This window comes from Nonlabens arenilitoris (assembly GCF_002954765.1).
Taxonomy (GTDB): domain Bacteria; phylum Bacteroidota; class Bacteroidia; order Flavobacteriales; family Flavobacteriaceae; genus Nonlabens; species Nonlabens arenilitoris.
Window position 1 is genome coordinate 2,949,015 of sequence record NZ_MTPW01000001.1, and the last position, 115,343, is coordinate 3,064,357.

At 33.9% G+C, this 115,343-nt stretch carries 119 protein-coding genes and 1 pseudogene (2 of these 120 cut by a window edge); 55 read left to right on the forward strand and 65 right to left on the reverse strand.

Going from position 1 to position 115,343, the window contains the following annotated elements:
- Both BST92_RS13105 and BST92_RS13110 read right to left on the reverse strand, forming a co-directional pair.
- Positions 1-1,228 carry the 5' portion of a DUF5723 family protein gene (locus tag BST92_RS13105; RefSeq protein ID WP_105071859.1) on the reverse strand. It extends 152 nt beyond the left edge of the window, so only the first 1,228 of its 1,380 coding nucleotides appear in the window; its start codon is at positions 1,226-1,228; the stop codon falls past the left edge of the window.
- A 135-nt stretch (positions 1,229-1,363) separates the two neighbouring features.
- A complete protein-coding gene (locus BST92_RS13110) occupies positions 1,364-1,528 on the reverse strand; it encodes a hypothetical protein (RefSeq protein ID WP_342747877.1) in 165 nt (54 codons plus the stop codon).
- A gap of 51 nt (positions 1,529-1,579) precedes the next feature.
- On the opposite strand from BST92_RS13110, the gene BST92_RS13115 reads away from it, so the two are divergent.
- Positions 1,580-1,969 (forward strand): pyrophosphohydrolase domain-containing protein, encoded by a 390-nt coding sequence (locus BST92_RS13115; protein ID WP_036585064.1) that lies wholly within the window; start codon positions 1,580-1,582, stop codon positions 1,967-1,969.
- Between the two features lie 63 nt (positions 1,970-2,032).
- Here BST92_RS13115 and BST92_RS13120 read toward each other — a convergent pair whose 3' ends face one another.
- Positions 2,033-3,094 (reverse strand): branched-chain amino acid aminotransferase, encoded by a 1,062-nt coding sequence (locus tag BST92_RS13120; protein WP_105071860.1) that lies wholly within the window; start codon positions 3,092-3,094, stop codon positions 2,033-2,035.
- Between the two features lie 89 nt (positions 3,095-3,183).
- On the opposite strand from BST92_RS13120, the gene BST92_RS13125 reads away from it, so the two are divergent.
- Together BST92_RS13125 and mnmC2 are read left to right on the forward strand one after the other, a co-directional pair.
- A complete protein-coding gene (locus BST92_RS13125) occupies positions 3,184-3,741 on the forward strand; it encodes a DUF4920 domain-containing protein (RefSeq protein ID WP_105071861.1) in 558 nt (185 codons plus the stop codon).
- On the forward strand, positions 3,742-4,407 hold the full coding sequence (gene mnmC2 / locus BST92_RS13130) for a tRNA (5-methylaminomethyl-2-thiouridine)(34)-methyltransferase MnmC2 (protein WP_105071862.1): 666 nt from the start codon (positions 3,742-3,744) through the stop codon (positions 4,405-4,407).
- Positions 4,408-4,467: 60 nt separating this feature from the next.
- On the opposite strand, the gene BST92_RS13135 is transcribed toward mnmC2, so the two are convergent.
- Positions 4,468-5,193 (reverse strand): thioredoxin family protein, encoded by a 726-nt coding sequence (locus tag BST92_RS13135; protein ID WP_211292504.1) that lies wholly within the window; start codon positions 5,191-5,193, stop codon positions 4,468-4,470.
- A gap of 74 nt (positions 5,194-5,267) precedes the next feature.
- Complete coding sequence (rlmH, locus tag BST92_RS13140; RefSeq protein WP_105071864.1) at positions 5,268-5,741, reverse strand: 23S rRNA (pseudouridine(1915)-N(3))-methyltransferase RlmH; 474 nt, start codon at positions 5,739-5,741, stop codon at positions 5,268-5,270.
- A gap of 76 nt (positions 5,742-5,817) precedes the next feature.
- On the opposite strand from rlmH, the gene nadC reads away from it, so the two are divergent.
- The 5 genes from nadC to priA all read left to right on the forward strand — a co-directional run bounded on the left by nadC (position 5,818) and on the right by priA (position 11,230).
- Positions 5,818-6,684 carry a carboxylating nicotinate-nucleotide diphosphorylase gene (gene nadC, locus BST92_RS13145; protein WP_105071865.1) on the forward strand — a complete coding sequence of 289 codons (867 nt, stop codon included), beginning with the start codon at positions 5,818-5,820 and terminating at the stop codon, positions 6,682-6,684.
- The gene (locus BST92_RS13150; protein ID WP_105071866.1) at positions 6,677-7,606 is read left to right on the forward strand and encodes a YihY/virulence factor BrkB family protein; all 930 of its coding nucleotides are present in this window, start codon (positions 6,677-6,679) and stop codon (positions 7,604-7,606) included. Before nadC ends, BST92_RS13150 begins: the two co-directional genes overlap by 8 nt.
- A gap of 33 nt (positions 7,607-7,639) precedes the next feature.
- Entirely contained in the window at positions 7,640-8,206 is a 567-nt protein-coding gene (locus BST92_RS13155; protein ID WP_105071867.1) for a chalcone isomerase family protein, read from the forward strand.
- Positions 8,207-8,270: 64 nt separating this feature from the next.
- Positions 8,271-8,699, forward strand: a complete 429-nt coding sequence (locus BST92_RS13160) for a DUF2147 domain-containing protein (RefSeq protein WP_105071868.1) — start codon at positions 8,271-8,273, stop codon at positions 8,697-8,699.
- Positions 8,700-8,779: 80 nt separating this feature from the next.
- Positions 8,780-11,230 carry a replication restart helicase PriA gene (gene priA / locus BST92_RS13165; RefSeq protein WP_105071869.1) on the forward strand — a complete coding sequence of 817 codons (2,451 nt, stop codon included), beginning with the start codon at positions 8,780-8,782 and terminating at the stop codon, positions 11,228-11,230.
- A gap of 16 nt (positions 11,231-11,246) precedes the next feature.
- On the opposite strand, the gene BST92_RS13170 is transcribed toward priA, so the two are convergent.
- From BST92_RS13170 to BST92_RS13200, 7 genes are all read right to left on the reverse strand, one after another.
- The gene (locus tag BST92_RS13170) at positions 11,247-12,128 is read right to left on the reverse strand and encodes a DUF808 domain-containing protein (RefSeq protein ID WP_105071870.1); all 882 of its coding nucleotides are present in this window, start codon (positions 12,126-12,128) and stop codon (positions 11,247-11,249) included.
- Between the two features lie 34 nt (positions 12,129-12,162).
- Positions 12,163-12,717 (reverse strand): hypothetical protein, encoded by a 555-nt coding sequence (locus tag BST92_RS13175; protein ID WP_105071871.1) that lies wholly within the window; start codon positions 12,715-12,717, stop codon positions 12,163-12,165.
- A 96-nt stretch (positions 12,718-12,813) separates the two neighbouring features.
- Entirely contained in the window at positions 12,814-14,319 is a 1,506-nt protein-coding gene (locus tag BST92_RS13180; RefSeq protein ID WP_342747878.1) for a cryptochrome/deoxyribodipyrimidine photo-lyase family protein, read from the reverse strand.
- A 46-nt stretch (positions 14,320-14,365) separates the two neighbouring features.
- Positions 14,366-15,688, reverse strand: a complete 1,323-nt coding sequence (locus BST92_RS13185) for a cryptochrome/photolyase family protein (RefSeq protein ID WP_105071873.1) — start codon at positions 15,686-15,688, stop codon at positions 14,366-14,368.
- Between the two features lie 193 nt (positions 15,689-15,881).
- The gene (locus BST92_RS13190; RefSeq protein ID WP_105071874.1) at positions 15,882-16,577 is read right to left on the reverse strand and encodes an SDR family NAD(P)-dependent oxidoreductase; all 696 of its coding nucleotides are present in this window, start codon (positions 16,575-16,577) and stop codon (positions 15,882-15,884) included.
- A complete protein-coding gene (locus BST92_RS13195) occupies positions 16,578-17,096 on the reverse strand; it encodes an SRPBCC family protein (protein WP_105071875.1) in 519 nt (172 codons plus the stop codon). It abuts the gene before it with no gap.
- Between the two features lie 129 nt (positions 17,097-17,225).
- Positions 17,226-17,984, reverse strand: coding sequence for an outer membrane beta-barrel protein (locus BST92_RS13200; protein ID WP_105071876.1), 759 nt, complete (start codon positions 17,982-17,984; stop codon positions 17,226-17,228).
- Positions 17,985-18,103: 119 nt separating this feature from the next.
- Between BST92_RS13200 and BST92_RS13205 the strand changes: the two genes are divergently transcribed.
- From BST92_RS13205 to BST92_RS13225, 5 genes are all read left to right on the forward strand, one after another.
- The gene (locus tag BST92_RS13205; RefSeq protein WP_105071877.1) at positions 18,104-18,289 is read left to right on the forward strand and encodes a CsbD family protein; all 186 of its coding nucleotides are present in this window, start codon (positions 18,104-18,106) and stop codon (positions 18,287-18,289) included.
- 6 nt (positions 18,290-18,295) lie between these two features.
- The gene (locus BST92_RS13210) at positions 18,296-18,583 is read left to right on the forward strand and encodes a 4a-hydroxytetrahydrobiopterin dehydratase (protein ID WP_105071878.1); all 288 of its coding nucleotides are present in this window, start codon (positions 18,296-18,298) and stop codon (positions 18,581-18,583) included.
- A 56-nt stretch (positions 18,584-18,639) separates the two neighbouring features.
- The gene (locus tag BST92_RS13215) at positions 18,640-19,572 is read left to right on the forward strand and encodes a hypothetical protein (protein WP_146105165.1); all 933 of its coding nucleotides are present in this window, start codon (positions 18,640-18,642) and stop codon (positions 19,570-19,572) included.
- A 76-nt stretch (positions 19,573-19,648) separates the two neighbouring features.
- Positions 19,649-20,392: a YebC/PmpR family DNA-binding transcriptional regulator gene (locus BST92_RS13220; RefSeq protein WP_105071880.1), complete on the forward strand. Its 744-nt coding sequence runs from the start codon at positions 19,649-19,651 to the stop codon at positions 20,390-20,392.
- A gap of 143 nt (positions 20,393-20,535) precedes the next feature.
- On the forward strand, positions 20,536-20,913 hold the full coding sequence (locus tag BST92_RS13225; RefSeq protein WP_105071881.1) for a LysM peptidoglycan-binding domain-containing protein: 378 nt from the start codon (positions 20,536-20,538) through the stop codon (positions 20,911-20,913).
- Between the two features lie 69 nt (positions 20,914-20,982).
- On the opposite strand, the gene BST92_RS13230 is transcribed toward BST92_RS13225, so the two are convergent.
- Entirely contained in the window at positions 20,983-21,576 is a 594-nt protein-coding gene (locus BST92_RS13230; protein WP_105071882.1) for an acyl carrier protein phosphodiesterase, read from the reverse strand.
- Positions 21,577-21,638: 62 nt separating this feature from the next.
- Here BST92_RS13230 and glmM point away from each other — a divergent pair, with 62 nt between their 5' ends.
- Complete coding sequence (gene glmM / locus BST92_RS13235; RefSeq protein WP_105071883.1) at positions 21,639-23,033, forward strand: phosphoglucosamine mutase; 1,395 nt, start codon at positions 21,639-21,641, stop codon at positions 23,031-23,033.
- Here glmM and BST92_RS13240 read toward each other — a convergent pair.
- Positions 22,993-23,907, reverse strand: a complete 915-nt coding sequence (locus BST92_RS13240; protein ID WP_105071884.1) for a lysophospholipid acyltransferase family protein — start codon at positions 23,905-23,907, stop codon at positions 22,993-22,995. The genes glmM and BST92_RS13240 overlap by 41 nt on opposite strands.
- Positions 23,908-23,957: 50 nt before the next feature.
- Between BST92_RS13240 and BST92_RS13245 the strand changes: the two genes are divergently transcribed.
- Positions 23,958-24,596: a rhomboid family intramembrane serine protease gene (locus BST92_RS13245; RefSeq protein WP_105071885.1), complete on the forward strand. Its 639-nt coding sequence runs from the start codon at positions 23,958-23,960 to the stop codon at positions 24,594-24,596.
- Here BST92_RS13245 and BST92_RS13250 read toward each other — a convergent pair.
- Positions 24,591-25,712, reverse strand: a complete 1,122-nt coding sequence (locus BST92_RS13250) for a TlpA disulfide reductase family protein (protein ID WP_211292505.1) — start codon at positions 25,710-25,712, stop codon at positions 24,591-24,593. The genes BST92_RS13245 and BST92_RS13250 overlap by 6 nt on opposite strands.
- A gap of 111 nt (positions 25,713-25,823) precedes the next feature.
- Between BST92_RS13250 and BST92_RS13255 the strand changes: the two genes are divergently transcribed.
- The gene (locus BST92_RS13255) at positions 25,824-28,196 is read left to right on the forward strand and encodes a GAF domain-containing protein (RefSeq protein WP_105071887.1); all 2,373 of its coding nucleotides are present in this window, start codon (positions 25,824-25,826) and stop codon (positions 28,194-28,196) included.
- Here the strand turns inward: BST92_RS13255 and BST92_RS15275 are convergent.
- Together BST92_RS15275 and BST92_RS15280 are read right to left on the reverse strand one after the other, a co-directional pair.
- Positions 28,162-28,695: a Pycsar system effector family protein gene (locus tag BST92_RS15275; RefSeq protein WP_245910939.1), complete on the reverse strand. Its 534-nt coding sequence runs from the start codon at positions 28,693-28,695 to the stop codon at positions 28,162-28,164. The genes BST92_RS13255 and BST92_RS15275 overlap by 35 nt on opposite strands.
- A 47-nt stretch (positions 28,696-28,742) precedes the next feature.
- A complete protein-coding gene (locus BST92_RS15280; RefSeq protein WP_245910941.1) occupies positions 28,743-29,378 on the reverse strand; it encodes an HD domain-containing protein in 636 nt (211 codons plus the stop codon).
- Positions 29,379-29,421: 43 nt separating this feature from the next.
- Here BST92_RS15280 and BST92_RS13265 point away from each other — a divergent pair, with 43 nt between their 5' ends.
- A complete protein-coding gene (locus BST92_RS13265) occupies positions 29,422-33,138 on the forward strand; it encodes a metallophosphoesterase (RefSeq protein ID WP_105071888.1) in 3,717 nt (1,238 codons plus the stop codon).
- Positions 33,139-33,202: 64 nt separating this feature from the next.
- Complete coding sequence (locus BST92_RS15070) at positions 33,203-33,373, forward strand: hypothetical protein (RefSeq protein ID WP_170061759.1); 171 nt, start codon at positions 33,203-33,205, stop codon at positions 33,371-33,373.
- Here the strand turns inward: BST92_RS15070 and BST92_RS13270 are convergent, their stop codons facing one another.
- From BST92_RS13270 to BST92_RS13310, 9 genes are all read right to left on the reverse strand, one after another.
- Positions 33,374-34,243, reverse strand: a complete 870-nt coding sequence (locus BST92_RS13270) for a hypothetical protein (protein ID WP_105071889.1) — start codon at positions 34,241-34,243, stop codon at positions 33,374-33,376. It lies immediately after the preceding gene.
- 74 nt (positions 34,244-34,317) lie between these two features.
- Entirely contained in the window at positions 34,318-34,809 is a 492-nt protein-coding gene (locus BST92_RS13275; RefSeq protein WP_105071890.1) for a Dps family protein, read from the reverse strand.
- Between the two features lie 257 nt (positions 34,810-35,066).
- On the reverse strand, positions 35,067-35,930 hold the full coding sequence (locus BST92_RS13280; protein ID WP_105071891.1) for a DUF1853 family protein: 864 nt from the start codon (positions 35,928-35,930) through the stop codon (positions 35,067-35,069).
- Positions 35,927-36,550 (reverse strand): WbqC family protein, encoded by a 624-nt coding sequence (locus BST92_RS13285; protein ID WP_105071892.1) that lies wholly within the window; start codon positions 36,548-36,550, stop codon positions 35,927-35,929. Before BST92_RS13285 ends, BST92_RS13280 begins: the two co-directional genes overlap by 4 nt.
- 3 nt (positions 36,551-36,553) lie before the next feature.
- Positions 36,554-38,134: a signal peptidase I gene (lepB, locus tag BST92_RS13290; RefSeq protein ID WP_105071893.1), complete on the reverse strand. Its 1,581-nt coding sequence runs from the start codon at positions 38,132-38,134 to the stop codon at positions 36,554-36,556.
- Positions 38,135-38,165: 31 nt separating this feature from the next.
- Complete coding sequence (gene dapB / locus BST92_RS13295; RefSeq protein WP_105071894.1) at positions 38,166-38,870, reverse strand: 4-hydroxy-tetrahydrodipicolinate reductase; 705 nt, start codon at positions 38,868-38,870, stop codon at positions 38,166-38,168.
- A gap of 1 nt (position 38,871) precedes the next feature.
- Complete coding sequence (locus tag BST92_RS13300; RefSeq protein ID WP_105071895.1) at positions 38,872-39,456, reverse strand: DUF5683 domain-containing protein; 585 nt, start codon at positions 39,454-39,456, stop codon at positions 38,872-38,874.
- Positions 39,449-40,348, reverse strand: coding sequence for a ParB/RepB/Spo0J family partition protein (locus tag BST92_RS13305; RefSeq protein WP_105071896.1), 900 nt, complete (start codon positions 40,346-40,348; stop codon positions 39,449-39,451). The genes BST92_RS13300 and BST92_RS13305 overlap by 8 nt, the downstream gene beginning before the upstream one ends.
- The gene (locus BST92_RS13310; RefSeq protein WP_105071897.1) at positions 40,332-41,120 is read right to left on the reverse strand and encodes a ParA family protein; all 789 of its coding nucleotides are present in this window, start codon (positions 41,118-41,120) and stop codon (positions 40,332-40,334) included. The genes BST92_RS13305 and BST92_RS13310 overlap by 17 nt, the downstream gene beginning before the upstream one ends.
- Positions 41,121-41,378: 258 nt before the next feature.
- Here BST92_RS13310 and BST92_RS13315 point away from each other — a divergent pair, with 258 nt between their 5' ends.
- Positions 41,379-42,632 (forward strand): glycosyltransferase, encoded by a 1,254-nt coding sequence (locus tag BST92_RS13315; protein ID WP_105071898.1) that lies wholly within the window; start codon positions 41,379-41,381, stop codon positions 42,630-42,632.
- Positions 42,633-42,656: 24 nt separating this feature from the next.
- On the opposite strand, the gene BST92_RS13320 is transcribed toward BST92_RS13315, so the two are convergent.
- From BST92_RS13320 to fumC, 4 genes are all read right to left on the reverse strand, one after another.
- Positions 42,657-42,965 carry a DUF6122 family protein gene (locus tag BST92_RS13320; RefSeq protein ID WP_105071899.1) on the reverse strand — a complete coding sequence of 103 codons (309 nt, stop codon included), beginning with the start codon at positions 42,963-42,965 and terminating at the stop codon, positions 42,657-42,659.
- A complete protein-coding gene (locus BST92_RS13325) occupies positions 42,965-43,570 on the reverse strand; it encodes a MarC family protein (RefSeq protein WP_105071900.1) in 606 nt (201 codons plus the stop codon). Before BST92_RS13325 ends, BST92_RS13320 begins: the two co-directional genes overlap by 1 nt.
- A gap of 1 nt (position 43,571) precedes the next feature.
- Positions 43,572-44,078 carry a DUF3124 domain-containing protein gene (locus BST92_RS13330; protein WP_105072286.1) on the reverse strand — a complete coding sequence of 169 codons (507 nt, stop codon included), beginning with the start codon at positions 44,076-44,078 and terminating at the stop codon, positions 43,572-43,574.
- A gap of 186 nt (positions 44,079-44,264) precedes the next feature.
- Complete coding sequence (gene fumC, locus BST92_RS13335) at positions 44,265-45,659, reverse strand: class II fumarate hydratase (protein WP_105071901.1); 1,395 nt, start codon at positions 45,657-45,659, stop codon at positions 44,265-44,267.
- Between the two features lie 200 nt (positions 45,660-45,859).
- Here fumC and BST92_RS13340 point away from each other — a divergent pair, with 200 nt between their 5' ends.
- Positions 45,860-46,042: a hypothetical protein gene (locus BST92_RS13340; protein ID WP_105071902.1), complete on the forward strand. Its 183-nt coding sequence runs from the start codon at positions 45,860-45,862 to the stop codon at positions 46,040-46,042.
- A 186-nt stretch (positions 46,043-46,228) separates the two neighbouring features.
- Here BST92_RS13340 and BST92_RS13345 read toward each other — a convergent pair whose 3' ends face one another.
- The 3 genes from BST92_RS13345 to BST92_RS13360 form a co-directional block, all read right to left on the reverse strand.
- A complete protein-coding gene (locus tag BST92_RS13345) occupies positions 46,229-49,120 on the reverse strand; it encodes a M16 family metallopeptidase (protein ID WP_105071903.1) in 2,892 nt (963 codons plus the stop codon).
- A 171-nt stretch (positions 49,121-49,291) separates the two neighbouring features.
- Entirely contained in the window at positions 49,292-49,615 is a 324-nt protein-coding gene (locus BST92_RS13350; RefSeq protein WP_105071904.1) for a translation initiation factor, read from the reverse strand.
- A 245-nt stretch (positions 49,616-49,860) separates the two neighbouring features.
- Positions 49,861-50,811, reverse strand: coding sequence for an isopenicillin N synthase family dioxygenase (locus tag BST92_RS13360; protein ID WP_105071906.1), 951 nt, complete (start codon positions 50,809-50,811; stop codon positions 49,861-49,863).
- Positions 50,812-50,918: 107 nt separating this feature from the next.
- Here BST92_RS13360 and BST92_RS13365 point away from each other — a divergent pair, with 107 nt between their 5' ends.
- The 10 genes from BST92_RS13365 to BST92_RS13410 all read left to right on the forward strand — a co-directional run bounded on the left by BST92_RS13365 (position 50,919) and on the right by BST92_RS13410 (position 59,711).
- Positions 50,919-52,919 carry an alpha-ketoacid dehydrogenase subunit alpha/beta gene (locus BST92_RS13365; protein WP_105071907.1) on the forward strand — a complete coding sequence of 667 codons (2,001 nt, stop codon included), beginning with the start codon at positions 50,919-50,921 and terminating at the stop codon, positions 52,917-52,919.
- A 60-nt stretch (positions 52,920-52,979) separates the two neighbouring features.
- Positions 52,980-53,210, forward strand: a complete 231-nt coding sequence (locus BST92_RS13370) for a hypothetical protein (protein WP_105071908.1) — start codon at positions 52,980-52,982, stop codon at positions 53,208-53,210.
- 45 nt (positions 53,211-53,255) lie between these two features.
- Complete coding sequence (locus BST92_RS13375; protein ID WP_105071909.1) at positions 53,256-54,371, forward strand: NAD(P)/FAD-dependent oxidoreductase; 1,116 nt, start codon at positions 53,256-53,258, stop codon at positions 54,369-54,371.
- Complete coding sequence (locus BST92_RS13380; protein ID WP_105071910.1) at positions 54,368-55,084, forward strand: methyltransferase domain-containing protein; 717 nt, start codon at positions 54,368-54,370, stop codon at positions 55,082-55,084. The genes BST92_RS13375 and BST92_RS13380 overlap by 4 nt, the downstream gene beginning before the upstream one ends.
- Positions 55,068-56,120, forward strand: coding sequence for a type III polyketide synthase (locus tag BST92_RS13385; RefSeq protein ID WP_105071911.1), 1,053 nt, complete (start codon positions 55,068-55,070; stop codon positions 56,118-56,120). Before BST92_RS13380 ends, BST92_RS13385 begins: the two co-directional genes overlap by 17 nt.
- Positions 56,114-56,896, forward strand: coding sequence for an SDR family oxidoreductase (locus BST92_RS13390; protein ID WP_105071912.1), 783 nt, complete (start codon positions 56,114-56,116; stop codon positions 56,894-56,896). Before BST92_RS13385 ends, BST92_RS13390 begins: the two co-directional genes overlap by 7 nt.
- Positions 56,897-56,968: 72 nt before the next feature.
- A complete protein-coding gene (locus BST92_RS13395; RefSeq protein WP_105071913.1) occupies positions 56,969-57,430 on the forward strand; it encodes a 3-hydroxyacyl-ACP dehydratase FabZ family protein in 462 nt (153 codons plus the stop codon).
- Complete coding sequence (locus BST92_RS13400) at positions 57,423-58,706, forward strand: beta-ketoacyl-[acyl-carrier-protein] synthase family protein (protein WP_105071914.1); 1,284 nt, start codon at positions 57,423-57,425, stop codon at positions 58,704-58,706. The genes BST92_RS13395 and BST92_RS13400 overlap by 8 nt, the downstream gene beginning before the upstream one ends.
- 30 nt (positions 58,707-58,736) lie before the next feature.
- Entirely contained in the window at positions 58,737-58,988 is a 252-nt protein-coding gene (locus BST92_RS13405) for an acyl carrier protein (protein WP_105071915.1), read from the forward strand.
- Positions 58,989-59,099: 111 nt separating this feature from the next.
- Complete coding sequence (locus BST92_RS13410; protein ID WP_105071916.1) at positions 59,100-59,711, forward strand: nitroreductase family protein; 612 nt, start codon at positions 59,100-59,102, stop codon at positions 59,709-59,711.
- Between the two features lie 61 nt (positions 59,712-59,772).
- On the opposite strand, the gene BST92_RS13415 is transcribed toward BST92_RS13410, so the two are convergent.
- The 4 genes from BST92_RS13415 to BST92_RS13430 form a co-directional block, all read right to left on the reverse strand.
- A complete protein-coding gene (locus tag BST92_RS13415; protein ID WP_105071917.1) occupies positions 59,773-60,066 on the reverse strand; it encodes a hypothetical protein in 294 nt (97 codons plus the stop codon).
- A gap of 83 nt (positions 60,067-60,149) precedes the next feature.
- Complete coding sequence (locus BST92_RS13420; protein ID WP_105071918.1) at positions 60,150-61,091, reverse strand: TerC family protein; 942 nt, start codon at positions 61,089-61,091, stop codon at positions 60,150-60,152.
- An 80-nt stretch (positions 61,092-61,171) separates the two neighbouring features.
- Positions 61,172-61,609: a thioredoxin domain-containing protein gene (locus BST92_RS13425; RefSeq protein ID WP_105071919.1), complete on the reverse strand. Its 438-nt coding sequence runs from the start codon at positions 61,607-61,609 to the stop codon at positions 61,172-61,174.
- Entirely contained in the window at positions 61,602-61,907 is a 306-nt protein-coding gene (locus BST92_RS13430) for an HPF/RaiA family ribosome-associated protein (protein WP_105071920.1), read from the reverse strand. Before BST92_RS13430 ends, BST92_RS13425 begins: the two co-directional genes overlap by 8 nt.
- 216 nt (positions 61,908-62,123) lie before the next feature.
- On the opposite strand from BST92_RS13430, the gene BST92_RS13435 reads away from it, so the two are divergent.
- Positions 62,124-63,992, forward strand: coding sequence for a T9SS type B sorting domain-containing protein (locus tag BST92_RS13435; protein ID WP_211292506.1), 1,869 nt, complete (start codon positions 62,124-62,126; stop codon positions 63,990-63,992).
- A gap of 119 nt (positions 63,993-64,111) precedes the next feature.
- Here BST92_RS13435 and BST92_RS13440 read toward each other — a convergent pair whose 3' ends face one another.
- The 3 genes from BST92_RS13440 to BST92_RS13450 are packed head-to-tail and all read right to left on the reverse strand — an operon-like array spanning position 64,112 to position 71,729.
- Positions 64,112-65,995, reverse strand: a complete 1,884-nt coding sequence (locus tag BST92_RS13440; protein WP_105071922.1) for an OmpA family protein — start codon at positions 65,993-65,995, stop codon at positions 64,112-64,114.
- A gap of 20 nt (positions 65,996-66,015) precedes the next feature.
- Complete coding sequence (locus tag BST92_RS13445; RefSeq protein WP_105072287.1) at positions 66,016-66,966, reverse strand: PorP/SprF family type IX secretion system membrane protein; 951 nt, start codon at positions 66,964-66,966, stop codon at positions 66,016-66,018.
- Positions 66,967-66,986: 20 nt separating this feature from the next.
- Positions 66,987-71,729: a T9SS type B sorting domain-containing protein gene (locus BST92_RS13450; protein ID WP_105071923.1), complete on the reverse strand. Its 4,743-nt coding sequence runs from the start codon at positions 71,727-71,729 to the stop codon at positions 66,987-66,989.
- Between the two features lie 262 nt (positions 71,730-71,991).
- On the opposite strand from BST92_RS13450, the gene BST92_RS13455 reads away from it, so the two are divergent.
- The 3 genes from BST92_RS13455 to BST92_RS13465 are packed head-to-tail and all read left to right on the forward strand — an operon-like array spanning position 71,992 to position 74,663.
- Positions 71,992-73,305, forward strand: a complete 1,314-nt coding sequence (locus tag BST92_RS13455) for a hypothetical protein (protein ID WP_105071924.1) — start codon at positions 71,992-71,994, stop codon at positions 73,303-73,305.
- Positions 73,306-73,349: 44 nt separating this feature from the next.
- Positions 73,350-73,916, forward strand: coding sequence for a DUF4251 domain-containing protein (locus BST92_RS13460; protein ID WP_105071925.1), 567 nt, complete (start codon positions 73,350-73,352; stop codon positions 73,914-73,916).
- Between the two features lie 18 nt (positions 73,917-73,934).
- Positions 73,935-74,663 carry a hypothetical protein gene (locus BST92_RS13465; RefSeq protein WP_105071926.1) on the forward strand — a complete coding sequence of 243 codons (729 nt, stop codon included), beginning with the start codon at positions 73,935-73,937 and terminating at the stop codon, positions 74,661-74,663.
- A gap of 310 nt (positions 74,664-74,973) precedes the next feature.
- On the opposite strand, the gene BST92_RS13470 is transcribed toward BST92_RS13465, so the two are convergent.
- From BST92_RS13470 to nfsB, 7 genes are all read right to left on the reverse strand, one after another.
- Complete coding sequence (locus BST92_RS13470; protein WP_105071927.1) at positions 74,974-75,774, reverse strand: SDR family NAD(P)-dependent oxidoreductase; 801 nt, start codon at positions 75,772-75,774, stop codon at positions 74,974-74,976.
- A 94-nt stretch (positions 75,775-75,868) separates the two neighbouring features.
- Positions 75,869-76,831, reverse strand: a complete 963-nt coding sequence (locus BST92_RS13475; protein ID WP_105071928.1) for a 2OG-Fe(II) oxygenase — start codon at positions 76,829-76,831, stop codon at positions 75,869-75,871.
- A 209-nt stretch (positions 76,832-77,040) separates the two neighbouring features.
- On the reverse strand, positions 77,041-78,024 hold the full coding sequence (locus tag BST92_RS13480; protein ID WP_105071929.1) for a zinc-dependent alcohol dehydrogenase family protein: 984 nt from the start codon (positions 78,022-78,024) through the stop codon (positions 77,041-77,043).
- Positions 78,025-78,064: 40 nt separating this feature from the next.
- Complete coding sequence (locus BST92_RS13485; protein ID WP_105071930.1) at positions 78,065-78,910, reverse strand: enoyl-CoA hydratase/isomerase family protein; 846 nt, start codon at positions 78,908-78,910, stop codon at positions 78,065-78,067.
- Between the two features lie 123 nt (positions 78,911-79,033).
- On the reverse strand, positions 79,034-79,894 hold the full coding sequence (locus tag BST92_RS13490) for an AraC family transcriptional regulator (RefSeq protein ID WP_105071931.1): 861 nt from the start codon (positions 79,892-79,894) through the stop codon (positions 79,034-79,036).
- 102 nt (positions 79,895-79,996) lie between these two features.
- Positions 79,997-80,836 (reverse strand): DUF4437 domain-containing protein, encoded by an 840-nt coding sequence (locus BST92_RS13495; RefSeq protein WP_105071932.1) that lies wholly within the window; start codon positions 80,834-80,836, stop codon positions 79,997-79,999.
- 27 nt (positions 80,837-80,863) lie between these two features.
- Positions 80,864-81,523 (reverse strand): oxygen-insensitive NAD(P)H nitroreductase, encoded by a 660-nt coding sequence (gene nfsB / locus BST92_RS13500; RefSeq protein ID WP_105071933.1) that lies wholly within the window; start codon positions 81,521-81,523, stop codon positions 80,864-80,866.
- A 397-nt stretch (positions 81,524-81,920) separates the two neighbouring features.
- On the opposite strand from nfsB, the gene BST92_RS13505 reads away from it, so the two are divergent.
- The 9 genes from BST92_RS13505 (at position 81,921) to BST92_RS13545 (ending at position 88,724) form a co-directional block, all read left to right on the forward strand.
- Complete coding sequence (locus tag BST92_RS13505) at positions 81,921-82,553, forward strand: thiamine phosphate synthase (protein WP_105071934.1); 633 nt, start codon at positions 81,921-81,923, stop codon at positions 82,551-82,553.
- A gap of 69 nt (positions 82,554-82,622) precedes the next feature.
- On the forward strand, positions 82,623-83,228 hold the full coding sequence (locus tag BST92_RS13510; protein ID WP_105071935.1) for a hypothetical protein: 606 nt from the start codon (positions 82,623-82,625) through the stop codon (positions 83,226-83,228).
- Positions 83,229-83,391: 163 nt separating this feature from the next.
- Positions 83,392-83,829, forward strand: coding sequence for a TlpA family protein disulfide reductase (locus BST92_RS13515; protein ID WP_105071936.1), 438 nt, complete (start codon positions 83,392-83,394; stop codon positions 83,827-83,829).
- Between the two features lie 194 nt (positions 83,830-84,023).
- Positions 84,024-84,590: a DUF4494 domain-containing protein gene (locus BST92_RS13520; protein ID WP_105071937.1), complete on the forward strand. Its 567-nt coding sequence runs from the start codon at positions 84,024-84,026 to the stop codon at positions 84,588-84,590.
- A 239-nt stretch (positions 84,591-84,829) separates the two neighbouring features.
- Complete coding sequence (locus BST92_RS13525; RefSeq protein WP_105071938.1) at positions 84,830-86,080, forward strand: mechanosensitive ion channel family protein; 1,251 nt, start codon at positions 84,830-84,832, stop codon at positions 86,078-86,080.
- 221 nt (positions 86,081-86,301) lie between these two features.
- A complete protein-coding gene (locus tag BST92_RS13530; protein ID WP_105071939.1) occupies positions 86,302-86,601 on the forward strand; it encodes a hypothetical protein in 300 nt (99 codons plus the stop codon).
- Between the two features lie 175 nt (positions 86,602-86,776).
- The gene (locus tag BST92_RS13535; RefSeq protein WP_105071940.1) at positions 86,777-87,346 is read left to right on the forward strand and encodes a Crp/Fnr family transcriptional regulator; all 570 of its coding nucleotides are present in this window, start codon (positions 86,777-86,779) and stop codon (positions 87,344-87,346) included.
- A gap of 55 nt (positions 87,347-87,401) precedes the next feature.
- Positions 87,402-88,133 carry an acyl-CoA desaturase gene (locus BST92_RS13540; protein ID WP_105071941.1) on the forward strand — a complete coding sequence of 244 codons (732 nt, stop codon included), beginning with the start codon at positions 87,402-87,404 and terminating at the stop codon, positions 88,131-88,133.
- A 243-nt stretch (positions 88,134-88,376) separates the two neighbouring features.
- The gene (locus BST92_RS13545) at positions 88,377-88,724 is read left to right on the forward strand and encodes a DoxX family protein (RefSeq protein ID WP_105071942.1); all 348 of its coding nucleotides are present in this window, start codon (positions 88,377-88,379) and stop codon (positions 88,722-88,724) included.
- A 3-nt stretch (positions 88,725-88,727) separates the two neighbouring features.
- Here BST92_RS13545 and BST92_RS13550 read toward each other — a convergent pair whose 3' ends face one another.
- Both BST92_RS13550 and BST92_RS15285 read right to left on the reverse strand, forming a co-directional pair.
- Entirely contained in the window at positions 88,728-89,090 is a 363-nt protein-coding gene (locus tag BST92_RS13550; protein ID WP_105071943.1) for a DoxX family protein, read from the reverse strand.
- Positions 89,091-89,187: 97 nt separating this feature from the next.
- A complete protein-coding gene (locus BST92_RS15285) occupies positions 89,188-89,337 on the reverse strand; it encodes a hypothetical protein (RefSeq protein WP_245910943.1) in 150 nt (49 codons plus the stop codon).
- A 289-nt stretch (positions 89,338-89,626) separates the two neighbouring features.
- Here BST92_RS15285 and BST92_RS13560 point away from each other — a divergent pair, with 289 nt between their 5' ends.
- A complete protein-coding gene (locus BST92_RS13560) occupies positions 89,627-89,932 on the forward strand; it encodes a hypothetical protein (protein WP_105071945.1) in 306 nt (101 codons plus the stop codon).
- 58 nt (positions 89,933-89,990) lie between these two features.
- On the opposite strand, the gene BST92_RS13565 is transcribed toward BST92_RS13560, so the two are convergent.
- The 14 genes and pseudogenes from BST92_RS13565 to BST92_RS13630 form a co-directional block, all read right to left on the reverse strand.
- Positions 89,991-90,821 (reverse strand): heat-shock protein Hsp90, encoded by an 831-nt coding sequence (locus BST92_RS13565; RefSeq protein ID WP_105071946.1) that lies wholly within the window; start codon positions 90,819-90,821, stop codon positions 89,991-89,993.
- A 172-nt stretch (positions 90,822-90,993) separates the two neighbouring features.
- The gene (locus BST92_RS13570; RefSeq protein ID WP_042288823.1) at positions 90,994-91,185 is read right to left on the reverse strand and encodes a cold-shock protein; all 192 of its coding nucleotides are present in this window, start codon (positions 91,183-91,185) and stop codon (positions 90,994-90,996) included.
- Between the two features lie 173 nt (positions 91,186-91,358).
- On the reverse strand, positions 91,359-91,550 hold the full coding sequence (locus BST92_RS13575; protein WP_036579162.1) for a cold-shock protein: 192 nt from the start codon (positions 91,548-91,550) through the stop codon (positions 91,359-91,361).
- Positions 91,551-91,719: 169 nt separating this feature from the next.
- Positions 91,720-93,030, reverse strand: a complete 1,311-nt coding sequence (locus tag BST92_RS13580; protein ID WP_105071947.1) for a DEAD/DEAH box helicase — start codon at positions 93,028-93,030, stop codon at positions 91,720-91,722.
- Positions 93,031-93,174: 144 nt separating this feature from the next.
- Complete coding sequence (locus BST92_RS13585) at positions 93,175-94,296, reverse strand: MBL fold metallo-hydrolase (RefSeq protein WP_105071948.1); 1,122 nt, start codon at positions 94,294-94,296, stop codon at positions 93,175-93,177.
- Positions 94,297-94,330: 34 nt separating this feature from the next.
- Positions 94,331-94,816: a hypothetical protein gene (locus tag BST92_RS13590; protein ID WP_245910945.1), complete on the reverse strand. Its 486-nt coding sequence runs from the start codon at positions 94,814-94,816 to the stop codon at positions 94,331-94,333.
- A 48-nt stretch (positions 94,817-94,864) separates the two neighbouring features.
- A complete protein-coding gene (locus BST92_RS13595) occupies positions 94,865-95,911 on the reverse strand; it encodes a glycosyltransferase family 9 protein (RefSeq protein ID WP_105071950.1) in 1,047 nt (348 codons plus the stop codon).
- An 86-nt stretch (positions 95,912-95,997) separates the two neighbouring features.
- Positions 95,998-98,441, reverse strand: a pseudogene (locus tag BST92_RS13600) (DUF5916 domain-containing protein).
- A 102-nt stretch (positions 98,442-98,543) separates the two neighbouring features.
- Positions 98,544-99,431, reverse strand: a complete 888-nt coding sequence (locus tag BST92_RS13605) for an EamA family transporter (RefSeq protein ID WP_105071951.1) — start codon at positions 99,429-99,431, stop codon at positions 98,544-98,546.
- Entirely contained in the window at positions 99,431-100,978 is a 1,548-nt protein-coding gene (locus tag BST92_RS13610) for an SDR family NAD(P)-dependent oxidoreductase (protein WP_105071952.1), read from the reverse strand. Before BST92_RS13610 ends, BST92_RS13605 begins: the two co-directional genes overlap by 1 nt.
- Before the next feature lie 36 nt (positions 100,979-101,014).
- Entirely contained in the window at positions 101,015-101,470 is a 456-nt protein-coding gene (locus BST92_RS13615) for a KTSC domain-containing protein (protein WP_105071953.1), read from the reverse strand.
- Between the two features lie 62 nt (positions 101,471-101,532).
- Positions 101,533-102,561: a hypothetical protein gene (locus BST92_RS13620; RefSeq protein ID WP_170061760.1), complete on the reverse strand. Its 1,029-nt coding sequence runs from the start codon at positions 102,559-102,561 to the stop codon at positions 101,533-101,535.
- Positions 102,562-102,586: 25 nt separating this feature from the next.
- Positions 102,587-103,579, reverse strand: coding sequence for a UDP-3-O-(3-hydroxymyristoyl)glucosamine N-acyltransferase (gene lpxD / locus BST92_RS13625; protein ID WP_105071955.1), 993 nt, complete (start codon positions 103,577-103,579; stop codon positions 102,587-102,589).
- Between the two features lie 118 nt (positions 103,580-103,697).
- The gene (locus tag BST92_RS13630) at positions 103,698-104,741 is read right to left on the reverse strand and encodes an NAD(P)-dependent alcohol dehydrogenase (RefSeq protein WP_105071956.1); all 1,044 of its coding nucleotides are present in this window, start codon (positions 104,739-104,741) and stop codon (positions 103,698-103,700) included.
- Between the two features lie 151 nt (positions 104,742-104,892).
- Here BST92_RS13630 and BST92_RS13635 point away from each other — a divergent pair, with 151 nt between their 5' ends.
- The 4 genes from BST92_RS13635 (at position 104,893) to BST92_RS14950 (ending at position 106,896) form a co-directional block, all read left to right on the forward strand.
- Entirely contained in the window at positions 104,893-105,807 is a 915-nt protein-coding gene (locus tag BST92_RS13635) for a septum formation inhibitor Maf (protein WP_105071957.1), read from the forward strand.
- A complete protein-coding gene (locus tag BST92_RS13640; protein ID WP_105071958.1) occupies positions 105,804-106,358 on the forward strand; it encodes a mechanosensitive ion channel domain-containing protein in 555 nt (184 codons plus the stop codon). Before BST92_RS13635 ends, BST92_RS13640 begins: the two co-directional genes overlap by 4 nt.
- On the forward strand, positions 106,336-106,530 hold the full coding sequence (locus BST92_RS13645) for a hypothetical protein (protein ID WP_105071959.1): 195 nt from the start codon (positions 106,336-106,338) through the stop codon (positions 106,528-106,530). Before BST92_RS13640 ends, BST92_RS13645 begins: the two co-directional genes overlap by 23 nt.
- Positions 106,531-106,692: 162 nt before the next feature.
- Positions 106,693-106,896 carry a hypothetical protein gene (locus tag BST92_RS14950; RefSeq protein ID WP_146105166.1) on the forward strand — a complete coding sequence of 68 codons (204 nt, stop codon included), beginning with the start codon at positions 106,693-106,695 and terminating at the stop codon, positions 106,894-106,896.
- Here BST92_RS14950 and BST92_RS13650 read toward each other — a convergent pair whose 3' ends face one another.
- Positions 106,897-108,141 (reverse strand): FAD-dependent oxidoreductase, encoded by a 1,245-nt coding sequence (locus BST92_RS13650; protein WP_105071960.1) that lies wholly within the window; start codon positions 108,139-108,141, stop codon positions 106,897-106,899. It lies immediately after the preceding gene.
- Between the two features lie 147 nt (positions 108,142-108,288).
- On the opposite strand from BST92_RS13650, the gene BST92_RS13655 reads away from it, so the two are divergent.
- Positions 108,289-108,579 (forward strand): DUF3817 domain-containing protein, encoded by a 291-nt coding sequence (locus BST92_RS13655; protein ID WP_105071961.1) that lies wholly within the window; start codon positions 108,289-108,291, stop codon positions 108,577-108,579.
- Here BST92_RS13655 and BST92_RS13660 read toward each other — a convergent pair.
- Positions 108,576-108,974, reverse strand: coding sequence for an acyl-CoA thioesterase (locus BST92_RS13660; protein ID WP_105071962.1), 399 nt, complete (start codon positions 108,972-108,974; stop codon positions 108,576-108,578). The genes BST92_RS13655 and BST92_RS13660 overlap by 4 nt on opposite strands.
- 172 nt (positions 108,975-109,146) lie before the next feature.
- On the opposite strand from BST92_RS13660, the gene BST92_RS13665 reads away from it, so the two are divergent.
- The 6 genes from BST92_RS13665 to scpA all read left to right on the forward strand — a co-directional run.
- Positions 109,147-109,962: a TrmH family RNA methyltransferase gene (locus tag BST92_RS13665; protein WP_105071963.1), complete on the forward strand. Its 816-nt coding sequence runs from the start codon at positions 109,147-109,149 to the stop codon at positions 109,960-109,962.
- Between the two features lie 44 nt (positions 109,963-110,006).
- Entirely contained in the window at positions 110,007-111,245 is a 1,239-nt protein-coding gene (locus BST92_RS13670; RefSeq protein ID WP_105071964.1) for a M48 family metallopeptidase, read from the forward strand.
- A gap of 116 nt (positions 111,246-111,361) precedes the next feature.
- On the forward strand, positions 111,362-111,979 hold the full coding sequence (gene udk, locus BST92_RS13675) for a uridine kinase (RefSeq protein ID WP_105071965.1): 618 nt from the start codon (positions 111,362-111,364) through the stop codon (positions 111,977-111,979).
- Between the two features lie 10 nt (positions 111,980-111,989).
- A complete protein-coding gene (locus tag BST92_RS13680) occupies positions 111,990-112,325 on the forward strand; it encodes an FtsB family cell division protein (RefSeq protein WP_105071966.1) in 336 nt (111 codons plus the stop codon).
- Positions 112,318-113,700, forward strand: coding sequence for a methylmalonyl-CoA mutase subunit beta (locus BST92_RS13685; RefSeq protein ID WP_105071967.1), 1,383 nt, complete (start codon positions 112,318-112,320; stop codon positions 113,698-113,700). Before BST92_RS13680 ends, BST92_RS13685 begins: the two co-directional genes overlap by 8 nt.
- A protein-coding gene (scpA, locus tag BST92_RS13690; RefSeq protein ID WP_105071968.1) for a methylmalonyl-CoA mutase crosses the window boundary here: on the forward strand, positions 113,700-115,343 show its 5' portion. 483 nt of this gene lie beyond the right edge of the window; the window shows 1,644 of its 2,127 coding nt (coding positions 1-1,644); it begins with the start codon at positions 113,700-113,702; its stop codon lies off the right edge, out of view. Before BST92_RS13685 ends, scpA begins: the two co-directional genes overlap by 1 nt.

Here is a 115,343-nt window from a genome sequence, read left to right on the forward strand (position 1 = left end):
ACCTTAATCCTGCGCCCCAAGTCATATCAGCATATTCTACAAAACTTATATTAGTATATAATGTGAATAGTCTAGATTCATATCTAGGAACTATAGTTGTGTAATTCAATTGATTATTACTATAAGGATCTGTCGATGCATTTAATCCCACAGCGCCTGTTGCAGCAATATAAATATTGCGATCAACGCGTAGGTCTAGAGAATATCTTAAAGCAGTAGGTAATTGAACAGTCACATCCTGTGTATTAGAGATAAATGAATAATTGTCTTCAAGACCTTGTTCAAAATCCTCGTCAAAATCTGAAGCACTTACCGTACCAGATATAGAGTATGTGTCGATATTGACGTCTTGATATGTAATGCTTCCTATATCAGTTATACTTAAACCTAGTTTAAGGCGGTATTGATTATGACCTCTTAAAGCTAGTGAGTCTAATTTACGATCCTTTTTAAGTTCTGGACGATACTCATAAATTAAACCAATATCACCACCAATACTTGAACTACCGTTACCAAAATCAAAATCGTCATCTTCATCTGTCGAATTAGCAGCGGCATATGATAAATCACCATTTGCAGATATAGTTTCTGCAACAGAATCATAAGAACCATTGATATTATTAGAATTCATAAAGAAACCACCAGCTCCCAATAAATATTTTGCGGTTACACCAGCTTTTAAGAAATGATTTTTTTTATTCATCACTACAAATCCATAGGTTAAACCAGCCTCACCCCATGCATGTGCGGTACCATTAAGATTTTCCATATCGATGTTAAAGTCTTTATTGAGGATATCGCCATCCTGTAAGGTTTCAAATAGATTACCATTTACCTCTCTTAAATTTAAATAACCTCTTACACGTGTAGAAATGGCTAGACTATGTTTATCTGATAGGTTGAATAAAAATGAAGGTCCTAGAATATCTAGATTTTGATATACATTATTGTTTTGGCTAGGGAAACGCATTCCAGATTCTTCAAAGCTGATCCCACTGGCGTCATTAAAAAGCTCAGAAAAATTAAAAGCATAGTAATCATTAGATGTAGTAGATGAGACTTGAATTAAATTAATATCTGTCTTAAATCTTGAGTCTGCTAGATTTGCTGGGTTAAAGGATAGACTAGTAATTCCTGAATAATTATCAGTTTCTTTTCCAGAATAGCTTTGTGAGGCACATAAAAAACTAATTAGTAAAGCTATTGCGCAAAGCGGTAAATTTCTCATTTGGTTAGGTTTATGCTCAAAATTAAACCTAGTAACTTTTTATGTCAATACCCTTTAAAGGGTATATTTAAAATGCAACTTAACTTTTTAGGGAGACTTTAATAATAAATAGTAAAAGAATGAAGGCTATAAAACCTACAAGAATCCATTTAACGCCTTTATAGTTTTTTTATGCATTCCTTTATCTTTCAGATACATGAATGATATGATTATTACAAAAGCAATAAAGAATATAATACCAAAGGTAATTTGACCACTAGAGAACATAGGGTCTTTTGCAAGTAATAATAAATGAGACATAGAATAACTATTTTTGACAAAATTACAACACGATCTTATCAATAACAGCACATGAAGAAACAAATTAAAGCAGTAGAAGAATTTCACACAGCGTTTAAACTAGGAATGAATCATCAACCACAAGGTGATATTACAGAACGACGAAATAAATTACGTTTTGAATTAATGAAAGAGGAAAATGAGGAATATCTTGAGGCTGCACAAAACAATGATTTAGTAGAGGTTGCAGATGCACTGGGTGATATGCTATATATACTTTGCGGTACTATTATAGAGCATGGCATGCAAGACGTTATTGAAGATGTATTTGATGAAATACAAAGATCTAATATGAGTAAATTGGGAGAAGATGGAAAACCTATCTATCGTGAGGATGGTAAGGTTCTAAAAGGGCCTAACTATTTCAAACCTAATTTTGAGAAGATTTTAAAGACTTCATAAGGTTTTATGATAAAAAAAGCCATCAATAGTTGATGGCTTTTTTGCATTAATATTTTTACTTACTTATATTTTTACTCTCCAACCGTGCTGGTCATCTGCACGATTGTATTGAATATCTTTTAATGCTTCTTTAAAACGTTGAGCATAGCTGTCTTCTAATTGAGGTAGCTCAAATTTAAAATCTTTGTGCTTATATCCTTTAATAGGTACAATTACGGCAGCTGTTCCAGAACCAAAAATTTCTTTAAGTGAACCATTGTTTGCAGCTTCATTAAGCTCTTTAACACTAATTCTACGTTCTTCTATTGTGACACCTGCATCTGCAGCTAGTTGTAGGACACTGCGCCTAGTCACACCATTAAGAATACGGTCATTGTTAGGAGCAGTAAGTAATGTGTCTCCTATGCGTACAAAAATATTCATGGTACCAGCTTCTTCTAGGTATTCATGTGATGCAGCGTCTGTCCATATAATTTGTTGATAACCTTCGGCTAGGGCTAGATTGTTAGGGTAGAAGCTAGCCGCATAATTTCCAGCTGCTTTAGCATATCCAACACCACCATCTGCAGCACGAGAAAAATCAGAAGCAATAATAACTCTTACATCGCCTTTATAATATGCAAAAGCAGGAGACATAACAATCATAAACTTATACTCTGTCGACGGAGCAGCGGCAACACCATTTTCACTAGCAATCATAAACGGCCTTAAATAAAGAGATAATCCTTCACCATAACGCACCCATTCTTTATCTAGATTTACTAAAGCCTTAAGACCTTCAACAAAAACCTCTTTTGGAACTTCAGGCATCGCTAGACGTTTTGCACTTTCATTAAAACGTATCCAGTTGTCTTCTGGTCTAAAAAGAAAAACATCGCCGGTTGCATCTTTAAAAGCTTTCATTCCTTCAAAAATAGCTTGCCCATAGTGAAATACCTTGCAACTAGGCTCAACCATTATAGGTCCGTATGGTTTTATAACAGCAGTTTCCCATTTACCATCACGCCAAGTACATTCTAGCATGTGGTCAGTAAAAGTTTTACCGAAGGTCAAATTATCAAAATCAGTTGTGCTAATTTTAGATTCTTGAATCTTATCGATAACGATTTCGTAGGCGTCAGTCATAGCTTGTTAAAGTTTTTTGCAAAGATACTGGATATCTATACACCAATTACCTAAACGAATTCTTAAATTTGCTGTAAACTATCAACATTATGAAAAAAATCGTATTATTATTACTCGCTGCAGCTGCTGTTGTAGGATGTAAAGAAGAAGTAAAAGAAGACATGACACCTGCCGTTAATGATGAGCAGATTCAAGAAATGGCTTATATGAGCTATGGAGAAAAGATAGATGCTTCTAACGCTATTGATGCGGTAAAGTTAGGTAGCTTCTATGAAAGTATGAAAGAAGGAGATACCATGCAAATTAAAGTTAAGGGTATGATTCAAGATGTTTGTGTTAATAAAGGTTGCTGGATTAAACTACCTGTAAATGATACAGAGACTGCTTTTGTAAAATTTAAAGATTATGGTTTCTTCTTACCTAAAAACGGAACAGATAAAGAAGTTATTTTAAGTGGTAAAGCTTATAAGAGTATAACGCCTAAAGATGAATTAATTCACTATGCACAAGATGCAGGAGAAAGTGAAGAAGAAATCGCAAAAATTACTGAAGATAAAGTTACTTATGCATTCATGGCAGATGGGGCTTTAGTAGAAGAATTTGAAAATCCAGATGTGGAAGGTATGGAACCTTCTACAGAAGAGTAGATGAAACGAGAAATTATCACTACTGGTGATGGTTCTAAAACCATTCATATGCCAGAGTGGAATGAACAATATCATTCAAAACATGGCGCCTTGCAAGAGGCGCTTCATGTTTTTATAGAGATGGGTCTTAAGGATACGCTTTCGCGAAAGCGTGAACATACAATACCTATTTCTATATTAGAATACGGTTTAGGAACTGGACTTAACGCCATGATTACTGCTCAATTCCCGACGAAATTCGCAATTAATTATACAGCTGTAGAAGCATACCCGATTGTCCTATCTGAGGCTATTGAAGTCAATTATGGACAATTATTGGGAAATCAAGTACTGTATGAAAAGCTTCATCAATGTGAATGGGAACGTGCTGTCCGACTCACAGATCACTTCACGATAGAAAAGTTGGAGAAAAAATTTGATGAGATAAATGATGAGTCACGATTTGACATCATTTACTTTGACGCCTTTGGACCTAGAGTCCAACCTGATTTGTGGACAATAGAGATATTTACTGCTGCTTACAAGGCATTAAAAAAAGATGGTATTTTAACTACATATTGTGCACAAGGTCAGGCTCGTAGGAACATGCAAGAGGCTGGTTTTCAAATAGAAAGATTACCTGGTCCACCTGGTAAACGAGAGATGTTAAGAGCTAGAAAATTATAATATAAAAAAAAGCCGTTCTCGATTCAAGAACGGCTTTTTTTATAAATAGAGTGTAGATTTTTACATTTTATCTACAATCTTCATGAGTAATTCTTGTGTACTACTATAACTCACATCTTCTTCCTTGGCAAGTAAGATGGCGGCTTTAGCCTGTTTCCATGCCTCATCATATCTACCGGTTTTATATAATAATGCAGCATATGTGTCTGTATTGTTATAGTTAGCATCTAGTTCTATAGATCTTTTTACCATCTTAATAGATTTTAATAAAACATCAATTTCAGAGTGCTCGAGATATGCATGCCATGCTTTAGAATTTAAAGCATCACTATCGTACCATATAGCGTCAATACTGTCCTGGCTATATTCTTCATTTGATCCTTCAGAACTACCAGCGCTTGAAGAGTTACTTGAAAAACCACCATGTTCAATGATTAGATCTTCAAAATCTTCTTCAGACATAGCACCTTCCATATAATCTAGCGTTTCTTTATTTTTTATAAAATAATAAGTAGGTATTGACGTGACACTTAAGGCGTCATCAACCTCATTTTCATCAACATCAATTTTATAGATTGAAATGCGATCTCCATACTTTTCAGCAAGACGTTCTATTATAGGATCCATTCTTTTACACGGACCACACCATGTAGCATAAAAGTCTACAATGATAAGTTTATCATTGTTTACTAGTAATTTTTCTTCGGCGTTGTCATCAGTAATTTCAATTTGAGCAATTGCTTGTATAGAGAGCATACCTAGCAATAATAATAGGAGGTTTTTCATAATTCGTTGGTTTATAGTATGCAATTAACAAAATTTTTAATAAACCATATATACCCTTTATGGGGTATTTTCAATTACTCGTGGTGATAGGGCTCGTTTTTTAAAATTGTAAAAGCTCTGTAAATTTGTTCTGTCGCAAACAGTCGTACCATTTGATGAGAAAAAGTCATATCACTTAGTGATAACTTAGAATTAGCTCTTTGATAAACATTACTAGAAAAACCATATGGACCACCTATTATAAAGACTAGTCTTTTTAATCCAGATATACTACGTTTATTGATTAACTCAGCAAATTGTAGGCTAGATAGTTTTTTACCTCTTTCATCTAGAAGTGTAACAAAATCACTTTTTTCTAGTTTATTAAGAATCAATTTTCCTTCTTCATTTTTCTGTTGATCTTCCCTTAAATTTTTGGTGTTTTTAAGGTCAGGGATGATTTCCAATTCAAAATTTATGTAATGCTTTAAGCGTTCTACATACATCTGTGTGAGTTGCTCTATACGAGAATCATCTGTTTTACCTACGGCTAGAAGTGTAATTTTCATATCAGCAAAGTTAATTGCATTTTAACAATATGTAAAAACAGATGTTTAGCTTATTTTTGAGTAATAAAATATACAAATGGAATACGGAAGCGCAGCATTTAAAGAAGAAATTAAACGCATTATAACTAACGCCTTAAGAGAAGATGTAGGTGATGGAGATCACAGTAGCTTATCCTGTATTCCTACAACAGCGACTGGTAAAGCACGTTTATTAGTAAAAGATGAAGGTATATTAGCTGGTGTAGAATTTGCAAAGGCCGTTTTTCATGAAGTAGATCCTGACTTAGAAATTGATGTAAAAATAAATGACGGTAGCGCTGTAAAGTATGGTGATGAGGCTTTTTACGTAACGGGTTCTTCACAGTCTATATTAAAAGCAGAGCGATTAGCATTAAATGCTATGCAACGCATGAGTGCTATCGCTACAAAAACCAAAAGTTTTGTTGACGCACTAGAAGGAACTAAGACTAAAATTCTAGATACAAGAAAGACCACGCCGGGCATAAGAGTCCTTGAAAAGTGGGCTGTAAAAATAGGTGGTGGTGTTAATCATAGATTTGGCCTTTATGATGTAATCATGCTTAAGGATAATCATATAGATTTTGCCGGTGGTGTCAGTAAAGCGATTCAAAAGACAAAACAATACCTAAAAGATACTAATCGTGATTTAAAGATTATTGTTGAGGCTAGAGATCTAGAAGAGATTAAAGAGATATTAACTAATGATGGTGTATATCGTATATTAATTGATAATTTTAATTATGAAGACACCCGTAAGGCTGTTGAATTGATAGGTGATCAGTGCTTAACAGAAAGTAGTGGTGGCATCACACTGGAAACAGCACCTCAATATGCAGCATGTGGAGTAGACTTTATCTCAAGTGGCGCTTTAACACATAGCGTTTATAATCTAGATTTAAGTCTTAAAGCGGTCCATGAGTAAAACCAAAGATCTACTAGACCGTATACCTATTTTGCGATGGCCAGTCAACCTAGCAAATAAAATACGTATACCAGGATTAGAAGGAATGACTCTTTATGATGTGGCAGAAACCTATATTATAGGAATCGCACAAGGAGCATTTTCAGCTAGGGCTAGTGCGATAAGCTATAGCTTTTTTATGGCTATATTTCCTTTTTTATTATTTGTTTTAAATCTGATTCCTTTTATACCCATTGAAAATTTTCAGAATGAATTCTTAGAGTTTGTCATAGAACTATTACCAGCACAAGCGGTAAGTATCTTTGATCAAATATTCAAAGAAATTGCTCTTCAAGGAAATACAGGGCTTTTAACCATTGCCTTTGTATCATCTTTAATCTTTATGTCTAACGGTGTTAACGCTGTTTTTAATGGTTTTGAAAGGTCTTACCATACCGATTTTAATCGTGGATTTTTTAGACAATATGCTATATCACTAGCCGTATCAGTGATGCTTACCATCTTTCTATTAATAATGGTAATAGTTGCTGGTTATGTTGAATATCTACTTGAAGAATTACGTAAATCCAATATCATGAGTGAAACTGGTCAAGGAGGAACTCTAGTATTAGTAAGATATTTAATTGTAATAATACTGACATATATTTTTGTTGCAGTGCTCTATTATTTTGGCACAAGAGATGGTCGTCAAACACGATTTTTTTCAATAGGAGCCACGGTAACAACAGTTTTAATTGTTTTATTATCAGTTCTTTATGGTGTCTATATTGATAACTTCACATCTTATAACGAGATCTATGGATCCATAGGTGCATTACTGATCTTAATGATTTATATATGGCTCAATTCCAATATATTACTTCTAGGATTTGAATTAAATGCCTCTCTTAGAAAATTAAAGGCACAGAATTTGAATACTTAATATTATCTTTAAAAACCCAAAATAAGAATCACAATGAAAAAATTAATTTTATTAGCAGTAGCTCTAGTAGCAACATTCACTGCAAATGCACAAGTAACCATCAATGATGTTAAGGTAGAAAAATCTCTTACCGTTGAAGGACAAGAATTGATGCTTAATGGCGCAGGACTTAGAGAAAAATTATGGTTTGACCTTTATGTAGGTGCTTTATATACAACTGTTAAGTCTAGTGATGGATCTACACTTGTAGACGCAGATCTACCTATGGTTATTACCTTAGATATTACAGACAGTAAAGTAACACAAGATAAAATGAAAAGTGCTGTAGAAGATGGCTTTGAAGACAGCTGTACAGATGCAGAACGTGCTGCGATTAAAGGAGATATCAAAAGATTTATAGGATTTTTCAAAGATGCTATTGTAAAAGGTGATGAGTTTCAACTCGCTTATGTACCTGGTAAAGGAACTATGGTTTCTAAAAATGGAAAAGCCCTAGGTACTATCGCTGGTATCGATTTTAAGAGAGCTTTATTTGGAATCTGGTTAGGAGATGATCCAGCAGATGAAGATTTAAAAGATGGTATGTTAGGTAAGTCTTAATAAGACTTTTAGAATAATATGACCCACGTAAAGTAAATTTGCGTGGGTTTTTTAATTTATAGATATGAGATTATTTATTACGATTGCATTAATATTTCTCGCTTTCGCGAAAGCGTATTCACAAGACATCACAGGTGTATGGAAAACCGTAGATGAAGAGTCTGGTATTGTTAAATCTCATGTCGAAATTTTTGAAAAAGATGGCAAATTCTATGGTAAGGTGCTTAAAGTTCTAGATCCAGCTGCGCCAGATACACCATTATGTGTTAATTGTGATGGTGATTTAAAAAATGTACCTATAGAAGGATTAGTAATCATTAACGATCTTGAAAAACGAGGGAAAGTTTACAAAAATGGAACTGTTTTAGATCCTGAAAACGGAAAGTCTTATGAATGTAAAATATGGCTTAATGAAGACAATCCAGATCTATTAATGGTAAGAGGCTATATTCTTTTCTTGTATCGCACGCAGACATGGATAAGACTCAAATAGATATAAATATTGGATAAATAACCACCTTTATTCATGTATCAATTTAAATCATCTACTATTTTTACATAGTAGATTTTTTTATGTCCCATTTTATAGATGTTATAATTCCTTTACCGCTTGAAAGGCTTTTTGCTTATCGAGTTACCGCTGCCGAGGCTGATTTTTTACAGCCAGGTATGCGTGTTGCTGTACCATTTGGTAAGTCTAAGATTTACACAGGAGTAGTACATAACATACATCAATCACCACCACTCAATTATGAGGTAAAGGATATTGAATTAATTATTGATGAGCAACCTTCTATAACCATCGATCAGCTTAAATTCTGGGAATGGATAGCCTCATATTATGTATGTAGTGTAGGACAGGTGATGCGCGCTGCTTTACCTAAGTCATTAATGCTGGAAAGTGAAACGATCATTCTTAAAAATCCAGACACTGAATTTAAGGATGATCTTTTAAATGATAAGCAGTTCTTGATAATGGAAGCCTTACTTCATAGACCTGCATTAAAGATTAAAGAGGTTATGGAAATTCTAGATAGAAAATCTGTTTTGCCTATCCTCAAAAAAATGCTTGAGCTAGAGTTAATTATTTTACAAGAAGAGGTTTATTCTACATACAAACCTAAAACGGTAAAGTACATTTTTTTAAACGCTAGATATAAAGATGAAGAACATCTTAAAAATCTACTAGATGATATGACTAGAGCGCCTAAGCAGCGTGACACAGTCATGTCATTGTTTATGCTGCAAACAGGTAATAAATTAGTTACTTCAAAACTGTTGCAAGACAGAGCAGGAGTTTCTAGAGCAGTGATTAAGGCCTTAATTGATAAGAAAATTTTTATAGAGGAAGAGCAAGCGGTAGATCGAGTACGTGATGAAAAAGAAAAAGGTCGCGAACTATATGAACTACAACCAGCTCAACAAGATGCACTTAATGAGATCAGAGAGCAATTTGATGCTGGTAAAACAACTTTATTACATGGTGTAACCTCAAGTGGTAAGACAGAAATTTATGTAAGGCTTATACAAGAGCAACTAGAACTAGGGCATCAAGTTTTATACTTATTACCAGAGATAGCTTTAACTACTCAACTTATCTCTAGATTAAAACAGTATTTCAAGCATCAAGTTCTCGTTTATCATTCTAAGTATAATCTTAATGAAAGATTAGAAGTGTGGAATCACGTAATAGAACATAAAGAACCATATGTGATTATAGGTGCTCGTAGTGCTATATTACTACCTTTTCAAAATGTAAAACTCATTATTGTTGATGAAGAACATGAAACCAGCTTCAAACAATTTGATCCAGACCCTAGATATCATGCACGAGATGCAGCTGTTGTACTAGGAAATATTAAAAAAGCAAATGTACTTTTAGGATCTGCTACACCATCTCTAGAAAGTTATTACAATACAACTACAGGTAAATACGGATTAGTAGAATTAAAAGAACGCTATGGTAAAGTGTTGATGCCAGATATTCAAATTATTGATATCAAAGACAAACATAAGCGCAAGAAAATGAAAGGTCATTTTTCTGATAGCTTAATAGAGCAAATGCAAGAAGCATTTAAAAATAATAACCAAGTTATCTTATTTCAAAATAGAAGAGGATATGCACCAATCCTAGAATGTAACACATGTGGTAATGCACCTCAATGTCCTAATTGTGATGTGAGCCTTACTTTTCATCAATTTAAAAAGCAGTTGAGATGCCACTACTGTGGCTATCACACTATCGTACCACTAGAATGTCCATCTTGCTCAAGTACTGCGTTAGACACTAAAGGTTTTGGTACTCAACAAATTGAAGAAGAGTTTAAAGAACTATTCCCAGATCACAAGATTGCCCGTATGGATCTAGATACAACAAGAGGAAAGAATAGTATTGAAAAAATCATCGAGCAAATTGATACTGGAGAAGTTCATTGTCTTGTAGGTACACAAATGCTTACTAAAGGTTTAGATTTTAGAAATGTAAGTCTTGTAGGTGTTTTAAGTGCAGATTCTATGCTTAATTTTCCGGATTTTAGAGCTCATGAGAGATGTTTTCATTTATTAACACAAGTGTCTGGTCGTGCTGGACGTACTGTAGAGCGTGGTAAAGTATTGATACAAAGTTATAATCCAGATCACCAAATTCTACAGCAAGTTAGTACTTATGATTATAGCACGATGTTTAAAGAACAATTAGAAGATCGATATCAATTTAAATATCCTCCATACCAGCGATTGATAAGATTAACTTTTAAGAATCGCGATTACAATACAACGTTACAAGCAGGACAGTGGTTTGTAAACGCATTAAATCAAATAGAGCATGGAGTAGAAGTACTAGGACCTGAATTTCCCGCAGTAGCACGTGTCCGTAATTTATATCAAGTCCATGTTATGGTAAAAATGGGTAAACAGCACCATCCTAACAACATTAAGAACTATATACGTAAGGTTAAGCGCAGTTTTGAGTCGATTAAAGGATTTAATTCTGTAAGATGTAATGTAGATGTAGACTGTTATTAAGTCTTTAATACATATTCTATTTATTAGTTTTTCTATTGAAAAACACTTTTTTAATCGCTTTTATGACTACTAAGGTGATGATACCTACCGCAAGACCTACTAAAAACTCTGCTACAATTGACGGCAAGCCATGTAGCAAATCATGCAAGTACTCTATATTGTGAAGAAAAATTCCACCGGCAACTAATAAAAGAGCTATGGTACCTACGATTGCCAGTCCTTTAATAATTAATGGTAATGCTTTTACTAATAGTTGACCTATCGTTTTAGTAAAACTTTTTTCATTATTGCTGGCTTTAATTAATCGATAACCCAAATCATCCATTCTTACAATTAAGGCTACAATACCATAAACACCTATTGTGGCTATAATGGCTACAAAAGAAACTACTAAAATTTGTGTAGTTATATTTTCTTCTAATACGGTACCTAAGGCAATAATTACAATCTCCACAGATAATATAAAGTCTGTAAAAATTGCAGATTTGATCTTATCTTTTTCAAATGCAAGAATTTCTTCTTCAGTATATTCTTTAGAAGTTAAAGCAGCTTTGGGATGGTCATGTGGGAAGACATATTCATATATCTTTTCTGCTCCTTCATAGGCGAGATAGATAGCTCCTAGTATTAATATAATAGTGACTGCAATAGGTAAAAATGCACTTAATAAAAAGGCGAGTGGTAAAATAATCAGTTTATTAATAAAAGAACCTTTGGTGATAGCCCACAACACGGGAATTTCTCTAGATGATACAAAACCTGATGCTTTTTCTGCATTTACGGCTAGATCATCTCCTAGAATTCCAGCGGTTTTTTTAGTCGCAATCTTACTCATTGCAGCTACATCATCCATTAACACTGCAATATCATCTAGTAAAGCAAAAAATCCTGAAGCCATAGTTATTATGTGTTTTTAAAAAACGAAAATATAATTACTTTTTGGCTTCTGATAACAATTCTTCTAACGGTTTTATCAAAGATTGATATTGCTCTGGTAAATGTAAGTATGGTTCTAATGTAAAGGTAAATGTAGTATCACCTTTAAAAACCCAATAATTAACTTTCAATTTTCCATCATGAGTCTTAAGGTTTTGAGAAGGTACATTATTTATAGAATAATCATTTCTTGATTCATTATACCAAATACCTAATTTCCTCAAGTCATCTGGATTTGAATATTTTAATGTGATTAAAGGATTGATAATCGAATCTTTATCATGGATTTTAATCTCTTTCATAGGATAGGATTGCAGCTCTTTAGACCATAAATTACCTTTATTTATCAGGGATAAAAAGAGACTCCATTGATCTATAACTGTTGTTGCATCTGTATCAGTTTCTACAATTGTAAATAATTTCTCCTGTTGTATATGTACGGTTTTTTTTATGGTATCGATGGTGACCGTCGTTTTATTTGCAGCAATACGTCCGTTTTCTATATTAAAAAAAGAAAGTAGGGCAAAGAATAAAATTTTGATTTGTTCCATTTTCAATTTTATAACTCTCAAGTAAAATCTGCAACAATTTAGAGTAATTTAAAGTAATGACTACTAGAATAGGTATTGATATTGATTTTTTGTTATTTAAGAATTAGATGCCCTTAACTCATCACCACCAGGCCATATTTCACGATTAGGATTTGTATGTTTTGATATAATACGTTGCGATTCTTTGCTATTTTTGATGTCTTTTTGAATTGCATAGAGGATGTCTTGAGCACGCTTTCGCGAAAGCGTATTATCCACTAATCTTACAGGATAATCCCTACCTAATTTAAAATTAAAGAACTGCTCATCCATTGCAGTCATTTTCCATGGCTCGTGAACAAAACGTAAAGGTAAATGTGCAATTTCTGGAACCCATTTTTTTATAAAAATACCATCTGGATCGTGTTCTAAACTATTTTTAACGGGATTATAGACTCTTACTATATTTATTCCTGTCTCGCCAGCTTGCATTTGTAACTGAGGATAATGTATACCTGGTTCAAAATCTAAAAACTTTGAGGCAAGATGCGTGCTTGCGTCCTGCCATGGCTGCCATAAATGATGAGTGAAAAAACCGGTAAGCATGGCTCGCAATCTAAAGTTAATAAATCCTGTGGTATTTAAACAACGCATAGCGGCATCTACAAGAGGATAACCAGTTTTACCAGTGCGCCATGCTTTCTGAAAACTAGAATTTACTGGTTTATTAATATGATGATATGCTTTATGAACGCTAAGCAATTCCATTTCATGCTCCATTTCAAATTTTTCAATAAAATGGGCTTGCCACCTCAATCGTGATAGAAAAGAGTTGAGTGTTCTTTTATCTTTTATATAATGTTTTGCAGCACTTGCTTTTTGAGCAATCATGCGCACACTTACATTTCCCCATGCGATGTATGGCGATAATCTACTACTGTGCAATCTACTTGTAAGTGGTTTTGAATAATGAAGATTGTATCCAGTTATGCGATGGTTAAGAAAACTATTAAAGTATTTTAATGCAGTACTGGTACCACCTGGTTGAAAACCAGATTTTTTATCTGTTTTTAAGTCAGTAATATTGAATTTTTTTTCTAGCTCTATTAATTTCAAGGGATCAAGAAAGAAAGCCTTATCAAAGTCTGGATGCTGCAAATCTTTATTTATAAATTCAATCCAGTGCTCTTTCCATTTTGATCTATTTTTCAATCCACGTATCACACCGTTAGAAATGCTTTCTTCCCAATTAATATGTGTCTTCTTAAAATAGTTGCTAATATTTATATCTCTTTTATAGGTTTTTAAAAGTCCTGTTTCTTGATAAGAAAATACATTTTTGATATGGTAATCCTGTTGTATTAATTGAAACGCAGACAACGCATTAGATTCAATACATAAAATCTGGGTATTAAGAACTTCAAGCTTTTCATTTATGTTCTCTAATGATTGCTTTATAAAATCAAAATGTCTTTTACTATAATGAGCATCCTGTAAGAGCATGGGCTCAAAGATGTAGAGTAGAAGTATGGGTAAACCAGACTGTGTAGCCCTTTGTAAAGGTTCATGATCTAAGATTCTTAAATCTCTTTTAAACCAGACTATATTAATGGATTGTTTCAATTTATTAATTACGTGTATCTAGCTTAACTATTTTAACCAAGTGACTTTATGCGACGGCTTCTTTATAAGTTTTTAGACAGCGTTCTCTTGCTTCTTTATGGTCTACCATTTTTTCAACATAGTCATCAGTTTCAAATTCAGGAACCCATTGTTTGATGTAATTATAATTCTTATCAAACTTATCCTTTTGTGTAATAGGATTAAAAATTCTAAAATATGGTGCTGCGTCCACACCACTACCAGCAGCCCATTGCCAGTTACCTACATTTGCAGATAGATCAAAATCGAGCAGTTTCTCTGCAAAATAACGTTCGCCCCATCGCCAGTCTATTAATAAGTGTTTGCATAAAAAACTAGCCACTAGCATGCGCACCCTATTATGCATATAGCCTGTAGTATTTAATTGTCGCATACCAGCATCTACGATGGCATACCCAGTTTGCCCATTTTTCCATTTCTCAAATTCTTCTTCGTTATTTCTCCACTCTATACGATCATATTTTGATCTAAAAGCATTATCTACCGTATGTGGAAAATGATAAAGAATAGTCATAAAAAACTCTCGCCAGATAAGCTCGCTCATAAACGTTTTCTCACTTGCCAGATCTGCCTTTTTCATCATCTTACGGATGCTCACAACTCCAAACCTTAGATATAAGCCTAATCGTGATGTACCTTCTTCTATTGCTGGAAAATTTCTAGTCTTCTCATAATCTTCTATAAGTGTTGGTTTTACATTATAATCAGGGATTTCGATATCTGATTTTTTAAAACCCATTTCAGAAAGACTTACATTAGGTAATCTTGAGTTTTTGATACAGTTATCTAAATAATCACTTGTATAATAAATTGTTAGATTGTCTGCCTTACCAAAATCTTTACGGAAATTTTCGAGCCATTTATTTTTATAAGGTGTATATACCACATAAGGATCTCCATCATCTTTAACGATATCATCCTTTTCATAAATGACTTGATCTTTAAAAGTATTAAATTCTATACCATGTTGATTAAAATATGCCGTAAGTTGAAGATCTCTGTCAAGCGCATAAGGTTCATAATCGCGATTTGTAAATACAGAATTGACTTCATAACTATTAGTAATATCTTTCCACACATCTACTGGTTTACCATAAAACATAGCTAGTGAGCTACCGTGATTTTCTTGTAGATCGTCTCGCATGCGTTGCAACTCTTCAAAAATAAACGTGACACGAGCATCGTCTTCTGGTAAGTGATCTAAAATTTCTTTATCAAAGATAAAAATAGGAAGAACAGGAAGATCACTTTTAAGAGCTTCTAGAAAGCCTACATTATCATCTAATCTTAGATCCCTACGAAACCAGAATATATTTACTTTTTCACTCATTTTTTTTGGTCAGTTTTAGCTTGCAATAATTATTAATAGAACCTTTTTAAAATTATATAATCTTCAATTAAGCTCTTTTTATCTCAAATATGATGTACTAAAATGGTTTATAAATTGTATTATTTACGAAATAGCAATTATTAGGTGTAAAATCAAATACATGATAGCTTTACCGTATATCTCATACTACTTTTTATCCTAGATTTAAAGTTCCTTTCCCACCATCAACACCTATGACCTGACCAGTAATCCACCCAGTATTTTGCTCTAGTAAAAAGGCAGCAACACTGGCGATATCATCTGGTGTACCTACGCGTTTTAGAGGATGCATTTCACCCATTTTCTCTTTTTTGGCATCATTATTTAATAATCGGCCAGCAAGAGGTGTGTCCACTAAAGACGGCGCAATTACATTAACACGTACGGTTGGTGCATACTCAGCAGCAAGAGCTTTAGCAAAGCCTTCAATAGCACCTTTGGCCGCAGCCACACTAGTATGAAATGGCATACCAGTTCCTACAGCAACTGTAGAAAAATAAACCATGCTACTTGTGCCTTCTTTAGTTAATAACGGTAAAACAGTTCGTGTTACTTTAAGCATTGAGAAGAAATTGATATTCATATCATCTTCAAAATGCTTTTGTTTTAGCATTTTAAATGGTTTAAGATTTATACTGCCAGGACAGTAAACAAAACCATCTAGCGATTCAGGTAAAGCAGTGGTGTCTAGCTCATCAGTTAATGCATCAAAATTGATGTGTGTAACACCATCTGGTAGATTTTCATTTTCTCTAGAGGCAACATAGATGTTGTTATTCTGATACATGTGTTGTACGATAGCATTTCCTATTCCATGGCTTCCACCTATAAGTAGTATATTTTTAGACATTTAATTGAGTATTTCGTGTTTTTGTGTTGCTTGTAAGTCTTTTTGAATTGGAGCGTTTTCTACATATTCTCCAAAATGTTTGATAAGTGCGCTTTCGCGAAAGCGAAATATCTCGGCTAACTGCTTCTTAACAAATGGTGCGCCTAGTTTGCCTAGAAAACCTAGTGGTAGTCGATAATGTATTAAATCTTCCATTAAAGTACCACCAGGGATTTCACTTATAAAATGCTTATGATGCCACGTTGCATATGGTCCATACATTTGCTCATCTACAAAGAATTCTCTTTCTTTTACTTGAGTAATATGCGTCACCCAATTAGTTCTATAATATGGCAGTGGCTTTACTGAATATTCTATTAATTGACCTGGATACATTCCTCTTTCTGTACCATACTGGACTTTCATTTCCAGTTCTGGTGGTGTTAATAACTTAAGATTATTAGCATCAGTCAGGAATTTCCATGCCTCGTCGATTGAGATGGGTAACTTTTGCTGTGACGAAAATTGATATAGTTTCACATGTTTTGTTTAGACTATAAAGTTAAACATTAAACAGACGTGATTTAGTAAGAGTTTGTTAAAATATACATTCCCTACTTTTACTGTAAAAAGTAGGGAATGTATATAAGTTTTATGCTAGGTTAAAATCTATTCATCACCATCATAGCGGTACTCACCACTTGTATATTCTGGAGATAGTGCTATTTTAATTCCAAAATTTAGAGTAAAGTTAGAAGCATTAACCGTGCGTACTTCTTCTGGTATAAAGGACGTACTGTTTTCATCCAGAAAGTTATAACCTATAGGATTGCCCAATGTGGTATTATATTGTGGCGAGAAAAATAACTGTACAGACCTGCGGAAGTAGTAATTAAATCTTAATCCACCTTCTATATAAGCACTTGCAGATTTTGAGTTTGCGGTATCAGATTGATATAGTACTCTAGTAGGCACATCCTGTAATTCATTATTAGAGACACTATTTTCTGGATTATTATAAAAGGCCATTCCACCTTTTAACATCACATCTAGTTGAAATCTATTTCTAGTATAACTAAAACTTGGTCCTATAGAAATGCTGGTAGTGGTATAATTATTTGAACTTATGTTGTTTTCTGGATTAGTATCTGTATCCAGATATCCAAACTCGTTGTATTGATGTCTTAAACCAGCACTAAGTCCTAAATATTTATTAGTGTAGTAAGTATACTCAAGACCTACATTAAGACCTGATCTTGCGATGTCACTAAAATCTCCAGATGGTTGTGCCACACCAAAGGCGACCGATAAATTATGTCTTGGAATTTCTCTCAAATGCACAGCTGTTTCTGGTTTAACCTGTTTGAGATCATCTTGTGAGAACCCAATTGTACTCATTAAAAGTAGGAGTAGAGCGATTTTTTTCATGGTATAAATATAGTTGTTCCTACTTGTATTGGGAATAATTTAATTAAGGATTAAGATTTTATTGTGTCAGATTTTATGCTATCGTGGCTAAATTTAAACTCAATCAAAAAACAAATACTATGAGCGACAAAGAATTAGAAGGAAAATGGGATCAGACGAAAGGAAAAGCCAAAGAAGAATTTGGAAAATTGACTGATAATAAATCAACTGAAGCAGAAGGTAAATCTGACCAGTTAAAAGGTAAAATTAAAGAAGGTCTAGGTGAGGCTAAAAGAAAAATTAAAAATACCTTTGACGATAAATAAAACACTATGGAAAAATTAACTGAAGACCAGATATACAAGCATTTAGAAAATGTTGAAGGTTGGGATTACTATGATGATGCAATTCACACCACTTTTGAATTTGATAATTTTATGGATGCTTTTTCTGTAATGACACGTATAGCGTTAATAGCTGAAAAGATGGAACATCATCCAGACTGGCATAATGTTTACAACACATTAGAGATTTCTTTAAGTACTCATGATGTGAATGGTCTAACAGAAAATGACTTTAAACTTGCTGCTGCGATTGAGCATATTGTAGGAGATGAGTAATTACGTTATTCATTTTGTAATATTGCAGCTGTCCATTAAAGGGCAGCTGTTTTTTTATGCGATATTTTTTATTATTTATGGTAATTAGCTTTAGCGTTCAAGCTCAACGCTATAATACACCGCAATCTTATCTTAAATTTATAGATGATAACCACGAGAAAGTTATTGAACAAACATGGAATTACATGTATAGTCATTCTCAAGAACCTAATTTGCAGAAACGCAATGGACAGCGTAAAGTTCTAGAAAATGTATTAAAAAGAGCCATACGCAATATTGAAAAAGAAAAACCATTTGACAAAGATCTTCAACAAGCAGCGGTAAAATATTTGAATGGTAATCTAGCTATTGTAAAGGAAGATTATGTACAAATCCTTAAGTTAGAAAGTTCTAAAGAGCCATTAGTAGATAAGAGTACGATTTTTAGAAAGATAAGAAATGCCATGTATCAATTGCGTCAGGATTATGATAGCTCTATTAATACTTATGCACAACGATATGATTTAACGATTAATGTTAATAATAATCAACTAGCACAAAAAATGGCTGCTACTATAAAAATATATGATCATTATAACGAGATGAATATTTTAGTCCAGCAAATTAAAGATGCCGAGGCATATCTATGGCAAGATATAGCAAAATTAAATCCTCAACAATTCCATACACGATTGCAAGATCTAAATAATGTTGTAAAAAATAATAAGAAGAAAGCGATAGCATTATCATCATCAATCGATATAGAATCGCTACAACCAGTTTATGACAATTTTTCTCATTTTTTTGGTATGAGCTATACAAATCATACAGCACCTATTATTGAGTATCTTACGGTTGCTAGAAATGGTGATAGGTCAGATATTATACATAAAACTGAAGCTTTTAATAAAGCAAAGACTTGGTTTAATCTTAATAGAAGAGAAAGTTATACACTATGGTCATCTGGTACTAGTAATTATATCTATAACTTAATCTCTAACCTTGATTAACATAAGAATATCAATGTGCTTGCAAGGATAGCAGCAGAATCTTAAATTTGAACTTTAACAAATAACATAACATTAAATGGGAAGAGCATTTGAATTCCGCAAGGCGCGCAAGATGAAGAGATGGAGCGCTATGTCTAAAGCATTTACTAGAATAGGTAAGGATATAGTTATAGCTGTAAAAGAAGGCGGACCAGATCCAGAATCTAATGCAAAATTACGTGCGGTAATCCAAAATGCAAAGGCAGTAAATATGCCTAAGGCAAATGTAGAACGTGCTATAAAAAAAGCAACAGATAAGGATACAGCAAATTATGAGACCGTTCTTTTTGAAGGATATGCACCACACGGTATTGCGGTACTGGTAGAGACGTCTACAGATAATAATAATAGAACAGTTGCAAATGTGCGTAGCTATTTTACAAAATGTGATGGAAATTTAAGTACATCAGGATCTGTTGAATTTATGTTTGATCATAAATGTCATTTTAGGATTCCTGCAGGCGATTTAGACCTAGAAGAATTGGAATTAGAGTTAATCGATTTTGGTGCTGAGGAACTTTTCCTAGATGAGAAAGATGAAGAAGATGATAATTCTGTAGACGGAATTATGATTTATGCAGAGTTCCAAAATTATGGTGCACTACAAAAAGGTATTGAAGAATTAGGTCACGAGATACTTAGTTCTGGATTTGAGTACATACCTACCATGCAAAAAGAGGTAACAGCAGAGCAGCGTGAGGACGTCGAAAAACTTCTTGAAAAACTAGATGAAGACGATGACGTAAACAATGTGTATACAACCATGCAGGATGAGGAGTAGGTAGTATTTGATAACGCTTTCGCGTAAGCGTATTTCAAAGAAAATTTCATACCTTTAATCGAAACTTTAAGTTTTTAAATTTGATTATCTTATTTATGATAAATCATTCTTAACTTTAAACATAATTAATTAAAACTACTAAAATGGTAAAAGCAAAATATCAAAGCGTTCTTGACTTAGGAGAGAAACTAGCAATTAAAGATGGTGATGTTCAAGTAAATGGAGAACGTCTTGAAATAAGAGGTACAGCAGCAACACCTTATGATAAAGATCAGTTATGGGATGAGATTAAAAAGGTAGGTGGTGAAAACCCTAGTGATTTAATGGCAGATATTAAAGTTGAGGACGATTCAATTTATGCACGTCACACTGTACAAAGTGGTGAATCTTTAAGTCTAATAGCAAAGCGTTATTTCAAAGATCCTATGAAATATAAGCAAATTTTTGCTGCAAACACAGGAGTACTTTCTAATCCAGATGTGATACATCCAGGTCAGGAATTAGTAATTCCTAATTTGTAATTTTTTATTACAAGAATTTCAAATTTCTTGTTACAAAACCTCGCATTCTTGCGAGGTTTTTTTGTTACCTTACGTTAGATCTAGTGTTTTACGCTGCTTTCTTACATGTAATTCTAGATCCTTAAAAAACGCCCTAAAGTGAAGCTCCATCTCAGCATAAAATTTAACTAGTTCTATGGGTGCAAAATTCATTTTACTGCGATTTCGTGTGCGATGATTCATTTGATGGAAGATGCGTGAAATTCCATCTACGGTTGCATAGCTGTTGATCCAGTTTTGCTCAATCATATGGGGCAAGAAATTCTGAACCTTAGCAGGTAAAATGTCATAATGTTTCTCTAGATCTGCATAAAATTGCTGGACATAAACATCAAGTGGATCCTGATGAAAATCTGTCCAATTTGCAGCAAGAAAATGATCATAATATATGTCAACAATAACACTACTCCAGTGCCCATATTCACTACGTATTAAGTCTTTACTTAACTTAACGGTCGGGTGTGAGTCTGTAAATGTATCGATATGTCTATGTAAAATAATACCTTGAGCGACACGTTCAGGAAACATTGTAAAATCTTTACCACGCACTGAATCTGCTATGAAGTTACCGATGCGCAATTCAGTATCATTTCCTGAAAGGTAAATATGTGCGAGATAATTCATAGTTGCAGTTGTAGATGGCGTTGAGTACTCTTACTTTTGTCGTAAATGTAAAGTAATTTTCTATGACACTTATAAAATCTATTTCTGGAATTCGCGGAACCATTGGCGGTGAGCCAGGTGATAATTTAACACCATTGGATGCTGTAAAATTTGCATCAGCTTATGCAAAATGGATTAAAGAAGATTCTGGTAAAAAGGATCCAACGGTTGTTATAGGTAGAGATGCTCGCTTAAGTGGTGCGATGATACAAGCCTTAGTACAAAATACTTTAGTAGGTATGGGATGTCATATTATTGATTTAGGCTTAAGTACTACGCCTACAGTTGAAGTCGCTGTACCTATTGAAAAAGCTGATGGTGGAATTATATTAACTGCAAGTCATAATCCTAAACAATGGAATGCTCTTAAATTATTAAATAATAAAGGTGAGTTTTTAAATGGTGTTGAAGGTCAGAAAATTTTAGATACTGCTGCTTCAGAGGATTTCAATTATGTTGAAGTTGATGATCTAGGTACTGTTAATGTCATCAGTGATTATATTGATAGACATGTTGATATAGTACTAGACATGCCAGTCACTAAAAAAGATGCTATTAAAGCCATGAATTTTAAGGTTGTAGTAGATGGTGTAAATTCAACGGGCGGTATCGCGGTTCCAGCTTTATTGAAGAAATTAGGTGTTGAAGTGATAGAATTATATTGTGAACCAACGGGTCACTTCCCACATAATCCAGAGCCTTTAAAAGAGCACTTAGGTGATCTAGCTGCTGCGGTAGTAGAACATAAGGCAGATTTTGGAATAACAGTTGATCCAGATGTAGATAGACTTGCTTTTATGACTGAGGAAGGTGAAATGTTTGGTGAAGAGTATACATTAGTTGCTTGTGCAGATTATATTTTAGGTCATCAAAAAGGGAATACGGTTTCTAATCTTTCATCTTCTCGTGCATTAAGGGATGTAACTGAAGCTCATGATGGTACTTATTATGCTGCAGCAGTAGGAGAAGTTAATGTGGTCACTAAAATGAAGGAGATGGATGCTGTAATAGGTGGTGAAGGAAATGGAGGAATCATTTATCCAGACTCTCATTACGGTCGTGACGCATTAGTAGGTATAGCCATGTTTTTATCCTTACTTACTGAAAAGAAAATGAAAGTAAGTGCATTAAGAGCTAGTTATCCAGAATATTATATGAGCAAGAAAAAGGTACAGTTAACTAAAGGTATGCCGGTTGATGATATTATGAAAGATATTTCTGAAAAGTATGCTAATGAGAATTTAACGACTATTGATGGTGTGAAAATAGATTTTCCAACTCAATGGGTACATATGCGTAAATCTAATACTGAACCTATTATAAGAATATATACGGAAGCTCCAACTCAAAAAGATGCAGATCAGCTAGCAGATCGCTTTATCGCTGAACTCGAGGCGATAGCACAGGCTTACGCTTAATATTTTGTGGTGTTGCTTTCCATCTTTTATGCGACCAGAGGTAATACTCTGGTTGCAATCTGATTTGCTTTTCAAGTAAATCAAAAAAAGTATCGGTAATTTCCCAATCGTTAGTTTGAGCGGCATGCTCTGTAATAGTTTTAAAAGTCGCTTTGTAGTGACCTCTTTTGACTTTTTCTACGGCTAGATATACCACAGCTGTATCATGCGCTTTAGCAAGTTTCTCACTGCCCAAAAAGACCGCACTTGTTTTACCGAAAAAGGTGGTGAAATTTTGTGCTCTATATTTAGCCGGAGATTGATCTGCAACAAGTCCATACATTGCCATTTCTCCATTATTAATACTATTAGAAATGCTGTTGCTAGCTTCTCTCATGGTAATCATTGTTGAATTGAACTTTTGTCTTATATCAACAATTAGTTTATTGAAATACTTATTAGCTAATGGTTTATAAACAGCAATAATTTTATAATCTACTAATCCATCTAGACACATGGTCCACTCATAACTCGCTTGATGACCAAACATGGCTATGATAGGTCTGTTTTGTGCTCTTAAGTCATTAATCAAATGCAGATTGGTATATTCAAATCTACTCAACATATCTTTGTGACTCATTGACATAGACATAATAACCTCAATAAAGCTATCACAAAAATGTTGAGTTGTTTTTTTACATAAGATATTTAATTCCTTTTCTGACTTCTCAGGAAAGGCTATTTTTAAATTCTTAACGATTACTTTTTTACGATAACCAATCACGTAAAAAACAATTAAAAACGCAAAATCACTTAATAAATACGTAAGTCGTGCTGGAAGTATAGAGATGAACCAGAGTAGTGGATAAAAGAAATAAAAAGCAATCGCTTGCATAAATAGAATTTGGACAAATATACTATCTTGTTCCTAAGTAAAAGAAGGATATGAATCAAGGATTAGATATAGTAACTATAGTGATTATAGTAGCATGTGCATTAGTAAGTTTTAAGGGTTTTCAAGACCGTTTTTTCTTCGATAAGTATAAGTTCAATATAGCAGGTATACTGCGCGGTGAGCAATTGCGGTTTTTAACTAGTGGTTTTCTTCATGCAGATTTACAACATCTCATTTTTAATATGTTAACCTTGTACTTCTTTGCGCATTATGTTGTGGTAGATTTAGGCGATATTGGTTTTTTAGTAGTTTATTTTGCAAGTCTATTAGGTGGTGGTTTACTCAGTTATTTTTTCCATAAAGATGAATATCACTATAGCGCTATAGGTGCAAGTGGCGCTGTGATGGGAATAATTTATTCGGCTATATTGTTGGAACCTAGAATTTATATTTATGGTATTATCCCAGGTTTTGTTTTTGGTATAGGCTATTTAGCTTATTCTATATATGGTATGAAAAATAAGTCAGATAATATAGGACATGATGCTCATTTTGGTGGAGCAGTGGCAGGATATATTGTGACCATTTTATATGATTATAACATCATATTTGAACAAACGCTCACTGTGATATTAATGCTATTGCCTATAGTAGCTTTATTTGTATTAAGAAAAATGAATAAGCTATAGAAGTTCTGCTAGTTTATCATGTAAAGCTTGACCACGCAAGTCTTTTGCGATTATAATACCATTTTCATCTAGTAAAAATGTAGCAGGTATACTACTAACGTTATAAAGCTTTGCGATAGGATCTTGCCAGTGCATTAATCTTGAAATGTGATACCAGTCCATTTCATCTTTTTCAATGGCGGCTTTCCATGCAGCTTCTGCGTTTTGGCGATCTAAAGAAACACTTATAATATTAAATCCTTTATCATGATATTCTTTATAAGCTCTTACTACATTAGGATTTTCTCTTCTACATGGTCCACACCACGATGCCCAGAAATCAATAAGCGTTACTTTACCCATAACATCATCTAATTTTAAGACATCACCATCAGGTGTTTTACCTTCAAATAAAGGCGCTTTTGCACCTATTGCAGTAGTAGAGAATTTAGTAAGGTAGCTCTCTAAACTTTTTGTAATCGCTGTTTCCTTCACATCACCTTCTAGCAGGTCAAATAATTCCAAAGCCTTATCTGTATCAATTAACTTAGAATTTAATAAATCACCAATAATCATACTACTTACTAATTTATTGGGATTAGATTTTACAATATCAAAAACTTCATTTTTATAAGCCTCTTCAGCATCCATCCATGATTTTGTTACATCATCACCTTTTTGTTGATCACCAGATCGATATGCCTCACCACGAGCTGTTTTAAACTCATTTGTTCTTTTTTGATATGCCGCTTGATCTGCTCTAAAGTCATAAAGAATCTTATTCTCTTTACTACCAGTTACAGAACTAGCCCATAAGGAATCTTGATTTATTTTAATTTTTAAAGGTTCATCACCTTCTATAAATATCATGCGATCATTACCAGTTTCCATAGATAAGAAACGTACTTCGGCAAAATCCTTCTTTTCACCTTTATCAAAATGAAATTTTTCATTCATCACTATTGCAGTGTCAATAACAACTGGACTATTAGCCGCGTTAAGTTTATTAAGATAAACTCTCATACCATTATAGACACCTGGCGCATCACCTTCTATAAAATAAGTATTATCATTTTTAGCCTTTTCATTACAAGAAACTGTGATTAAAAGAGCTATAATAGGCAGTAGATATTTCATGCTAACAATTTTTCCAAAAATAATAGTTTTACCACTATCAAACAGGTTAAAACTTTCTAAAACTATAGGACCTTGAGTCATCCTAATTCTAATAGTTTTACCTTTGTATTTATGAATATGTTACCTGAAGATTTTATGATGGAAGTGACCTTGAGTTTTCACAAGGTAATTGCACATTATAGGGAACGTCTTAAGACAGAGACTAATCCTATCGCAATCGCATTTCTTAATGCGACATTAGATTATGTGAATCAACATCCTAGATTAGAAGACGGTTTAAAAATTGAAGAAATAGAACAAGAAAAAGAGGTGATTAATACATTACTTTCTGATTTATTTCCTACCGCATTAACACTTAATGAAATAAAAGCCGCCACCATACCATTTTCAGACTTTTTATTTAATAAAACGCAACGTTTTGAAAACTTATTATCTCATTCAAAAGATCAACAGTTTTCATTACTCTCAAATACCGATTTTGATTATTTTACCATGGCTAGTGGTGTCATTCTCAAAGAAATATATAATGCAGACATTGATTTAAGCAAACCATTACATTGTCAGATTCCTGATAAAAATGGTAATTTAAAATCTTATCGTATTACATACAATGCAGATTTTGTAGAGGTTGAACTTAAAGAGGAGAAGTATAGATTATCAGAAGATAACATTAAAGAATTATTGCGCAACCCAGAGGATAAAGAGCTCTGGAAATCTAAATTTCCAAAAAACAGCTACACTTTTAAAGGCTTTGGGATTATAAGTCTAACAGATGTGACTATGGATAATGCCATATCTGATTTAAAAACTGTTTTACTGGGCAATCTAGGAGAAAAATCGACTCATGAAACAGAAAAGGTAGAAAAGATTTTCAAGCAAATGTTCAATATTGAAGATTTGCAAGTAGGCTTTACGGTTTACAATAATGTGGACATGCTTTTTGAAAACATGGTTTACAGTGATTCTAGTAGTTTCTTATTAGGCTCTAGTCATGAAAAAAACTGTAATAATGCACTATGCGCAGACTCTTATGCTCATTTATTGAGAGATTTTACGCCATTAGTAATTACAGATGTAAAACAATATCGTGAGACGGTAGACAACACTTTTTTACCAGATAACCTTATCAATGCAGGATTTAATAGCGCTATATTTTATCCTATATCGCATGAAGGTAGATTACTAGGGATTTTAGAACTGGCCAGTTTTACACCATACCTATTAAATGTCTTTAATGCTCAAAAATTAGATGGCATCTCAGACTATCTTAAAATGGCTTTAATACGATCAGAGCAAGAATATGAAACAACTATTAAAGCACTGATACAGACTGAATGTACATCTATTCATCCTAGTGTTCAGTGGAAATTTGAGCAAGAGGCGCGTCGTTTAATCAGATCACGAGCAGAATCTTTAGATGATAGTTTTAAGGACTTGGTTTTTGAAGATGTGAGTCCTTTATATGGACAAATTGACGTGGTAGGTAGTAGTGATGCGCGCAATGAGGCCATTAAAACAGACTTGATCTCTCAACTCGAGTTGGTTAGTGAGATATTCGCTTTCGCGAAAGCGAATGAGCCATTGCCTATATATGATCAAATTATTCATAGAATCCATAAATTTCAAGAGGAACTGGAGCATAATAATATAAATGCTAATACAGAACGCGAGATTATCAGTATTCTAGAAGGAGAAGTTAACCCTTTTATGGATCATGTTAAGGAACTATCTAAAAAACTGAGGCAACTAGTCACGGACTATGAGGCTGCTTTAAATTCTGAGTCTGGTGTCATTTTTACTAATAGAGATAATTATGATACTACAGTACAGGTCGTTAATGAACGATTAGCTCGTTTTCTAGATCGTAAGCAAAAGGAAGCACAAGAGATTTATCCTCACTTTTTTGAACGTTATAAAACTGATGGTGTAGAGCACAATATCTATGTGGGTTCTAGTATAGTACGTGGACAATCTTATAATCCTGTTTATTTATACAATCTAAGGTTATGGCAACTACAAACCATGATCCAGATGGAGAATAAATTTTATCAATATCAAGAAAGCTTACCGGTTCAAATAGAGGCTGCTTCTATGATATTAGTTTTCGGTAATACACTAGGTATTAGATACCGTATCGATGAAAAGAGATTTGACGTGGACGGTGCTTATAATGCGAGATATGAGGTGGTTAAGAAAAGAATAGATAAGGCCAATATTAAAGGTACAAATGAGCGTATCACTCAAAAAGGTAAAATTTCCATCATCTATACAAATCACGAAAGTGAACTAGAGTACTTAAGATATATTTCTTTCCTTCAAGATCAAAAATATTTGAACGATGAGATTGAACTTTTGGAATTAGAAGATGTTCAAGGAGTTGTAGGGCTTAAAGCCATACGTGTAGGTGTACTCTATAATAAAAAATCAGAAGATAAAAAGCGTTTAACTTTTAAGGATTTGTTGCAGGAATTACATCAGCAATAGAATCTAGATCGAGTAGGGCAAACGCAATTACAAAAGCAAGTACAGAGCCTATAATACCTATCATAAAAATAGTATAAGTAAGTCTTAATAATTTATACTTTCTAGCCAGTACAACACCTAGATAGTATAAATCTTTAATTAAAGATTCATAAACTTCTTCTTTCTCTTCAAGTAAATCCATTACAGAGTTTTTATACTTATTAAGTGGCATTTTATGAAAGTTACCAAAGAAAAGTAAGTTGACTTTACGATCTCTAACTTCATCATCTGTAAATTCACCAGATGTAATATTAGGTCTAGTAGACATTATAGATAATACTATACTCGCTACAGAAAATAAGACTAATATTAGAGTAGGCCATAAAAGGTGTCTATTGCTTACCTGCTCTAGTTTAGGTATTAAATTTGCCAGTGCTAGAGATATGATAATAGCATTTACAGATAACAATATGTTAGCCTTAGTGTCTGCAATGTCACTTAATTTAATATGATTACGCAATGCGGTTCTAAACAGTGTTTGTATCGCTCGCTCTGGGCTTTGATTTTTTAAATCAACTTTAAGTTTCTCCTTTTTAAGTTTTTGTTTATTTTTTTCTTCTTCCTCAACAACTTCATAAGGTTCTCATTCTTGTCCTTATTCCAGTTCTTAATTGCATAGTCAGAGTAGTAGCGATGTTTTTCAGTAAACACTCTTATGTTTTCTTGTCGCCATTCTTTGTTAGTATAAGTAGCGATACCACGCAGTTCTAATTCTTTTTTAAGTAATTCACTGGTTTCATCATAGTAATCTTTTGCAAAGTGCGAGGCGTCTGCATCTCTTAATATTTCCTCTAAAGCAGTTTGTGGCGTACCATTAAATTTTGTGGCAAGAATTAATTTTTTGACTAGCGTAATAGTAGATTGATCTGCATTATGTTTTGTTAAAAACTCTTCAGCAATTTGAGCGCTGCGTTCTTCATGACCTTCGGCACCATGGATGTAGCCCGTATCGTGCAGCCATGCTGCAATAATTAAAGCTTGTTCTTCTTTAACATCGATTTCGGTGTTTTCAATTATCTCTTTAGTACTTTTAACGACTCTTGCGGTATGCATGTAGTTATGATATACATAAGTTTCATCAAGTTGTGTTTTAAACAACTCAAGAACAAAATCATCTGCTTTTTGAAAAATATTATCTGTCATAGTCTCAATGATACCTCAAAATGAAATAAAAACCTCTTAATTTATGATTAAAAATACTACTCTTTTTTTTGTTGCCGTTTTCATCCTAGTAGGATGTGCCTCTTACAAGGAGCAATATAGGGAAGAATCACAGAACGCATTTCCTGATAATGCACAGATTGTAAAGTCATTTTACCTGATAGGTGATGCAGGAAAATCGCCTATGAACGGTAAAAGTGAAGGTTTAATTGCCCTAGAGCAACATATTGAAAATCAAGACACCAAAAATGCTCACCTAATCTTTCTAGGAGATAATATTTATCCTGTGGGAATGCCAGATAAGGATGATTCATTTAGACCGCTAGCAGAGAATCATTTAAATGCTCAAATAGCCGTTGCGCAAGCATTTGACGGTAAAACTATTTTTATACCTGGTAATCACGACTGGTACGATCAAGGACTTAAAAATGTAAAAAGAGAAAAAGAGTATATAGAAAAAGCATTAGATGATAAGAATATATGGGAACCTAAAGTGGGCTGTCCTCTAGAAAGTATAGAATTATCAGAAGAAATACAGCTTATAATCTTAGATAGTCAGTGGTACCTTGCGCAATGGGATAAACACCCTACTATTAATGACGATTGTGATCAAATAAAAACAAGAGAACAGTTGTTCTTAGAAATAGAAGGTGAGTTTAAAAAAAATCAAGATAAGGTCATTCTTGTAGCCATGCATCATCCTTTATTTACTAATGGTGTGCACGGTGGCCAGTATGCCGCAACTAAACATTTATTTCCTACTCAAAGAGATATACCTTTACCTATAATCGCTTCTTTAGTAAATCAAGTACGTACTAGTGGTGGTATTAGTTCTCAAGACAAACAAAATGAACGTTATCAAGAAATGGTAAATCGAGTATCTACACTAGCTAGATCATCTCAAGCATCTCGTATTATTTTTGCCAGTGGTCATGAACACACCTTACAGTATATAGAGAATGATGGAATACGTCAGATCGTCTCTGGTAGCGGTTCAAAACAAAGCTATGCGACCTTAAGTTATGACGGACTCTTTGCTTATGGTGGTAAAGGATTTGCTCGATTTGATGTACTTGAAGATGGTAGTGGATGGGTAAGATATTACACCTTACGTGATGGTATAACAGAATTGATTTACACCGTTCAGGCAATTGAAAAGCCTAAAGAGTTTGATATGAATCAATTGCCTAGTAGTTATCCCGCTTTCGCGAAAGCGAGTATCTATGAAAAAGAGCGCACAGACGTGTCTGGTTTTTATGAATCTGTATGGGGTAATAAATATCGTGACCTATATGGAATTGAGGTTAATGCTAAAGTAGCTTTGTTAGATACCCTTTATGGCGGTCTTGAAGTTGTAAGAGCTGGTGGTGGACACCAGACAAGAGCATTAAGATTGAAGGATAGGAATGGTAAAGAATATAATATAAGAGCACTAAAGAAAAGTGCTGTACAGTTCTTGCAAACCACTGTTTTTAAAGAAAACCAAGTTGTTGAAGGTTTTGAAAATACAACTACCGAAGATTTATTATTTGACTTCTACACAGCAGCGCATCCATATGCGGCTTTAACTATTCCAGATCTAGCAGACGCTGTAGGTGTGTATCATACTAATCCAGAAATCTTTTATCTACCTAAACAACAAGCTTTAGGTAAGTATAATAATGATTATGGTGACGAATTATACTTACTAGTAGAACGTCCAGAAGAGAATCATAAAGAGCTTCTTAGTTTCGGTAAACCAGATGATATTGAAAGTACTGCAGATGTATTTGAACGTTTACGCCGTGATGAAAAATATAAGATTGATGAGCCTCATTATGTGAAAGCTAGAATATTTGATATGCTTATAGGTGACTGGGATAGACACCAGGATCAATGGCGCTGGTCTGAATTTGAATTAGAGGATGGAACGCATCTCTTCCGTGCAATACCGCGTGATAGAGATCAAGTGTATTCAAATTTTGATGGAGCATTATTTGCGACTTTGCGCACGATGATAGGAATAACTAATCAATTTGCTACCTATGAAGAAAAACTTACAGATGTTAAATGGTTTAATACAGCTGCAAACTATTTAGATAGAGCACTGGCTCAAAATAGTGATCGGTTTGTATGGGAATCTCAGGCAAAATATATCCAAGAAAATTTAACTGATGAGCAAATAGAAAATGCTTTTAAAAATTTACCGTCAGAGATATATCCACATGAATCAACACAAATCATTGTTAAGAATATGAAAAAGCGTCGTGATAATTTGCTAGAAACGGTAAATGATTATTATGACTATCTCGCTAGTCTAGCTATCATGACCGGTACTGATAAAGATGATATTATCGAGATCAACCGTATAGAGGATGGCAAGACTGAAGTCACCATATACCGTAATAAAGATGGAGAGAAAGCTGATGTTGTTGCTCAACGAGTTTTTGATATCAAGGATACTAATGAAATATGGATATATGCACTAGATGATGATGATATCATAAAAGCTATGGGGAATGGGAAGAAGAAAATAAAGGTGCGCGTTATAGGTGGTCAAAACAATGATATTTATGACATTGAAGAAGGTAAAGCGATATCAATTTATGATCATAAATCAAAAGACAATACGTTTAAGGCAAAGAATGGTGCACGTGTGCGACTTTCAGATAATTATGATACTAATTTATATAATCCGCGTAAGAATATTTTAACCAGTAATGCGCTAACACCAGCAATAGGTTTTAATCCAGATGATGGGTTTAAATTAGGACTTCAAAATGTATATACGGTTAATGGATTTAATCGTAATCCACATACAAGAGTTCATAAAATAACTGCTGGATATTATTTTGCTACAAATGGTTATGATATTAATTATACTGGAGAATTTGCCGGTGTATTTAATGGAGTTAATTTAATAGTAAACGGTCGCTTTGCAGGACCAACCTTTACTGAGAACTTTTTTGGGGTAGGGAACGATTCTGAAAATTTACAGGAAGATTTTGATTTTGATTATAATCGTGTTCGTATCAGTGAGACAACACTGGGTCTAGGGATTAAATATAATGGTGAATATGGATCAAACCTTACTATTTTGTCTAATGTACAAGGTATAGAGGTAGAAGAAGGTAATGAACGCTTTATTACAGATTTAATTGATCCAGAAACTAATCCAGATTTTTATGAACGCAAATGGTATGTTGATACTAGAGCGACTTATAATTATGAGAGTTATGATAATAAATTAAATCCTACTAGAGGAATGATTTTTGAAACCACAATAGGTGGCACTATTGCTACTGAAAATGTAGATCAAAGTCTTTTGTACTTTAGACCAAAATTAGGTTTCTATAACGCTATTTCTAGAGATCGTAAATGGGTGATCAAATCTACGATCTTAGGTCAAATTAATGTAGGTAACAATTATCAATTTTTTCAATTTGCAGAACTAGGTCAGAATAATGGTCTTAGAGGATATCGTACACAGCGTTTCTCTGGTCAGCGATCATTTGCTGCAAGTGGTGATTTAAGATATAGCTTTAATGAGTTTAAAACAGGACTTATACCATTACAAATGGGATTATTTGCTGGAGCAGATGTTGGTCGCGTATGGGTAGATGGAGAATTCAATGATAAATGGCATAATGATTTTGGTGGTGGATTTTGGGTTAATTCTGCTGAAGCGATAGGAGCTAACTTCAATTTCTTCCATGGTGATGATGGATTAAGATTTAGTTTTCAAGTAGGCTTTAGTTTTTAATACACAAAGTTATTTTATATTTCAAAGGCTCGCAGTTTATGCGAGCCTTTTGTATTTTTAACGCATGAAGGATAAGAAAAGTGGCGTCATGCTTATTGCACTAGGTAGTGCTATTGTTTTTGTAGGTATTGTGCTTTATTTAATGGAAATAATTGGGGCTACAGGTATGATATTACTAGGTATTGCTGTAGAGCTTGCTGGAGCATATATTTTTTGGAAATATAGAAAGCTTTAGTTATAACTTAAGTTCATAAAGATTTCCTCCTGTTTTTTTAGATTGTTCATCACTTATCCATAAGATATCATCTGCTTTAAAAATGATAGACTCTTTTTGAGAATAGTGATCAAGATCTTGCCTGCTTATTTCATAATGTATAAATTCAGAATCCCAGTTAGAAAGAATAAAAACTTTATCACTGGTTAATAATGCAATATCTCCACGTGAGTTAACGTCTGCACTAGTAATTAAGCAATCTTTAGAATCATTACATATTTCAATATCTGTAAGATACTCTGCCACGCTTGAAGAGCCATCAGCTTTCAAACGATACATCTGTGTTTTCCCGTTAAAATCGCTACTTCTATTTTTACTAAAAAAGTAGAAATAACTATCTACTCTTACAAATGCCTCACAGTCAAATATTCTATCTTTCTTTTTAGGAGGAAAATCTTCTTGGTTTGAATATTTTAGTGGAAAAACATTAACTGACTCAATAATTTCATCTTGTCTAGCGATGGTAGTGATATCAAGTTCATAAATAACCAGATCTTTACGTTTGTTACTGTTATTTCCAATATCTCCAATATATAAATATGTTTTACCAGTTATCTCATCATAATAGCTGCTCAGATCTTCCCAGTCATGATTTTTTAAAATTGGTGATGTCCATTCATAATAACCTAATTCTAAGTCATAGATGTATAGTATAGGCTCATTACCAGAATCGTTGACCGCAAATAATAAATCAGTTCCTGCTATGGATTCCATACCGCTTACTTCTTTTAAATCATCAGGTAAATGTTTGATATATGTAAGTTTTCCGTAATCCTGACAACTTGCAAACTGAAATAAAAGTATTAGTAATAAAGGATATAAAATTCTCATTGTTAAAAGGTATAAAAAAACACCGTCTAAGCAATACAATAACTTAGACGGTGCTGTATGGGGTTTGAAATAAATTAAACAGATTGATGATTGTCGCTGGTATTCATTCTCCACGCGTCTAACATCCAACTTGTTTTTTCTAATTCTCTTATGTAGGCACCTATTAAGTCTATCGTACCTTCATCTCCAGCTTTGTCTGCACGTTCTACAACTTTACGCATTTGTTGAATTAAGGTACCGTGATCTTCTAACAAGGTATTAACCATTTCAACATCTGTATGCTCAGACTTTGATTCCTTCAAATTTGATTTTTTTAGGTAATCTGATAAGTTAGAAGTAGGTTGGTAGCGCAATGTTAATATACGCTCTGCAATTTCATCTACTTTTAATTTTGCATCATCATACATCTCTTCAAACTTGATGTGTAGATCAAAAAAGTTTTTACCTACTATATTCCAATGAAAGTTTCTCAACTTTTGATAATAAACGTGGTAATCTGACAATAGAACATTTAATTCTTGAACTGTTTTTTCAGTTTTATCTTTATCTAAATTTAGGTAATTCATTATTTTGTTTTTTGCTGGTTTTTCTCCGTTAATGTTTCAGACTTTAAGTCAAAATCCTTATTCTTGTTTACTTTTCCTAGACCACCTAAAGGTCGATCTTGAGTTTTTCTTTCAAATTTTTCTGCATGGCTTATATATTATATTGTTATAAAGGTAACAATGATATAGTGCTGGCATTAAGAATAAAAGGTTAAAACATGTTTACATTATCTTAAATAGAGGTGTTTTATTTATCTATTTATAGAATTTATTATGAATTATGCAATAACAAAAAATGATTCAAATTGCCCATTTTCTAATTGCATCCATATCATCGGAGCAAAGTTTCTAGCAATACTTTCTTTTACGATTTTTACGGTTTGGGTATAGTTATATGAAATCGGTAGCGCTTGACAATTTCCAATCCATTGATGTTTTTCTGGTATGAAATAGATGTTGTCGGTATACGCTTTCGCGAAAGCGTCATAATTCAAATAGTAACCAGCTATACAGCGTTTATTGATGTACTTAAATTCGTGCTGCCATAGTTCACGTGGTATGTAGATATGAGCCAAAAAACAAACACGTTGTTCAATATTATCTAAGTCAAAATTATATGAGGATAAGGTCTTGACAGCAGCTGGGGAATGGAGTAGTGGTAGCTGATGGCTTACTAAGCGATCAAACTTAAAGACAAAATTATCTCGCTTATTAGGACCGACAAGTTTAGATAGCTCGAGGCTTTTTGCTGGATTTAAAACATTTGATTTTTCATTAATTTGTGGATTGTAACAGTAAAATTTATAAACTAATTCAACGTGTAAAATTTTACCTGTTTTAATCTCTTTAATAATATAATCAATTTCGCCTTTAGTAATTCTAGCTACATTGATCTGTATATTAGAGGCAATTAAATCATAATTAGAACTTTGCTCAATACAATACTGATAGTAATATTCTGCACGTTTCCCTAGCACAATATTTTCTGGAATTACTGGGAATTCTGAAAATAAATTTTGATTGCTTAAATGAGATAGATTTAAATCGCTTAAAGGGAATTGTTTAATACCTGCAAGAGATCCGTTCCATAAGCTGGGTGTTTTTATAAAAGACGTTAGCTTGAAAAAATCATCTTCAATCACTTAGTGTTTTTTATAAGATAATATTGTGATTTTAAATATACTCCTGCGCTTGGGCCTACATTAAATATCAAATCTAAAGCGCTAAGAGCATTTAAAAATCCGTGTTTTTCTTGAAATACTTGAATATATGGATCTGTGTTAAGAATAGGTATTTGTTTTGCTGTGACCAGATCTCGCGCTTTATCATTATCTAAATACTGATCAGTAGTTTGTATAGCTTTTTTAATATTTAATAGATCTAACGCCCAATGTAAGGTTTTGATATTCCAATCAATTAACAATTTAGGAATGTCTCTATACAATTCATGTAAATCAGTTTCATAATATTCATAAAAAGGACTACTGTTGTAAGCGCTTTTTATGCTTTTTAAGTGTTGTGTAGCCCAATCATCTGTCCGGTTAATCTCAATGCTATTATAAGGTACTGAGCCTCCTGTTTTTTGATGAACGATAGGTATGTTTAACGCTAGTTTGCCATTTGCAGCTGCAATATAACAGCGGTTGCGATAGGTTTGCTTTACGTAATTATCATGGATTTCAAGTGTCACATGATTACTATGGTATAGATGTACTAGACTTACTACATCAATAAAATAGGTAGGATGTAGTATTAAATCCATAGTTTATTGGTCACGTTTCTTTTTGATAAACTTTTTATAACCAAAATAACCCAAAAGCACTACGATTAACACCCATAAATAAGAGGTTGGTTGTCCTGATCCATTTACGGTCGTAAACATGCGATCAAATCTTAGCGAGGGAAAACTACCGCTCCAGTCCATACTCATCCACACGAAGACAGGTTTACCCACGACATGATTTTCTGGTACAAAACCCCATCCACGACTATCATAACTATTGTGGCGATTATCTCCCATTAACCAATAGTAATTTTGTTTAAAGGTATATGAATTTAATGGTCGACCATTCATTAAAACAGATTTACCATTAACGGTTATAGCGTTTAAGATGTTCATCTCGCTACCTTCATAAACTTCAATAATCCGTTTGTAATAGCCTATGTTATTGTAATTAATCTCTACGGTAGCGCCTTTTTCAGGTATTAAAACAGGTCCAAAATTGTCATTATTATTTGCGATTTTAGAATCATAAGGGAAAATAGTAGGATCCCAACTACCTTTTTTATCGATTCTTTTATTAAGATCCAGGATGTTAGGATTTGCTTGAAGTGCAGCAGCTGCTTCAACTGTTGCAGCACTTACTGCTAGAGTAGGAGCGTTATCGTTCTCTGTGTCGTAATAATGTCCAACTGCATCTGTAATATCATATTCTTCCTTGAGCATCGCAGGATCTATAGGTTGTGGTGTTGTTACCGACTTATAGGTATGCTGTAGCCTTGCTCTTTCAGGTAAAACAGTAGGTTGTCCATCTATATGAACTTTACCATCTACTATAGAGAACAAGTCTCCAGCTATTGCGACACATCGTTTAACATAGTTAGATTTTTTATCTATAGGTTTATCATGATGTAAATTGTCTATAGAAGGAAAACCGTATAACGTGTCTGCTGGCCAGTTAAACACTACAATGTCATTACGTTTGATTTTTGAAAATCCAGGAATACGTGTATATGGTATTTGTGGAGTTTCTAAATAACTTTTTACATGTAAAACAGGAATCGTGTCATGAACCATAGGTAATGCCACAGGCGTCATAGGTATACGAGGTCCGTAATGCATCTTGCTAACAAATAAGAAATCACCAGTTAACAAGGTTTTTTCTAAAGAAGGTGAAGGAATAATAAATGGCTGCATCACATAAGTATGCACTATAGTAGCTGCAATTACCGCAAACAATATAGAACTAGTCCACTCACCGGCACTGGTGCGTGGTTGTAAACTACGGTTCTCAATGTAATTTAACGGCTGCGTGTAATTAATATAGTAAAGATATAAGCCTAAAGTAATAATTACTAATACTGTATCTTTTGTCTTATTGTACCCAAAGGATCGTAGTGCTTCCACCCAAACTACGATAAACATAATCAAGTTTACTACAGGTAAAAACAATAAAAAAACATACCACCAAGGTCTATTCAAAATTTTCATAAAGATGATAGCATTGTAAACAGGCACAAATGCTTCCCATGCTTTTCTGCCAGCGGGAACATACATTTTCCAAGTACCTAATGCATGTACTACTTGAAGTACCAAGAAAAAAATTAACCAACCTGTCCAACTCATCTTTTTACACTTTAATAATTAATGGTAGTTACTATGATAGATTTAAAACATCTTTCATTGTAAATATTCCTTTATGTTTAGTAATCCACTCTGCGGCGATAACAGCGCCTATCGCAAATCCATCACGACTGTGAGCGGTATGTTTAATTTCTATATCATCAATCACACTACTATAATGTACACTATGAGTACCTTTTACATCTTTAACACGCTGCGCATCAATAGGTAAAGAATTACTTTCATTATCTGTACCTAAGTGCCATTTATTCAGGTCAGTATATTCAGCTATTCCTTGTGCAAGAGTTACAGCGGTACCGCTAGGAGCATCTTTTTTTTCTGTATGATGTATTTCTTCCATACTCACTCTATACTCTTGGTATGGAGCCATCATTGCGGCGAGTTTACGGTTAAGCTCAAAGAATATATTTACACCTAAACTAAAATTAGAAGCGTGTACTAAAGTTCCTTTTTTAGAATCAATATAATCTGTTACTTCTTGTAATTCTTCATTCCAGCCAGTGGTTCCACAAACGATTGGTAGTCCCATATCTGCACAAAATTTGATATTGCTTACCGCACTATCAGGTGCTGTAAACTCTATAACCACATCAGCTTTTTGAATATCTTCAATAGAATCATTTCTACCTATACGAGTGACCACATCATGACCACGTTGTATTGCAACACGTTCAATTGTTTGTCCCATTTTACCATAACCTAGTAAAGCTATTTTCATATCAAAAGTTATAAATAAGTGATAATCCTACATTTGCACCAGACGGTACATGTTCTATATTCATAATAGTAGGTGTGAGGCTTAAATTGCGGTCTACATTAAAATCATCTAGATGACCGTCAACATTTGCATCAATAATTTGTAGAATATAAATACCAGCCGTTATCAGTAGTGTTAATTCTTTATTGCGTTGTGCAGTGCGCTGTGCACGTTCTAATCCTGCATCTGATATTATAGGATTTCCGTCTGCATCAGAGAAAGCATCATTAGTACCGCCAGCTAGTCTTATCCTGAAAGCCTCTCTCAAATCTTGATATTGATTTTCATTATAAAGATAGACCGCGACACTGGTCCCTAAAGCGCCATATACAAGAGGTACTTTCCAGTAACGTCCATTATACGCTTGTCCTAAACCTGGTAAAATGGCACTATAAAATGCCGCTCTTGCCGGTCTGTTTGCATCTATTGACGTGTTAACAGAGTCTGCTGCTATAAGGTTAAACTCGCCTGCAGGTCTTGTAGCGTCTTGAGCATCAGATGTAAATGCAACAAATATTAGAAATATGTATAATAAATAATTACGCATTCAATTGTTTGATAATACGTTCCAGTTCCTTTTGCGACTTAAAAGCTATGGTTAGTTTACCTTTTCCTTTTGCGTCTACTGTGGCATTTACTTTGGTGTCTAGTACCTGAGACAATTTTTCAGTAGCATCAGCTAATTCAGTAGGTAATTTAGTTGTTTTAGCCTGCTTTCGCGGAAGCGTATTACCACTTTTCTCTGCTTTAACAATAGCTTCTGTTTCTCTTACAGAAAGTCCATTTGCTAGGATTTGTTGATAGATATCTAGTTGTTTATCTAAATTATCTACAGCAATAAGTGCACGTCCATGGCCCATAGAAATAAATCCATCGCGCATACCTGTTTGAATAATCGGGTCCAGTTTCAATAACCTTAAATAGTTAGTAATCGCACTACGGCTTTTACCTACACGATCACTCATCTGTTCTTGAGTTAAATCGATTTCTTCAATTAATCGTTGATAAGATAGTGCAATTTCAATAGGGTCTAAATCTTGACGCTGAATATTTTCTACTAGCGCCATTTCTAATGATTCTTGATCATTTGCTATGCGCACATATGCTGGTATGGTCTCTAGTCCTAATAACTTAGAAGCACGACAGCGACGCTCACCACTTACTAACTCATATTTATTGAAACCCATTTTACGCACGGTAATGGGCTGTATAACACCTAGCTCTTTTATAGAAGAGGCTAACTCGCGCAGGTTTTCTTCATTAAAACTGGTACGTGGTTGAAAAGGATTCATCTCAATATCTGCAAGATTGAGATCTACCACATTACCCACAATTTTATCTGCGTTTTTATCGTTTGCGTTTGTAATATCATTAGATGGATCTTTCAATAATGCAGAAAGACCGCGACCTAGGGCTTGTTTCTTAGTTGCTTTGGCCATAATTAGTTAGAGGCATTTTTTGAATCAACTCGTTTGCTAGACTTAGGTAATTTTCAGAACCTTTACTTGCAGCATCATAGTTTATAATACTTTCACCATAAGATGGTGCTTCACTTAAACGCACATTGCGCTGTATAATTGTGTTAAACGTTAACGCTTTAAAGTGCTTATTTACTTCTTCTACAACTTGATTAGAAAGCCTTAAACGACTGTCATACATAGTAAGTAATAAACCTTCAATATCTAACTGATCGTTGTGTATTTTTTGAATACTCTTTATTGTGTTTAATAGCTTCCCTAATCCTTCAAGTGCAAAATACTCACATTGTATAGGTATGAGAACAGAATCACTTGCCGTTAATGCATTAAGAGTAAGAAGTCCTAGTGATGGCGCACAGTCAATTATAATATAATCATAAACTTCCTTAAGAGGCACTACAGCCTCGCGCATCATGTACTCACGTTCATCTTTATCTACCAGCTCAATCTCAATAGCGACTAGGTCTATATGAGCAGGTATTATATCTAGATTAGGTGACTCAGTCTTTATGACTAATTCTAGCGCTGGAACAGTATGTTCTAGTAATTGATAAGTACCATTTTCTACAGTTTCAACATCGATACCTAAACCCGATGTAGCATTTGCTTGCGGATCTGCATCTATAAGAAGTACTTTTTTCTCTAGTACACCTAACGATGCCGCTAGATTTACCGCCGTAGTTGTTTTACCTACACCACCTTTTTGGTTAGCAATTGCTATTATTTTACCCATTTAAAACGAATCAATTTAAGCTGCTAAGGTAAAAATTTACTGCTTAAAATATGTGCTTTGCACCATACTTTATTAACGATATGCTTATAGCACATTTCATTAAGTTGATCATGAGAATAGTAGTGATCAAAAAATGTGATCCTGACCGCTATAATTACTTCAGTAATAAGAAATGTTGAACGTTTGTAGTATAAAATAATAATTGCGTCTTATTGATATATTAAATTATTCAACAAGTGGTTTTCTTACCTTTGAGACGTGAAAAAGAAACTCTTAATCATAGGTCATACCTGGCCAGAACCTCAAAGCACAGCTGCCGGCACACGCATGTTGCAATTAATTGAGCTATTTAAAGATGCTGGTTTTACAGTAACATTTGCCAGTGCAGCATCACGCAGTGATTACAGCTTTCAACTGGCCAGTGTTGAAGTTGAAGAAAAGGCTATTTTATTAAACGATCATAGTTTTAATGAGTGGGCTCAAAAGGAACAATTTAATGCCGTGATGTATGATCGTTTTATGATAGAAGAGCAGTTTGGGTGGCGCTTCCGCGAAAGCTGCCCTAATAGCATCAATATTCTTGATACCGAAGATCTTCATTTTTTAAGAGCTGCACGAGAAGTGGCATTTAAGAACAATGAAGAAGTTAGTGCTAAGCATTTGCATAGTACTCAAGCCATGCGTGAAATCGCAAGTATTTATCGATGTGATGTTACTTTAATCATTTCAGAATATGAGATAGAGTTGCTTCAAAGTCAATTTCAAATACCGAGAGAGTTATTACATTATTTACCATTCTTAGTTGGTTCAGAAGCACTAAAAAAACTAAGATCAGGCAACTTGAAAAGCTTTCAAGAGCGCAGTCATTTTTCTACTATTGGTAATTTTATTCATAAGCCTAATTATGATGCCGTTTTATATTTAAAAACAGAAATCTGGCCATTAATTAGAAAACAACTTCCTCAAGCGCAAATGCATGTTTACGGATCTTATGAAAGTCCTAAAGTTTCTCAATTACATAACGAGAAACAAGGTTTTCTTATAAAGGGTAGAGCAGTAGATGCAAATGAAGTCATCGAAAATAGTAAGGTATTACTAGCTCCTATAAGATATGGCGCTGGTTTAAAGGGTAAACTGTTTACAGCTATGGAAACGGGAACTCCATTTGTGGGAACTTCTGTGGCTACCGAGGGAATCTTTTCAAAAGTAGAACCAAGAGAAAAAGTGAAATCAAATTCTTTTGATCATCCAGCAGATTTTGCCCAACAAGCAGTGCAATTGTATATTAATGAGAATCTATGGAATCAACAACAAGAACTTGGTTTTCAATCACTCCACAGTAGGTTTGACCAGAAACTATTTTATGATGATTTCATTTCTATAATTAATGATGTGATGATAAATCTAGAACATCATCGTTTACATAATTTTATGGGTCAATTACTGCAACAACAGGCTTTTAATAGTACCAAATACTTCAGTCAATGGATTGAGGAGAAGAATAGGAGATAATATAGTGTTATTGCAATAATCAATTTACATCATCAAACAATCCACATAGTCAGTCAACATGTGGAATAAAAAACCAATTCCTAAAATACGAATTGGTTTTTTAAAGAATAACATCATCACATAAACCATTATCGCATAATAGGTATGTAATGGATGAAAGTTTATACTGCAGCGATTAGCTTGAAAAATAGGAGAGGCGAGTAGGTGGTCTAAATCTACTAGCATCGTCAACAGAAATAGTACATACGCTGTTTTCCAACTCTTATTAAAGATTAATAAAGCAATCCCTAATGGTGCTACAAAATGTAAAAAGTAATGTATAAATGTTTGCATTACTTAAAATAGTCTGCAATACCAGACAGTATGCTTTGTACTGCATAAGCAGCTAGTATTAATCCCATGACTTTACTGATTACGGTAATACCATAACTACCTATTGCTTTTTGAATATTATTTGCAAGTAATAAAGTAACACATGTTATACCTATTACTAAAAGTACCAACAAAGTTGTAAACGCTTGTTGCTCTATAGAGTAAATATGATTATCAGTAAGTAGAACAACTGCTAGAATCGCACCTGGTGAGGCAATTGATGGAATGGCTACCGGGAAAATAGTGACATGTTTATAGTCTGAGATATTACTTTTTTCATCTTCAGGTTTTCCACCACCAAATATCATCGTAAGAGCAAACAGAAATAAGATAACGCCACCAGAGATTTGAAAAGCATCTAGCGTTATTTCCATTCCTTCTAGAATGATTTGACCTATAACAATGAAAAATAGCAATATTAAAAATGCTACAACAGACGCTCTTATGGCAACTTTACGTTTATGAAGTTTATCAAATTCTTTAGTAGCCTCTAGATATACAGGTACAGTACCTATAGGGTCTATTACTGCAAATAAGAAAAATATAGCGGTTAAAATTTCGGCCATGTTATTTAATTCTTTTGGATTGAGTTGTAAAGGATAAACCTTGTTGTCCTAGAATAGAAGTCATAACAGCTTCAAAAATAGGTTCAGGAGAGTTGTGAGGCTTTCGCCATTCAAATATGAAATTAGAACCAGTACCACCAGATATGTCTTTTTCATCTATGATAATTTCAGTAGTTTCTAATGGAGCTAAATAAATAGGATAATCAAAATAGGTTCTTACAGATTTACCATGTGTATCATAATACTCTGCCTTCAATAAGTAAATAGTATCCATATCACTAGTATTTCTCAAACTAACCATTCCAGTCAGGTTTTGAGTTCGACTTTCTGATATACTATATATTTGAGAGTAAATAGATAGATATGATTTTCCGTATTCCAAAGAATCCTGTGATGCGATAGTAATGCTTCTTTTCTTCCAGTTTTCTGGATTAATGGAGCTCATTTCTACTTTCTCTTCACAACTATAAAGTAGAATCACAAATACAATGGCAAAATATCTCTTCATCATTTCATTTACTGGTTGATACTAATATAACAATTTGTTTATCAGTGTTTATAATGGTTTCATTAATGTTGAACAAAGTACCCGTTTTTAATTGACAAATCTTTTAAGGAAAAGCTAAGAATATCATCATAAAATAACAAAGGCCACTGTGTAATGTGGCCTTTTAAAATTTTAATAAATAGAATTCTATTGATGTCCGACCATATCTTCTGGTTTAACCCAAGCATCAAATTCTTCTGAAGTTACGTAGCCTAGTGCAAGAGCAGCTTCTTTTAAAGTAGAGCCTTCTTCATGAGCTTTATTAGCAATTTCTGCAGCTTTGTAATATCCAATTTTAGTATTAAGAGCAGTGACAAGCATTAAAGAATTATCAAGTAAAGACTTTATTTTTAGATAGTTAGGTTCTATACCTACGGCGCAGTTCTCTTCAAAACTTCTACAAGAATCTCCTATCAATTGAGCACTTTCTAGAACTGCAGCAGCCATCACAGGTTTAAAAACATTGAGTTCAAAATGACCTTGCATTCCACCTACAGTAACCGTGGTGTCGTTACCCATTACACGAGCACACACCATAGTAATAGCCTCTGCTTGAGTAGGATTTACTTTTCCTGGCATGATAGAACTACCAGGTTCATTTGCTGGAATAATTAATTCACCTATTCCAGATCGTGGACCACTGGCCAGCATTCTTATATCATGTGCTATTTTATTTAAAGAAACAGCGATTTGTTTTAATGCTCCATGAGTTTCTACCAGTGCATCATGTGCAGCAAGCGCCTCAAACTTATTACCAGCAGTTACAAATGGTAAACCTGTAAATTGAGCAATATATTCTGCAACCTTAACATCATAACCAGCAGGTGTATTCAATCCAGTACCTACTGCCGTACCACCTAACGCCAGCTCGCTTAAGTGTGCAAGTGTATTTTTTAAAGCTTTAAGTCCGTGATCTAATTGAGAAACATAACCAGAAAACTCTTGACCTATTGTAAGAGGAGTAGCATCCATTAAATGGGTGCGACCTATTTTTACCACATCTTTGAAAGCCTCAGCTTTTGCTTGAAGAGTATTTCTTAATTGTTCTACACCAGGTATGGTGTTTTCTACAATTTTTTGATAGCAAGCAATGTGCATTCCTGTAGGGAAGGTATCATTTGATGACTGAGATTTATTGACATCATCATTAGGTTGTATTGTTTTTTCACCTTCACCTATAGTTTTACCAGCTAGTTGATGAGCACGGTTTGCAATCACCTCGTTCACATTCATATTAGACTGTGTACCAGAACCTGTTTGCCATATAACCAATGGGAATTGATCATCATGTTTTCCATCTAGAATTTCATCACAAACTTGTGCAATAAGATCTCTTTTTTCTTCTGCGAGAACACCTAGTTCACAATTAGTGTAAGCAGCTGCTTTCTTTAAATAAGCAAAACCATAAACGATTTCTAGAGGCATGCTTCCTGCGGCGCCTATTTTAAAATTATTACGCGAGCGTTGTGTTTGTGCACCCCATAATTTATCTGCTGGAACTTCAACTTGTCCCATAGTATCTTTTTCTATACGATATGCCATGATTTCAGATTTTCGGCAAATATAACTTCTGCTCTTCTTTTAACCATTGACTTTTAGAAGGCTTTAAGTGACTTTTTTTCAACGCTTTCGCGAAAGCGTGGTAACATCAACACTTTACTAACAATTATGTGTTAATAAATCCTTGATATGGTTTCTTTTTTTTGCGGAAAGCTTTTATCTTTGCAGCAAATACAATGACAATGTTCGAATTTGATCAATACTTAGGATTTTTAGCATTTTTAGCAATATTGACCATCGGTTTCTGGTTAATGATTTTCTTAACGGCATTTGTAATTCCATATTGGATCACAGGATCTTTAATGGAAAAAATGAAAATGAAAAGAGAAGCAAAGAAAAACGCTCAAGAGGCAGGTAACGCATAATTACCTGATTATGATATAGTAAAAACCGTTCAGATTTATACTGAACGGTTTTTTTGTGCCTTAAAATTGATCTATGTTATAGATACATTGCTAGATTTGATAAGCTCAATAATTTATTATTTTAAAAAAAAGTGTTGCCTTATGGCAACACTTTTAATAACAGCTCTAAGATGAGTTATATATAGTCTAGTCTTCTGGTAGAAGCACTGCTAGTAGATAATTCTCGTCAATATACTTCTTAGCTGCGGCTTGAACATCAGCCTTGGTTAATTTTGCAACACTAGTTTCAAAGTCTAAAATTTTATGAGCATCTCTTTGTTCATAATCAGCTCTGTATAAGGTATTTAACCAGTATCTGTTGCTTTCTAGATTCTCTTTATGTTCTAATAGATATGCCTCTTTAACCTTATTCATGTCTTTATCAGTTGGGCCATTTTTCTTAATCAATTCTAATTCATTAAGGGCAGCGGTCACTAGTTTGTCTACATTATCTGGTCCGCATGGGAAGGAAATACTAAAATTATAACGTGGATAGGTAATTTTACTTAAAGAGCCTCTAGCGCCACCACCATAAATACCACCTTCTTGTTCACGTAAAGTTTCGATGATTTTTATAGTTGCGATTTCACCTAGAGCATCTAGAGCCATATCCTCTTTTGAACTATATGTAGATGTTTCACCAGTCCATACTATTTGAACAGTACTTTTTTCTTCAAGACCTTTTTTAACAATTTTCTTACGAGGTTTTGTAGTGTCTTCTCTCCATTCATTTAATTTATACATTTCTTTTTTACCGGTAGACGGTAAACTAGCGATGTATTTTTTTGCAAGTTCTTGTATTTGAGCATCATTTACATTACCTACTAAGTAGAAATTAAAATCACCTGCATCAGAAAAACGTTGTGTAAACAATTCATAAGCTTTATCATAATCTGCTGCGTCCATCATTTCTGGAGTAGGGAAGCCGGTATATCTAGGACTAGAACCAAATCTAAACTTGTTTACTTCATTACTGAAATAGCTTTCAGGTCTTGATAGGTAGCTGCCTAAAAATGATTTTTGTTTATCTATAAATGATTGGTAAGCTTCATTATCTTTATTAATATCAGTAAAGTAAAGATGAATCAATTGGAACATAGTTTCTAGATCGTCTGGTGTCGAACTACCGTTAAAATTCTCACTGATCGATCCTACACGTGGACTTACTCTTACTAATTTACCAGTCATATATTTACTCATATCTGTCTGACTCATTCCTGCCACGCCGCCTTCAGTAACGCCTCCTAAAGCTTGACTTACTGCTTTGTAATCTTCATCTGAAAATAAGCTTGTACCACCATATGAAAAAGCACTCATAAGTACTTCATCGTTTTTAAAATCTGTTTTTTTAGTGGTGATCTTTGCACCGTTACTTAATGTATAAGTGGTGGTTCCTAATTGATCATTTTTGTCAGTTTTTGTAATAGCTCCAGGTGTCGGTAAATCTTCAATTAGGTTTTCTCTTACCTCTGTGTCTTGATAAGCTTCTACTTTTGAGTTTGCTACCTCTTCAATTATTTTAAGGATTTGTTTTTCAGAAGGTTTCTCTTCAGTTTCAGGTCCAGTAAGTACTATGGTACGATTATCTTCATGAATATATTCATTTATTTTAGCATTGATTTCTTCTAGTGTTATTGTAGGTATCAATTTCATGGCTAATTCATAACTATATTCAATACTAGGTACCATATCACCTTCTAAAAACATATTGACATAAGAACCTATGATACGATTACTTTCTCTCTTATCTCGGTCTTTATAAAAACTTTCGTATTGTGATTCAAACGAGGTTTTTGCTCTATCAAATTCACCATCTTGGAAACCGTATAATTTAACTCTTTGATTTTCTTCTAGTAATGTTCTTAGCGCTTTTAATTGACCATCAGGAGCAGTACCAGCAAAAGAAGAATAAGCATTTTTACCTCTTATGCCTGTACCGCCATAACTAGATGATCCAAAGATAAATGGTGGATTAGGCTTTGTCGTTAATTCTCTTAATCGAGTGTTCATCATTTGAGAAAATAAACCGTGAACTAATTGCTCTCTAACATCACCTACAGTAGTTGCAGGTTTTGCTTTTTCAGAATCTTTGTATTGAATTCTTACTTGGGCAAAACTAGCCTCAGGATCTTGTGCTACAGCTATAAGAGTTTCTTGATGATTAGGTAATCCAAACTCTTCACGTTTTCTAGGGTTTGTTGCTGCAGGAATATCGCCAAAATGTTCTTTAATTTTAGCCTCAAGTGTTGCAACGTCTAAATCACCAACAGCTATTACAGCCATTAAGTCTGGTCTGTACCAATCTTTTTGGAAACGTCTAATAGCGTCAGGATCAAAATTTGCAATGATTTCATCTTTTCCTATAGGTAAACGTTCTGCATATTTTGAATTTGCAAAAATTACCGGAAATGTCACTTTATTCATTCTGTCATTTGCACCTTTACCAGTACGGGACTCTTCAAGAATGACACCACGTTCATCATTAATAGCATCAGTTTCTAATAATGCACCACCAGCCCAATCAGAGAGAATTGTAAAGCCATTGTCTAATTTTTCTGGATCATCACTAGGGATAGGTAAGATGTAAACGGTTTCATCAAAACTGGTGTATGCATTTAAATCTGCACCAAATTTCACACCTATTCCTTGAAGATAATCTACTAGCTCATTTTTCTGGAAGTTAGTTGTTCCATTAAAATTCATATGCTCCATCATATGAGCAAGACCTTGTTGATCATCATCTTCAAGAATAGATCCTGCATTTATAGCTAATCTTAGTTCTACTTTATCATCAGGTTTGCCATTATTTTGAATATAATAAGTAAGTCCATTAGATAATTTTCCTGTTTTTACTGTTGGGTCTAACGGTATTTTTGCTTCTAGATCTATACCGTTAACTACTTTTTTACTTGAAGTGTTAGTGGTTGTAGGTGTGGTTGTAGTTGTAGTTGTTTTTTGTGTAGTAGTCGATTTAGGACCTCCACAGGCAACAACTAGTAAGCCTGCTATACCTAGCAGGCTTAAATAATGTTTTTTCATAATGATTGTTTTAGTAGGTTGATGGTTTGGTTATAATTTGTAACAGCTTTAATTTAAGCACTTAAGATAAACAACGTATATTTTGTAGGAATAGTATTTAATAAATTATTCACATAAAAAAAACGCTTCTAAATGAATAGAAGCGTTCATAAAAGCTATTAATGTACTGGTCTATCCACCAACACGTTTTACTTTAAAACCTTTTTCTTTTAAAAAATCCATGATACGATCACGATAATCACCCTGAATAATTATTTCATCATTTTTAAAACTACCACCTACACCTAGCATTGTTTTTATCTCTTTAGCAAGAATTTTAAAATCTGCAGTAGCACCAGTATAACCAGCAATTACAGTATTTACTTTTCCCTTACGCTTTTCAAACTTGCATTGTAAAGGTTCATCCTGTAGCCAAACATTGCTTTTCTCAGGTTTTTCCTCTTCTTTAAAGTCGTGTTCTGGGAATAAATTTTTTAATTGATCGCTTAAGTCCAAAATTTTATTTTTTATCTAATGATTTAAACAATTTACTTCTTTGTATGAAAAACATCACTAATGCACCAACAAGTGTTCCTATTAAAAGCAAAATGCATTTTTTAAAAGAAAACAATTGTACTAATGTAAGTGAATCATCTTCAAATACGTAATTAGAAACTAGTTGGGTTGCAATAAGAATAAATCCAATGAAAATAAAGTTTCCTAAAAACGTTTTAAACATCAATATTCGACTTAAAAGTTAATTACTTTTTGATTAATCCTATTTCAACTAGACGTTGATGCAAAAATTCTCCAGCAGTAATATTATCATATTGTTTAGGATTATTTTCATCTATACACTCATCTAGACAGTTTAACTTCATATCACTACGTGGATGTAAGAAGAAAGGTATAGAATAGCGACTTGTATGCCATAATTCTCTAGGTGGATTAACCACTCTATGAATTGTTGAACGTAATTTATTGTTAGTATGGCGTTGAAGCATATCACCTACATTAATCACTAATTCATCTTCTTGAGCGATAGCATCTAACCATTCTCCATCACGACGTTGTACTTGCAAACCTGGAGCACTTGCACCCATTAATAAGGTAATTAAGTTGATATCTCCATGAGCACCTGCGCGCACTGCGTTATCTGGCTCACTAGTAATAGGAGGATAATGTATAGGCCTTAAAATAGAATTACCATTACTGGCCCAATGATCAAAGTAGTGCTCATCAATACCTATATGTAATGCCAGAGCTCTCAAGACATATATTCCTGTTTTTTCTAACATGCGATAAGCTTCCATACCCGTTTTATTAAAATCAGGTAATTCCTTTACAATTACATTTTCAGGATAATCTTCCTCAATATTAGCATCAGGAGCGACTTCTTGTCCAAAATGCCAGAATTCTTTTAAGTCACCTTCTTTTTTACCTTTAGCATGTTCTTTACCAAAAGATACATAACCACGTTGTCCACCTATTTCTTCACGTTCATAACCTTTTTTAGTTTCAGTAGGTAATTGAAAGAACTTTTCAACCTCACCATAAAGGTTGTCAACAAGTTCATCAGATAAGAAATGATTTTTTAAAGCAACAAAACCTATTTCTTCATATGCATTACCTATTTCATTTATAAATTTTTGTTTTCTACTAGGGTCATCACTTAAGAAGTCTGCTAGATCAACGCTTGGTATATTAGTCATAATTAAAAATTGTGTTGATAACAAAGTTAGTAAATGCCTAACACATTTTAATAGCTTTTCTAGGTATAATCGTTGATTATGCTACTTTTGGGATACAGCAATTTATCATGACAGAAACGAGTTCACAAAAACTAACAGATTTATATAAGAGTAATCTTCCTGCAGACACGCTAGTTAATCTTTATAAAAAAATGCTTTTACCTAGGTTAATTGAGGAGAAAATGCTCATTTTATTACGTCAGGGACGTATTTCAAAATGGTTCTCTGGTATTGGTCAGGAAGCTATCGCAATAGGAGTAACTACAGCGATGCAAAGTGATGAATATATTTTACCCATGCACCGTAATCTAGGCGTATTCACTTCTAGAAATATTCCATTATGGAAGCTATTTGCTCAGTGGCAAGGTAAAGAAGATGGTTTTACAAAAGGACGCGATCGCAGTTTTCACTTCGGTACACAAGATTATAATATTATAGGAATGATTTCTCATCTAGGACCACAATTAGGTGTCGCAGATGGTATAGCTCTTGCTCAAAAATTAAATAATACAGGTCTAGCAACCGCTGTTTTTACAGGTGAAGGTGGTACTAGCGAAGGAGATTTTCATGAAGCATTAAATGTTGCAAGTGTATGGAGTTTACCGGTACTTTTTTGTATTGAAAATAATGGTTATGGTTTAAGCACACCAACTAGCGAACAATATAATTGTGAAAATCTCGCAGATCGTGCGCTGGGTTATGGTATGGAGTCACATATTATAGACGGTAACAATGTTGTAGAGGTTTACACAAAAATTTCTGCTATACTTAATGAAATTCGTGAGAACCCAAAACCAGTGCTAATCGAGTTCAAAACCTTTAGAAGAAGAGGTCATGAAGAGGCTAGTGGAACAAAATATGTGCCTGATGAATTATTGGATTATTGGGAACAGCGAGATCCTTTAAATCGATTTGAGCAATATTTGTTAAATAAGAATATCATATCTAACGATCAAATTGATGTGTTGACCACACAATATAAAGAAGATATCAATGAAGGTTTGGATATCGCTTTCGCGAAAGCGTTACCTCAATCTACACCACAACAAGAACTAGCAGATGTGTTTGCTCCGCATCAGTTTATGGAAGTAAAACCCATTGAAGAAAAGAGTAATATAAGATTAGTCGACGCGGTAAAAGATGGTCTAGACGAAGCAATGAGTCGTTTTGAGAACTTAGTAATTATGGGACAAGACGTGGCAGAGTACGGCGGCGTATTTAAAATTACAGACGGTTTTGTGGATAAGTATGGACGTGATCGAGTGCGCAATACACCTATTTGTGAAAGTGCTATAGTGGAAGCAGGAATGGGCTTAAGTATCGCCGGAATGAAAGCCGTTGTAGAGATGCAATTTGCAGATTTTGTCAGTAGCGGATTTAATCCCATCGTCAATTACCTAGCAAAATCATATTATAGATGGAATCAAACAGCAGATATAGTGGTGAGAATGCCATGCGGCGCTGGTGTAGGTGCTGGTCCTTTCCATTCTCAAACAAATGAATCTTGGTTTTATACTATTCCTGGTCTTAAAATTGTTTATCCTGCATTTCCTACAGATGCAAAGGGATTATTAATAGCCTCTATTGAAGATCCTAATCCGGTCTTATTTTTTGAACATAAAGCATTATATCGCAGCGTTTATGGCGATGTGCCGCAAGGCTATTACAACTTACCAATAGGGAAAGCAGCTACAATAAAGCAAGGAAATGAGCTATCCATCATTACATATGGTGCTGGTGTTCACTGGGCTATGAACTTAATCGATGAAATGCAGTACGATATAGATTTGATAGATTTACGCACATTAGCCCCATTAGATAAAGAAGCCATAGTGGAATCTGTACGTAAAACAGGTAAGGTAATTGTACTAACTGAAGATAACCTAACCGGAAGCGTAGCAAGCGATATTGCTGGATTTATAGGTGAAGAGTGTTTTGAATTTCTAGACGCTCCTGTAAAAAGAGTAGGTAGCCTAGATACACCTATACCTTTTGAAAAAGGATTGGAAAATAACTACTTACCAACAACTCATCTTAAACATTGTGTAAAAGAATTGTTAGATTATTAAGAATTTATTTGTAGGAATTAATAAATTTGATTTCCCCTGAATAACTACATAAAAGTAAAAATGAAATTATTAGGTATTCTTAATGAATTACACAACTTTAGATATGCGTTGTGGATTCTGACTATTTTATTCACGTTTCTAGTGGCTTTTGGTCCTAGTGATGGTTCTTTAGGCTTAACAGGTAAAATTCTATTATGTCTGTTTGCTTCTCTATTAGGATTGTATTTATTATTAAAATACAATTATAAACGTGTTAAGAGAAAAGAAGCAAATAAATCTGATTCTAAATAGTTATTTAATTTCTTAATTGGATGTCAAAGTTCTTACCTTTAACAGGTGAAGAAGAACTATGATGTTATTATTGCTGGTGGTGGTCTTGCTGGACTAGTCGCCGCAATTGAACTGTCCCAAAATTTCAATGTTTTAATTATTGATCCAGACACCTATCCACGACACAAAATGTGTGGAGAGTACTTAAGTATGGAAGTAAGTCTATATCTAAAATCGTTAGGTATAGATTTAAATCAATTATCAGATATTCATATCGATAAATTTAAGTTTACTCGTGGATCCAGATCTATTAAAGCAGCTACTTTGCCACTAGGAGGCATAGGTGTCTCAAGGTTTTCTTTAGATCATTGTCTCTATAAAGAGGCAATGAAAAGAGCAGATTTTCTACACGATCGTGTGACTGATGTTCACTTTAGTAATCTTGAATTCCAAGTAATTACTAGTACTGATGAATTAATAGCAAAACAAGTGATTATCGCTACAGGTAAGCGATCACTTTTAGATAAAAAACTAAAGCGCCCATTTATAGAAAAAAAATCACCATGGTTAGCTATTAAAATGCATTATCAATTTAAAATGCCCAATGACCTTGTAGAATTACATGCCTTTGACGGTGGATATGCTGGATTATCTAAATTAGAAAACGGTCATGTCAACCTTTGTTATTTAGTAAATTATAGTTCTTTTAAAAAATATAAGGATATTGATTCTTTTAATGAAAAGGTATTGACTAAAAATAAATCACTAAATAAATTTTTAAAAGATGCGGTTCCTTTATGGGAAAAACCCATTACAATTTCACAAATTTCCTTTGAACAAAAGGAACCTACAGAAAAGTCTTTAATTATGATAGGTGATACCGCTGGATTAATTCATCCATTATGCGGTAATGGAATGGCGATGGCTATTCATAGCGCAAAAATAGCATCACACTATATTACTCAATATCTCAATAATTATATCACTAGAGATCAAATGTTAATTGAGTATTCTAAAGAATGGAGAAAAACATTCTCATCTAGATTGCGCCATGGCAGATGGTTACAAAGGATACTATTACACAAAAAAATAACCATAATAGCTTACTGGCTACTAGAGCGTTTACCATTTCTATTACCTATTATTATTAAAAAAACGCACGGTAAACAAATACAACCATGATTTATCTAGATCACAAACGCAACACAGATCCAGAATGGATGGATGATCCTAATCTGGATGAGCAAATTTTACAAAATGCTATTAATGATATTAATAAGATAAATAAATGGCTAGGTGGCTTTAAATTCACACTTAGCGCTTTACAAAAGGAACTCAAAAAGATAAAGAAGAGTACGATTACTATAGTCGACGCTGGTTGTGGTGATGGTGAAATGTTACGATATCTTTCTTCTCATATCAACGATTCTAGAGTAAAATTTTTAGGATTAGATTTTAGTGCAAATTCTATTGAACAAGCTCGTCAAAATAGTATAGAGTTTTCTGATATACGCTTTCGCAAAAGCGATATTTTACAAATAAATGCAGCAGATATAGATTGTGATATTCTCATAAGCACACTGACCATGCACCATTTTAATGACACTGAAATAATTAGTTTTTTAAAGAAATTTAAAGAAATAACGACATATTCAATAATCATCAATGATTTACATAGAAGTAGACTAGCTTTTATGCTATTTCAACTTGTATGTCTTATTTTTATAAGAAATGAAATATCAAAACATGATGGGTTAATTTCTATCGCAAGCGGTTTTAAACGTGCTGATTTTAAACGATATGCACAGATGATACCTTTTAATAATGACTCAATACAATGGAAGTGGTCATTCCGATTTATATGGTTAATACCTGTCTATGAGTGTAAAAATTAAAGCAGTAGCCACGCAGCTACCACAATACTATAAAGAAACTAAAGAGATTTTACCATTTGTTGAAACATGGCTTGCAGATCAAGATGAAAGGCTAAGACGTAAAACTATTAAAATCTTTGAAGGTGCTGGAGTAGATAAAAGATATTCCATCATGGAACCTATAGAGGTTTTTACAAAAACATCATTTAAAGATCGTAATGATATTTATAAAAGAGAGGTTGTACCGCTAGCAGAAAAGGCTGTTCAAAAAGCACTAGCTAAAGCTAGCTGGCAGGCTACAGACTTAGATTACATTATATCGGTAAGTTGTACAGGCATTATGATACCTTCTATAGATGCTTATTTAATCAATAGAATGGGAATGAGACCAGATATCTATAGACTACCCGTAACAGAAATGGGATGTGTTGCAGGTGTATCTGGATTGATATATGCACAACAATTTTTAACCGCAAATCCAGGTAAACGTGCTGCTGTAATCGCAGTAGAAGCGCCTACAGCGACATTTCAACTAGAGGATTATTCAATGGCTAATATGGTGAGTGCGGCCATTTTTGGAGATGGTTGTGCTTGTGTTTTGCTATCTTCTCAAGAAGATGATGATGGGCCAGAAATTAAAGCTCATGAAATGTATCATTTTCCAGATGCTACGCATATGATGGGATTTGATTTAGTGAATAGTGGTTTGCAAATGGTCCTTGACAAAGCGGTGCCAGAAACGATTGCAGCGCATTTTCCAGCGATTGTGCATCCATTTTTAGAGAAACAAGGCTTAACTATTCAAGATATCAATCACTTAATCTTTCATCCTGGTGGTAAAAAAATCGTTCAGACTGTAGAAGAACTATTCGGTAAACTAGGTAAGAATATTTATGATACTAAAGAAGTACTGAGACTTTATGGCAATATGAGTAGTGCCACGGTATTATTTGTTTTAGAGCGTTTTATGAATCAGAATTTAGAAAAAGGTGAACGTGGTTTGATGTTAAGCTTCGGTCCTGGATTTACAGCACAACGTATTTTATTGGAATGGTAAGAGAATTTGAAGGGAAATATGGAATTATTTTAGGTGGTAGTAGTGGCCTAGGCTATGCCAGTGCTTTAAAACTCGCACAGCATGGTATGAACTTAATCATTTTTTATCGTGCTTCAAGAATGCAATTACCTGAAATAGAAGAACGATTCAGTAAAATTAAAGAACAAAACATTTCACTATTTACCATCAATACTGATGCTACTAGAGAAGACCGATTAGATAGTAATATCCATCAGATAAAGGAATTACTAGAAAATCAGCCCATTTATTTGTTATTACATAGTATTTCTAAAGGTAATTTAAAGCCTATGACTGGTGAGTCCGTACTAAGCTCTGGTGATTTTCAACAAACGATTTATTCTATGGGAATCAGCTTATATAGTTGGGTTTCTAGATTGCAACAAGAACAGTTATTTGCTCAACCAGCACGTGTCATTAGTTTTACAAGTGAAGGAAACACTAAACCTATGATAGGTTATGCAGCTGTAAGTGCCGCTAAAGCAACGCTTGAAGCGATAAACAGAAACATAGCGCTAGAATTTGCACCATTTAATATTACCGCTAACTGTATTCAAGCTGGTGTGACTGATACTGAAAGTTTAAAACGCATTCCTATGTATGATCAACTGAAATCAGAAAGTTTAAAACGTAATCCTAATCAAAGATTGACTATGCCTGAAGATGTTGCAAATGCTGTGTATTTATTAGCACGCAAAGAATCACAATGGATGACGGGTAATGTGTTAAAAGTAGATGGTGGTGAGTTTCTACAATAACCACTTTAATAAATCATAAATACCTGTCATATAAATTATTAATATACTTGACATAAAGTAATAAATTAACCTATGCTATTAAATGATTTTGATAAAATAGTCGCTAACTTACCCTATGGAGATGGATTCAAATTTGTGGACCATATCCTAGAGATGGATGAAGAACATGTGATAGGTGTGTATCGCTTTCGCGAAAGCGAATACTTCTACAAACATCACTTTATCAATAATTCTATCACGCCAGGTGTCATTCTAATAGAATGCATGGCACAAATAGGACTAGCTTGTCTAGGTTCTCACTTAATGCGTGAAGAAAGCGGAAACTTAGATGTTGTTTTTACTGAAAATCATATTGTTTTTAATAATACTGTAAAACCAGGAACGGTAGTCATAGTAAGTGCTAAGAAAGAATATTTCCGTTTTGGGAAACTAAAATGTTTAGTCCAAATGGTGGATGAAAACGAGCAGAAAATTGCTGAAGGTTGGGTGAGTGGTATGATTATAAACGCTCAGAATACTGGTAACAATGATTAATTCAAGATTAAAAAGAGTGGTTGTAACAGGATTAGGTGTCGTAGCTCCTAATGCCACAACTGTCTCTGATTTCTATCAAGCATTACTTTCTGGAACTAGCGGATTGAGATTTGACCAGCAATTAGCAGATTTAAACTTCGGTTGTCAGGTTTCAGGAACTCCACAACTGACAAAAAAACAAATCGCTGATAATTTTACACCACTACAACTTAGAGGTCTTAAGGCTAGCGGATTAGTTTACGGCGTAATTGCCGGAAAAGATGCTTTTAAAGATGCTGGACTAGAAGTAGCTGGTAAGGAAGAAACTCTTGAAGATTTTGGAATCATCATGGGAACTGGACAAAGTGGTGGTGAGAAATTTAGAGAAGCAATTCATTTAATTGATGATGGTCGTGTACGCAGGTTAGGTAGCACAAGTGTTATTCAAACCATGACTAGTGGTATAAGTGCTTGGTTATCTGGTGAGATAGGTGCTGGTAATCTAGTGACAAGTAATTCTAGTGCTTGTTGCACAGGAACAGAAGCCTTTATAATGGGTTATGAGCGCATTGCTTATGGACGTGCTCAACAAATGTTAGTAGGTTCTACTAGTGATTCTGGACCCTATATTTGGGGTGGATTTGATGCTATGCGTATCTTACCAACAGGCTATAACGATCGACCACATCTAGCGAGTAGAGCATTTTCTAACGATGCTGCTGGCTTTGTACCTGGTAGTGGAGCAGGAGCAATGATTCTTGAAGAATTAGAAAGTGCATTAAATCGAGGAGCTACCATATATGGAGAAGTTTTAGGAGGTTCTTTAAATTCTGGTGGTCATCGTGGTCAGGGCAGTATGACTGCGCCTAATGGTGACGCCGTACAAAAATGTATCCAGCAAGCTATTTTTAATTCTGATATAACTAGTACAGAAATAGATGCCATCAATGGTCACGTGACAGCTACCGGTAAAGATGCTTATGAGATACAAAATTGGGTTGAAGGATTAGAGTTGAAAAATCATTTCCCGTATTTGAATAGTTATAAATCGACAATAGGTCATTGTCTCGCTGCAGCTGGTAGTATAGAGCTAGTAGGTGCGATATTGCAACTGAAACATCAGCAAATATTTGCAAATCTAAACATAACTGAACTACACAAAGATATTAAGGCTATCTATCCAAATAATAAAGTGCCTATCAAAAATGTTTATACAAAAATCGATGTGTTGATAAAGGCTAGTTTTGGTTTTGGTGACATTAATGCTGCTGTAGTACTTAAAAAATGGGAAAATTAATTGAAAACTTAATTTTCAAAAAGACATAATATGAAGAAAGAAGAAATTGAAAATCAATTACACGATATTGTAAAGGTGTATTTACCTCAAGACGTTAGTACTAAAGAGATAGGTCCCGATAGTCATTTAATGCAAGATTTAGGTATCAATAGTGCACATTTAGTAGATATAGCATTAGATGTTGAAGATGCTTTTGATATCATGTTAGACGAAAAAGATATGGAAGAGATGCAAACAGTTTCAGATTCTGTCCAAATAGTATTAAGAAAGTTAAACTCTTAATTTTTTAAATTATTATTTATAGCTTCTCTTAAAATACTATTAAGGTTACAATAATTTTATTAAAAATATTACTTTAAATAGCTTTTAGCCCTTTATCTTGTAAAAAAAAAGATGAATAAAGAAAATACACCACTTAAGAAGACGCCTAACGACCATTCTATAATGGATACTATTAAAGACAGGTGGAGTCCTAGAGTCTTTGCCGATATACCAGTTTCTCAAACAGATTTACAATCCTTATTTGAAGCAGGAAGATGGGCTGCTAGTAGTAACAATTTCCAACCTTGGAATATAGTTTGGGGTGTTAAAGGAAGTAAATCATATGAGCGCATTATGAATCATCTTGTTGAATTCAATCAATCATGGGCTGTTAATGCTCCTGTCCTAATGTTGGGTGTAATCAATACGAAAACACCAGATGGAAAAGATAATTACCATGCATTACATGATCTAGGACAGTTTACTGCAAATATGGCTTTACAAGCGCATAGCATGGGTATTGCGATCCATCAAATGGCAGGTGTTGATTTTGAAGCGGCCAAAAAAGAATTTGAGTTTCCTGAAGAATATCACGTAGCGACAGCGATCGCGGTAGGTTATTATGGAGGCGATAAAAATAATCTTAATGAGGATTTACAAGGCGCCGAAACATCTCCAAGAGTGCGTAAAAAACAAGATGAATTTATTTTTAATGGAAATTTTGTTAAAAGAGAATCCTTATAAATAGACTTTATTATTGCATCTATTGCATTATTAAAAAGCTCCTAATTAATTAGGAGCTTTTTTATGCTGATAAAAACCTATCGTTTTGATGAAAATATTTCTTTACATCATCAATTAAAAAGCTAACAGATTTTTTAAACCGTCCTTTTATTGACTTAAAGGAAATCAAGCAGTTATTATGTTTTAAATAAATAGAGGCTGCTTCTTTTGTGCGTCCATTATGGTCTATAACCAATTGAAAATTGACCTCTACGTTTTCAATAGCTTTTGATTCAATTATAGGTAACAACTCGTCCTGTATTAGCTTTTCAAGTCGTTGTTTTTGTTGTGTATGTTTATATGTATAAGTAATCATCGAGCGTATTTAATAGATATACGCAACACAATAGTCAATTGGTTTTAAATATAATGTTAAAATTGACCATGGATTATGATGGTTTAATCAATCTTATGAGGTAATAATCGAGAGGCTAGTACGCCTAACATTAAAGCAATAAAGATAAAGGATAAGGATACCCATTCTGGTAAATGTATGTAATGTACAAGAATCATTTTAAGCCCTACAAACGTTAATATAGCTATGAGACTGTAATGGATATATTGAAATTTATTTAAAAGATTAGATAAGAAGAAATACATACTACGTAAACCAATGATCGCCATAATATTGCTTGAAAAAACTAAGAAGGGATCTGAAGTAATTGCTAGAATAGCAGGAATAGAATCCAATGCAAATAATACGTCTGTTAGTTCAATAACAATCAAGGCAAGAAATAGAGGAGTAGCTATTAATTTCCCCATCTTTTTTATAAATAAGTCTTGGCCTTCAATACGGTCTGTAACAGGAAACCATCGACGTGCTAACTTATAAATAGTTGATTCTTTAGGATTAAAATCATCGTCTTTACTAACTAACATTTTAAATGCGGTATAAAGTAAAAATGCACCAAATATGTAGGTCATCCAGTCTATTTCTCTAATTAAAGCGACACCAAAAAAGATCATGATTGCTCTAAAAATCAAAGCACCTACAATACCCCAAAATAATACACGATGCTGATACTGTTGCTCTATCGCAAACGATTTAAAAATTATGGCAATGACAAAAATATTATCAATACTAAGTGATAACTCAATAAGATAGCCGGTAATATATTTTATAGATGCTTTACTAGCACTTAAATTTTCAGGATTTGCTATGTGACTACCGTCATAAATTAAATAGATAATACCTGTAAAAGCTAATGCAATTGAAACCCATAGTATTGTATACTTAGTAGCCTCTTGTGTGCTTATAACGTGGGCATTTCTATTAAACACTAATAAATCTAGAGCTAGTAAAATAGTCACAAAGATTATAAAGGAAATCCATATCATCATAGTACCAAAGTTAACATAGTTTCATATAAAAAGGCTTTGATTTATATAAATCAAAGCCTTTTTCAAATTGAGATATACTTTTAATATTTATTTTCTTTTCCTATCTCTGTTTTATCAATTCCTATACTGTCTGTGTCATGAAACCTAGTCACCTCGCTATAGTTTTTAATGATCTTTGCAGTTTCACCTTTTATCATAATTGGAAAAATAAGCATCTCAGGATCGTTTTGTAAAATTTTAATGGTATCGTCTGCACTAAGCTCTTTCTCTTTACCATATCGATTCTCAAAAGCAGAATGATCTGTATCAATCAATCCATGGACAGTAATGGATAGTTTTTCTGCAATTTCTGCCCATACAGTACCAGTAACTTTAGTTTTACTGATGTCTACAGCGTGACAATCCTTTTCTGCACTTTTAGTGTATGCAAAAATTTCTTTATGATTCTTGATTTCAGAATTATAAATAAGGATTAATAAATTTTCTTTTGTATTAAGTACTGACATTTGATTAGACATGATCTATGAGTTCTGATTTACGTTTTTCACATTGTGTTTTTAATTGATTAATTACTTTAGACACAGCATCATTAAAATTAGATTGCGATTCTTCTGCAAATAATCTAGGACCTGGTGCGCTCAGGCGTATTTCTGCAATCATACCAGATTCTTTACTTTCTGTATTTTCTACTCTATAAAAGACATCTGCTCTGGTTACCCAGCTATATCGATCTGCGATAGTTTGTAATTTCTCTTTTGTAAAATTTTCTAGCTCTGTACTTCCAGAGACGTGCTGATAATTGAATTGGATTTGCATATTGATTTTTTATTTGAATTTACATTCAAAATCTGATTAAAGCATTTGTTTTTAAAAAGCTTTAACGTGTAATTAGTAAGAAATTATGAGAGTAATAGACATATTCATAAACTTATACCAATTGTATTATCAATTATATCTTCGTTGTATATTACTACTATTTAAATTTTAAAGCTGGATGCTACATCATTTGTGATTGTGCCTTATATTTTCATCATGAATAAGAAGTATACATTTTTAATAATAGGGTTATTGTGTTACGCTTTCGCGAAAGCGCAATTACAATTTTGCGATGGTATATTAGGTCCAGCCATATTTACTGAAGATTTCGGTTCAGGTACAAATAACGGCCCAGCACTGTCAAATACAGTAACTTCATATCAATATGTAAACGCGGCACCTCAAGATGGTGAATATACTATCTCGAGTGACTCTGGTCAACTAGGTAGCTGGTTTTCTTTTCCTGATCATACTGGTAACAATAATGGTAAAATGCTTATTGTTAATGCAGGATTTACCGCAGGACAGTTTTATAGAACACCTATAAATGGCTTATGTGAAAATACACCTTATGAATTTAGTGCATGGATTATGAATGTACTAGATGGCGTTCAAAATGTATGTGGTAGCACAGAAATACCCATACAAGTGCGTTTTGAAATATGGGATGCTACAGATACAACATTACTGGCTGATGGGACTATGAATCCTAAATTTGCAGATCAACGTCCTACATGGATTAAATATGGCCTGACTTTTACAACGAGTGCTGGACAAAATGGAATTATTCTTAAAATGATTAATGTAGGTGCTGGTGGTTGTGGTAATGATCTAGCGATAGATGATATAAGTTTTAATGTTTGTGGTGATGATGTATTAATAGCTACATCGATGGGTGAAACTGTAGTTTCAAAATGTGATAACAATCCTGCACAGGTTTTACAATTAACTGCCACGGTACAGTCTGGTGCTCCATCTCTTACGGCATATCAATGGCAACAAAGTAGTGACGGTAGTACTTTTACAGATATTGCAGGTGCAAATGGTTTCTCTTTTAACACGCCACCTTTAAACTCTACAACATATTATAGAGTAAAAATTGCAGGTGCACCAGCAAATCTTACTAATTCAAGTTGCTTTTCATTTTCTCAAGTTTTTGAATTTAGAAATGTTACAGTACCACTAGCTGTTCCTAGACAAAATCCTTATATATCCTGTGATGGTGAACTGGTTGATTTAATTGTAGATGTTGCTCCAGGCACAACAGCTTTCTGGTATGAAAATGCTACTGGCGGCAACTCTATACATGATGATTCTATTGATTACACCACGACGGTTGATGGGACATACTGGGTTGAAACGCAAGACATTGCCACAGGATGTCTTAGTATTTCTAGAGTACCTATAAATTTTATTAATCGTTCTTCTCCTATAGTGAATAGCGATGACTTTTTATTGTGTCCTGGAGACATGGCCTTATTGAATACACAGTTCACAAATGGTTTTTATCGATGGAGTAGCGGCGAGACTACAGATCGCATAACCGTTGATCGTGCAGGATTGTATACCTGTGAGGTAACTAATCTTGAAGGTTGTACTACAACAGCCATTTTTAATGTTGATTTTATTGAAACTCCAGTTATCTCAACGGTGTCTGTAACCGGTGATGAGTTAACGGTTATCATGCTCAATTCGGGTGATTTTCAATATAGCATTGATGGTCTTAATTATTACAATGAACCAGTTTTTAATATTAATGGCTTATTACAAGTTAATGTGAGAGTAAAAGATCGAACTGGTTGTGAGGTCTCTTTCTTTACATATAATCGTATCAGTATCCCTCTATTTTTCACACCTAATAATGATGGTTATCACGATACTTGGGATATTGATAATATAGATGCATTTCCAGGTGCAAGGCTAGAGATTTTTGATCGATACGGTAAATTAATCAAACAGATTAACAATTTAGTCGTAGGTTGGGATGGTCTTTATGATAATCAACCATTACCTAGTAGCGATTACTGGTATAAACTATACTATAATGAGCAATTACTGACAGGTCATTTTACATTGAAACGATAAAATAAATGTTGTGGGATAACGCTTTCGCGGAAGCGATTAAATAAATCACTAATTCAAAAAAATAAATCCCAATAGACTAGAGGCCTATTGGGATTTTATTATTAAAAGTTGAGATGAGGTTACTGAACTATTTTAAATTCACATCTTCTATTAATTTCATATTCCTTATCAGTACATATTCCTTCTTTAACACAGTTGTTAAGTGGTTGCATTTCACCATAACCTATGCTTCTAAGTCTGCGTCTTTCGATTCCCTTACTTACCAGATATTCAAGAGTAGATGCTGCTCTTTTCTTAGACAATTCTAGATTATACTCACTAGGTCCACGCACATCTGTATGAGCAGACACTTCAATATACATAGCAGGATACTTTTTCATTATACCAACTAACTCGTCTAAGGTACGTGCTGCCTCTGGTTTAATAATAGCTTTATCAAAATCAAAGTATATTTGATCTAGTTCTACTTGTATATCGCCTTTACGATCTGGCTTGATAGTAGCCTCAGCATCTTGATAAGATAATAAGGTTAAGTAGATATCATGACTGATACGACCATTCTTATCTGTAGAGAATTGAACATCTTGAGGTATATATAATTTTCGAGTACCTCTAATGGTGTATTTTCTATTAGGCTCTAGTTTAAAGAAATAGGTAGCATCATCACCTACAATCATATCGTCAATCAATATCTCTCGTTCATCTAACAAGGATACTAATGAGCCTGGTAGCAACTTATTAGAAATACTATCCTTAACGATTCCTTTTACAGCATATTTAGTAAGAATATTTTCTTCTCTAGTTGTTCTATATAATTTATCAATACCTGATCGATTTGATGAGAAATATGCTTTATTAAGGTTTTCATTAATTATAAAAGCAAAATCATCTCTAGAGCTATTAATAGTAGTTCCTAAATTAATCGGTGTCGTAAACTCACCATTTACCAGGTCACTTCTATGTATGTCTAATCCGCCTACACCTTGTTTACCATTTGTTGAATAGTACAAGGTATTTATATCACTGATATAAGGGAATTGATCTAAGTGTTGAGTATTAATTTCTTTACCTAAATTAATAGGTTGTCCATAAGTACCATCATCATTGATGGAGACTTTGTATAAATCAAACTCGCCATAACCACCTGGCATATCACTTGAAAAATATAGAGTTGAACCATCTTTACTAATTGCGGGATGTTGTACACTATACATATCATTATTAAAGGATAGTGGCTCTACATTACTCCAGACTCCATCTACAAGCTCTGCCTTGTAAATTTTCATGTTAGAAACTGGGATATCATTAATTTTAACACGCTTCTCATTATTCCTATTAAAATACATTACAGTTCCGTTATTAGTAAATACAGCATTGCTTTCATGTAAATCTGTATTAATACTAGGGAAAGGTCTTATAGATTTTAAAGAACCATCTCTTTCTAATGTTGCTTGATATAAGTCTAAATATGGTAGTCCATTCCAGGCATAAACTGGTCTTTCTAGATTACGTGAAGAAGCAAATACCACCTCTGACTCACTCAAAAAACTCATTCCAAAATCACTGTTAGTTCCTTCATTACGAATAGGAGTGACTGTGAAATTATGAGGTGTGCTTTTTTCTAATTCTTTCAAAAATTCTTTTGTGTTCCAATCTTTACCTTGATAATATAAAAGATAACTATCTGCTTTATCATAATCTTTAAGCGCAAGGAGAGATTGCGCGTATCTGTAGATTCTATTATAATCTGTGATTTGACCATTGTTATCTTCAACAGATGAATACGTAAATGCAGCTTTGGCCATATCACCAGTAAAGTAATAGCAGTCACCTAATTTTTTGAGTACTTCATCTGTTTGTTTTAAGTTTTTATAATTTTCTATAGCTTCTTTGTAAGCTTGATTTTTATAAAGTCTATTCGTGTTTCTTAGGCTTAAATTTTGTGCACTTAAGAATGTAGTAGTGCATAAAATTATTAAAATCGTGGTTATGATGATTCTCATAATGGTAGTTATAGTGTGATTTAAAAGAATCTAGGAGAGCGGTCATAGCCACTTTTCCAGAATTTTGATTTTACATTAAATAGCAACATGATCTCATGTGATCCTGTGTTGTAATTACCTAGATTATTAACTGTATAATCATAAGCATATCCAATTCTTAAATTGGGCGCTACTCTGTAATTGACTAATCCGCTTAAAGCATCTCCAAAACGGTAGGCAAGTCCAGCTTCAAATTTTTCATTGAATAAAATATTTGCGGTCAGGTCTAAGCTAAGAGGAGACCCTTTAACACCTTTCACCATAAATGCTGGTTTGAATTTTAAATCTTTATTGATGTCAAATACATATCCACTAGTTAAAAAGAAATGTATGTCTTGAACTCCAGTAGATTGAATCCCATTTTCATTTTCAAGATGCTTAGTAGTCAGTAGGTTAGGAGCTGATAAACCTACATAATATTGATCAGTAAAGTAAAAAGCACCTAAACCAACATTGGGAAAAGTTTCTGTAACATTTTCATTAAATGCCACGTCTGTGTCAACACCACCAGATTGTAAGTTGAATCCGTTAAAATTAGCGTCAAATAATGTGACACCAGCTTTTATCCCTAAAGACAATTTTCCCTGTTCTGATATTGGTAATACATATGCAAAATCTGCATAGATATTGTTTTCAGTAACAACATTACCTATATCATCATTAGTAAATGATAGTCCTAGTTCTACTCGTTCACTTACAGGATAATGGACAAAAAGGGAAGCCGTTTTAGGTGCTCCTTCTAGTCCTACCCATTGGGTACGGTACAACGCACCGATGTTTACTTCTGACTTATTACCAGTAGCATATGCTGGGTTAATTATATTCTGATTGTACATGTACTGCGTGAATTGAGGATCTTGTTGAGCAGTACTTTTCCAAGCCGCGCATATTGCTACTGCAAGGAATATATATGTTGTATAAATATTTTTCATGATTGTCATAGTTGTAACCACTATCGGCTTAAGTAAAGTCTTCCTTGTTCAGGCTTAGTGCTTCCATCATTAAAGTTCAATATGTAGAAATAAACTCCTACGGGTAGTTCTCCATCGCTTAATAAAGCTTTCTGATTTGAGAAGCCGTTAAAACGTGGAGTATTGTTAGTACCTTCGTAAACTAAATTACCATGTCTATTATAGATTTCCATTCTAAAATTAGGATACAAAAAGCCTAAATTTTCTACATCAAACGTATCATTTACACCATCGTTATTAGGCGAGAAACCGTCAGGCACAACAACCTTACCACATGCCGTTAAATCTGTTGTTACAGCTAACCTTACATTACTTTCACATCCCGTAACTATATCAATAAGAGCCGCATAATAAGTGGTTCCATTCACTAAAATGGTTGAAATAGGAAGGACTGTACTACTATCGACAGCATCATACCAGACCACATTAGAACTAATCATGTCGTATTCATTTATATTGACAATTAAGTTTTCTAATGTTGGATTATCATTGATACAAAATAAGTTTCCATCTACAGAAAGACTAGGAGTAGGCGCATCACCAACTACTACTGAAACTTGAGCTCTTACACTAGATTCACAACCTGTAGCATTCGTCTGTGTTGCATAATATGTCGTTCCATCTATTAGCAAGTCTGCATCTGCCAATGGTATTGTTCCATCTATGGAGTCATACCAATTGACCATAGTACCGTTCACAGCGGCATCTAAATCTATAACCATAGCATCATCTGTGGCACAAAATTCAAGAGTAGCGTTAACAACTGTCGGAGCCGCAGTATCATCTATCTGTATTACTATTTGCGATGAATCATCAGTATTACATGGCGTTGTAGCAGTAACAGTATAAACATATACACCTGCATTGTCTATAGATGGATCAAAAATATTGCCTCCACTATTTAATAAAGGTGACCATGTTCCTGTCGAGTCAGGTGTACCACCTAATTGCGTTAATAAATCAATCGGTGTGTCAATAACACAAATATTTAATGCACTATCTAATCCAGCATTAGGCGCTGTTGTTACAGTAACAGTAACTGTGGCCGTATCAGTATTACAATCATTCATCACTGAATATTGATAAGAACCTGCCATGTCAACTAATGGATCAAAAACACCTGTAGTACTATTTAACATAGGCGTCCAAGTACCACCTTGATCAGCAGTTCCTAATAAAGAAAATAAATCGATTGTCCCATTATCACTACATAAATCTATAGATGTACTAGAACCAGCTGAAACTGGAGATTGAACTATAATCGTAACTGTTGTAGTGCTGTCTATACAAGGTGCATTAGCCGCAATAGTATATTCAAAATCATAACTTCCATCAGCAACCATTGTAGCATCAAATATATTACCTGTTAACGCACCAGTTCCGTTTGTATCTACCCAAACACCACCAGCATCTTGAGTTCCATCTAATGCAGTGAATAAATCTACAGTGGTCAAATCACTGCAAACGGTTAATGGTACTACGTTACCAGTACTAGGTGTATTATAGATTGTAACTACAACAGCTAGCGCTGTAGCAGATTCACAATTAGTAAGTGCGTCTATTTGAGTCGCATAATAGTCTTCTCCATCAATAAGTACATCTGTAGAGTTGGATGATATCGTTAGTGCCGCATCCTCATACCATTGAACACTATTCCCTGTGGCAACTAAATCTGCTATGGTAGCATTGTCACAAAAATCTTGATTCATATTAGCTGTAGGTGCCGCTATGTCATTTATAACTATGGTAACTGTAACTGAATCACTAGCGCAAGTTCCTAAAGCAGGAACAGTATAAGTAAAGTCATAAGCTCCAACTGATAAAACTGTAAGATCCACACTTGAACCTGATAAAACACCAGTAGTATCATCATCATTCCATGTACCACCAGAATCATTTCCAGAAAGTTGATTGAATAAATCTAAAGTTTGTCCTGTTGTTATAGCACTAAGGCAAATTTCAAAACTAGTAGCTGTTCCTGCTTCTGGAGCCATCTCTACAGTCACAGGTACTATAGAGGTAGAGGTACAGTTTCCGTTAACTACTGTATAACTAAAATTATAGGTTCCAACGTTAAGTAAGGTTAAATCCACATTGCTTCCAGTTAAAGCACCAGTCGAGTTATCATCATTCCAGGTACCATTTAAATCTTCACCTGTTAACTGACCAAACAAGTCCAAAGGAGAATTTGCAACAAGATCCGTCTCACAAACAAGGAATGGTGTCACTGTACCTGAGTTTGCCAACTCATAAATGACTACCGTTACCGTCACATCAACATCAGTACAAGTTCCTATTGCAGGTACACTGTAGGTGAAATCAAATGTTCCGTTTCCTAATGTTGTTAAGTCTATTGGATTTGTTACTGCTGTTCCAGTAGAGGAATTTCCTGTATACCAAGTACCATTTATATCTTGAGTTCCATCTAGTAGATTAAATAAATCATAAGGTGAATTAGCTGCTACTTGATCCTCACAAACTTCAAATGGAACACCTATATAATTACCAGATTCAGGTGCTGGTTCTATAATTATAGCAACCGTAGAGCTATTCATACATCCATTAACATCTATAATTGTATATGAAAAATTATAAGTACCAACCGCAAATCCGGTAATATCGACATTACTACCCGTTAAAGCACCGGTAGCATCATCATCAATCCAGGTTCCTCCAGCGTCTTGCCCCATAAGTTGATTAAATAAATCAACAGGAGTATTAGCTGCCAAATCATTAATACATACAGAAAGTGGAGTAGAAACCCCAGTATTAGGTAGTGGATTAATGATAACTGTTACGGTAACATCCATATCAGTACAAGTTCCTATTGCAGGTACACTGTAGGTGAAATCAAATGTTCCGTTTCCTAATGTTGTTAAGTCTATTGGATTTGTTACTGCTGTTCCAGTAGAGGAATTTCCTGTATACCAAGTACCATTTATATCTTGAGTTCCATCTAGTAGATTAAATAAATCATAAGGTGAATTAGCTGCTACTTGATCCTCACAAACTTCAAATGGAACACCTATATAATTACCAGATTCTGGTGCTGGTAAAATAGTAATGTTGATGGTTTCTGTATCTAAACAAGAGCCGTTATCAATTGTGTATGTAAAGCTATACGGGCTTCCTGTGACCGTATAACCAGTTATATCAACCGGATTCGTGACTACATTATTTGCAGCATCCGTCCAAATACCTAAATTATTATCTTGAGTTCCATCTAATGAATTAAATAAGTCATAAGGTGAATTTCCAATTAAATCATTCTCACAAAATTCAGTAGATATTGCCACACCGGCATTTGGATCTTGAAGAATAATTACTTGAACCGTTGTTGATTCTTCGGGACATGGATTAGGGCTTAGATTTTGACTATAGGTAAAATCATAAGTACCTGGCATAAGCCCAGTAAAATTAAATGGAGAAGTAACCACGGGAGAAGCACTTGTAGTACCTTGTGTCCATATACCGCCAGCATCTTCATTATCTAATAGTAAAGATAAATCATAAGCAGCAGGAGCTTGAGATTCACAAAAAGTTAGAGGAATGATGGCAGAAGGTATACCAGAGGATAAAACATCATTAACAATAATTACAATTGTTGTACTTTCATCAGGGCATGCGCCTGGTCCTGGTACGGTATATACATAATTATAAGTTCCCGCTATTAGAGTGCTAATATTGGTTGTTCCTTGATTACCATTTGTAATGCTAGTAGGACCGGTCCATGCACCTGTGGTATCTGGCATACCCGTTAATAAAGGAAATAAATCAAAATCTGTTGCTGGTAAACTATCAATACAATATTCGATCGTATCTCCTATACCTGGATTTGCAGGATCATCGATTTGAACCGTTACTGCAACGACATCACTTTCACAAAAGAAATTATCTGCTTGCACATAATAGGTAGCACCATCTACTAAAGCTGTAGTAAGTTGTAACGCTGGTGGTATAGGATTATTTGCAACATCAACATCACTGTACCAATTAAAATTATCTGTAGTACCAGCATCTAAATCGGCAATAGTAGGATTAGCATCACTACAAAATTCTTGAGTTAATGGTGGAGTAGGAGCACTTGGCGAAGGAAAGACCGCAGTACTTCCAGATTCAATTTGTCCCTTACATCCAGTACCATCTACAAAAACTATAAAGTAATTTGCATTACCCGTTAGTGCATTAGTAGGACTGACCATCATGGTTAATTGAAAATCTGAATAAATTTCAACACTACCACCAGCTGGAATATTAACAGCCAGTGCTGTATCTATATAACTTTGTACAGTAGGCATTTCATTAGAGCAAAATATAGCATCTAGACTTTGTCCACTAGGATTTACGGTAAAATCCACGATTAACGGTGATCTAGTACCACAGTTGCCAGAAACATCGCCTGCATAATAGGTACCTTCTGTAACTAACTGTGACTGAGGAATAGGTGAACCACCAGTAGGGTTTAAGAACCATCTTACTGCATTAGGTCCTGGTATTACAAATGCATTTAAATCGCTGTAGGTAAGTTGGGAAGCATCACAAATCACTTGAGGTGAAACAGGTACGGTAGGACACTGTGCCTGTATGCTTAAAAAAGGTAGACCTAAAAATGCTATAAACAGCCATTTTCTTTTGGTCCAACTAGAGAGTAAGTTTTTTTCATAAAAAATAATCATCCATTTATCAATAAACAAAAGTAACTTGTCTGTGAACCCTTTATCCATAAGTAAAGATTAGAGTTGTTAAACGTTCATTAACAATCGGCAAAATACAGAAATTACAGTTATAAATCATTTTCACTTATCTATTTCGTACTTATTTATATAAAAATAGATGTATAATTTCCTCAAATAGATTTTTTATTAAAATATGATACTGTACTTTTAAGAGGTGTTTTTATACTCGCTTTCGCGAAAGCGTTATAATTAAACCATTTATGTTCCCTATATATTTATAGATTTAATCAGCTTTATAGAGCTTAATTCAATGGAAAAGCAACATCTCAAAATATCAAATAAAAACTATGCACCTGTAAGTTGGCAATTAGAATTCTTAATAGCTGGAGGAATTATTTTTTCATTATATACCAGTACAGATTATTTTAAACACCTCTTCTTATTAAAATATCCCATTTCAAATTTTGATTATGCACAGGTTCTCCTTTTTTTTGGAACTTATGTTTTAACTAGAGTATTATTGATTGGATTTGGTCTAAACTTAATTTTAAGAACGGTATGGCTTGCTTATTACGCCATTTCTTATTGGTACCCAGATGATGTTAATTATGAAAAATTGAAACTTAATTTTTATCAAAAGAAACATCATCAGACACAGGCAAACGCAAAAGAAAGACTCTTAATTTTAGATAAATGGGCTAATCTTAGTTTTAGTATTACTATCATATTTACCTTTATTGTATTCAGTTCTATAATTGTATTACTATTTATTCAATTCATTCTGGCCGAAGTTTTAGGTGCATACTGGTTGATTAATAACGCCATTTTTAATTATGCATCAGCTATAATTGTACTACTATTACAATTAGGAATTTTTGATTTTATAATAAAGAAAAAGCATCAACGCGGAGCTTTTTTTAAAATAGGGGACATACTATATAAAATCTACTACTATGGCAGTGGATTGTTTTTTTACAGGCGTGAATTATTAGTATTGCGTACAAATGGAAAGAATTGGTTGTTACTATCTTTTGGTACGGGATATCTTTTACTAGCGTTATTTATATCTATCAATCAGATAGGTGAATTTTATGAAGCAGGTACTTTTAATGTTAATCTATTTGATGATCGTATCACATTTAATGAGTCTAAAAATTATATCATTGATTATAGAACTTATGAAGATCAGCTGGGAATGGAAGAGGTATTTTTTAATGGCGGTATACAAAGTCAATATATAAAGGATAATTATTTAAAAGTCTTTGTCGTACACCATCGTAAGCATGACTGGTACTTAAAATATGTTAGAGATAGTTTAAACTTGACTACTTATAATCCACCAAAATCAGATAGTTTAAGGAAATTATATAATGAAGAAAGAGCTAGATTAGATCAACAATCACTCAATAGACTTCTTAAAGTTGAGATAGATGGACATGAATATAAAAACCTGAATTGGGATCGTTACAAACATTTCAAAACTAAAGAGCAAGGCTATCTAACTTATATAATGATTGATACCCTTAAGAAAGGTAGACACCAGATTAATACCTATACTAGAAATAGATATACTGGAGATGTAAAATTGTCATACAGTTTCTCAGTACCTTTTTTTGTAGATTAAGGCTGTATAGTTTGTAATCATCCAATTTTTAAATCGAACGTAAAATGAAAAATGTATCTTTTGCTATCCTAGTTATATTAACGATCATAAGTTGTAAGTCTAACCTTAATACTGTTGAAACCGCTCAAAAACAAAAACAACTCAATGAAATCGCAAATAAGGTACGACAAGATGATTATAAGATAGTGATGAGCGCAGCATATCCATTAGCTACAAATGCTGTTACTAATGTACTCAATGGTGTTTTAATTCCTAATGGTGATACCGCAAATCGAATCGATTTAACTGATAGAGATGATTATATCGAGCTAGGGGACAGGTCTGTATTAGGTAGTTTGTCTTACTATGGTGAACGACGTATATCTTCAGGTTATGGTAATCAAGACACTGGAATTAATTATAAAGGTATACCAGTTAATTATTCACAAAAAATCGATTTTAAGAAAGGATTGGTGCGCATTGAATATCAAATTAATAATCAGGCAGAATCTTTTGACATCACCATAGAGGTTTTTGCAAATAGAAAGGCTAATGTACATGTGAGTAGTACGCACCGCTCAAACATACGATATACAGGAATGATGGAACAAATTAAAGAATTACCATTATAAAACTTATGCAATAAATGTATGAAGCTTTTTAATAAAAAACGCCTTGAACAAATCCAATGGAGTGGATTAAAAAAATACACTCTATATGCAATAGGAGAGATCCTACTGGTAGTTGTAGGTATATTAATTGCCTTATGGATTAATAATTGGAATCAAGAAACAACTGCCATTAAACAACAAAGAGATATTGCACTGAGAGTAATGTCACAATTAAAGAAAGATCAAACCAACATTAGAAAGTTCATTGATACCTTAGAATTTCAATCAGATTTATTTGATTTATTACTTACAGAGCGTACACTTAGTCAGACTGAGATGAAAACGCTACATGAAGAATTGCCTTATCTGGTAACAGTTCAAGTATTTATTTTAAATCAACAAGATGAAACACTTCAAATATTAAGTCATAACAAAGCCATCGATAATCCGGTATTAAAAATATTAGAATCTATAGAATCGGATTATAAATACAATCTAGAAATGCTTCAGATATCAGAAGATAAAATGGTTGATGAGATTATGGGGAATTTAAATTATTTAAAGAATAATAAGGATTGGTATTATAAACTGATTTTAGGATATGATCTAACGGATGAGGAGTTTTCATATTTTAAATCTAATGATTATAAAAATCGTGTAGCTCAAATGGAGCTTATGTCACACCAAGGATATTTATCCTTATTATATCAGTTTGAATTTGATATCAATAATCATATAAAAGAATTGGATGCTATATTAAAAGAGTAGTAATAAGTTTAAAAATACTCTATTTGACATAATATAAATTATAGAACAAAAATACAGTTTAGTTCATAAGAGTAGTTTATCCATTTGATAGCTATAATCTAGTATGATTATGTAGCTATACTGAAAGCATTCGTCTTCATAAGAATAATTGGAACTAAGATTATTATTACTCTGATTATAAATCCCGTATTCGATAAAATGTTCGTGATAAAAATTTTTAGACGATTCTCGTGGATCGTTACAAAATCATAAATTATAAGAAAAATAAAATTCTATGTACTTCATGTGATAGATAATATAAAACATTAAATTAATTGTCTCTAATTATTTCATTAGTAAGATTTAATAAGATATTAATTTTCTCTTGATCAGTAGTATCCGGATGAGCCATGGCAAAACTTCCCTTATCATTATCAAAATATTTTCCTGTAGCGTCTTTATATGCATCAGAAGTTGCTAAATCAAATAATATATTAACGCCTTTTTCTGCTGGAGACCAATGCTGACCATAGGCTTCTTTAGCCATTTTAGTGTTTAGTAATGAACCTGGATTTACCGCTATAGTTGTAACATTTGAATGTTGTTTTGCAAAGTAAAAACTCCACATGGTTAGTGCCAGTTTGCTTTGCGCGTAAGCTTCGTTGGCACTGATAGATACATCGCCTGTTAAAATGCCTTTTTTAACTGAAGATTGTGCTGCAGAACTTAAATTTACTATTCTTGGTGCTGACCCTTTTTCTAGAACCGAAATAATATTTTCTGTTAAAATATAAGGTGCCAAATAATTTACAGCCATTCTTATATCTAAACCTTCTTTTGTTTTAGCTGAAGGTGTTTTTAAAACTCCTGCATTGTTAATTAAAACATCTATACTTGGTACTTCATTTTTTATTTGTTCTGCCATTTGTTTTACAGCATTTAAATCTGAAAAATCTGCCACAAATCCTTTTACATTATCATTTTTTGAAGCGGTTTTTATTGCGCTAATTGTATCGTTTACTTTAGCTTCACTTCTACCGTGAATATAAACTGCGTTTCCTTCTTTGGCTAATTTTAAAGCGGTTAGTTTTCCTATGCCGTCTGTACTTCCTGTTATTAATATATGTTTCATAGTATTTTTTTATGTTGATAAAAACTGACAATACAACTATTGCCAGTTTTATAATTTTATTTTTGTCTGATATAATAAACTACGCTTGCTGTAATTAAAACGGTGCAGCGGTATCTTTAGGACCATCAGGTAAACTCCAACGTTGGCGAGCGGTTACGCTTTCCAAAGCGACATCCTTAATGGTATCACTATTACTATTTCCATAACTACTGGTACTACCACGTGGTATTTCCATATTATCGCCATATAGCCAAACCACTAAATTACTGCGTTGTCCGCTTGTAATTGGGTGCGTTGCGTGTGGCACATTACCTCTATGGATGATGGCTTTTCCTGGCTCAAACTTAGTTTGTACCGTTTTACCAGAAACTTTATCATAGAAATCGACTATAGAACCTGTAAATTCTTCATCAGGTAAGTTAGTATTTATATTTAATGTTGCTGACGAAGCATCGGTATGCGCGTGTAAATCCTTGTCTTTATCTGGATTGTATTGTATTGAAAATCCAAAAGTTTGATTGTCGTAACCGTAAGTCCCCAATAATAATCGAGAAATCGGGCGCATATAACGGTCCATAATATCATTATAAAATGCCTGAAAGCTTGGTGTTGCTAAATATCCTTCAGATCTAGGATCTAACATCATTCCATAACGGTTTAATTGAATACCGTAAGGCGCACGTTTAGGAATTTTTGATTTTACTACGTCTTCTAAATACTGACGAAAATCTGCTAAACGTTCTAAATCAAAAAACTGTGTTTCATAAACGCCTGGAATTATTTCTTTCCATAAATCGGCAACAGCATTTTCTTTTTCTTGATTTTCCCAAGCATCTTCAATTGCCTTACGTAACTTTGGATCTAGTAAAGATTCGTCTGGCAATAATAAATTGTCTTTGTTTTTTAGTTCCCACTCTGCCCAAGCATCTTCTAATAATTTTCGATTATCATTCCAAAATTTTGAAACTGATGGATCGCGTCTTAAAGATAATTCTCTTGATGGTACTTCTAAAGCACGAGCTTCTGCAAGTGCATTTGTATGTTCTATTGTTTTCATAATTATATGTTTTAAGTATAGCTACTGCTATTGTATTTTTTATCTATCACAAAATTATGCACAAGCGGCTGTTCTGCTTTGGTAGTAAAAATGGTGGTTTTAGTAAAAAACAAGGTTTTGCTATTTTTTAAAATGAAAAACGCCTCTAAAAAGAGGCATTCAACACTATTAATTTACCATAAGGATACATTGCAAATCCTTATTTGTTTTTAGTTCTCAACGACTATTTTACCAATAGCTTTTCCGCTTTGTAAATGTGTGTAAGCATCACCAACTTCTTCTAACGAAAACTTGTTTTCATCTACTATTGGCGTTAAATGTCCTTCGTTAGAAATTTCAGCTAAACGCTCTAAAATATTTCCGTGTACATCTCTTTTAAAATTGTGCAACATCGGTATTAGCATAAATACCACGTGTAATGATGCTCCTTTAAAGTGCAATGGCGTTAAATCTAATTCAGATAACGACACCGTAGTAGAAATGTGTCCGTTTAAGGCAACCGCTTCAATAGAATTGGTCAGGTTTGCACCACCAACAGTATCAAAAACCACATCAAAACCACCATCGGTATATTTTGCAGTATAATCGGCTACTTTTTCAGTTTTAAAATCGATAAAAGTTACGCCAAATTTTTCAACAATAGCTTTTTGATTATCACCAGTACCTGTAGCAAAAACTTCTGCTCCAAAATACTTTGCTAACTGCACCGCTAAATGACCAACACCACCGGAACCACCGTGTACCAATACTTTCTGACCTGCTATTACGCCTGCTCTTGTTAAACCCTCGTAAGCTGTAATTCCTACTAATGGTAAAGCTGCAGTTTCTCGCATAGTTAAGTCTTTTGGTTTGTGCGCTACAAGGTTGCTATCCGCTACAATATATTCAGTTAGGGTTCCTGGTAAATCGGCTAATCCGCCAGCACAACCGTATACTTCATCTCCAACTTTATATCCCTCTACTCCTTCTCCAACAGCTTCTACTGTTCCAGAGAAATCCATACCTAATAAGGCAGGTGTAGCTGGCGATAATGGTAAATCGGTTCCCATATTCTTAATCATAGTGTCAATAGTATTTACACTAGATGCTGCTATTTTTACCAATACGTGATTTGCTTTTACTGCAGGTTTTTCTATTTCTGATACTTCGAAATTTCCGTTTTCTCCGTAGTTGTTTATAAGCATTGCTTTCATATCTAATCTTCTTTTTTATTTAATAATAATTCTTGTTTTATTAATTTACTTCTTGAATATCCATCACCATTTGTTCCCAATTCTTTTGGTTGTTATGGTCAAACTGAGCGCCATTCTCATCGGCATAGGTGAATCTTTTTATGGCTGGTGTTCTACTTGTAGCCTGAAATAATTGGTAGGCTTCTTCTTTTAAAGCTTCCATTATTGGCAAGTCTATAGACGCATATACCGCGCGTTTGCTAGCTGCAATAGAGTCTGCCGGAAATTTAGAAATGCGCTCTGCCAAAGCATCTACATAAGGCCCTATTTCATCTGCATCTAATGCTTTGTTAATAGTTCCGAACTTTTCAGCTTCGTCTGCATCCCAATCTCTAGCTCCTAAGATAATTTCCAGTGCTTTTCCAAGTCCTGTTTGTCTTGCCATACGTGAAGCGCCACCACCACATGGTAAAATGCCCATACCTACTTCCATTTGCATAAATTTGGCTTTACCTCTTGCTGCAAAACGCATATCTAGTGCCAATGCCATTTCGTGACCGCCACCACGTGCAAAACCTTCAATTTTTGCAATAGTTGCTTGTGGTACGTTGCTTAATCTTTCTAATACAGCTTGTAAGTCTAATAACTGTACTTCGTTTCTTGGTACCGCTTCTGTAGACATATCCCTAAGTAAGTTGGTATCATAATGACATACCCAATATCCTGGATTTGAAGATTCAAAAACAACGACTTTTACGCTTCTATCGCGCTCTAATCGTAAACATAGACTGCTTAAATCGGCAAGCATTTCTTGCCCTTGTACGTTTACAGGACCAAAGTTGATAGTCACTGTTAAAATTTCTCCTTTTTGTTCTGCCGTAAATGTTTGAAAATTCTTGTATTCCATGGTATCCTATTTTGAGTTGTTAGTGTATATATTAATTACACTGCAAATTTAAAATAGGAACCAAGCTTTGTTTTGGTAGAAAACAAAGTGGTATTAGTAAAAAATAAGGTTTCTGGTAGATACTTAGACTAGATTGGCCTTAAATGCACTTAGACTAATGCCACGATAGGTTTTAAAGATCTTGTTTAAGTGGCTAGAATCTGTAAAACCGAGCTCTGCTGCAATTTCGGAATCTTGTGCATCGGTATACTTTAATCGAGTCTCTACCAATTTTAATTTGTAATTGATAATGTACTTTTTTAATGACACATCCGTGTGTTTTTTGAAGTACTCACTGATATAATTATCGGCCATATGAAACTCATTGGCCAAACGTTTAGTCGTTAACACTTCAGTATTATAAATGTTGGAATGAATGTAATTAATGATTTGCTGAATTTTGGAGGACTTAACTTCCTTTACTTCAGAAGTATTTAAATATTGAATATTACGTGCAATTAAATGCAGAATTACGGACAATGAATTTTGAATGATAAAAATATCGTGGGATGTTTTATTTAAATACTCGGCAGCAACCATATTTGTGAGCGATATAAGATGCGTTTTATCCAAAGCCGTTTCAAACTGCATTTCTCGCAGTTGATGGCTTTCACTGTTCAAGATTTCTTCGATTTTACGAAACCAATCGTTAACAGGTAATGTTTCATTTTGCGACGTTGTATTTCTAAAAAAACTTTTTAAAAACTTAATGGCTACCGTAGAAGTTTCTGTTTCTGGATTTAGGACATAAATATCATCTGGGATAAACACAAAAATACTATTGGCTGTATAATTTACTGTTTGTCCATTAATTTTTATGGTTCCTGAACCTTCTTCGAAATAGACGATTTCAAAAAAACGAATGGTTGTGTACTGACAAAACTCAAAAAATGTTTGGCTTTTATATTGCGCAATCACAATGTTTTCAATAATCGTTCTAGCCATCTTTTTTTATAAAGTTACAAAATATATAAAATAGAAAAAGCCACAAGACTGTGACTTTTTCCTGCGATTAATCAATTATTAGGGATTCAACTATTAATCAAATTATTTTGAAGTCACTTTGTAGTTTCCGTTACTTCTAATATAAATAACCGTTTCTTTTTCTGCTGAAATGATTGACGTTGCCTTTTCTTTTGCACCAAAATAAGAACCTGGTTCCAATATAGTTTCATCATCTTTTCTAGAAAATTGATGAGTGACTTCCCCAGAAATAACTACCGCTCTAAAATTTGTACTTAAATTTTTAATCTTTCCCTTAAAACCAGCTGGTAATTTTATTAAAGTAGCACGCAATTGATTTTTTTCATGACTTCCCCATAAAAAAGCGGTTTCTACATCACTTTTTTCTGAAACCCATTCAATATCGTTAGCATTTAACCAAACCAGATTGGATTCATCAACATTAATAGGTTGTTCACCATTATCAAAAGCTTCTGATGTAGGTTGTACTAAGTATGGTCCTTCTTGAATATCTAAAAAAGCCATATTCTCTTCACCATCAGCAGCTGTAATATGCGCCTCTCCTGCTGGTTGTTGCCAATAAGAACCTGCTGGCAACCATTGTTTCTCAGCGTTTTCATCATCATTATGCAATAAACCATTAATGACCACACCACGATACGTAATGTTGTGAATGTGTGGTGGCGAGGAAAACCCTTTATTGAATTTCACTAGAAAACCTGCTGGTTCATTTTTAGTTCTGTCTCCCCATAATTTTCCAGCTGCAGGACTTTTATCACCTCGTAACGGATTTAGCCAACCCCATACAACGTTATCTGCTGTGACTACTTCGTTTATAGATTTAATATCGTCTGTTGTTGGCGTTTGTGCTTTAACATATGTTACTATCACAAATACTAACAGAAAAAAACAACTTTTTCTCATGGTATAAAGACTAAAATTAAGCACTAGTTAAAGCACCGTAAAAATTTCACTTTCTGGTAATCTAGCCTTAGGAGTTTTATCTGTGGTATTGAAATCAGATTCGGCTCTATAGCCTATAGAAACAGCTACTAAAGCGGTAAATCCTTTCTCTCTTAACCCAAATTCTTCATCTAATGCTTTTACATCAATACCTTCCATGGGTGTAGCGTCTATTCCTAAGCTTGCAACACCTAATAAAAAACTACCGATGTTAAGGTAAACTTGTTTTTCCATCCAGTGTTGTTGATCTTTTAAATCGTACTTATGAATACCTGCAAAGGTTTTAACAGCTCCTAGAAATCCGTTTTTTATGTCCTCATTTGGAAACCTTCCATTTTTATCTTCTGTGTCTGCAATATGCTGGTAATACTCATCATCTGCATCTGTTTTTACACAAAATAAAACAACTGCTGAAGCATTGGATACTTTAGGCTCATTAAAATGAAAGAAACCTTGTGTACCCTTTGCCATACGTGCTTTACCTTCTTCAGTTTCAGCAATTATAAAATGCCAAGGTTGAAGATTTACACTTGATGGACTCATCCTTAACAAGTTCTTAACCTCTACCATATCTGATTCAGATATTTTCTTGGTTTTATCGTATTCCTTTGTGGTGTATCTCCAGTTTAATATTTCTTTTAAATTCATCTGTTATTTTTTAATTGATTAAAATCATACTATCAAAAGTATAGTGACAAAAGTATCTATAGTATACCTTACACACAATAACGGTCATAAATGATAGTACTATTTCAATAATGATAATATACAGTAACAGTCTGTAAAGCAATAACCTATCAAATAATTAAAATTTTCACAAAAGCTTAAAATTGTATTTTACATACTATAAATAAACGACCACTTTTTTAATGTAGATAACTGTGTATCTATGTCTATTAATTTGACTTAATATTGATAGTTTAAAGATTTTTTATCCATCTATCAAGACCAGTATCTATATAAAATGCTTTCTGCAATCCCATATTATTGATATACTTTTGAAGATTGGCTATAAATCGATATACCTCACATTCAGAATCTAAAAATGATACCTAAACTTCATTACATATCACAAGCTGCAACCACCGCACTTCACCTAGAAAACATTCAAAAAGCTTGTAGTTCAGGAGCCGAATTAATACAACTGGATCTCGAGCACATTTTGGAAAATGAACGAATTACACTAGCCACAGAGGTTCTTAAAATCACCTCTCATTTTCAGACTAGACTAATCATCAGGTCCTATTATAAAATTGCTATAGAACTTAAGTTAGATGGTGTCTACCTCTTACCTACTGACTCTAGTCCTACTCATGTACGCGAGCAATTACATAGCTGGCAATCCATTGGTGCCGCAGCACATCATCTGCAAGACTGCGAGGATTTGATAAATAGTGGTGTTGATTATATAGCACTAGGACCATTTAAAAATTCTACAAATGATTCTATCAAAGCTTTAGATCTTACAGCATATTCAGTTATCATAGAAACATTAAAAACAGAGACACCTCTACTCGCTTATGGCGACATTACTGCGGCCGATGTAAATAGTTTGCTACATACAGGTATCTCTGGACTTGTTGTATCACAAGCCATACAACAAGATTTCAATAGCATTAAAACCTTTAATCAACTTCTAGGTGCCTCATCGACAGGTGAAATGCGACATACTTTTTAATATCAATGCCATAGTACGATTGCATATACATATTGTGATTTTATTTAACTTGCATTAAAATCCTGCCACATGAAAAAAATTACTTTTATTATAGGAATCATCATACTTTGTGCCGCCTGTTCTTCTACAAAAATGACCACTTCAAAATGGTTATCTGCCGATTTTAATAACCAGTCTACCGATAAAGTTTTAATCTATGCCAGTACACCAGATATCGTACTACAAAAAGAATTTGAAAATGAGACAGCACAGGTTTTATCAGATCTAGACATTACTACCTTTAAAATGCATGATACCTTTCCAGACGTAATCTATAAAGAAGAGAGAACACAAGAAGAAATTACCGCTTTTCTAAAAGATTGTAAAGAAAAGCAGATCAACAAAATACTCTTTGCCTCAAAAAAGTCCCAAACTGTAGATACTGTTATGAGTAAATCCTTGCATAACTATATGAACGATTTACAAGCATTAAGTATTGAAGGTTATCAGGACGATCTAGTATATGAGACCGATCAAGTAACGACCTATGTTATTGAGGCAGCCGTTTATGATATCAATAAATTAGAAAAGGATGCACCTATTGCTACCACTAGCATCACTGCCATGAATCCCAAATCATTAGACGATATCAAAACACGCTTACTTAAATCTATTAAGAAAATTTTCAAAAGATAATCTTTAATCATAGGTAGCCATTGATAATATTATGGCGTTTCCCTATCGGGTCAGGCTTTTCACTATATCTTTTGCTCCATCGCAAAAGGATGCCGTTACAATCCTTAACGCAGCACTATTGACTAATTGAAGTAAACTTTTATTATCTTTTTATATTATAAAAATGAACTCTTCCATAGCATCTATAGTTGTTAAAGACCTTGATTTAAATCCTGTCGATTTAATCCAGCAGCACTCTGGTAAGGCACAACTATTACTTATTTATAATAATGACTGTATGGGCTGCACTGGTCGTGCCATACCACTCGCCTATGAATTTCAGTTACAATTTCCCGATATTGAAGTAGCCGCTATACATAGTGACTTTACAAATCGCGAAGGCAACAAAGAGAATATTAAAGCAATTTTCACCAGTGGTGAGATCCCATTTCCTATTTACATCGACCAGCATCATCAGGTATATGACCAGTTTAAAGCAGAAGGCACACCACAATGGCTCTTAATCACCGCAAATGGTGAGCTTTACCGCTCTATTTTCGGTTCTCAAGACAATGCCAAAAATCGTTTGTTTTATGCGCTAGAAAGTTTGGTAAATGAGTAGTACGCTTTGTTTTAAACTTCCTTTTCGCGCAAGCGGAACTGTAGAGAACAAAGAACTTTAAAAAAATAAATCACCTAAACCACTAGGCTTAAACCACCTAAAAACAATCACTTCAAATTGTGAATATCTATTCAGTTTATTGAAGATTTGAGTTGTTTTGCTAGGCTATATTTGGCACCCTAAAAACAAAAAAGATGAGCGCAACCTGGTACGAATGTAAAGTGAAATATAGAAAATTTGATGAAGCGTCAGGCACACAAAAAATTAAAACAGAACCATTTCTAGTAGATGCTATTTCATATACCGAGGCAGAAAGCAGAATCACTCAAGAAATGGCTGCTTACTTGCCAGATAGTGAAGAAATTAAAATCACTAATATAAAGGTGGCAAACTTTGCCGAAATACATCCGTTTGAGAATACAGATCGATGGTTTAAATCCCGAGTATCTTTAATCGCATTTGATGAAGAAAGCGGTAAAGAACGCAAGACTAATCTGTATCTACTAGTACAGGCTAATGATGTAAAAGAAGCTTATGATAACACAGTAAGTACCATGAAGGATACCATGGGAGAATATACTATACCTGCTATAACAGAGTCTCCTATTATGGATGTATTTCCATACTTTACAGGTGAAGATGAAGATATGGAACGCTTAAAAGCATTTGTTGCTCTTAAAGACTCTGTACCAGCAAACCACGCCATGGATGAAGATCTAGAAATGGCAGATGTTCTCGCTACAGCAGACGAAGAGGAATAATAATCTACTACAGTTTTATAAAAGCCCAACAATCATAGATGATTGTTGGGCTTTTAAGTTTTCTAAATATAAGCTCCTACCCTTTTTCAAAATTAATTGAGCGGTCAATGATTCAACATTCTATTAGATTTCATAAAGATTGTTAAACAGACTTTAATTGATCTAATGATGGTTAATTTTACGGCCTGTCAGCTCAATGAGATCATTGAATTACAGCACATGGATTAAACGTTACAACTATGACTATGAAACACTTTATATATGATTATCTAGTTGAGACAGGTATGTCTGCTGTTTATGCTAAGTATTTGAATATGATCATTCTACTTATAGCATTACTAGTCATTGCATTTTTAGTGGATTACATCATTAAAAAGATTTTCATAAAACTGTTTACACAATTTACTGTAAAGACTAAGACTAATTTTGACAATTTTTTAGTTTCCAATCGAGTACCTCAAAACATTGCGCATATCATACCGCTTATTTTTGGATTAGAATTCATTCCTATTGTTTTTCAAGATTTTCCTTATTTTGAAAATATGGTAGAAAAAGGCTTTAAGGTTTTTGCTATCATATTGACATTGTGGATTGTACGCAGTTTATTAAATGCGCTTAAGGATTATTTTAAAACCTTACCACGCTTAAGAGATAAGCCCATAGATAGCTATATACAAGTGTTTATGATCTTTGCTTGGGTGCTGGGAATATTATCTGCATTTGCTATCATAACCAGTATTGAATTTATAAAATTCTTTACAACATTAGGTGCAGCATCGGCTATTATAATTTTAGTCTTTAGAGACACTATATTAGGTTTTGTGGCCAGTATACAGGTATCCATTAATGATATGGTACGTATAGGTGACTGGATCACCTTTGAAAAATATGGAGCAGATGGTGATGTAATAGAGATAAATCTATCCACAGTAAAGGTTCAGAACTTTGATAAAACCATAACGACCATACCTACTTATGCCTTAATATCAGACTCATTTAAGAACTGGCGTGGTATGGAAAGATCAGAAGGACGACGTATTAAAAGAGCTTTAAACATTAAATTAGATAGTGTTAGCTACTTGACTAAAGAAGAAGTTGATACATTAAAAAACATTAGCCTTATATCTAGCTATTTAGAGACACGACAATCAGACATAGACAGCTACAATAGTGAACAAAATATCAACAAAGACATCTTGTTAAATGGTCGCAACCTGACTAATATAGGTGTGTTTAGAAAATATCTCGAAACATATATAGAAAACCACAGCGGTGTCAATAAAGATATGATGATTATGGTGCGACAGCTCGCTCCTACTGCACATGGAATTCCTCTAGAAATCTATGCCTTCAGTAGTGATAAAAGATGGAAAAATTATGAGTACATCATGGCAGATATCTTTGATCACACGATTGCCGCCGTACCTTACTTCAACCTTGAGATTTTTGAATATCCTAGTAATTCTAGTTTTAAAGACTTTAAGGCATAAAGATTATGCGACTCTTGCTTTCGCGAAAGCGTAATTATATAATTACAGTTTATTACAGTGAGCATTTTACTTATAACTATGCTTTAGCTGTATTATTTTTCTTAACCATATTAACAGAAATAATATAGAAATTACAATCTATTGTTAATCCTTGTTGTGGTATTGTTAATATGAATCCTTTTCTTTTTAATAATCTCTATCTTTAAGAAAAAGAACATATTATGAAGACTAAAGAGTTAAATAACAAAGAGAATTTACCTTTTAATCCTGATGTAACTAAGGAAGATTTACAGACGTTACGTAGTGATAATGCCAATTTACATACAGACAATCAATCAGATCAACAATTGATAGACAGAAAAGAAAAAGTTGATTTTACAGGAAAAGATCTTGACATTCCTGGACGTATCACAGCGCAAAAGAATAATGGCCCTAATGGTCTCAATGATGAAGAGAATAAATTACATAGTCAAGGTGCTGATCGCAAAAATAATTTAGAACGTGATGATGCTGCTAGATAAGATATATCACAATACATTTTCTAAGAGCTCTCTATTAATGGAGAGCTTTTTTAATGGATCAACGTTATAATATTACATTTTGTATCTATTATTATATAAGAGCAAATGATTAAGGTCATAGGTTAGAAATCTTATGAATGATTATCTTCGAATTCTATAAAAGTACATTCCCTAAGTGAACCAGATCAAAGCATATCTCGAGCAAATCGCAACCATATCAAATGAAGATTGGGAGTTTTTTATGTCAAAATTGCAGCGCCGTTTTGTGGCTAAAAAAGAAGTCTTTCTTAAAATCAATGAGATAGAAAATCACATCTCGTTTATAGAGTCTGGCGTAGTACGTTTATATATACCTAAAGAAGATACAGAAAAAGAAATCACCTTTGGTTTTAGTTTTAAAAATCAATTTATAAGTGCTTATGATTCTTTCCTCACACAATCACCGTCTGCATATCAATTACAAGCCTTAACTGACACCACAATTTTAAGCATTACCTATGCAGATTTACAAGACGTTTATCAAACCACCCAAATAGGTAATCTTATAGGTCGTTTAACTGCTGAGCGACTGTTTTTAATTAAATCAAAGAGAGAACAAAACTTACTGAATCTAACTGCAGAGGAACGTTATATGAAACTATTTAAAGAGCGCCCAGAGCTTTTAAAAGACATTCCATTGAAATACATCAGTTCCTACATAGGTGTTACTGCTCAAGCCTTAAGCAGGATTAGAAAGCGTATTTAATTGATTTAGGTTCATTGTTTGGCTTGTCGCCTGAATTTACCTTTGTAAAAAAAACATGACAATTATAATTTTTGTTTTAGTGCTGTGGTATGGCGGTTTGTTTTTTCAATCGTTTTTCCTGCATCGATATGCTGCTCATCAAGTATTTACGATGTCTAAGACAGTGGAGCGCATTACTTTTATCCTTACTTGGATATTTCAAGGAGCTAGTTATTTAAGTGCATATGGCTATGGTATCATGCACCGCATGCACCATGCCTATACAGACACTGAGAAGGATCCACATTCTCCATCACACGACGCAAATTTATTTGCTATGATGTGGAAGACTAAAACCATATATCAAGATATCAATAAACAACGTATTGAGATAGATCAACGTTTTACTAAAGACGTGCCACAATGGAAAAGCTTTGATCAATTTGCTAGTTCTAGATTCTCTAGACTATTATGGATTACAGGTTATGTATTATTCTTTGCCCTATTTGCAACAGCATGGTGGCAATGGTTATTATTACCGCTTACTTTTTTAATGGCTCCAGTACATGGTGTGATTATAAATTGGTTTGGTCACATATATGGCTATGTTAATTTTAAAATGAAGAATACAAGTAAAAACTTATTCCGATTTGATTTTTTAATGATGGGAGAAGGTTATCATAATAATCATCATAAACACGCCAGCAGAGCGAACTTTGGTGTGAAATGGTATGAGATAGATATGACCTATCTAGTGATTAAATTTCTTAACGCAGTAGGTGTAATTAAATTAAAAAGAGCTGTGTAATTTATACACGAGCTATTCCATTATAGAGCTAAGACGTATCCTCTATTCTTTATATTTTTTATAAAGTATAATGGTAAAAGAAAAGGTTCCTAAGTTTATGCTTAGGAACCTTTTTGTTAAATCGCGATTGATATTTTAAGAAATTTAAATCAGTATCTATAACTAAAGAAATCATCTTAATGTTTCTGTAAAAGCTTGTGATATAAAATCAATAAGAGTAAATTACTTACTCATTAATAACATATGAATTCCTTCACAGTAATAGCCTTATTCTCTGGAGCCTGTTTTCTTTTTTACGGCTTTAGTTGCTTACTCTCTAATCGCATGGCATTAGAGTTTGATCGATTTAAAATACCACAATATCGCAACCTTACTGGTATACTTCAAATATTAGGTGGTTTGAGTATTATTTTAGGTCTTTACACCATTTCCATACTTGGATTTATGGGCTCACTAGGTTTATCATTGTTGATGTTTCTAGGCTTTGGTGTCAGAATCAAAATTAAGGATAGTTTCGTTCTATCAGCACCAGCATTATTATTTGGTCTCCTAAATGCTTATCTGGCCTATCGTTTTTTTCTATTACTTTAATAACTATATAAGAGCAATGATTAAGCACATTGCTAAGAATATCGCCGCAGGTAATGATTTATACATAGGATCCTTAATTCTTATATGCATAGATATCGATCCAGATAAAAGCAAGGCTAAACCTATTGCAGCAACGTTCTCTATACTAGGATACCATATTGAAGCAATTAACAATATAGAAAGTGTAACTTTAAAGAAACCTATGGTATAGCACATCCACGCTGGAAGTCCATATGCTCTAAATTCTTCAATCATATTTTGAGCATTACCACCACGCCATTTAGTGGATTTATTAAATTGTAGTAGCCATACATTTAATAAACTGATTGATACCACTGCCTTAATGGCTATAATAAAATATTCCATGTTTTTTTATTTTGCTTTCGCGAAAGCGAACTTAATCGTTTCACTAATATTTTTAATAAATTTAGAGGAATATGAGTGATATTATGTTAAATTGATTCTAATTATCAAAACAAACTATTGCATTTAAAATTTGTATTAATTCAGTGGAACCATATTTATAGAAATCTGCGATATGCAGTACATTTATTTTATTATAGAATCGATTTCCAAAAGTTTTCTGAATCACTTTTAAGTGTTTCGTTTCCATTAAATAAATCTTATCTGCTCTTTGCAACATTTCTATATTTATATAATGAGTTCCCAATTTATTGCAAGTCTTAAGATTAGTACCGGCTGATTCAAATTTTAAATTAGGAAACTTAGAACTGAAGTAATCCTCGGCCGTTTTTGAGCGATCTTTATTTGCCGAACAAATAAATAGATAATGGTTAGCTATAGCAGTATATATTTAAAATGCTAATTTATATATAATCCTGTCGATTAATAGTAAAACAAATGTTTAAACAATATTTTTGGACTCTATCAATTTAATAATTATGATAAATGAAATACCGTGTGTGAAGTGTGAATCGATGGTAACGGTTGATACGGAGCAGTATTTAAAAGGGGAAACTTTTTCTTGTAAAGAATGCGGTACCTCTATAGGAATAGATATAGCTACTGACGTAGATGCTGTAAAAATGAATGAATTAAAATTATTTTCTAAAAATAGAAAAGTACGGGAAACACAAGTTCCATGTCCAGATTGTGGTACTGCAATCAGTTTTAATAATAAGGATTTGAAAACAGGTAAATCTGTCACGTGTCTAGTGTGCAAGGCCAGTGTTTCATTAATAGCTTAAATAAAAATAAGAAAAGCCTGTTATGGAACAGGCTTTTCTTAAAATATACACATAGGTATTACTCGCCAGGCATAGATACAACACTTGCACCGTCTGGTTGTGCATAGAAAGAGTCATCTTTACTAACAAAATTGATGTTTTTGATGGTTGCAAGACCTATTTGATCTGTATAACCATTTTGAGCAGTCCAATTGTGAAAACTCCAATTAGTAGCAAAAGGGACACCTTCAATGGTAACAAATTCATTATACTTTGCAGCATGCGGTTCTTTTTCGGCCTCTTCAACACCTTTACCATAGCTTACAATGTAGGCTACACCTTGTAACACATCATTTTCTTCATTTTTATAAACTTCATACCAGTCATCAGAAGTATCACCTACTCCATTTTCAAACGTTAATCTAGCCGTTGGGATAGTTGTGTCGCCCCATTTCATGTCTTTTTCTTTTTCCCAAATTGTTCCTGGATCATTTAATTTATATGGCATTGAAAAGAAATATGGCCATGTAAATATGTGAAATCTAGTCATAGGGTTAGTTAAATCATCTTGGCTACTTGCATATACCTGCTCACCGTCAAAAACAATGACACTACCATCCTTTTTAGTCATATGTATTTTAGAGCCATCTGTTTTTTGAGTAACAACACCTTCAAAAATAGTATTACCACCGAAGGCTACCGAGAAGTCATATTGTACGCCGTCTTTTTCTAAGAATAGATTTTTTTTATGCGCCATTTCAATAGCTGCGGTAAACTCACTAATTGGTTCTACTTCTACACTGTCCACTATAGTAGTAGACTCTTCTTCAACAATATTGATTTCTTTTTGATCATTCTTACAGCTAGCCATTGCAATGGTCAGCATACCTAAAAGCAGTATTTTTTTCATTATTAAATATATCTGGTTAAGTAACAAATTTCATTATTATTAATCACAAGTATCGTGATGTGTTGTTAAAGTTATCTCAAGCTTTTTAGACACTATATCTATTATTAAAAGTTTATAGCATAAAAAAGCCCATCCTTATGGATGGGCTTTTAAAAAACTTAAAATATATCTCTTATAGAACTTTAACGTTCACGGCATTTAATCCTTTGTTTCCTTCTTTTAGGTCAAATTCTACCTCGTCACCTTCACGGATTTCATCGATTAATCCTGAAATGTGTACAAAGTGATCTTTGTCCACTCCTTCTTCAGTGATGAAACCAAATCCTTTGGTGTCGTTGAAAAATTTTACTGTTCCTTTACTCATTGTATTGTAATTAAATTTATAATACTGATATGAATGCAAAGCTCGTGCCGCAATTGATAATAATTATTGATTATTCTAAAGAATCTTGTTTAAGGCATCTATTTAAAAAGTATAGCACAAAAAAAGCTCATCCTTAAGGATGAGCTTTTTCTAAAAACTTGAATATATATGTCTTATAGAACTTTAACGTTCACTGCATTTAATCCTTTGTTACCTTCTTTAAGGTCAAATTCAACTTCGTCACCTTCACGGATCTCATCGATCAATCCTGAAATGTGTACAAAGTGATCTTTGTCTACTCCTTCTTCAGTGATGAAACCAAATCCTTTAGTCTCGTTGAAAAATTTTACTGTTCCTTTACTCATCTTAATGTAATTAAATTATATAATATAAGTTGCAAAGATAGACCCATTACATAGCTATTCAGTTTTATTATTGATATATCTTCATTTATTGAGCATTCATAAGCGTTTCAAGCTCAAATAATTCATTGCATGGTCTTAAAAGCTATTCTTTTTCAACTAATTAGATTAACTAAAGTTCATAAATACGCACTTTTTTCTTTTTCAAACGCGTGTTATTAGTCTTTTCAATCACCTCGTATAGTCTTTTCTTAGGAACTGCTACAAAGGCACAATCTTGTTTTAATTCAATAATCCCTAATTCATTTTTCTCTAATTCACCTTGTTTAAAAAATAGACCAGCGATATCACCTTTTGATATTTTGTCTTTACGACCACCAGAAATAAAAACAGTGGCCCATTCTGTTTTTAGGGTCGTATTTTTAGGGACAGGCACTAATACCTCTTCAGTTGTAATAAAATCTGGTACGGTTTCTTTATTCCATTGTAATACATATGCAGTTCCAGTAGCATTCATACGTGCGGTTCTACCGTTTCTATGCGTGAACTCTTCTGCCTTAAGTGGTAATTGATAATGTATGATATACTTTAATTCTGGTATATCTAATCCACGAGCAGCAAGGTCTGTTGCAATGATGATTTGATGTGTACCATTTCTAAATTTAATAAGAGCTCGTTCTCGTTCTTGCTGCTCCATACCACCGTAAAATAGTCCATGTTCAATTTCGTGACTGCTCAAGTATTCACTTACATAGTTGATTGTATCTTTAAAATTACAAAAGATAATACCTGGCTGGTTACCTATGTGCCTTAATAACTCTACTAGAGTTTTTAATTTATCTTTTTCTGGCGCACTCACCTTTTTAATCGCCAGTTCTTTGATTCCAGTAGCGGTATAATCGATTACTTTGGGATTTTTAATTCTAGCAAAGTCTGGAATTCTTATATTTTGAGTTGCGCTAGTTAATACACGCTTTTTAACGTTTCTTAATATATCCATAATATCTCCCATCTCACGTTCAAAACCTATCTCGAGAGATTTATCAAACTCATCTAGCACGATAGTTTTTATATCATCTATTGAGAAACTTTTTCGATCTAAATGATCTAGGATACGACCAGGTGTACCTATTAAAATAGAAGGTATATGAGCTAGTTCTATCTTATCTTTTGAAATAGGACGACCACCATATACCGCATTGGCCTTAAAACCGGTTCCCATATCTCTTATCACTTGTTCAATTTGTATAGCCAGTTCACGAGATGGTACTATGATTAAAAGTTGCACCTCATTAAGGTCTGCATTTAATAGGTCGATCACAGGTAATAAAAAAGCAAGTGTTTTACCTGTTCCCGTAGGTGATAATAAAATGGTGTTTGGATATGCAGGTATCGTTAAGAGAGCCTGCTCTTGCATAGGATTCAACTGTGTGATTCCTAATTTTTCAAGTATTTCTTCTTGATTCTTTATAGATGTTGACATATTGCAAAAGTACTCGATTCCATTAAGGCAGGAATCTTATGGACTATAATAAATGAATGAAATAATTTGATATTAAGAGGCTTGTTGCTTTATGCTTTCGCGAAAGCGTGCTTCAAACACTTCACAAGTCAATCAGATCAGAACTTACTCTTCTAGAAAATCCTTTTTCCACCATTTTCTAAACTCTCTAGGTGAGTCATTGAGGTGAATTACAGCACCTATTTGCGGCGTGATGACCGGTAAATTTAACGCATTACCAGCGGTGGTTACACGTTCTACTGGATCTCTCCAATCATGTAATGCAAGTTTAAATCCTGCCCAATGAATAGGCATAATAGCGCGAGCGTTGAGATCAACACCAGCCTGAGCAGTTTCTTCAGGCATCATATGAATGTCAGACCACATCTCGTTATACTGACCGCACTCCATTAATGCAAGATCAAATGGGCCGTATTTTTCTCCTATGCTTTTAAAATGTGTACTATAACCACTATCACCACTAAAAAAGAGGCTTTCGTCATTATTTTGAAGGATCCAGCTACTCCATAAGGTACTTTGCTCTGCTCCTATCTTTCTACCAGAAAAATGTTGCGCTGGTGTACAGATTAGTTGAAGATCACCTATAACGGTCTCTTGCCACCAGTCTAATTCTGTGATTGTATTTGCTTTAATTCCCCAAGCTTCTAAATGAACGCTAACACCTAAAGGCACATAATAATGAGAGACTTTTTCTTTTAATGCTTTTATAGAATCATAATCTAGATGATCATAATGATCGTGTGATATAATGACAGCATCAATGTCAGGTAAATCTTTAATTTCAATAGGCAAGTGACTATTAAATCTATTTGCACCTAACCATGGATGTGGAGCTGCTACTTTTCCAAACATAGGGTCTATCAAGATATGTTTACCATTCATTTTTAAATAAAACGCTGAATGTCCAAACCATATCAACTGAGTAGAATCTTGTTTTTTAATGTGCTCTAGATCTACCTTTATAACTTTTAAATCATTTAGTGGTGCACCGTTAGGAACCTTAGTAGTAAAGAACTTATAAGCGAGACCTAAAGTTTTACTTAAACCTAATTCTGCTGGTACGCTAGCATCAATATTTCTAAATTTTTGATCAGAATAGTTTGATGAAGATTGATATAAACGTTGTTTATCGTCATTTACATCACCTCCAAAAGTTGGATAATAATTGACAAATAAAAAATAGAATGCGACAAGTATGATTATGATAGTAAGTATGGTCCAAAGCATGCGTCGCAGTATTTTCTTAAGAGTTTTCAATGATTTAAATAAATAATAATACTAATGCTAACACCATACCTGCCGCCACATAATACATTCCCTTTTTAAATATAGATGTTCCTGGCATAAACATCCAAAAACTAGACAACACAAAGAATAAGAGTCCTAATCCAAAGGTGATGTTTAAGATGAATAAAGGTTGACTAGATTTTGCCTTATGTAAATGTGTCATTTTATCAAGTACATATGGCAATTCCATTTTTGTATAATTGACCGCACCGGTTACCTTATTATAATTCCCGTTTTTAAATAGAACTATGTCGCCATCTACTTTCTCTATTTTTAACCGTTTATCTCCTATGGCCTGCCCTAATGCTTTTTCATTGAGTTGTGCATTAACTGTTTTAGAATAAGAAACCTCTCGTTTCATCACATCACTATCTCTAAAAATTAATACGATACCACTTATTGCATATATAGCCATTATTCCAGCTAGGAAAAACCCTAAATAGCGGTGAAATATTCTCATTTTAAGCGATGTAGCACTTGGTCTTGCCATAATATTTACTGTTTAAGTTTATTTAATAACGCCATCTACGGCATTAATGATTTCATCATAGGTTAAATCACAGGTGAATAAAGAGAAACTTTTGCCATTAAAAGGTTCATAAACATGACGATTTGTTCTTGAAAATAAGCCTACAACCGGTGCTCCAGATGCACTAGCTAGATGCATGATACCACAGTCAGCACCTATCCAAACATCTGTATGTGATATAAATGCAGCGATTTCTCTAATATCTTTACTGTAGTATGAAGGCGCAGTAAAATCGATTTGAGATACGTTCTCATAGGGTAATATCTCAACAATATGATAATCAGGATATTCTAGTTGTAGTCTTTTATAAAAAGGAATCCACCAGTCTGGCTTATAACACTTATCACCAGTAGCAAAAGTGAAAATGGAGATGGTTTTTTTAGACTCATCTGCAATTTCACGTAATTTTTGAAGTCCGCGCTGTGACTCTTCATCGGTAAGCTTAAGACTCAAGTTAGGTACCGGTATATCTTTTTCAGGAAAACCTAATTGAGACATGTAGTTTCTAAAAGCATAGACCTGTTCTTTTGCGATGTGTTTTCCATCATCATACTGTGTACTGAAATCTTGACCTTCTTCTCCAAAGACTTTATACTTAGCATATGCCATTTGTGTATACAAACGTCCAGAAGAGGAACCTATCACAGCATTTATAGCAAAATCATACTTATATTTTCGTACTGAAGACGCTCTTTTAATATAGTCTTTTAAATTTTTAAAAGGCTTTTTGGGAAGTCTTATGATTTGATCTACCTCTTTATAATTGTCAAATATTATAGGACCTAAGAATCCTTGAACAATTAAGTCAATCTTTGCGTTAGGAAAAGTACGTATGACTTCTTGTACTAATGGAGTTATTAAAATAAGATTGCCCAATCTATGATTAGTGCGTACGATTAATACTCTTTTAACATCATTAAGATCTTTTAAATCACCTGGTACAGGTTCGTGTCTCTTCCCTAACTTTCTCGTTAGAGATTTCATGATTTTCCTGCGATAATTATTGACTTTTTTAGAAGATGCCATTGTTTTTTTTCAAACCGAAGGCAAAAGTAAGCAACAACAACCAAAGTGATGAGTGAAATACTTTATTTTAATGAGCTTATAATCTTTTAATTACTAAATACTTCGTTTTTATTTTTACCTCTTAACATGGTTGGTATACGATTATAATCTATAAAATATTGTAGTTTAATAGACACAGTCTGATTGAGAGATTGATCTAGTAAATTGCCTATACTACGATTGTAACTAACTTGTGATTGATTATCAAAATTAAAAAGTTGGTTACGATATAATGCTGTTAAGAAACTACCAGGTGCAACCTGCCATGAATAACTCAAATCAAAATTCCACGTACTGAAATTAATGCTAGGGTTATCTGGTATATTATTGACCGTATAATTTGATTGATTTACTCTTCCATTATCCTGTAGAATAAATAAATTCCTATTATAATCTACTGTTCCCCAATAGTTTCTCAATGTTAAAGATAAAGTATGATACGGATTAAAATTAAAATTAGCATTAAGTGTTTGCTCGATTTCAATACGCTGTCTATCTCCCATAATGACGTCATCATTAACTTGTGTAACATAACCTCGATCACCATTATAAAACTCTCTATCAATAAAATAGGATATTACAAATCTATCGTTGAATCTGATACGTGGACCGAATCCAAACCAATAATTCACATAATCACGTCCTGACTCTAGCAAGGTCTCTATACCAAAATATGCGCTTATAGCAATTTTTTATTATCATTTGAATTGAACCAGCTATTCATGTTGATACCATTTTCTGTTATAAAATAAGCACCTTCTTTACGTGGTTCAAAATAATCATATTGTTTGCCTGGTTGTAAATTTAGATTAGCCCCATAATTATTTAAGGTTGTTGTATTTCCAGAAAATTCAGCACCTAATCTCAAACCTGTAAACACATTAGGATTTGCTAAACGCGTGTAGTCTATATAAGTTCCCACATAAATATTATTCCATTTACCAGTAGGTTCAAATGTTCGATAGGAGTAATTAACGCCAAAATCATTACGATTGTTTCTAAATTGTAAACCTAAATCATTAATATCAAATCGGGTATCAATGTAAGTATGGTCAAAATTATATCTGTGTTTTCCGGCAATGGTTTGTGCTCTAAAAAAACTACTAAATCCAGTACTATTGCCTTCTTCTAAGTTAAGTTGACTCATCTTAATTTGACCTTGCAAGTTATAGGTATTGCGTTTATTTATAATATTAGCGAGTACCGCTGTAACATTTGCATCTCTAAAACCACCATTTCTAGTCGTATTAGTGTTGATAATTCCGATACTAGAATTTTTATTAAATTGTTGATCGGCAACTATGATATTATAATTAGTAAAAGGCTCTACTAATTCTTCTCTACGATCACCTGTAATCGTATTTTCTACCGTTGCATATGTCTTTTCTGTGATGCTATTAAAAAAACCTAGACCTAAACCTTTTTTAGTTCTACCAGAAACTTTGATTGCATTTAATACTTTACTCGTTCGAGGATATTCTATTAACTCTTCATTACTAGATAAATTTACATCGCCAGTCGGTGCGTTACCTACACGCCTAGAAAAAAATAGATTCCCTTTACTAAAAAGGTCCAGACCTTCTGTAAAGAACTGTCGTTGCTCAGAAAAAGTTTGCTCAAATGGACCTAGATTTAAACTTACATCATCAAAACCTGCCTGACTGAAATCTGGTATCAAAGTAGCGTCTAGGGTAAAGTTTTCTGTGATTCCATATTTTAAGTCCATTCCGGCGTTGAAATTAGTCTCTGCAACTCCTTCAAAAATTTGGGTAACACCAGATACAAATGGATAAAAAGCTAACCTTACTGGCGGATCTATATCGCTTAAACCTGTTAATTGCCCATGATACAAGCCTATATTTCCCTTTGTAACATCTAATTCATTCCAGGTATATTGCGCTTCGGTCCTTTTAAACCTGCGATGAAATTGAATTCCCCAAGTATCCAAATTTTTATTATCAAATCTTAAGCATCGATATGGGATTTTCATTTCAAGAGACCAACCATCTGCCTGCATTTTTACAGCGCTATCCCATACTGCATTCCAGCTAAAATCTTCACCAATGGTAGGATTAGCAACAGCATCTGCCTGCGTACCAGATGCAAACACAAAAAACTCAGTGTCGTTTTGGGCATCATTATTTGGATTAATCACTAGTCCAAAAAAATCTGAAAAAGCAAAATTATCTCTACTAGAAAATTGGGTAGCAATTAAATCAGGATCATCATATAAATAAGCCGCTAGATATATGGCGTCATCATCATATGTCATTTTAACAACAGTACGATTGTATAAAGAATCACGCACGCCTGGTGTAGGCCTGAACTGTGTAAATCCTGTCGCTTCTTGCGCATTTTGCCAGCTAGCGTCATTTAAATCTCCATCAATTTTAGGAGTATTTAATGTACGTTTTATAACTAGTGTTTTTTTGTCTTGTCCTAATGAAGAAATAAAAAATAATAGGCAAAGTATTGAAAGAGTGAGTTTCATGAATCTTGGTTAGTGATTTCCTCAAAGACCCAAGTAATTTTCAATTGTTACAGTTGTGTTATTTCGCTTTCGCGAAAGCGTCAATAAACCATCTATTTTAAACTATCTCACCTTACGACTATTAATAAAATAAACGCCAGTAAGCATGATCGCAGCAGCAGCCATAGATTGAATGGTAATAGTCTCATTGAGAAAATACCATCCTAGTAATAGTGCTATTATAGGATTTACATATGAAGAAGTGGCGACTTTTTCTGTGCTCACTACTTTAAGTAAATAATTAAACGCTGTAAAAGCCGCTATACTGCCGAATAGAATGAGACATAGTATAGAAATTTGTGTATTGACTTGCCAACTCATAGGTCCTGACCAACTTTCATCAAAAGCCCAACTACCTATAGCTAGAATAGCGCCGGCACTTAACATTTGATATCCGGTGGTGATAAAGAAATTAGAAGGTGTGTCTGCTTTTGCTACAAATAAACTACCAGCACTCCAACTTATAATACAAGTCATGATCATAAGTATACCTATCCAACTGTCTTCTTGCATTTGTAAACCTTTCTGGCTAACTAACAAATACATACCTATAAGACCTAACAAAACGCCTACTATAGATTTGATTTTTAACGCCTTGCGTTGCACAAAGCGCATCATCAATAATAGGACTAATGGCTGTAGAGATGCTAATAGTGAGGCAAAACCGCTATCCACATATTTTAGCGCCCATACAAAGACACCATTACCATAAGCCAAAAACAAAAAACCTGCTAATACTGTATTGAGAAATTGCTTTTTTGTTATCGTAAGCTTTTTACCAGAAGCAATAGCAATGATAAATATAATGGCACTAGCTGTAGTAAACCTTATAGAGGCTAACATAAACGGAGGAAGTTCTGTCACCGCCATTTTATTCCACAAATAAGTAGAACCCCAAAAGACGTAAACTGCAAAAAATGATAAAATGATTAAAGCCGGTTTCTTTTCCATTACCAGCTTATAGGTCTGTAATCTTTAAGAAACTTACCACACCAGTGTTTTCCTGTATTTATACCGTCAAATAAAGGATCTAATACACGTGCTGCTCCATCTACAATATCGAGTGGTGGTTGAAAATCGTGTAATTCTTGTTTACGTTTTGATAGCTCTGCAGGATCTTCATCAGTCACCCATCCAGTATCAACGGCGTTCATATATATTCCATCTTTTGCAAGTGTACCTGCAGATGTATGTGTTAACATATTTAAAGCTGCCTTGGCCATATTAGTATGTGGATGACGATCTTCTTTAAAGAAAGTATGAAACTTGCCTTCCATCGCACTTACATTAATAATATGCTTTTTACCGGTGTTTTCTTTCTTCATTACCTCTGCCAGGCGGTTACATAGTACAAAAGGTGCGACAGAATTTACTAACTGAACTTCAATCATTTCAGTAGTTTCTATTTCTCCTAATTTTAATCTCCAGCTATTGGTTTTTCTTAAATCAACTTGCTGTAAATCTGCATCGAGTTGTCCTTCTGGAAATACTTCAGGAGCACTTAAGGCTTTATCAAAACTGTAAGGAATTTGTGAAAGTTGAGCACTGGCTCTCAAACCAATTCCTGGCTCTGGTCCATGCCATGTAACTGGCATATTTTTATTTGATGAGGCTGCTGGAGAAAGAGCTTTGATTTCTGCAAGACACTCTTGATGATCCTTAAGTAATTCTTGAGCATACGGTGGTAACTCACTGTAGTCGAGGTTTTCATTAGGCATTAGGTGTGCATAAAAACCAGAAGGTCTACGTACCGTTTGTGCTGCGTTATTGATAAGAATATCTAACTTTTCATAACGCTGTTCTATAAAGTTACAAAAGATTTCTACACTAGGAATATGCCTTAAATCTAAACCATGAATTTTCAAATTATGAGCCCAATCATTATAATCAGGCTCTTTTGAAAAACGCAGAGCACTGTCTGCTGGGAAACGTGTTGTTGCTATGACTGTAGCACCACCACGTAATAACATTAAAGATATATGGTAGCCTATTTTTAATCTTGAGCCAGTAATTAAAGCAACCTGACCTTTTACGTCAGCGGTTTGAAAACGTTTTGCATAATTAAAATCACCACAATCAGTACACATCTGATCATAAAAATGATGCAGTTTAGTAAACAAGGTTTTACAGACATAACAATTTCTAGGTGTACTCAATTCACCTGGATCTTTCTGTTCTAATTCTTGTTGTAATAAAATTTGTGGTGCTACAAAAACACTTGCTTCTCTCGCACTACGTATACCTGTTTCTTTACGAGCATGTTTATCTCTAGTGGCTTGCTTACGTTTTGCTGCCTTTACAGCATCTTTCTTGCGTCTTTTATATTCATCGCGACTAGGTCTAGAGAGCAATCCTGCTTGTTTGATCAGTTCGATACGTCTCTCCATAGGTATCTCAAAAATCTCATTTGTATCAGTATTTAATCTATTAAGAATGTCAATACATTGCTGTATCTCTTCTGGAGATAAAGGCTGTTGAGATGATTTAGATTCTGCCATGGTTAGAACTAATAAAACAAAATATAAAAGAAATGATTATGCTTGATCTTGGTCTTGATCCTTTTTAGACTTGCGATAAAGATAATTACTAAAAATGTTACGTTTACCAAATCTGTAACGGTTATCTGCATTTACTAACTTACGGAAAACAGGTTTTTGAACACCAAAGTATTCATAAGTTGATCCATCTGTAAAGGTAACTTCAAGAACCTGACCTTTATGATCAAAGTCTTCAATTCCTGTATTAGTAATAGTTTCAGTATAGGCTTCAAGATTTGCTTCCTTAGTTTCTGGTGCGATACTAACTAGAAAATGGTATCCATCAATTATTTGACGGCTCATCACCTCTGCCTCTTCCTTCTTATCATCTCCATCCTGAAATTTATCTGGATGCCATTCTTTTACAAGATTACGGTAACTTTTCTTAAGTTCTTTAAGGTCAATGGTTTTTTCAACATTGAACATCTTCTTGTACTGATTAATACGCTTCATTTTCGACTTTTTTATAGCGCGCAAAAGTAGTCTATTCTGTAACGATATGAACGTTAAATATGTTAGGCTTTCTTATTATTTAAAACTTCTTGTGGATCCAGCTGTAGTTTTTTAGGTTTAATGACAAATGGAGTGAACCAGTCCCAGGTTACACCTATTGTAAACCTCGGGAAATTATCTAAGAATCGATAATTGTAATTATCTCTACCGAAAGAAAATTTTGTGAAAAAACCTAAATCATTATCCCATGGATATAAAATTCCGGTAGTAACTGATCGATAAGGAACGCTAGATGGATGAGAACCTATGGTATAATCAAACTGCTGACTTAATGTAAAACGCATTTTCTTAAGATGGGAAGTGTATTCATATCCTAATTCAAATTGATGTCTACCATATATGTCAATATCTTGAGGATTATAACCTCCAAAATCAATTAATCCCATAAACTTATTATGATACAATTGATAGGTCGCAGTCAAAGAATGTATTTTCTGTGGGATGTTGTTTTCATTAAACGTATTCAATCTATAATTAAAACTAAATCGAGTTAAGTTAGTAGAGAAATTACCTGTGCTTCTATTAAGTAATGCAGCGAGATCAGTATCATCAGTAATACTATCATAGATAGCTATACTTTCTTCAGAATTATCGTCAAACTCAGTACTGAAAGCACTGCCTGCCTGACCATTACTGAAATGGCCTGTTTCTATAGCTGCTGTTAAAAAATTATCATCGTCTGTTTTGATAATTCGTTGCCAGCCTATCAATACCTTATAGCTAGGTGTTTTTACTGGTTTAGAATCTTCATTATATATTCTAAAATGAGGCTGAAATGATAAGTAAACGGCATCGCCGCTTGTAATAATATTTTGATTTAAAGAACGGCGCATGTCATTGTAAAAGCCATAGTAAACAACAGGCGTTGCTTCAAGAAGAATCTGTTCATAAGGGTTGTTTCCTAGACCTATTGAGGCCTCAGGTCTAACAGAAATAGGATAATAATCTTTAAATCCTTTCAATTTATCTGTTTGTGCATTTGAGACACTTACATATAATAGTAATAACAATAACTTCACAAACTGATTCATGGTCAAATAGTAATATTAAAACACATTATTGTTTAGCAAGCTTGCGCAATGCAACCCATTGTTTAAGCATTTCTCGAGAATCAGTAGCTGGATAACCTAGTACTGTTTTACCAGCAGCCACATTATTCATTACACCACTACCTGCTCCTACTGTAGCACCAGACTCGATGGTGGTGTGATCTTTAATAGAAGCACTACCACCTATAATAACACCATCACCTAAAGTTACAGAACCTGCAAGACCACTATGTCCAGCCATGATACAACATCTACCTAGTATACAATTGTGTGCAATTTGGACCAGGTTATCTATTTTACAACCGTCACCTATAATCGTTGAATTAAACTTAGCTCTATCTACACAAGAATTTGCACCTATTTCTACACCATTCCCTATTATCACATTACCTATGTGCGGAATTTTAACCAGTCCACGACCATCATCTGCTGGACGATAGCCAAAACCGTCTGCACCAATACTTACATTATTGTGAAATATACATTGTGCACCTATTTGTGAGCGTTCTCTTATAACTGTTCCAGACCATGCAACGGTTTGCGGTCCTATAATAGTATCATCAAATACACTTACATTGTGATACAGGACAACACCATCACCTAACTTCACATTTTTACCTATGTAGCAATGTGCACCTATTTGAACTCCTTTACCTATACTTGCTGTTTCATGTATGACAGCGGTAGGGTGAATATCTGTATCAAAAACAGGTGTAGGCGGTAAAAATGCCTCTAACATATTTGCCATCGCTAGATCTGCGTTTTTTACTTTGATCAAGCATCGATTATCACCAGGTGCTAATTCTATGTTTTCACTAATTATCGCTATGGATGCCTTAGAATCTGCCCAGAATTTTGCATACTTTTTATTCCCAATAAAGGTCAAATCAGTTTTAGACGCTTTTCTTATTTCTTCTATTCCTGTAATTTTTTGGGTAGTAGAACCTATAAGGGCTCCTTCTAACACATCACAAATCTGTTGAGCAGTAAATGAATTCATTAATATTTATATAGTTGATTGGTAAAACTAACCTTTAACAAGCATAAAAAAAAACTCAGCACCATAGATGCTGAGTTTTTAAAGATTATCGTTAATACGCTTTCGCGAAAGCGAGAAACTACAATGTCTCCATATCAATAACAAAACGATACTTTACATCGTTTTTCTGAACGCGTTCAAAGGCGTTATTAATATCTTGCATATCAATCATTTCTATATCTGATGTGATGTTGTGTTCTCCACAAAAATCTAACATTTCTTGAGTCTCCTTAATTCCTCCTATTAATGATCCTGCTAATTTTTTTCTTCTCAAAATAAGATTTGCACCATGTACATTTTCCAACGGTTCAATAGCACCTACTAGACACATCGTACAATCTCTTTTTAGCAAGGCTAGATATGGATTAACATCATGGCCTACCGGTATGGTGTTAAGAATAAAATCAAAAGAATCATTGTGCTCTTTCATTTGATTTTCATCTTTTGAAATAATTACTTGATTAGCTCCTAGTCTTTTGGCATCCTTTGCTTTTTCTTCACTCGTGGTAATCATTACTGTTTCTGCTCCCATTGCAGCAGCAAATTTGATTCCCATGTGTCCTAGTCCACCTAAACCTACGATTCCTACTTTATCACCTTTCTTTACATTCCAGTGTTTTAATGGCGAGTAAGTTGTTATACCTGCACATAAAAGAGGTGCTACCGCTTTGGTATCAAGATTAGTAGGTACTTTAAGGACAAACTCTTCTCTCACGACAATTACTTTTGAATATCCACCTAGAGTATGACCACCTAAATGTGGATCTTTACTGTTATAAGTACTGGTAGAACCATTCTCACACCACATTTCTTGATCTTCTTTACAAGCACTGCACTCTTGACAAGAATCTACCATACAACCTACTCCTACTAGGTCACCAACTTGATATTTTGATACATTACTACCTATGGCTGTTACCTTACCTATGATCTCGTGACCAGGTACGATAGGATATTTTGCATTTCCCCAGTCATTAAGTTTTGCATGTATATCACTATGACATACACCGCAATACATAATGTCAATAGATACATCATTGTCTAGTAGATCACGTCTGTTGATATTCATTTCTTTTAAAGGCGCATCCTTATCTTGTGCACCATATGCTTTTACTTCTTTCATAGTCTTTATTTGTAGATACAAAATTTAGAAAATTAATTGATTATAGGTACTAGAGAAATCATAAAGTATCTCAATAATTAATAAAATAGTTAACGGCATTTTAAATGAGTAATAAGTGACAAACAGTATCTTTACTACAAGATTATAAATTATGCACAAATTACTTTACATCGCTTTAGCCGTATTAATAACATCCTGTAATTCAAACACATCAACTAAAAGTACAACTACTGATATAAACAGTAAACGTATGGAATCACTTGAAGACCTGACATTAAATCAAGAGTTTAAAGATTACTGGTATAATGGTAAAGCAGAGATTTCTAGTTATGAATTGTCTCAATCTAGATATGGGGAAATGCGTGATGGAAAATCAGTGATGATTTTTGTAACAGAACCATTTAATATCATAGACGAAGTTAAAGCAGACAACCCGTCTGAAGATAATAGGCCAGTGATGAAACTTAATGTAACTAGAGATTTTAATACAGGCATCTATCCCTACTCTATTATGAGTAGCACCTTTTTACCTTTAGATAAAAAGGATAATGCAATTAAAATATCTTCTAGTATTCAAGAATGGTGCGGACATACTTATATGCAATTGAATCAATATGATAAGGTATATGATGTTAGTTTATTTTCTTATTTTCAGTCTGAGCAGGAAGATTATTTTGAAGTTGAACAGGTTATGACTGAAAATCAAATTCCTATACAACTAAGGATAGATCCCACCGCGATGCCTATTGGTGATCTAAAATTAATTCCCAGTCTAGAATATTTAAGGTTAAAACATGTGGAGACTAAAGCTTACGACGCAACCGCTAACTTTAGAGAGATTGAGGATGGTTATTTATATAGTGTTAGATATAAAGAGTTAGACCGTATTATAGCTTTTAAAACACAAAAAGAAGCACCATATAAAATTCTATCCTGGATGGAGCGTTATAATGATAATGGTCAACCAGCAGTTTCTACTGGGACTTTAATTAAAACCTTAAATACTGCTTACTGGTCGCAAAAAGGCAGTGAATATGAGGTGCTAAGAGATAGTTTACAATTATGATCGATTTTTTAACGAGAACTGAAGTAATATTTACCATAGTCATTTTAATTCTGACCATAGGTATACATCGGTTTGTAACTTGGAGTGCTGCAAAACTTTCTAAAGATCTTAATAGATCAAAATTGAGACGTCAATATATTAATAGATATGTAGGCTATTTACTATGGACCCTATCTACCATCACGATTATTTTTGTTTGGGGAATTTCTAAAGATGGTTTTTGGACAGCACTTGCTTCTACATTTGCAGTTATAGGTGTTGCGTTGTTTGCAAACTGGAGTATTTTAAGTAACCTAACCTCTAGTTTTATACTATATTTTGCCTTTCCTTTTAAAATCGGTGATCGTATTAGAATACATGATAAAGATTTACCGGTAACCGCTGTGATAGAAGACATTAAAGGTTTTTATACTGTACTTAAAACTAATGATGGTGAGACTATCACTTACCCTAATAACCTACTAATGCAAAAAGGTGTCAGCATTTTAGGAAGTAAAAAAGAATCTGTTTTTGATATTAATCATGAAGATGCTGATCCTACAGCAAGATAGTCAAATTGTGATGGATTATATTTTTAACATTGTAGGTTCTTTAGTAATTGCAAGTGGATTAGCTTATATCCTATATAGCAACTTCATAAAAGATCATTCTAAAAATCAAATGACGTCAAATGAAACCGTAAGCACATTTGATTTATTAACTCAAATAAAAGAATTAAGATAATACTTTATTCATATATTAGATGAAGATAGTGGTATTAATAGAAGTACGGTAAAAGAGTTTGGAAAAGATTATGTTCAAAATGCTATATAGTCAAGAAATAATTTGAAGTCACGTCCTATTTATTGTTAGGCTTCTAGTAAAGATTTTATCAATAAATCAGATGTGAGAAGTATCGAGCCTAATTATTCTCTATTAATTAAAAATGGATTTTTTAAAGACCTAAAATATAAATCCAACTACTCTAAGGAATACAATCGAAATCAAATTACAACTGATCAAATTGTTGAAGAGCTATTCAGTATCATGGAAAAAGTATATCATACTGATTTTTCTAAATCAATAATTATAGAAGTAAGACATTTCTAATTATACAAAAATGCCATTCTCTATATTACTGATTACCGCTTGCGCTGCAGCCTTACCATTCAACATCGCTGCATTTAACGATCCATTACTCAATTGATCACCAGCTAAGAAGATGTTTTGAGTAAGTTGAGTTTCTGTAGGGTTCATAGCATATTGAATGCTATCAAAAGTAGGCAATGCCTTTTTAATTTCCATCATTTTAATCAAGTCGCCAGCCTTAATATTTGCTTGTTCAATAAGCTCTTTACGAACACGTTCCTCAAGTTGATCTTTTGTCAGATTGTGTTTTGCAACTACACTTACACTTATTACTTTAGGATGATTTTCAAAAACATCATTTAAAAAATGAAAATTGTTACTCAAACAATCCTCGCCAGCTATTAAACCTATGATAGGTTGGTCAAAACCATGCTCATCAGTATCATAATATAAAGTTTGTACACTGTGCCACTCTTTACCAGACTCAGGTAGGTTAGGAACTAAAACATCTGCAGGTGTAGCGATGACCGTATAATCACTATGAAGTATTTCACCATTTTCTAGATAAATCTTATCTGCAATGACCTCTTTAACGGTGGTATTTAATTTAATTTGTCCGTCTAGTTGACCAGCCATTTGTTCTGGTATAGCTTTTATTCCTGCGGCAGGAATAGTTGCATTTCCTTCACTGAACATTTTAAACACAAACTCAAACATTCGACTACTTGTTTGTAATTCAGTTTCTAAGAAAATCCCTGTGTAAAAAGGCTTAAAAAAGCAGTCAATCATCTTTTTAGAAAAACCATAATCAAGGAGATAATCTAAAGTGGTTTTCTCTGGACTATTAAATATATCTATTAGATTTTTCTGTTTTAGCTTTCGCGAAAGCTTAAAAACTTTCCATTTATCACTCACACTACCTACACCAGCGATAAGTGTACTCCATGCAAAGCTCATATCACGCTGTGCGTCACCTATAAGGTGTTTTTTACCATCAATAAAAACAATGGATGCAGGAGAGAATTTTACTAGATTTAATGAATCTAGATTTAGAAATTCCTTTGCCGCTGGATACTCATCTAGCAATACTTGAAAACCATGATCTAGCTTCATTGAGCCATTCATAGTGGTTTTAACACGACCACCTACTGTAGTAGACTGTTCTAATATGTGAGCATTATATCCAGCTTTTTTTAAAGTAATAGCAGCAGCTAATCCGCTGACACCAGCACCTATAATATGAATTTTCACGTCTTTACTAGTCATTAAATTTTATTGAATTGACAAAGATAATAGCGCAGCTCCATCTACTTCTATTTTAACAAATATTTTACCAACAATACAGGCTTTTAAAATCATAATAAGCAGTATAAAAATTGATAGCGCTTATCTTTGCATCTATAATTAACTGCTATGAACAAGTTTTTCAAATACCTAGCCATTACCGAAGGATATTCTTTCTTATTAATCCTTTTTGTTACTATGCCATTGAAATACCTAGCAGAAATGCCTTTACCTAATAAGATAGTAGGTATGGCGCATGGTGTCCTTTTTCTATCCTATATCGTTGTTGCTATTATAGTTGGACAGTTAAACAAATGGAGTTTTAAAACTTTACTCATTGTGCTAGTCATGTCCGTAGTTCCTTTTGGCACTTTCTGGATGGAAGAAAAGTACCTGAATGATGATCATATAAAGGCTTAAAAGCCTTTCTTTTTCATCCGGTCAGATTGATATTCAACTTCTGTCTTTCCATGTGCTAGAGGCTTACCTTCTTCATCTAGATTGACTAAAATAATATTTTCGATTGTAATTATCGTTTCATAAGTCATCTTGTTACGTACCTCGCATTTCAGGTCTATAGATGATGTACCAAATTTATTGACCTCTAATCCTATCTCAACAATGTCACCAGGTTTTGCACTGGCTCTAAAGTTGATCTCACTCATATATTTTGTTACAACTTTTTGATTCTCGATTTGGATAATAGCATAGAGTGCGGCTTCTTCATCAATCCATTCCAGTAATCGTCCACCAAATAAGGTTCCATTAGGGTTTAAATCTTCAGGTTTAATCCATTTTCTAGTGTGAAAATTCATAGTTTTTAATTTACTATAAAGATAGTTTAAACATAGTTTACGAGATTCTATAATAGATATTCAAAATCAATAATTCAATAAGAAAAACTGACTAAAAATTAGCATTCGGTGCTATTTAAAAGATTCTATTATGGTTTTAAATATCACTTAAAATCCACTTACCTTTGTGTTAATGAAACATATTACTAGTCCACACAACGCCATTATACGTCATGCAGAGTTATTGCAACGTAAGAGTAAAGCACGCAAAAAGGAAGGACTCTTTCTTGTAGAAGGGCAACGCGAGATTATGCTGTGCGATCAAGGTGGTTTTGAGTTACAACAATTACTAGTTTGTGGATCAATCCTTTTAAATACTGAAGATTTTGAGGCTAATGATATCTATAATAAAATAAATATCAATAGCAAGCCAGAAGTTATATCAGTTACCCAAGAAGTCTATGAGAAATTAGCTTACAGAACCGGTACTGAAGGCGTTATCGCTTTTGCTAAAGCAAAATCTCAACAACTACAAGATTTAAAGCTATCTGAAAATCCTTTAATCTTAATAGCAGAATCACCAGAAAAACCTGGTAACCTAGGTGCCATATTAAGAACTGCAGATGCTGCAAAAGTGGATGCCGTTATCATCGCAAATCCTGTGGCAGACCTTTTTAATCCTAATGTAGTACGATCTAGTGTAGGTTGTGTATTTACCGTTCCTGTTGCAACAGGTACAACGAGCGAAGTAGTGGAATTCTTAAAGTCAAAAAACATCAACTTATATGCAGCTACTTTACAAACTAGTGAACGCTATGATGTCATGGATTATACTACCGGTAGCGCCATTGCACTGGGTACTGAGGCAACTGGATTATCTCAAGAAATGCGAGATGCTGCCTTGAAAAACATAATTATCCCTATGAGTGGTGCAATAGACTCTATGAACCTATCAGTGAGTGCAGCCATATTGATATTTGAGGCCAAAAGACAGCGCGATTTTAAATAATTAAAAGCTTCTTATTTACCATTACATTTGTGAAAAATTAATCCATGGACGCAATTTCATTGTTCTATCTTATTATAGGAATACTTGTTTTTGATTTTATATTAGATCAACTATTAGCTTACCTTAATTATACCTGGTATTCTAAAGATATACCGCAAGAATTGAATGATGTTTATGATGCTGATGAGTATACTAAATCTCAAGAATATAAAAAGACCAATTACAGATTCAGTTTGATTAGCAGTAGTGTTTCATTCACAGCTATTTTGATTTTTTTGTTCTATGATGGATTTGCTATAATAGACAGTTGGGCTCGTACTTTAGTAAATCACGATATACTAGTTGGCTTATTATTCTTTACTGTAATTGCAGCAGCAGGCGAGATCATCTCGCTACCTTTCTCCTACTATTCTACTTTTGTGATTGAAGAAAAATTTGGTTTCAATAAAACGACACTTAAGACTTTTATCATTGATAAGATTAAAGGTTGGTTATTAACAGCAATCTTAGGTGGCGCAATCTTATCGCTAGTTATAGTTTGTTATAACTGGGCAGGAGAAAACTTTTGGTGGTATGTATGGATTTTAATATTTGCAATATCGCTATTAATGAATATGTTTTATGCTAGATGGTTTGTACCATTATTTAATAAACAAACACCACTAGATGAAGGTTCCTTAAAAGCCGCAATTGCAAATTATGCACAAGGAGTAGGCTTTCAACTCGATAAAATTTTTGTGATTGACGGCAGCAAACGATCTACTAAGGCAAATGCATATTTCAGCGGTTTTGGTAGTGAAAAACGGGTTACACTTTATGATACCTTAATATCTAAACTAACTGAAGAAGAAATAGTTGCCGTACTCGCACACGAGGTAGGTCATTATAAAAGAAAACACATCATTTATAACCTCATTGCTAGTACAGTAACGACAGGATTTACACTATGGCTATTTTCGTTATTTGTAGATAGTATTACTTTATCTCAAGCACTAGGTGTTACAATACCATCATTTCACGTTGGTCTAGTAGCCTTTGGTCTTCTCTACTCGCCTATCTCTACGATTACTGGAATTGTGATGAGTTCGCTTTCGCGAAAATTTGAATACGAGGCTGATGCATATGCACAAAATACCTATTATGGTAAACCACTCATCACTGCCTTAAAAAAATTAAACAAAACCAGTTTAAGTAATCTTACACCGCATCCAGCATATGTGTTTTTCAATTATTCGCATCCTACTTTATATCAGCGTATGATGGCCATGAAGAATAAGCTTTGATAAATCACTAGATTCAATTAGTCATAATTAAATCAAAAAATGAATTGAAGTTCACATTATACTTGGAGTTTAAATTCGAGTTCAAATACCTATTTTTGCACAAATAAAAAAATCAAATGCTTATATTAGGAATAGCTGGTGGTACTGGAAGTGGGAAAACCACAGTTGTAGACCAGATGGTACATACTTATCCAGATCACGATGTAAACGTTATCTCTCAAGACTCCTATTATAAAGACACTTCTCATTTAAGTTATGAAGAACGTGTAAAAATCAACTTTGATCATCCTGGCAGTATCGACTTTGAATTACTAGAAAAACACTTACTAGAACTTAAAGAAGGAAAAACAATTGATCAACCAGTTTATTCTTTTGTTGAGCACAATCGTACTGGTGAGGTTGTTAAAACAGCACCTTCTAAAGTAGTCATCGTTGAAGGTATATTAATCCTTACACAACCACGTATAAGAGACCTTTTTGATATTAAAGTCTACATAGACTGTGATAGTGATGAGCGCTTAATACGTAGATTAAAGAGAGATATCGCAGATCGTGGACGTGATCTTACAGAAGTTCTAGATCGTTATCAAAATACCTTAAAACCCATGCATCAGCAGTTTATAGAACCTACTAAGGCCTATGCAGATGTGATTATACCTACCAATAGATTTAATACAGTAGGTGTTCAAATCTTAAGAGGTATAATCGACCAGCGATTAGCTGAATTTTCTTAAATTTCACATAATGAAGTGGAATCAATTAAAACAGAATAAATACTGGAAAGTTTTTACTAATAAGTACGTACTTATCAGTATCATATTTGTGATATGGATTCTGTTTTTAGATGCAAATGCTTGGCTAACCTCGCATAGAGAACTAGATCAACAAATTGCAGAAAAAGAACAAAATGTCGATTTCTATAAACGCGGTATTCAGAAAGATCAAAATAGAATTAAAGCATTGAAAGATAGCGCTGGTATTGAAAAATTTGCCCGTGAACGCTATTTAATGAAACGAGAAAATGAAGAAGTGTTTATCATACAGCACGCAGATTCCTTAAAAAAAGACACAAATGAGTAATCGATTGTTTGAAGATTTTGAACCGGTATCAGAAACGGCCTGGAAACAAAAAATCCAGATGGACCTTAAAGGTGCTGACTATAACGAGACCTTAGTCACTAAAACTAATAGTGGAATCGATATTAAACCAATATATCACAGTGACAGTGCTCCACAATTAAACATTCCTGCTCGCGCTACAGATAACTGGTTTATCTCGCAAAGAATCTATGCTGGTAATGCCACGGCAGCAAACAAAAAAGCAAAAGACGTTTTAAAACGCGGTAGTGAAGGTGTACTTTTTGTTATACCTAATAAAGAAATTGACCCAACGGTTTTACTTAAAGGATTACCAGAATATGGAATTCAAATCCATCCACAATTTATGGATTTGGATTATATAAAACAGGTGCATGGTATCAACCCAAAAGCTTACGTGCACATTGATATAATCAATCAATTAGCAAGTGATGGAAACTGGTTCAATGATTTAAAAAAGGATCATTACAACTATGCTGAGTTCATTAAATCGTTCTCAGGATACTTTTCTCAGTTCACTGTAAACACGAGTTTGTATCAAAACGCAGGAGCTACTACAACTCAAGAATTAGGCTATTATGCCGCGCATTTAAACGAGTATTTAAATCACTATTGCGATACCAGTAAAGAGCATGATGCAGGTGTTTATGACGCTTACGCGAAAGCAGAAAAAAGGATTAACATTGACACCACCATAGGTAGTAATTACTTTATGGAAATAGCAAAATATAGAGCATATCGGTTAATAACCAAAGCTATAGGCAACCTCTATAGTATTGACTTAAAATGCTATATTACAGCAAGTCCAAGCCATCGAAATAAATCATTACTTGACTACAATGTAAACCTATTACGCACCACGACAGAATGTATGAGTGCCGTTTTAGGTGGTGCAGATACCGTATATAATTTACCTTATGATGAGTTCTTTAATAAGGAAAATGAGTTTGGAGATCGCATAGCGCGCAATCAACTACGTATCTTAAAAGATGAAGCATATTTAGAAAAAATAAACAATGCTGCAGATGGATCTTACTACATCAACACACTAACAAAACAACTCACTGAAAAAGCAATTGAGCTTTTCAAAACGATAGAACGTGGTGGCGGTTTTGTACAATCATTATTTGAAGGCACCATACAACGTAAAATTAAAGAAAGTGCCACTCAAGAATTAAATGATATAGATAATCAAAAGAAAATTATGGTAGGCGTAAATAAGTATCCTAACGCTGATATGCCACTACAAGATGAGTATGAACTATATCCATTTGTAAAAGCAAATCCTCGTAAAACATTGATAGCACCTATTGTTCCTACCCGATTAGCAGAGTCTATTGAAAAAGCACAGATGTAATGAAAAGAAAAGATATCTCACAAATAACAATCGATTTCGATTTTGCTACGTCTCAAAATGCTGATATACCAGCTTATGAAACATCTGAAGGAATTGATATTAAAAAATATTATTCTAAAGATGATATTGCTGATTTAGAACATTTAAATTATGTGGCTGGACTAGCACCTAATTTGCGTGGTCCCTACTCTACTATGTATGTAAGACGTCCATGGACCGTACGTCAATATGCAGGTTTTTCTAGCGCAACAGAATCTAATGCTTTTTATAGACGTAATCTCGCTGCTGGACAGAAAGGCTTATCTGTCGCCTTTGATCTGGCAACTCATAGAGGTTATGATTCTGACCATGATCGTGTAGTTGGTGATGTGGGGAAAGCTGGAGTTGCTATCGATAGTGTTGAGGATATGAAAGTCTTATTTGATGGGATTCCGCTTGATAAGATGTCGGTTTCTATGACTATGAATGGCGCGGTATTACCTATTATGGCATTCTACATAGTAGCGGCGATGGAGCAAGGCGTAGATCCTAAATTACTAAGCGGTACGATTCAAAACGACATACTTAAGGAATTTATGGTGAGGAATACCTATATCTATCCGCCATCTCCTAGTATGCAAATTATCTCAGATATCTTTGAATACACCAGTAAAAACATGCCTAAGTTCAACTCGATTTCTATATCCGGTTACCACATGTATGAAGCTGGAGCCACAAGTGACATTGAGCTTGCTTACACACTAGCTGATGGACTTGAATATGTGCGCAAAGGACTCGCTGCCGGAATGGACATCGACACTTTTGCTCCTAGACTATCCTTTTTCTGGGCCATAGGAATGAATCACTTTATGGAAATTGCCAAAATGCGTGCGGCACGTATGCTATGGGCTAAACTTATTAAACAATTCAATCCTAAAAATGCCAAGTCTCTAGCACTAAGAACACATTGCCAGACATCTGGTTGGTCACTTACTGAGCAAGACCCATTTAATAATGTGGCGCGTACGACTATCGAGGCTGCTGCAGCTGCTTTTGGTGGTACGCAAAGTTTACACACAAACGCACTTGATGAAGCTATTGCATTACCTACAGACTTTAGCGCACGTATAGCACGTAACACGCAACTGTTTTTACAAGAAGAAACTGGAATTACTAAAACAGTAGATCCTTGGGCTGGTTCTTACTACGTGGAGTCTTTAACAAATCAAATAGCTCACAAGGCTTGGGAACTCATTGAAGAGGTTGAAGAGCTCGGCGGAATGACCAAAGCGATTGAAGCTGGAATTCCAAAAATGCGTATTGAAGAAGCTGCCGCAAAAAAGCAGGCACGTATTGATTCTGGAATTGACACCATTGTTGGAGTCAACAAATATCCTAGTCCCGATGAGGATCTTATTGATACACTTGAGGTGGATAACGCTGCGGTACGTATCGAGCAAGTGAATCGTTTAAAGGACATAAAAGCTACTCGTAATACTGAAAAGGTTCAGAAAGCGCTTGAGAACCTAACAGATTGTGCTAAAAGCAAAAATGGTAACTTACTCGAACTTGCTGTAATTGCAGCCCAAGAGCGCGCTACTCTCGGTGAAATATCAGATGCACTGGAATCTGTTTATGGAAGATATCGTGCACAAATTAAAAGT

Coding starts and splice junctions, on each gene's coding strand:
- BST92_RS13110 (WP_342747877.1), bottom strand. CDS start 1,528: ATGTCTCATTTATTATTACTTGCAAAAGACCCTATGTTCTCTAGTGGT.
- BST92_RS13115 (WP_036585064.1), top strand. CDS start 1,580: ATGAAGAAACAAATTAAAGCAGTAGAAGAATTTCACACAGCGTTTAAA.
- BST92_RS13120 (WP_105071860.1), bottom strand. CDS start 3,094: ATGACTGACGCCTACGAAATCGTTATCGATAAGATTCAAGAATCTAAA.
- BST92_RS13125 (WP_105071861.1), top strand. CDS start 3,184: ATGAAAAAAATCGTATTATTATTACTCGCTGCAGCTGCTGTTGTAGGA.
- mnmC2 (WP_105071862.1), top strand. CDS start 3,742: ATGAAACGAGAAATTATCACTACTGGTGATGGTTCTAAAACCATTCAT.
- BST92_RS13135 (WP_211292504.1), bottom strand. CDS start 5,193: ATGAAAAACCTCCTATTATTATTGCTAGGTATGCTCTCTATACAAGCA.
- rlmH (WP_105071864.1), bottom strand. CDS start 5,741: ATGAAAATTACACTTCTAGCCGTAGGTAAAACAGATGATTCTCGTATA.
- nadC (WP_105071865.1), top strand. CDS start 5,818: ATGGAATACGGAAGCGCAGCATTTAAAGAAGAAATTAAACGCATTATA.
- BST92_RS13150 (WP_105071866.1), top strand. CDS start 6,677: ATGAGTAAAACCAAAGATCTACTAGACCGTATACCTATTTTGCGATGG.
- BST92_RS13155 (WP_105071867.1), top strand. CDS start 7,640: ATGAAAAAATTAATTTTATTAGCAGTAGCTCTAGTAGCAACATTCACT.
- BST92_RS13160 (WP_105071868.1), top strand. CDS start 8,271: ATGAGATTATTTATTACGATTGCATTAATATTTCTCGCTTTCGCGAAA.
- priA (WP_105071869.1), top strand. CDS start 8,780: ATGTCCCATTTTATAGATGTTATAATTCCTTTACCGCTTGAAAGGCTT.
- BST92_RS13170 (WP_105071870.1), bottom strand. CDS start 12,128: ATGGCTTCAGGATTTTTTGCTTTACTAGATGATATTGCAGTGTTAATG.
- BST92_RS13175 (WP_105071871.1), bottom strand. CDS start 12,717: ATGGAACAAATCAAAATTTTATTCTTTGCCCTACTTTCTTTTTTTAAT.
- BST92_RS13185 (WP_105071873.1), bottom strand. CDS start 15,688: ATGAGTGAAAAAGTAAATATATTCTGGTTTCGTAGGGATCTAAGATTA.
- BST92_RS13190 (WP_105071874.1), bottom strand. CDS start 16,577: ATGTCTAAAAATATACTACTTATAGGTGGAAGCCATGGAATAGGAAAT.
- BST92_RS13200 (WP_105071876.1), bottom strand. CDS start 17,984: ATGAAAAAAATCGCTCTACTCCTACTTTTAATGAGTACAATTGGGTTC.
- BST92_RS13205 (WP_105071877.1), top strand. CDS start 18,104: ATGAGCGACAAAGAATTAGAAGGAAAATGGGATCAGACGAAAGGAAAA.
- BST92_RS13210 (WP_105071878.1), top strand. CDS start 18,296: ATGGAAAAATTAACTGAAGACCAGATATACAAGCATTTAGAAAATGTT.
- BST92_RS13215 (WP_146105165.1), top strand. CDS start 18,640: ATGCGATATTTTTTATTATTTATGGTAATTAGCTTTAGCGTTCAAGCT.
- BST92_RS13220 (WP_105071880.1), top strand. CDS start 19,649: ATGGGAAGAGCATTTGAATTCCGCAAGGCGCGCAAGATGAAGAGATGG.
- BST92_RS13225 (WP_105071881.1), top strand. CDS start 20,536: ATGGTAAAAGCAAAATATCAAAGCGTTCTTGACTTAGGAGAGAAACTA.
- BST92_RS13230 (WP_105071882.1), bottom strand. CDS start 21,576: ATGAATTATCTCGCACATATTTACCTTTCAGGAAATGATACTGAATTG.
- glmM (WP_105071883.1), top strand. CDS start 21,639: ATGACACTTATAAAATCTATTTCTGGAATTCGCGGAACCATTGGCGGT.
- BST92_RS13240 (WP_105071884.1), bottom strand. CDS start 23,907: ATGCAAGCGATTGCTTTTTATTTCTTTTATCCACTACTCTGGTTCATC.
- BST92_RS13245 (WP_105071885.1), top strand. CDS start 23,958: ATGAATCAAGGATTAGATATAGTAACTATAGTGATTATAGTAGCATGT.
- BST92_RS13250 (WP_211292505.1), bottom strand. CDS start 25,712: ATGAAATATCTACTGCCTATTATAGCTCTTTTAATCACAGTTTCTTGT.
- BST92_RS13255 (WP_105071887.1), top strand. CDS start 25,824: ATGAATATGTTACCTGAAGATTTTATGATGGAAGTGACCTTGAGTTTT.
- BST92_RS15280 (WP_245910941.1), bottom strand. CDS start 29,378: ATGACAGATAATATTTTTCAAAAAGCAGATGATTTTGTTCTTGAGTTG.
- BST92_RS13265 (WP_105071888.1), top strand. CDS start 29,422: ATGATTAAAAATACTACTCTTTTTTTTGTTGCCGTTTTCATCCTAGTA.
- BST92_RS15070 (WP_170061759.1), top strand. CDS start 33,203: ATGAAGGATAAGAAAAGTGGCGTCATGCTTATTGCACTAGGTAGTGCT.
- BST92_RS13270 (WP_105071889.1), bottom strand. CDS start 34,243: ATGAGAATTTTATATCCTTTATTACTAATACTTTTATTTCAGTTTGCA.
- BST92_RS13275 (WP_105071890.1), bottom strand. CDS start 34,809: ATGAATTACCTAAATTTAGATAAAGATAAAACTGAAAAAACAGTTCAA.
- BST92_RS13285 (WP_105071892.1), bottom strand. CDS start 36,550: ATGGATTTAATACTACATCCTACCTATTTTATTGATGTAGTAAGTCTA.
- lepB (WP_105071893.1), bottom strand. CDS start 38,134: ATGAGTTGGACAGGTTGGTTAATTTTTTTCTTGGTACTTCAAGTAGTA.
- dapB (WP_105071894.1), bottom strand. CDS start 38,870: ATGAAAATAGCTTTACTAGGTTATGGTAAAATGGGACAAACAATTGAA.
- BST92_RS13300 (WP_105071895.1), bottom strand. CDS start 39,456: ATGCGTAATTATTTATTATACATATTTCTAATATTTGTTGCATTTACA.
- BST92_RS13305 (WP_105071896.1), bottom strand. CDS start 40,348: ATGGCCAAAGCAACTAAGAAACAAGCCCTAGGTCGCGGTCTTTCTGCA.
- BST92_RS13310 (WP_105071897.1), bottom strand. CDS start 41,120: ATGGGTAAAATAATAGCAATTGCTAACCAAAAAGGTGGTGTAGGTAAA.
- BST92_RS13320 (WP_105071899.1), bottom strand. CDS start 42,965: ATGCAAACATTTATACATTACTTTTTACATTTTGTAGCACCATTAGGG.
- BST92_RS13325 (WP_105071900.1), bottom strand. CDS start 43,570: ATGGCCGAAATTTTAACCGCTATATTTTTCTTATTTGCAGTAATAGAC.
- BST92_RS13330 (WP_105072286.1), bottom strand. CDS start 44,078: ATGAAGAGATATTTTGCCATTGTATTTGTGATTCTACTTTATAGTTGT.
- fumC (WP_105071901.1), bottom strand. CDS start 45,659: ATGGCATATCGTATAGAAAAAGATACTATGGGACAAGTTGAAGTTCCA.
- BST92_RS13340 (WP_105071902.1), top strand. CDS start 45,860: ATGTTCGAATTTGATCAATACTTAGGATTTTTAGCATTTTTAGCAATA.
- BST92_RS13345 (WP_105071903.1), bottom strand. CDS start 49,120: ATGAAAAAACATTATTTAAGCCTGCTAGGTATAGCAGGCTTACTAGTT.
- BST92_RS13360 (WP_105071906.1), bottom strand. CDS start 50,811: ATGACTAATATACCAAGCGTTGATCTAGCAGACTTCTTAAGTGATGAC.
- BST92_RS13365 (WP_105071907.1), top strand. CDS start 50,919: ATGACAGAAACGAGTTCACAAAAACTAACAGATTTATATAAGAGTAAT.
- BST92_RS13370 (WP_105071908.1), top strand. CDS start 52,980: ATGAAATTATTAGGTATTCTTAATGAATTACACAACTTTAGATATGCG.
- BST92_RS13380 (WP_105071910.1), top strand. CDS start 54,368: ATGATTTATCTAGATCACAAACGCAACACAGATCCAGAATGGATGGAT.
- BST92_RS13385 (WP_105071911.1), top strand. CDS start 55,068: ATGAGTGTAAAAATTAAAGCAGTAGCCACGCAGCTACCACAATACTAT.
- BST92_RS13390 (WP_105071912.1), top strand. CDS start 56,114: ATGGTAAGAGAATTTGAAGGGAAATATGGAATTATTTTAGGTGGTAGT.
- BST92_RS13395 (WP_105071913.1), top strand. CDS start 56,969: ATGCTATTAAATGATTTTGATAAAATAGTCGCTAACTTACCCTATGGA.
- BST92_RS13400 (WP_105071914.1), top strand. CDS start 57,423: ATGATTAATTCAAGATTAAAAAGAGTGGTTGTAACAGGATTAGGTGTC.
- BST92_RS13405 (WP_105071915.1), top strand. CDS start 58,737: ATGAAGAAAGAAGAAATTGAAAATCAATTACACGATATTGTAAAGGTG.
- BST92_RS13410 (WP_105071916.1), top strand. CDS start 59,100: ATGAATAAAGAAAATACACCACTTAAGAAGACGCCTAACGACCATTCT.
- BST92_RS13415 (WP_105071917.1), bottom strand. CDS start 60,066: ATGATTACTTATACATATAAACATACACAACAAAAACAACGACTTGAA.
- BST92_RS13420 (WP_105071918.1), bottom strand. CDS start 61,091: ATGATGATATGGATTTCCTTTATAATCTTTGTGACTATTTTACTAGCT.
- BST92_RS13425 (WP_105071919.1), bottom strand. CDS start 61,609: ATGTCTAATCAAATGTCAGTACTTAATACAAAAGAAAATTTATTAATC.
- BST92_RS13430 (WP_105071920.1), bottom strand. CDS start 61,907: ATGCAAATCCAATTCAATTATCAGCACGTCTCTGGAAGTACAGAGCTA.
- BST92_RS13435 (WP_211292506.1), top strand. CDS start 62,124: ATGAATAAGAAGTATACATTTTTAATAATAGGGTTATTGTGTTACGCT.
- BST92_RS13440 (WP_105071922.1), bottom strand. CDS start 65,995: ATGAGAATCATCATAACCACGATTTTAATAATTTTATGCACTACTACA.
- BST92_RS13445 (WP_105072287.1), bottom strand. CDS start 66,966: ATGAAAAATATTTATACAACATATATATTCCTTGCAGTAGCAATATGC.
- BST92_RS13450 (WP_105071923.1), bottom strand. CDS start 71,729: ATGGATAAAGGGTTCACAGACAAGTTACTTTTGTTTATTGATAAATGG.
- BST92_RS13455 (WP_105071924.1), top strand. CDS start 71,992: ATGGAAAAGCAACATCTCAAAATATCAAATAAAAACTATGCACCTGTA.
- BST92_RS13460 (WP_105071925.1), top strand. CDS start 73,350: ATGAAAAATGTATCTTTTGCTATCCTAGTTATATTAACGATCATAAGT.
- BST92_RS13465 (WP_105071926.1), top strand. CDS start 73,935: ATGAAGCTTTTTAATAAAAAACGCCTTGAACAAATCCAATGGAGTGGA.
- BST92_RS13470 (WP_105071927.1), bottom strand. CDS start 75,774: ATGAAACATATATTAATAACAGGAAGTACAGACGGCATAGGAAAACTA.
- BST92_RS13475 (WP_105071928.1), bottom strand. CDS start 76,831: ATGAAAACAATAGAACATACAAATGCACTTGCAGAAGCTCGTGCTTTA.
- BST92_RS13480 (WP_105071929.1), bottom strand. CDS start 78,024: ATGAAAGCAATGCTTATAAACAACTACGGAGAAAACGGAAATTTCGAA.
- BST92_RS13485 (WP_105071930.1), bottom strand. CDS start 78,910: ATGGAATACAAGAATTTTCAAACATTTACGGCAGAACAAAAAGGAGAA.
- BST92_RS13490 (WP_105071931.1), bottom strand. CDS start 79,894: ATGGCTAGAACGATTATTGAAAACATTGTGATTGCGCAATATAAAAGC.
- BST92_RS13495 (WP_105071932.1), bottom strand. CDS start 80,836: ATGAGAAAAAGTTGTTTTTTTCTGTTAGTATTTGTGATAGTAACATAT.
- nfsB (WP_105071933.1), bottom strand. CDS start 81,523: ATGAATTTAAAAGAAATATTAAACTGGAGATACACCACAAAGGAATAC.
- BST92_RS13505 (WP_105071934.1), top strand. CDS start 81,921: ATGATACCTAAACTTCATTACATATCACAAGCTGCAACCACCGCACTT.
- BST92_RS13510 (WP_105071935.1), top strand. CDS start 82,623: ATGAAAAAAATTACTTTTATTATAGGAATCATCATACTTTGTGCCGCC.
- BST92_RS13515 (WP_105071936.1), top strand. CDS start 83,392: ATGAACTCTTCCATAGCATCTATAGTTGTTAAAGACCTTGATTTAAAT.
- BST92_RS13520 (WP_105071937.1), top strand. CDS start 84,024: ATGAGCGCAACCTGGTACGAATGTAAAGTGAAATATAGAAAATTTGAT.
- BST92_RS13525 (WP_105071938.1), top strand. CDS start 84,830: ATGACTATGAAACACTTTATATATGATTATCTAGTTGAGACAGGTATG.
- BST92_RS13530 (WP_105071939.1), top strand. CDS start 86,302: ATGAAGACTAAAGAGTTAAATAACAAAGAGAATTTACCTTTTAATCCT.
- BST92_RS13540 (WP_105071941.1), top strand. CDS start 87,402: ATGACAATTATAATTTTTGTTTTAGTGCTGTGGTATGGCGGTTTGTTT.
- BST92_RS13545 (WP_105071942.1), top strand. CDS start 88,377: ATGAATTCCTTCACAGTAATAGCCTTATTCTCTGGAGCCTGTTTTCTT.
- BST92_RS13550 (WP_105071943.1), bottom strand. CDS start 89,090: ATGGAATATTTTATTATAGCCATTAAGGCAGTGGTATCAATCAGTTTA.
- BST92_RS15285 (WP_245910943.1), bottom strand. CDS start 89,337: ATGGAAACGAAACACTTAAAAGTGATTCAGAAAACTTTTGGAAATCGA.
- BST92_RS13560 (WP_105071945.1), top strand. CDS start 89,627: ATGATAAATGAAATACCGTGTGTGAAGTGTGAATCGATGGTAACGGTT.
- BST92_RS13565 (WP_105071946.1), bottom strand. CDS start 90,821: ATGAAAAAAATACTGCTTTTAGGTATGCTGACCATTGCAATGGCTAGC.
- BST92_RS13570 (WP_042288823.1), bottom strand. CDS start 91,185: ATGAGTAAAGGAACAGTAAAATTTTTCAACGACACCAAAGGATTTGGT.
- BST92_RS13575 (WP_036579162.1), bottom strand. CDS start 91,550: ATGAGTAAAGGAACAGTAAAATTTTTCAACGAGACTAAAGGATTTGGT.
- BST92_RS13580 (WP_105071947.1), bottom strand. CDS start 93,030: ATGTCAACATCTATAAAGAATCAAGAAGAAATACTTGAAAAATTAGGA.
- BST92_RS13585 (WP_105071948.1), bottom strand. CDS start 94,296: ATGCTTTGGACCATACTTACTATCATAATCATACTTGTCGCATTCTAT.
- BST92_RS13590 (WP_245910945.1), bottom strand. CDS start 94,816: ATGAGAATATTTCACCGCTATTTAGGGTTTTTCCTAGCTGGAATAATG.
- BST92_RS13595 (WP_105071950.1), bottom strand. CDS start 95,911: ATGGCATCTTCTAAAAAAGTCAATAATTATCGCAGGAAAATCATGAAA.
- BST92_RS13605 (WP_105071951.1), bottom strand. CDS start 99,431: ATGGAAAAGAAACCGGCTTTAATCATTTTATCATTTTTTGCAGTTTAC.
- BST92_RS13610 (WP_105071952.1), bottom strand. CDS start 100,978: ATGGCAGAATCTAAATCATCTCAACAGCCTTTATCTCCAGAAGAGATA.
- BST92_RS13615 (WP_105071953.1), bottom strand. CDS start 101,470: ATGAAGCGTATTAATCAGTACAAGAAGATGTTCAATGTTGAAAAAACC.
- BST92_RS13620 (WP_170061760.1), bottom strand. CDS start 102,561: ATGAATCAGTTTGTGAAGTTATTGTTATTACTATTATATGTAAGTGTC.
- lpxD (WP_105071955.1), bottom strand. CDS start 103,579: ATGAATTCATTTACTGCTCAACAGATTTGTGATGTGTTAGAAGGAGCC.
- BST92_RS13630 (WP_105071956.1), bottom strand. CDS start 104,741: ATGAAAGAAGTAAAAGCATATGGTGCACAAGATAAGGATGCGCCTTTA.
- BST92_RS13635 (WP_105071957.1), top strand. CDS start 104,893: ATGCACAAATTACTTTACATCGCTTTAGCCGTATTAATAACATCCTGT.
- BST92_RS13640 (WP_105071958.1), top strand. CDS start 105,804: ATGATCGATTTTTTAACGAGAACTGAAGTAATATTTACCATAGTCATT.
- BST92_RS13645 (WP_105071959.1), top strand. CDS start 106,336: ATGCTGATCCTACAGCAAGATAGTCAAATTGTGATGGATTATATTTTT.
- BST92_RS13650 (WP_105071960.1), bottom strand. CDS start 108,141: ATGACTAGTAAAGACGTGAAAATTCATATTATAGGTGCTGGTGTCAGC.
- BST92_RS13655 (WP_105071961.1), top strand. CDS start 108,289: ATGAACAAGTTTTTCAAATACCTAGCCATTACCGAAGGATATTCTTTC.
- BST92_RS13660 (WP_105071962.1), bottom strand. CDS start 108,974: ATGAATTTTCACACTAGAAAATGGATTAAACCTGAAGATTTAAACCCT.
- BST92_RS13665 (WP_105071963.1), top strand. CDS start 109,147: ATGAAACATATTACTAGTCCACACAACGCCATTATACGTCATGCAGAG.
- BST92_RS13670 (WP_105071964.1), top strand. CDS start 110,007: ATGGACGCAATTTCATTGTTCTATCTTATTATAGGAATACTTGTTTTT.
- udk (WP_105071965.1), top strand. CDS start 111,362: ATGCTTATATTAGGAATAGCTGGTGGTACTGGAAGTGGGAAAACCACA.
- BST92_RS13680 (WP_105071966.1), top strand. CDS start 111,990: ATGAAGTGGAATCAATTAAAACAGAATAAATACTGGAAAGTTTTTACT.
- BST92_RS13685 (WP_105071967.1), top strand. CDS start 112,318: ATGAGTAATCGATTGTTTGAAGATTTTGAACCGGTATCAGAAACGGCC.